At 42.3% G+C, this 115343-nt stretch carries 99 protein-coding genes, 2 tRNA genes and 1 other RNA gene (2 of these 102 cut by a window edge); 35 read left to right on the forward strand and 67 right to left on the reverse strand.

Annotation, left to right across the window (positions count from 1 at the left end; genetic code table 11):
• The 27 genes from QE417_RS02880 to dinB all read right to left on the reverse strand — a co-directional run.
• Positions 1–1046, reverse strand: partial view of an FAD-dependent oxidoreductase gene (locus QE417_RS02880; protein ID WP_311947396.1) — the 5' portion only. Its footprint begins 613 nt before the window's first position; 1046 of the gene's 1659 nt are visible here — the first part of the coding sequence; it begins with the start codon at positions 1044–1046; the stop codon falls past the left edge of the window.
• A gap of 129 nt (positions 1047–1175) precedes the next feature.
• On the reverse strand, positions 1176–2582 hold the full coding sequence (locus QE417_RS02885) for a sensor histidine kinase (protein ID WP_311947398.1): 1407 nt from the start codon (positions 2580–2582) through the stop codon (positions 1176–1178).
• Between the two features lie 202 nt (positions 2583–2784).
• Positions 2785–3963, reverse strand: a complete 1179-nt coding sequence (locus QE417_RS02890) for a PP2C family protein-serine/threonine phosphatase (RefSeq protein ID WP_311947399.1) — start codon at positions 3961–3963, stop codon at positions 2785–2787.
• Between the two features lie 27 nt (positions 3964–3990).
• The gene (locus QE417_RS02895; RefSeq protein WP_311947400.1) at positions 3991–4875 is read right to left on the reverse strand and encodes a sensor histidine kinase; all 885 of its coding nucleotides are present in this window, start codon (positions 4873–4875) and stop codon (positions 3991–3993) included.
• A 12-nt stretch (positions 4876–4887) separates the two neighbouring features.
• On the reverse strand, positions 4888–8688 hold the full coding sequence (locus QE417_RS02900; RefSeq protein WP_311947401.1) for a sensor histidine kinase: 3801 nt from the start codon (positions 8686–8688) through the stop codon (positions 4888–4890).
• Positions 8685–11846: a hypothetical protein gene (locus QE417_RS02905; protein ID WP_311947402.1), complete on the reverse strand. Its 3162-nt coding sequence runs from the start codon at positions 11844–11846 to the stop codon at positions 8685–8687. The genes QE417_RS02900 and QE417_RS02905 overlap by 4 nt, the downstream gene beginning before the upstream one ends.
• Before the next feature lie 13 nt (positions 11847–11859).
• Complete coding sequence (locus QE417_RS02910; protein ID WP_311947403.1) at positions 11860–12693, reverse strand: class I SAM-dependent methyltransferase; 834 nt, start codon at positions 12691–12693, stop codon at positions 11860–11862.
• Positions 12690–15443, reverse strand: a complete 2754-nt coding sequence (locus QE417_RS02915) for a TonB-dependent receptor (RefSeq protein ID WP_311947404.1) — start codon at positions 15441–15443, stop codon at positions 12690–12692. Before QE417_RS02915 ends, QE417_RS02910 begins: the two co-directional genes overlap by 4 nt.
• The gene (locus tag QE417_RS02920; RefSeq protein ID WP_311947405.1) at positions 15440–18694 is read right to left on the reverse strand and encodes an NACHT and WD repeat domain-containing protein; all 3255 of its coding nucleotides are present in this window, start codon (positions 18692–18694) and stop codon (positions 15440–15442) included. The genes QE417_RS02915 and QE417_RS02920 overlap by 4 nt, the downstream gene beginning before the upstream one ends.
• Positions 18695–18709: 15 nt before the next feature.
• Positions 18710–19141: an ATP-binding protein gene (locus tag QE417_RS02925; RefSeq protein ID WP_311947406.1), complete on the reverse strand. Its 432-nt coding sequence runs from the start codon at positions 19139–19141 to the stop codon at positions 18710–18712.
• 6 nt (positions 19142–19147) lie between these two features.
• Entirely contained in the window at positions 19148–19468 is a 321-nt protein-coding gene (locus QE417_RS02930) for an anti-sigma factor antagonist (RefSeq protein WP_311947407.1), read from the reverse strand.
• A 39-nt stretch (positions 19469–19507) separates the two neighbouring features.
• Positions 19508–21631, reverse strand: coding sequence for a glycogen debranching protein GlgX (gene glgX / locus QE417_RS02935; protein ID WP_311947409.1), 2124 nt, complete (start codon positions 21629–21631; stop codon positions 19508–19510).
• Position 21632: 1 nt separating this feature from the next.
• Positions 21633–21962 carry an STAS domain-containing protein gene (locus tag QE417_RS02940; RefSeq protein WP_311947410.1) on the reverse strand — a complete coding sequence of 110 codons (330 nt, stop codon included), beginning with the start codon at positions 21960–21962 and terminating at the stop codon, positions 21633–21635.
• A 121-nt stretch (positions 21963–22083) separates the two neighbouring features.
• Entirely contained in the window at positions 22084–23916 is a 1833-nt protein-coding gene (locus QE417_RS02945) for an AGE family epimerase/isomerase (protein WP_311947412.1), read from the reverse strand.
• A 2-nt stretch (positions 23917–23918) separates the two neighbouring features.
• Entirely contained in the window at positions 23919–24065 is a 147-nt protein-coding gene (locus QE417_RS02950) for a hypothetical protein (protein ID WP_311947413.1), read from the reverse strand.
• On the reverse strand, positions 24052–24498 hold the full coding sequence (locus QE417_RS02955) for a hypothetical protein (RefSeq protein ID WP_311947414.1): 447 nt from the start codon (positions 24496–24498) through the stop codon (positions 24052–24054). Before QE417_RS02955 ends, QE417_RS02950 begins: the two co-directional genes overlap by 14 nt.
• A gap of 166 nt (positions 24499–24664) precedes the next feature.
• Positions 24665–25018 (reverse strand): hypothetical protein, encoded by a 354-nt coding sequence (locus QE417_RS02960; RefSeq protein WP_311947416.1) that lies wholly within the window; start codon positions 25016–25018, stop codon positions 24665–24667.
• A 52-nt stretch (positions 25019–25070) separates the two neighbouring features.
• Positions 25071–25355 carry a GNAT family N-acetyltransferase gene (locus QE417_RS02965; RefSeq protein WP_311947418.1) on the reverse strand — a complete coding sequence of 95 codons (285 nt, stop codon included), beginning with the start codon at positions 25353–25355 and terminating at the stop codon, positions 25071–25073.
• Positions 25356–25585: 230 nt separating this feature from the next.
• The gene (locus tag QE417_RS02970) at positions 25586–26206 is read right to left on the reverse strand and encodes an alpha/beta hydrolase (protein WP_311947420.1); all 621 of its coding nucleotides are present in this window, start codon (positions 26204–26206) and stop codon (positions 25586–25588) included.
• A gap of 2 nt (positions 26207–26208) precedes the next feature.
• Positions 26209–27144, reverse strand: coding sequence for a ring-cleaving dioxygenase (locus QE417_RS02975; protein WP_311947421.1), 936 nt, complete (start codon positions 27142–27144; stop codon positions 26209–26211).
• 366 nt (positions 27145–27510) lie between these two features.
• Positions 27511–28041 (reverse strand): OmpA family protein, encoded by a 531-nt coding sequence (locus tag QE417_RS02980; protein ID WP_311947422.1) that lies wholly within the window; start codon positions 28039–28041, stop codon positions 27511–27513.
• A gap of 92 nt (positions 28042–28133) precedes the next feature.
• The gene (locus QE417_RS02985; RefSeq protein WP_311947423.1) at positions 28134–28814 is read right to left on the reverse strand and encodes a response regulator transcription factor; all 681 of its coding nucleotides are present in this window, start codon (positions 28812–28814) and stop codon (positions 28134–28136) included.
• Between the two features lie 133 nt (positions 28815–28947).
• On the reverse strand, positions 28948–32328 hold the full coding sequence (locus QE417_RS02990) for a DEAD/DEAH box helicase (RefSeq protein WP_311954573.1): 3381 nt from the start codon (positions 32326–32328) through the stop codon (positions 28948–28950).
• A gap of 40 nt (positions 32329–32368) precedes the next feature.
• Entirely contained in the window at positions 32369–33067 is a 699-nt protein-coding gene (locus tag QE417_RS02995) for a molybdopterin-dependent oxidoreductase (RefSeq protein WP_311947424.1), read from the reverse strand.
• Between the two features lie 41 nt (positions 33068–33108).
• Positions 33109–36015, reverse strand: a complete 2907-nt coding sequence (locus QE417_RS03000; protein WP_311947425.1) for an FAD-binding and (Fe-S)-binding domain-containing protein — start codon at positions 36013–36015, stop codon at positions 33109–33111.
• A gap of 9 nt (positions 36016–36024) precedes the next feature.
• Positions 36025–36930: a DUF1338 domain-containing protein gene (locus QE417_RS03005; RefSeq protein WP_311947427.1), complete on the reverse strand. Its 906-nt coding sequence runs from the start codon at positions 36928–36930 to the stop codon at positions 36025–36027.
• Between the two features lie 73 nt (positions 36931–37003).
• Positions 37004–38191, reverse strand: a complete 1188-nt coding sequence (gene dinB / locus QE417_RS03010; RefSeq protein ID WP_311947428.1) for a DNA polymerase IV — start codon at positions 38189–38191, stop codon at positions 37004–37006.
• Positions 38192–38264: 73 nt separating this feature from the next.
• Here dinB and QE417_RS03015 point away from each other — a divergent pair, with 73 nt between their 5' ends.
• From QE417_RS03015 to QE417_RS03030, 4 genes are all read left to right on the forward strand, one after another.
• A complete protein-coding gene (locus QE417_RS03015) occupies positions 38265–38819 on the forward strand; it encodes a 2'-5' RNA ligase family protein (protein ID WP_311947430.1) in 555 nt (184 codons plus the stop codon).
• A gap of 87 nt (positions 38820–38906) precedes the next feature.
• Positions 38907–39005: signal recognition particle sRNA small type (gene ffs / locus QE417_RS03020), an RNA gene on the forward strand.
• A 129-nt stretch (positions 39006–39134) separates the two neighbouring features.
• The gene (locus tag QE417_RS03025) at positions 39135–39416 is read left to right on the forward strand and encodes a GNAT family N-acetyltransferase (RefSeq protein ID WP_311947431.1); all 282 of its coding nucleotides are present in this window, start codon (positions 39135–39137) and stop codon (positions 39414–39416) included.
• A 15-nt stretch (positions 39417–39431) separates the two neighbouring features.
• Complete coding sequence (locus QE417_RS03030) at positions 39432–40406, forward strand: YpdA family putative bacillithiol disulfide reductase (protein WP_311947432.1); 975 nt, start codon at positions 39432–39434, stop codon at positions 40404–40406.
• Positions 40407–40472: 66 nt separating this feature from the next.
• On the opposite strand, the gene QE417_RS03035 is transcribed toward QE417_RS03030, so the two are convergent.
• Positions 40473–41063, reverse strand: coding sequence for a DUF6580 family putative transport protein (locus QE417_RS03035; protein WP_311947434.1), 591 nt, complete (start codon positions 41061–41063; stop codon positions 40473–40475).
• Positions 41064–41215: 152 nt separating this feature from the next.
• Here QE417_RS03035 and QE417_RS03040 point away from each other — a divergent pair, with 152 nt between their 5' ends.
• Complete coding sequence (locus QE417_RS03040) at positions 41216–41953, forward strand: SRPBCC family protein (protein WP_311947435.1); 738 nt, start codon at positions 41216–41218, stop codon at positions 41951–41953.
• A 70-nt stretch (positions 41954–42023) separates the two neighbouring features.
• On the opposite strand, the gene QE417_RS03045 is transcribed toward QE417_RS03040, so the two are convergent.
• Entirely contained in the window at positions 42024–42860 is an 837-nt protein-coding gene (locus tag QE417_RS03045) for a sialate O-acetylesterase (RefSeq protein WP_311947436.1), read from the reverse strand.
• Positions 42861–43042: 182 nt separating this feature from the next.
• Between QE417_RS03045 and QE417_RS03050 the strand changes: the two genes are divergently transcribed.
• Positions 43043–43252: a hypothetical protein gene (locus tag QE417_RS03050; protein WP_311947438.1), complete on the forward strand. Its 210-nt coding sequence runs from the start codon at positions 43043–43045 to the stop codon at positions 43250–43252.
• A 179-nt stretch (positions 43253–43431) separates the two neighbouring features.
• On the opposite strand, the gene QE417_RS03055 is transcribed toward QE417_RS03050, so the two are convergent.
• The 4 genes from QE417_RS03055 to QE417_RS03070 form a co-directional block, all read right to left on the reverse strand.
• Positions 43432–44469, reverse strand: coding sequence for an NAD(P)-dependent alcohol dehydrogenase (locus QE417_RS03055; protein ID WP_311947439.1), 1038 nt, complete (start codon positions 44467–44469; stop codon positions 43432–43434).
• 115 nt (positions 44470–44584) lie between these two features.
• The gene (locus QE417_RS03060) at positions 44585–47062 is read right to left on the reverse strand and encodes a response regulator (protein WP_311947440.1); all 2478 of its coding nucleotides are present in this window, start codon (positions 47060–47062) and stop codon (positions 44585–44587) included.
• Positions 47063–47066: 4 nt separating this feature from the next.
• Complete coding sequence (locus QE417_RS03065) at positions 47067–47873, reverse strand: alpha/beta fold hydrolase (RefSeq protein WP_311947441.1); 807 nt, start codon at positions 47871–47873, stop codon at positions 47067–47069.
• A 302-nt stretch (positions 47874–48175) separates the two neighbouring features.
• The gene (locus QE417_RS03070) at positions 48176–49486 is read right to left on the reverse strand and encodes an NAD(P)/FAD-dependent oxidoreductase (protein ID WP_311947442.1); all 1311 of its coding nucleotides are present in this window, start codon (positions 49484–49486) and stop codon (positions 48176–48178) included.
• A gap of 112 nt (positions 49487–49598) precedes the next feature.
• Between QE417_RS03070 and argB the strand changes: the two genes are divergently transcribed.
• The 4 genes from argB (at position 49599) to QE417_RS03090 (ending at position 55738) form a co-directional block, all read left to right on the forward strand.
• Positions 49599–50402 (forward strand): acetylglutamate kinase, encoded by an 804-nt coding sequence (argB, locus tag QE417_RS03075; protein ID WP_311947443.1) that lies wholly within the window; start codon positions 49599–49601, stop codon positions 50400–50402.
• Entirely contained in the window at positions 50399–51211 is an 813-nt protein-coding gene (proC, locus tag QE417_RS03080; protein ID WP_311947445.1) for a pyrroline-5-carboxylate reductase, read from the forward strand. Before argB ends, proC begins: the two co-directional genes overlap by 4 nt.
• Before the next feature lie 108 nt (positions 51212–51319).
• Positions 51320–52696: an aspartate kinase gene (locus tag QE417_RS03085; RefSeq protein ID WP_311947446.1), complete on the forward strand. Its 1377-nt coding sequence runs from the start codon at positions 51320–51322 to the stop codon at positions 52694–52696.
• Positions 52697–52876: 180 nt separating this feature from the next.
• Complete coding sequence (locus QE417_RS03090) at positions 52877–55738, forward strand: alpha/beta hydrolase family protein (protein WP_311947447.1); 2862 nt, start codon at positions 52877–52879, stop codon at positions 55736–55738.
• Positions 55739–55838: 100 nt separating this feature from the next.
• Here the strand turns inward: QE417_RS03090 and QE417_RS03095 are convergent, their stop codons facing one another.
• From QE417_RS03095 to QE417_RS03105, 3 genes are all read right to left on the reverse strand, one after another.
• Complete coding sequence (locus QE417_RS03095; RefSeq protein ID WP_311947448.1) at positions 55839–56132, reverse strand: hypothetical protein; 294 nt, start codon at positions 56130–56132, stop codon at positions 55839–55841.
• 7 nt (positions 56133–56139) lie between these two features.
• Complete coding sequence (locus QE417_RS03100) at positions 56140–56619, reverse strand: GNAT family N-acetyltransferase (protein WP_311947450.1); 480 nt, start codon at positions 56617–56619, stop codon at positions 56140–56142.
• A gap of 84 nt (positions 56620–56703) precedes the next feature.
• Positions 56704–57252, reverse strand: a complete 549-nt coding sequence (locus QE417_RS03105) for a hypothetical protein (RefSeq protein ID WP_311947451.1) — start codon at positions 57250–57252, stop codon at positions 56704–56706.
• 98 nt (positions 57253–57350) lie between these two features.
• Here QE417_RS03105 and QE417_RS03110 point away from each other — a divergent pair, with 98 nt between their 5' ends.
• Positions 57351–58028: an SOS response-associated peptidase gene (locus QE417_RS03110; protein WP_311947453.1), complete on the forward strand. Its 678-nt coding sequence runs from the start codon at positions 57351–57353 to the stop codon at positions 58026–58028.
• 8 nt (positions 58029–58036) lie between these two features.
• Here QE417_RS03110 and QE417_RS03115 read toward each other — a convergent pair whose 3' ends face one another.
• Positions 58037–58921: a fructosamine kinase family protein gene (locus tag QE417_RS03115; protein ID WP_311947454.1), complete on the reverse strand. Its 885-nt coding sequence runs from the start codon at positions 58919–58921 to the stop codon at positions 58037–58039.
• A 72-nt stretch (positions 58922–58993) separates the two neighbouring features.
• On the opposite strand from QE417_RS03115, the gene lepA reads away from it, so the two are divergent.
• The 3 genes from lepA (at position 58994) to QE417_RS03130 (ending at position 64436) form a co-directional block, all read left to right on the forward strand.
• Positions 58994–60781: a translation elongation factor 4 gene (gene lepA, locus QE417_RS03120; RefSeq protein ID WP_311947456.1), complete on the forward strand. Its 1788-nt coding sequence runs from the start codon at positions 58994–58996 to the stop codon at positions 60779–60781.
• Positions 60782–60852: 71 nt separating this feature from the next.
• On the forward strand, positions 60853–61743 hold the full coding sequence (locus QE417_RS03125; protein WP_311947457.1) for a bifunctional 5,10-methylenetetrahydrofolate dehydrogenase/5,10-methenyltetrahydrofolate cyclohydrolase: 891 nt from the start codon (positions 60853–60855) through the stop codon (positions 61741–61743).
• Between the two features lie 191 nt (positions 61744–61934).
• The gene (locus QE417_RS03130; protein ID WP_311947458.1) at positions 61935–64436 is read left to right on the forward strand and encodes a mechanosensitive ion channel family protein; all 2502 of its coding nucleotides are present in this window, start codon (positions 61935–61937) and stop codon (positions 64434–64436) included.
• Here QE417_RS03130 and QE417_RS03135 read toward each other — a convergent pair.
• Together QE417_RS03135 and QE417_RS03140 are read right to left on the reverse strand one after the other, a co-directional pair.
• Positions 64405–65520 (reverse strand): glycosyltransferase family 2 protein, encoded by a 1116-nt coding sequence (locus QE417_RS03135; protein ID WP_311947459.1) that lies wholly within the window; start codon positions 65518–65520, stop codon positions 64405–64407. The two genes, QE417_RS03130 and QE417_RS03135, sit on opposite strands and share 32 nt — an antisense overlap.
• A 1-nt stretch (position 65521) precedes the next feature.
• Positions 65522–66406, reverse strand: coding sequence for a lysophospholipid acyltransferase family protein (locus QE417_RS03140; RefSeq protein ID WP_311947461.1), 885 nt, complete (start codon positions 66404–66406; stop codon positions 65522–65524).
• A gap of 41 nt (positions 66407–66447) precedes the next feature.
• On the opposite strand from QE417_RS03140, the gene QE417_RS03145 reads away from it, so the two are divergent.
• Positions 66448–67056 (forward strand): WbqC family protein, encoded by a 609-nt coding sequence (locus tag QE417_RS03145; RefSeq protein WP_311947462.1) that lies wholly within the window; start codon positions 66448–66450, stop codon positions 67054–67056.
• A 7-nt stretch (positions 67057–67063) separates the two neighbouring features.
• Positions 67064–68194: a magnesium/cobalt transporter CorA gene (corA, locus tag QE417_RS03150; protein ID WP_311947463.1), complete on the forward strand. Its 1131-nt coding sequence runs from the start codon at positions 67064–67066 to the stop codon at positions 68192–68194.
• On the opposite strand, the gene QE417_RS03155 is transcribed toward corA, so the two are convergent.
• Positions 68195–68434, reverse strand: coding sequence for a DUF3820 family protein (locus tag QE417_RS03155; RefSeq protein WP_311947464.1), 240 nt, complete (start codon positions 68432–68434; stop codon positions 68195–68197).
• A gap of 29 nt (positions 68435–68463) precedes the next feature.
• Positions 68464–69399, reverse strand: coding sequence for an MBL fold metallo-hydrolase (locus QE417_RS03160; protein WP_311947465.1), 936 nt, complete (start codon positions 69397–69399; stop codon positions 68464–68466).
• Between the two features lie 148 nt (positions 69400–69547).
• Between QE417_RS03160 and QE417_RS03165 the strand changes: the two genes are divergently transcribed.
• From QE417_RS03165 to QE417_RS03175, 3 genes are all read left to right on the forward strand, one after another.
• Positions 69548–69802, forward strand: a complete 255-nt coding sequence (locus QE417_RS03165) for a hypothetical protein (protein WP_311947466.1) — start codon at positions 69548–69550, stop codon at positions 69800–69802.
• Positions 69799–70758 (forward strand): aldo/keto reductase, encoded by a 960-nt coding sequence (locus QE417_RS03170; protein ID WP_311947467.1) that lies wholly within the window; start codon positions 69799–69801, stop codon positions 70756–70758. The genes QE417_RS03165 and QE417_RS03170 overlap by 4 nt, the downstream gene beginning before the upstream one ends.
• Before the next feature lie 62 nt (positions 70759–70820).
• The gene (locus tag QE417_RS03175; RefSeq protein WP_311947468.1) at positions 70821–71306 is read left to right on the forward strand and encodes a hypothetical protein; all 486 of its coding nucleotides are present in this window, start codon (positions 70821–70823) and stop codon (positions 71304–71306) included.
• Positions 71307–71313: 7 nt separating this feature from the next.
• Here QE417_RS03175 and QE417_RS03180 read toward each other — a convergent pair whose 3' ends face one another.
• The 4 genes from QE417_RS03180 to gatB all read right to left on the reverse strand — a co-directional run bounded on the left by QE417_RS03180 (position 71314) and on the right by gatB (position 75539).
• Positions 71314–72039: an RluA family pseudouridine synthase gene (locus QE417_RS03180; protein WP_311947470.1), complete on the reverse strand. Its 726-nt coding sequence runs from the start codon at positions 72037–72039 to the stop codon at positions 71314–71316.
• A gap of 135 nt (positions 72040–72174) precedes the next feature.
• A complete protein-coding gene (locus tag QE417_RS03185; protein ID WP_311947472.1) occupies positions 72175–72864 on the reverse strand; it encodes a response regulator transcription factor in 690 nt (229 codons plus the stop codon).
• Between the two features lie 90 nt (positions 72865–72954).
• Positions 72955–74067 carry a TlpA disulfide reductase family protein gene (locus QE417_RS03190; protein ID WP_311947474.1) on the reverse strand — a complete coding sequence of 371 codons (1113 nt, stop codon included), beginning with the start codon at positions 74065–74067 and terminating at the stop codon, positions 72955–72957.
• A gap of 2 nt (positions 74068–74069) precedes the next feature.
• Positions 74070–75539, reverse strand: a complete 1470-nt coding sequence (gatB, locus tag QE417_RS03195; protein WP_311947476.1) for an Asp-tRNA(Asn)/Glu-tRNA(Gln) amidotransferase subunit GatB — start codon at positions 75537–75539, stop codon at positions 74070–74072.
• Positions 75540–75828: 289 nt separating this feature from the next.
• On the opposite strand from gatB, the gene QE417_RS03200 reads away from it, so the two are divergent.
• Together QE417_RS03200 and QE417_RS03205 are read left to right on the forward strand one after the other, a co-directional pair.
• A complete protein-coding gene (locus QE417_RS03200; RefSeq protein WP_311947477.1) occupies positions 75829–76950 on the forward strand; it encodes a trans-sulfuration enzyme family protein in 1122 nt (373 codons plus the stop codon).
• 74 nt (positions 76951–77024) lie between these two features.
• On the forward strand, positions 77025–77492 hold the full coding sequence (locus tag QE417_RS03205; protein WP_311947478.1) for a hypothetical protein: 468 nt from the start codon (positions 77025–77027) through the stop codon (positions 77490–77492).
• A gap of 61 nt (positions 77493–77553) precedes the next feature.
• On the opposite strand, the gene QE417_RS03210 is transcribed toward QE417_RS03205, so the two are convergent.
• Positions 77554–78330, reverse strand: coding sequence for a hypothetical protein (locus QE417_RS03210; RefSeq protein WP_311947479.1), 777 nt, complete (start codon positions 78328–78330; stop codon positions 77554–77556).
• A 168-nt stretch (positions 78331–78498) separates the two neighbouring features.
• Here QE417_RS03210 and QE417_RS03215 point away from each other — a divergent pair, with 168 nt between their 5' ends.
• Positions 78499–79785: a PQQ-dependent sugar dehydrogenase gene (locus QE417_RS03215; protein ID WP_311947480.1), complete on the forward strand. Its 1287-nt coding sequence runs from the start codon at positions 78499–78501 to the stop codon at positions 79783–79785.
• 77 nt (positions 79786–79862) lie between these two features.
• On the opposite strand, the gene QE417_RS03220 is transcribed toward QE417_RS03215, so the two are convergent.
• The 5 genes from QE417_RS03220 to QE417_RS03240 form a co-directional block, all read right to left on the reverse strand.
• Positions 79863–81383, reverse strand: coding sequence for a choice-of-anchor I family protein (locus tag QE417_RS03220; protein WP_311947482.1), 1521 nt, complete (start codon positions 81381–81383; stop codon positions 79863–79865).
• 250 nt (positions 81384–81633) lie between these two features.
• Positions 81634–81927 carry a hypothetical protein gene (locus tag QE417_RS03225; protein WP_311947483.1) on the reverse strand — a complete coding sequence of 98 codons (294 nt, stop codon included), beginning with the start codon at positions 81925–81927 and terminating at the stop codon, positions 81634–81636.
• Positions 81928–81972: 45 nt separating this feature from the next.
• Positions 81973–82722: an ABC transporter ATP-binding protein gene (locus QE417_RS03230; protein WP_311947484.1), complete on the reverse strand. Its 750-nt coding sequence runs from the start codon at positions 82720–82722 to the stop codon at positions 81973–81975.
• Positions 82715–83587, reverse strand: a complete 873-nt coding sequence (locus tag QE417_RS03235; protein ID WP_311947485.1) for an ABC transporter permease — start codon at positions 83585–83587, stop codon at positions 82715–82717. Before QE417_RS03235 ends, QE417_RS03230 begins: the two co-directional genes overlap by 8 nt.
• Positions 83587–84558, reverse strand: a complete 972-nt coding sequence (locus QE417_RS03240; protein ID WP_311947486.1) for an ABC transporter substrate-binding protein — start codon at positions 84556–84558, stop codon at positions 83587–83589. The genes QE417_RS03235 and QE417_RS03240 overlap by 1 nt, the downstream gene beginning before the upstream one ends.
• A gap of 91 nt (positions 84559–84649) precedes the next feature.
• Between QE417_RS03240 and QE417_RS03245 the strand changes: the two genes are divergently transcribed.
• The 3 genes from QE417_RS03245 (at position 84650) to QE417_RS03255 (ending at position 89745) form a co-directional block, all read left to right on the forward strand.
• Entirely contained in the window at positions 84650–85792 is a 1143-nt protein-coding gene (locus QE417_RS03245) for a methionine aminotransferase (RefSeq protein WP_376717521.1), read from the forward strand.
• Between the two features lie 58 nt (positions 85793–85850).
• Entirely contained in the window at positions 85851–86627 is a 777-nt protein-coding gene (locus tag QE417_RS03250) for an amidohydrolase (protein ID WP_311947487.1), read from the forward strand.
• Between the two features lie 85 nt (positions 86628–86712).
• Entirely contained in the window at positions 86713–89745 is a 3033-nt protein-coding gene (locus QE417_RS03255; RefSeq protein WP_311947488.1) for a GH92 family glycosyl hydrolase, read from the forward strand.
• Between the two features lie 297 nt (positions 89746–90042).
• Here the strand turns inward: QE417_RS03255 and QE417_RS03260 are convergent, their stop codons facing one another.
• Complete coding sequence (locus tag QE417_RS03260; protein WP_311947489.1) at positions 90043–90678, reverse strand: peroxiredoxin; 636 nt, start codon at positions 90676–90678, stop codon at positions 90043–90045.
• A 239-nt stretch (positions 90679–90917) separates the two neighbouring features.
• Here QE417_RS03260 and QE417_RS03265 point away from each other — a divergent pair, with 239 nt between their 5' ends.
• Entirely contained in the window at positions 90918–91325 is a 408-nt protein-coding gene (locus QE417_RS03265) for an OsmC family protein (protein ID WP_311947490.1), read from the forward strand.
• Positions 91326–91528: 203 nt separating this feature from the next.
• On the opposite strand, the gene rpmA is transcribed toward QE417_RS03265, so the two are convergent.
• From rpmA to QE417_RS03285, 4 genes are all read right to left on the reverse strand, one after another.
• Positions 91529–91948 carry a 50S ribosomal protein L27 gene (rpmA, locus tag QE417_RS03270; RefSeq protein WP_311947491.1) on the reverse strand — a complete coding sequence of 140 codons (420 nt, stop codon included), beginning with the start codon at positions 91946–91948 and terminating at the stop codon, positions 91529–91531.
• 50 nt (positions 91949–91998) lie between these two features.
• The gene (rplU, locus tag QE417_RS03275; RefSeq protein WP_311947493.1) at positions 91999–92307 is read right to left on the reverse strand and encodes a 50S ribosomal protein L21; all 309 of its coding nucleotides are present in this window, start codon (positions 92305–92307) and stop codon (positions 91999–92001) included.
• 251 nt (positions 92308–92558) lie between these two features.
• Positions 92559–93050 (reverse strand): hypothetical protein, encoded by a 492-nt coding sequence (locus QE417_RS03280; protein ID WP_311947494.1) that lies wholly within the window; start codon positions 93048–93050, stop codon positions 92559–92561.
• A 91-nt stretch (positions 93051–93141) separates the two neighbouring features.
• Positions 93142–94515, reverse strand: a complete 1374-nt coding sequence (locus tag QE417_RS03285; protein ID WP_311947495.1) for a dicarboxylate/amino acid:cation symporter — start codon at positions 94513–94515, stop codon at positions 93142–93144.
• Positions 94516–94578: 63 nt separating this feature from the next.
• Between QE417_RS03285 and QE417_RS03290 the strand changes: the two genes are divergently transcribed.
• The 5 genes from QE417_RS03290 to QE417_RS03310 all read left to right on the forward strand — a co-directional run bounded on the left by QE417_RS03290 (position 94579) and on the right by QE417_RS03310 (position 98154).
• Positions 94579–95103, forward strand: coding sequence for a hypothetical protein (locus tag QE417_RS03290; protein WP_311947496.1), 525 nt, complete (start codon positions 94579–94581; stop codon positions 95101–95103).
• Positions 95104–95159: 56 nt separating this feature from the next.
• Positions 95160–95657 (forward strand): RNA polymerase sigma factor, encoded by a 498-nt coding sequence (locus tag QE417_RS03295; protein WP_311947498.1) that lies wholly within the window; start codon positions 95160–95162, stop codon positions 95655–95657.
• Positions 95644–96234, forward strand: coding sequence for a hypothetical protein (locus QE417_RS03300; RefSeq protein ID WP_311947499.1), 591 nt, complete (start codon positions 95644–95646; stop codon positions 96232–96234). The genes QE417_RS03295 and QE417_RS03300 overlap by 14 nt, the downstream gene beginning before the upstream one ends.
• Before the next feature lie 64 nt (positions 96235–96298).
• Positions 96299–97525 (forward strand): serine hydrolase domain-containing protein, encoded by a 1227-nt coding sequence (locus QE417_RS03305; protein ID WP_311947500.1) that lies wholly within the window; start codon positions 96299–96301, stop codon positions 97523–97525.
• Positions 97522–98154 (forward strand): hypothetical protein, encoded by a 633-nt coding sequence (locus QE417_RS03310; protein ID WP_311947501.1) that lies wholly within the window; start codon positions 97522–97524, stop codon positions 98152–98154. Before QE417_RS03305 ends, QE417_RS03310 begins: the two co-directional genes overlap by 4 nt.
• Positions 98155–98171: 17 nt before the next feature.
• Here the strand turns inward: QE417_RS03310 and cls are convergent, their stop codons facing one another.
• The 5 genes from cls to QE417_RS03335 all read right to left on the reverse strand — a co-directional run bounded on the left by cls (position 98172) and on the right by QE417_RS03335 (position 104890).
• Positions 98172–99629, reverse strand: coding sequence for a cardiolipin synthase (cls, locus tag QE417_RS03315; RefSeq protein ID WP_311947503.1), 1458 nt, complete (start codon positions 99627–99629; stop codon positions 98172–98174).
• A 367-nt stretch (positions 99630–99996) separates the two neighbouring features.
• Positions 99997–100824, reverse strand: a complete 828-nt coding sequence (locus QE417_RS03320) for a DUF4249 family protein (protein WP_311947504.1) — start codon at positions 100822–100824, stop codon at positions 99997–99999.
• On the reverse strand, positions 100824–103634 hold the full coding sequence (locus QE417_RS03325) for a TonB-dependent receptor (protein WP_311947505.1): 2811 nt from the start codon (positions 103632–103634) through the stop codon (positions 100824–100826). Before QE417_RS03325 ends, QE417_RS03320 begins: the two co-directional genes overlap by 1 nt.
• 114 nt (positions 103635–103748) lie before the next feature.
• The gene (locus tag QE417_RS03330; protein WP_311947506.1) at positions 103749–104465 is read right to left on the reverse strand and encodes a LytR/AlgR family response regulator transcription factor; all 717 of its coding nucleotides are present in this window, start codon (positions 104463–104465) and stop codon (positions 103749–103751) included.
• The gene (locus QE417_RS03335; RefSeq protein ID WP_311947507.1) at positions 104465–104890 is read right to left on the reverse strand and encodes a hypothetical protein; all 426 of its coding nucleotides are present in this window, start codon (positions 104888–104890) and stop codon (positions 104465–104467) included. The genes QE417_RS03330 and QE417_RS03335 overlap by 1 nt, the downstream gene beginning before the upstream one ends.
• Positions 104891–105120: 230 nt before the next feature.
• Between QE417_RS03335 and QE417_RS03340 the strand changes: the two genes are divergently transcribed.
• The gene (locus tag QE417_RS03340; RefSeq protein ID WP_311947508.1) at positions 105121–106194 is read left to right on the forward strand and encodes a sensor histidine kinase; all 1074 of its coding nucleotides are present in this window, start codon (positions 105121–105123) and stop codon (positions 106192–106194) included.
• Positions 106195–106196: 2 nt separating this feature from the next.
• Here QE417_RS03340 and QE417_RS03345 read toward each other — a convergent pair whose 3' ends face one another.
• Both QE417_RS03345 and QE417_RS03350 read right to left on the reverse strand, forming a co-directional pair.
• Positions 106197–106793, reverse strand: a complete 597-nt coding sequence (locus tag QE417_RS03345; RefSeq protein ID WP_311947509.1) for a DUF502 domain-containing protein — start codon at positions 106791–106793, stop codon at positions 106197–106199.
• A 14-nt stretch (positions 106794–106807) separates the two neighbouring features.
• Positions 106808–109342, reverse strand: coding sequence for a bifunctional UDP-N-acetylmuramoyl-tripeptide:D-alanyl-D-alanine ligase/alanine racemase (locus tag QE417_RS03350; RefSeq protein WP_311947510.1), 2535 nt, complete (start codon positions 109340–109342; stop codon positions 106808–106810).
• Positions 109343–109364: 22 nt separating this feature from the next.
• Here QE417_RS03350 and QE417_RS03355 point away from each other — a divergent pair, with 22 nt between their 5' ends.
• From QE417_RS03355 to QE417_RS03365, 3 genes are all read left to right on the forward strand, one after another.
• Positions 109365–109847 carry a regulatory protein RecX gene (locus QE417_RS03355; protein ID WP_311947511.1) on the forward strand — a complete coding sequence of 161 codons (483 nt, stop codon included), beginning with the start codon at positions 109365–109367 and terminating at the stop codon, positions 109845–109847.
• A gap of 110 nt (positions 109848–109957) precedes the next feature.
• Positions 109958–110030, forward strand: a tRNA-Gly gene (locus tag QE417_RS03360).
• A gap of 53 nt (positions 110031–110083) precedes the next feature.
• Positions 110084–110169: transfer RNA gene (locus QE417_RS03365), tRNA-Leu, on the forward strand.
• Between the two features lie 206 nt (positions 110170–110375).
• On the opposite strand, the gene QE417_RS03370 is transcribed toward QE417_RS03365, so the two are convergent.
• The 4 genes from QE417_RS03370 to QE417_RS03385 all read right to left on the reverse strand — a co-directional run.
• Positions 110376–111209 (reverse strand): formylglycine-generating enzyme family protein, encoded by an 834-nt coding sequence (locus QE417_RS03370; RefSeq protein WP_311947512.1) that lies wholly within the window; start codon positions 111207–111209, stop codon positions 110376–110378.
• Positions 111210–111301: 92 nt separating this feature from the next.
• The gene (locus QE417_RS03375; protein ID WP_311947513.1) at positions 111302–112060 is read right to left on the reverse strand and encodes a glycoside hydrolase family 11 protein; all 759 of its coding nucleotides are present in this window, start codon (positions 112058–112060) and stop codon (positions 111302–111304) included.
• A 374-nt stretch (positions 112061–112434) separates the two neighbouring features.
• Positions 112435–113850 (reverse strand): glycoside hydrolase family 28 protein, encoded by a 1416-nt coding sequence (locus QE417_RS03380; protein WP_311947514.1) that lies wholly within the window; start codon positions 113848–113850, stop codon positions 112435–112437.
• A 206-nt stretch (positions 113851–114056) separates the two neighbouring features.
• Positions 114057–115343, reverse strand: the 3' portion of a protein-coding gene (locus QE417_RS03385; RefSeq protein WP_311947515.1) for a glycoside hydrolase family 28 protein. It continues 222 nt past the right edge of the window; 1287 of the gene's 1509 nt are visible here — the last part of the coding sequence; its start codon lies off the right edge, out of view — the gene reads right to left on this strand; it ends in the stop codon at positions 114057–114059.

Here is a 115343-nt window from a genome sequence, read left to right on the forward strand (position 1 = left end):
TCAACGCCTTTTACTTCGAGTTTGCGATAATCAACCCCTGTAGTAATTACGATCGAGCGGCTGATAATTTCTGAACCATCCTCCAGGATAATGTACTTATAACCATCACGTTCTTGTATGTTTTGTACCGAACGAGGCGATAAAAATTCAGCACCCAAACGTTTGGCTTGTGTAATGGCACGATGCGTTAAATCGGACCCGCTTAAACCTGCCGGGAAACCCAGATAATTTTCGATACGAGAACTTGAACCGGCCTGGCCGCCCGGTGCTTTACGCTCTATTAATAAGGTGCGTAATCCTTCGGATGCTCCATAAACCGAAGCCGCTAAACCCGCAGGACCGGCACCTATAATTACCACATCGTAAATCTCGTTACTTAGTGCTGCGCTGATACCCAGCTTTTCGGCAATGTTGTTAATGGTTGGCCGGGCTTCAAAAGCACCATCTTCATATATAACGGTGGGCAGCTGGTCGTTACAAAGATTATTAGCTGCAAAAAGAGTTTTAGCTTCCTCATTGCGCTCAATATCCAACCATTGGTATGGTATAAGATTACTGCCCAAATAATCTTTTATGATATGTGATTGTGGCGAAAACTGGAAACCGATCAGTTTAATACCCTTAAAAGCTGGTATGTAATGCGATTGCCAATCGTTTAGCAAATCATTCACCACCGGATATAATTTCTCCTCAGGCGGGTCCCATGGCTTCATTAAGTAGTAGTCGAGCTGTACATCGTTAATGGCCTTGATGGCAGCATCGGTATCTGAATAGGCGGTTAGCAACACCCTTTTGGCATCGGGGTAAATTTTAACGGCCTTTTGCAAAAAGTCGACACCAGGCATTTCGGGCATGCGCTGGTCGCTTATGAAAATAGCTATAACATCACCGGCATTTTTCATTTCAACAAGGGTTTCTAATGCCTCGTTTGCCGATTCGGTACTCATTACTTTATACTCCTTGCCGTACTGTGAACGCAAGTCGCGGTTTAACGCGCGCAAAACCTGCGGATCATCGTCGATGGCAAATATGATAGGGCGGCTCATGTGTAGTGTAAATTTTAGACTAAATTATAAAAAAAACCTCACCCCAGCCCTCTCCAAAGGAGAGGGAGTGTTTTTATTCTGGGGGTGAACAATTACAGCATGTTTTAAGTCCTCCTCTTTGGGGAGGATTTAGGAGGGGTTTATGGGTATACAAATTATAAACTCCGTATGACCGGGGCTGCTGTTTACCTTAATAGAACCCTGATGCTGAGTTTTAACAATGCGCTGCACTACCTCCAAACCCATGCCGGTACCCTTGCCCATTTGTTTGGTAGTAAAAAACGGATCGAAAATACGGTTCTTCACATCATCGGCTATGCCGGGACCGTTGTCGGTTATGGTAATTTCGGCAAACTCGCGGTCTTGCCGGGTACGGATGTTGAGGTTACCTTTTCCGTTAACTTCCATGGCATCAAGCGCATTGTCAATCAGGTTGGTCCATACCTGGTTGAGCTCCCCTACCAGCATTTTTATTTCGGGCAGATTGTCGTCATAGTCTTCATGCACTATTACGTTGCCGGCCTTAATTTTATGACCGAGCATTTTGAGCGTGTTGCGTATACCTGTATCCACCTTGGCAAACTGTCGGTCGGCGCCGCGATCCATGTGGGTAAAGGTTTTTATAGATGTAATGAGGTCGGCTATACGTTGCGAGGCATGATGAATATCATCAACCATTTTGGCCGAAAGCATAATGTCATAGATCCATGCAAAAACCGGCGAAGCCGCAGTTGGAGTCATACACTGATAAATGGGGTCGAGATGTTCGGTTTTAAATCCCTTTTCTACAAAAGTTTCTGCCATTTCGTAACCATTTTCAATATCGTGGTCGTCAAACCAATCAGCAATTTCGTCTTCAAGACTATTGCGTTCGCGCAGGGTTAACTTAATATCGCTTTTATTTTCAAGTATATGAGTAACTTTCTGTTTTATAGTGGCAACCTTCTGCGCATCCAAATCTACCGAAATGAGTTTGCCAAAGGTTTCGGGCTGGTTTTCGAGATGTTTCATGAGCGAAGCGGCATTACGCACGATGGATGCCGCCGGATTGTTCAACTCATGCGCCAAGCCTGCCGACAGTTTGCCCAAAGCCATCATCTTTTCGTTTTGTTGAATTAATGCTGTCGATTCGCGTACACGGTTGCTCATAACGCCCACCAAAGCCTGTGTAAGTTCAAAGTGGCCTCTTATAAGATCCATGATCTTGTCCATAGGCAAGGTCATTACCTGCGTTTCGCCAACCGAATCGCCAAAATCCATTGATACCTTACCGCGCGAATAGGGCAGGTAACCGGTGATAGACCGGTCGCGCATAGTAGCAAGCTCGCGCCTTACACCTCCCTGGGTAAAATATAAACGCACTTTACCATATATAATAAAATGGGTACCAGTTATGGGCTTATCGCGCTCAAACAGGTAATCACCATCATTTAATATGTAGTGCCGACTATTATCTATAAGCCATTGCAACTGGTCGTCGGGTACTTGTTTAAGTACTTCGGTACCTTTAAGCCATTCGGGTGTTATTTGTAGCATGAGCCCCTCCCAACCCCTCTCCGCCTAAGGCGGGAGGGCTTTTTTTAGTTATATTTTTTTACCTACTATGTCATTTCGAACGATAGTGAGAAATCTTTCAAGGTGATTAGCTTATCAATTCGAAAAGATCTCTCACTATCGTTCGAGATGACATAGTTTATTATTTATCTCTTTATTATATCTACTCACAATTGACAAATCACTATTGGCCATTGTATTTCAGCGTAAGCAATGTAATATCATCAAACTGATTAGCCTGGCCAATATAGCTGTTTACATTGAGTAAAAGCTGGGTGTTAATTTTTGCCGGTTCCTCGTTTATGAGAGCGCTTTTAAGCAGTTGTTTGCTGGGCTCTATAGTAAATCGTACATCATTGGCATCGCGGGCATCTTCCAGTCCATCGGTGTATAGCACAAGTGTATCACCGGGGTTAAGCTGAAAGGTTGATGAGAAGTATGGAAATTCCTCCACCAAACAAATAGGTAAGCCGCCGTCTTTCTTTTTTACTATTTCAATATCGCCGGTTGCTTTGCGCAATATGAGCGGTTGTTCGTGGCCGCAATCTACATACTCTACCATACCTGTCGTAATGTCTAATATACAGGCAAATACGGTTACAAACATAAACGATGGATTATCGCGCGAAAGTATGTTGTTTATGCGAATGATCTGCTCGGTTAAATCGGCATTGGGATAATTGGTAAAATGCGTTTTAAAAAGCGTGCGGGTAATGGCCATAAACAAGGCGGCGGGTACGCCCTTGTCCGATACATCACCGATGAGGAAAAACAGCCGGTTATCTGAAAGCAACATATAATCATACAAATCGCCTCCTACAGATTTGGCGGGTTGCAGCAAACCATGCAGCGAAAACTCTTGCCTGTCAGGGAACGGGTTTTCCTTTTTTGGGAGCATTGATTGCTGTATTTCGTAGGCTATGGCTAAATCTTTCTCTATGGCGATCAGCTTATCCCTATCATGCTGAAAGTTAGTATATACCTCAATTTCGCTAAGCGTTTTTTTAATGGTAATATCCATATCATCAAAATTGATGGGCTTGGTTATAAAGTCGAACGCGCCGCGGTTCATGGCCGTGCGTATGTTGTCCATATCGCTATACGCCGAAACCATGATGGTTTTTAGGTCGGTTAAATTAAGCTCTTTGAGTTTGGAGAGAAAGGTCAAACCGTCCATTTCGGGCATATTAATGTCCGAGAGTACGATTTTTATCTCGCTGTAGGCTGCGAGTTTTTCTAAAGCATCCTGACCGTGACAGGCAAAAATAAATTCATATTCTTTGTTTCTGATTTGTTTACGAAACTGCTGTGTTACCAGCATTTCCATATCCGGCTCATCATCTACACATAATATGGTTATCATAATTATATATTGGAGTAGTGTTATTATTTAGTTTGATTTTACGGGGATATTGATCAAAAATTCGGTGTACTCGCCAGGTAATGAATTTACATCGAGCGTACCCTTATGTATTTTGTTAATAATGTCGTACGTCATCGAAAGCCCTAAACCAGTACCCTCGTGACTGGGTTTAGTGGTGAAAAATGGTTTGAATATCTTTTCCTTAACCTCATCGGGGATGCCGGTGCCATTGTCTTTAATGCTTATCAAAAAGCCCTGGACTGTTTTGGCGGTAGTAACCTGTATTTGAGGCGCGTAAGTGCCCTGCTCAGCCAGTTTACATTTATCTTCCATGGCGTAACAAGCGTTGTTTATAATATTAAGTATGGCACGACCTAAATCATGTGCATCAATATTTACCTTACCAATGGCTGCATCAAAATTAGTTTTAATGGATACATTAAAGTTGCTGTTGTTGCCACGAATGCCCTGGTAAGCAAGTTTTACAAATTCATCAACTAATTGATTTATATCGGTAGGCTCAAAATTCTCTATGTTTTCCTGACGAGATTGTGCCAGCATGTTTACGATGATGCGCATGGCACGTTCGCCGTTTTCAGTAATCTTAGTGAGGTTAAGGCCTAAATTGGTTTCAATGTCGGTAAGCTCGTCAATATCATCTTCGGTAAGGTTATTGGCCCCTTTACCTAAAATCTCTTTCAGGTCTTCGAGTAAACTTACGCTTACCTTCGAGAAGTTGATCATAAAGTTTAACGGGTTGCGTATCTCGTGCAAAATACCTGCCGTTAAATGGCCTATGGATGCCAGCTTGTCCTGCTCCTGTAAAACAGTCCGCAGGCGTTCAATTTCCTGCTGTAGCTGCTCGGGAGTTTGCACGGCTATACCATTTAATGGTTGTGGGTTTACATCCATGTTAAAGTGCGATTAATTGCTTAGCGTAATGTTTCGGTTCTTGGGAATGATGATCGTAAATTCGGTGTAAACGCTTTCTTCTGTTTCTACCGTAATGGTTCCTTTATGCTCTTTAATAATATCCTGACTCAAATATAAGCCCAAACCAGTACCCTTAGCGGTAGGTTTGGTGGTAAAAAACGGCTGAAACAACTGCTTTCGCTCCTGTAATAAAATACCTTTACCGTTATCCCAAATCTTTATTTCCAAACGCTCGGCATCGCAAGTAGTGCTGATGCTAATTTGAGGCTGATGATCGGGCTGTTGTTTTTTTCTATCGGCAACTGCATAATACGAGTTTGAAATCAGGTTATGCAATACCATATTCATTTCCACCGGCAACACATCAACATTTTCGAGCGTGCGGTTGAGGTTCATGTTAATAGTAACCTCTACTCCCGGAAACTCTTTACTCCCTTCTGCCACCGCCTGTTTTACGCTGGTTTCTATGAGTTTATTAATATCGGTACTGATAAATATATTCGATTTTTCGCGCAGTATTTTCTCCATACCCTTAACAATACGCGATGCACTACTGCCATGCTCATGCACCTTATGCATATTACTTTTTACGGTAGATAAAATATCGAGCATTTCTTCCTTATCATCGGCATTCATTTCCGGCTTATCCATCACCTCTAATGATTCATCAACCAAATTGGCCGATAGCGATGAGAAGTTATTGATATAATTCAAAGGATTCAATATTCGGTCCACGATACCTTTGGTCAACTGCCCTATCGAAGCCATTTTTTCCTGCCGGATGAGTTGTTCCTGGGTGTTTTTAAGATTAATTAAACTATCCTGAATATCCTCTAATAATTCCGTTTTAATTACAGCAGCCACAAAGTGCTCTTTCAGGTTTTTCAACAGGCTAAAGTCGCGCTCGTCAAAGGCGTTTCGCTTTTGCCAGTTTTCCATGATCATGTAGGCATGTATCTGGTGGTTAAGCTTAATTACCATCATGAGGCTCGATTTGGCTTTGTTAACACTTGCCAGTTGCGCATCATTACGTATGCTTTTTACCGATTTTACGAAATAAATGTCTTCATAAATTTCTTCGGCAGTTGAAAGGTAACGGGTTTGGGCATCATCAGGAGTAATTTCTATTTCATCTAAAACTGCGGTATTGTAACCATAGCTTGCCTTAAATTTAAAATGTCCACTTGCTTTATCAAACACCAGCATGGCCGCTTTTTCGGCACCTCTGATGATCTTTGCCCGCTCCAGAATAGCCTGCATCAGGTTATCGAAATTTATTTCGGCATTGATGGATTTTACTATGAGGTTGATCTTTTCCAACTCATCATTTTTACCTGCCAACTCCTGCGATTGGCTTTCGATGGCTTCTTTCTGCATGATCACCTCGGCGGTGCGCTCTTTAATGAGCCCTTCGAGTTTCTCTTTTTCCCGCTGTAATTTTTGTGACCTCAGCCTTACCACCAAAATTACAATACCAGCCAACACCAATAAGTAGATCAAATAAGCCCATAAAGTTTGATAAAATGGCTTGGTGATAGTGAATGTGTAAGTAGCCTCTGTACTCTTGAAGCCAAAAATATTTTTGGCCTGAACATGAAAAGTGTATTTGCCTGCCGGAAGGTTGGAGTATTCTTTTTGCGTTTGCCCCGTCCAGGTAGTTGTATCGGTATCAAAACCCTGTAAGTAGTATTTATACTGCATTGCACCATCGCCCGTTGCTGATGGAGACGTGAACGTGAAGCTTATGTTGTTATGCTTGTAGTTGAGCGTAGGTGTTAAGGTTGAGTTTTGCGTGTAAGCGGGCAAATTATCAGTATTAAAGTATGTGCCGCTAAACAAAATCGAATCGGCGTTTACTGTAACTGAGCGTATAAGGGCAGGTTTAACTGCCGAAAATTTCACATCGTAGCGCGAATCAAAAAATATTAAATTATCGGCGCTGCCAATCCATACGCCCGCACCGTTATCATCAGGAAAAATGGAGAATATCTGCTGGTCTTTTACCGGTGCCAGCACTGCGTTGTTAGGCTCAAAGCCTGCCGTTGTTTTCTTAAATGAGTTTACATCCGTTCCGTTGCCCGATGTGGTCCACAGGTTTCCGGCTTTATCTTCCAGCATCTGGTCGAGCCAGTTATAATTGGCGGTTGAGTCGCCTTTGAAAATATTAGCGTGTTCGAACTTGTCTTTTGAGGCATTGTATTGATAGGCTCCCTTTACCGTACCAACAAATAGCTGGTTGCCCACCATATTTAAATGATTTCCCGAACTGTAAGGTAGCCCTTTGTTTTTGTTATAAAGCTGGCCTTTGTTGGTTATGGTACTGTAATTAATTAAACCTTTACCAGGCACCTGTAACCACAGGTTATCATTGCCGTTTTCGGCTATCTCCCGTACTTCGTTAAAAACTCCGGGTAACCTGCCTTTGCTTAAAAGTTTGCCGCCGCTGTTTTGGAGTACAACAACACCATTTAATAATCCTGCATAAATAAGGTTAGGGTTAATGGTGGATTGATGCAGGCTTACAGCATACCCTTGAGCAAGGTTTTGTGCACTGCTGCCGTTGTAGGTGTAAATGCCATTTGATGTAGCGATCAATAACTGGTTACTCAATCTCAGCAAATATTGACAAGGCATTTGTAAACCTGCTACCGGCGTAAACCGCATTTGTGCCGTATTATATTGCAGCAAGCCTTGATCGGTACCTGCAAATAACTTGCCTTGGAAACGGGTAATGCCGGTAACATTGCCACTCACGTTCTTTTTATTGTTATAGAACGACAGGTACGAAGGCATTTCTACACGGGCAATATGCTTCTCGGTAGCTATCCAAAAGCCGTGGTTATCATCCTCATAAACAAAATGCACATTGTTGTCATACAATCCGGTAGTGCTTTTGCTGAAAATCTGTTTAGAAACGCCATGATCGGTAATAACTACTACCCCTCCATGTATAGTTCCAAACGCAAACGAACCGTCTTTTAAGGCTGTTCCGTATGAAATTAGATTAGTTTTAAGGTACTCATTTGCGTTACTATTGAATGATATAACGCCTGCCGGACTCCACATAAAAAGTCCCTGGTTGCCCGACCCAATAAGAATTTGATTATGAGCCACACGTATCATGCAGTTTATAGTTACCTGCTCGGTAAACATTTCACCACCTTCAACGGGTATAAATTTGCCACCTACATAACATTTCAATCCTCCTATTTTTAGTTGCACAAATAACGATCCATCAACGTAATATGCACTAATTAACGGGTTGCTAAAGCTTTGCACCTGCATTTTTTTGCCGTTCCACAAAATAATTTGGTTGGCCGTTATAAAATAAACCCCTTCAGAAGCACTGTAACTGCTTATCACATCGGGGAAATCGACATGATAAGGTTTCAGCTTATGGGTAAGGCTTACAAACTGCATGTCGCCCAGTTTATTGGGTTGTAAGTAGCCAATTTCGCCGCGGGTGCCTACATATACCCTGCCTGCTGTATCGGTTACCAGCGTATTTACCTTTGTGCGTTCTTTGGTTAAAATGGTGCGCCAGGTGGTGCCGTCAAACTCTAAAACACCGCTAAAGTTGGCAAAGTAAAGTACGCCGCGTTTATCGGCGGTTATGGCAAAGTTTTGTCCGCTGGCTTTATAATCGGCCGGCAAAAACTCTTTTTGTATAGGTATGCCGCTTTCGGCACCTAAAGTTTGCGCTAAAGCCCGTAAGCCGCTTAGATCGCATAGCATCAGTATAATGCTAAAGCACCTTAATTTAAAACCGTATTTGCTCAACTTATTCTTCATAAAACGGCTTCTTTAACAGGCCCGGCAATTAGGGTATTGATCATCTTTTTTATGCGGTTATTATTACCGGCCAGCATCTCATACATAGCACTGGCGCTAATTTTTATATAGGCGGTATTTACCACGGCATCAAGTACCAGCGTATCGGTAGTGCCCTGCGCAATATACCAGTAGAACTGCGAAGTTTCGAGGTAGCGGTCGCCGTAATTATCGGTGAGGTGCAGGCGGCCTTTCATCACAAAATACAGGGCTTCGGTATCGTGTTCGTTGGTAAGGGTTATGCTATAGCCTTCCTGTAAATATTGTTGCTTGGCTATCTCGCAAAGGTTCATCAGCTCAAACATGGGCAGGCTTTTAAAAAACGGATTGAGCTTAAACAAGCCCACTACATCGGTTAGTAGATATCGCTTGGTATTCATGTTCTTAAAGCGTTTGGTACGTTCCAGCACCCGGTCGCGGTCGGCCGGGGTAAGCCGTTCCTTTACGGCATCGATGAGGTACGAATTGCTGTTATACAGCTGCCAAAGCACGGTTTCGCAATACAGTTTGTTATGGCTTAGCATCTGCGACAGTAGCACATCATCACTACCGGCATAAGTCGCCAGCATATTAACCGCCATGGCCTTGGTCCAGTAGTTTATTTTGGTATAATCTTTATGTATAATGTCTATCAAGCGTTCTTTTACCGGCAGTTTTTGCTGTATATAGCTATCGGCATAAGCCTGCACCAGTTCGGCATTGGTCAGATCATTCAGCAGGGGCATAAACAACTTTTTAATATCTGCCGGAACGGTCATATCCAGCACCTCCATAGCGTAAGCCCGCTCCTCGGGCGATGAGCTTTCGAAACTATTGATGAAGAAGCGGATAATATTGGCATCATACATCATTGATAATAACTTGAACGTCAATCCAATTTTAAAGCGAAGCTCGAGTTCTAAACTTTTCTTTAAAGCTGCGGCCTCAGGTTCAGCTTCAATATCCAGTATTGCGGCCGTTATCCAGGTTATAGTATCTATTTCATTTTCAATATATTCCTTGAGCATATGATGCTCATTTTTAGGAAAATGATAATGCCGGTTATACAGCGCGGTAAAAATATTATCGCGTATATCGGGTTCTACCAGGTTTAAATGGGCTTTGAGCAAAGGTTCAACCTTATTGCTATTAATGCCTGCAATGGTTTTTACCACCCGTATATAACTGTTCTTGCTCAAATCGGCACGATTTAGCAAGCCATCGAGGTAAGGCAGCAGTGGTTCGCCAACGTGTTTGATGGCATGTATGGCGGCATATGCTGTTTCATCATTAAGCAATGCTTTGATCATGAGCGGCCATAACTCGCGCTTTTTAATGTTGCCCGATGCCATTAAAGCGGCATTGCGTACCGTTACCACGTCATCGTGCAGCAGTTCGGTTAATATTTTATAGCCGTTGTAGTTTTGGTAAAAGGCCATTAAATGCGCAACGCTCAACCGCTCGTTAGCTTTGGTTGATCGCGCGGCCTGCAAAACCTCTTTGTAGTCGGCACGCTGCATATGGTTGAGGCGGGTTTTCAGCGTGGTGTAACGGTCGGTCATGCCGTTCAGGTCTTCGTTTTTGAGGCAAAAATCGAGTATGGGGGCGGCAATGGTGATATTATCCTGCTCCACTTTATCGAGGATGATTTTTTGTAGTTCGCCTTTACTTTTTGGCAACAAGCGTAATAACATAAGATTAAAAGCCGATGGCGCAATTTTTTGCAACATGTTAAGCCCGGCGGTAGTTTTGGCAACATTGTCAGCATCAACCATGCTCATATACTGGCTAATAGCCAAGGCACCTGTTTTATCATCACTTACCACATAGGCGGTTAGCTTGGCCACGGCCGATTTTAGCAGGTGCTTATACTCATGAAACAATTGGTACGCTACCCATATCCAGGCGGCAATGATAACCAGGAAGATGTAGTTATACATCACCACATCTAAAAATTTAGCACGTGCAAGCAACAACAGCATCCCACCGGCAAAAATAAATCCAATAGATTTGGATACACCCTCTACTTTACTTTGCAGCCCTAAACGGTGCTCGATGGGTACAGGTTGATACAATATCTGGAAAGATGGGTCGAAGAACAAAGTACGCACTACGCGCACAAACAATCGGCTCAGGATGATGAATGAGAAAAACAAACCTACCGTACCATAAAAGGTACCTAAAACGGCCGCCAAAGTGGTTGAAAAAGCAAGCAAAACCGGCAATAGCAAGAGGCTCAACAGTAGCCCATACTTGGTCATTACCCGGCCCGATACAAAGGTTTTAAGTATAAATTCGGCAACCGACATGCTGCCCATGAAAATACTGATAAACCCACTGATTACCTTTGCATTAACAAACTGTATCTTAACCTGTCCTAAAAATATAAAATCAACATAAAACGTGGCAAATAGCGGGAAGAGTGCCAGTATAAATATGAACAGGAAGTACCGGTTTTTGAAGATGCTTCCACTATCTTTAGCCTGCCCGGCTGTTGCATTAGCTTTGGGTTTTGCGGTATTAATTTGCCCTTTCAAATAGCGGGTTATAACAGGCATCAGCACCAAACAAATCACCAATCCGCCCATCGACAGGTAAAACAGATCGGATGTTTTAATAGATTTTAGCAGCAACGGTACCGATAGAAAACTGATTACCCTTGCCAGTATCTCGCCCGAACCAATTAATCCAAACAGCCTTTTGGCCTGGCTCAGGTTAAATATTTTAGCGGCAATACCCCAAAAGCCAATACCATTGAGCAGCAGGAAAATATTATACCAAACAAATAAGGCATAGGCCGAAAACTTACTTTCGTTGTGAATATATTCCAGCGATAGCCCAACCACACTCACAAACAGGAAAATTCCCCCCGCAATAAATACTTTAGAGAAAGAGAAATATTTTTGTAAGCGTTTAAACAGCAGCCACACAAAATAGCTCACTACCCCCTGCCCCATGTAAGCATAAGGCAGCATCCCAATTTCAAACTTGCCGATGAATAACGATGTTGATGCCGTGTAGAAATACGCATAAGCCAAACCCATAAAAAACGAATACCCGGTAAGCAGCATTACTACTTTTTCTTCGCCCTTTTTAAGGTTGAATACTTTGCTGGATATGTTATTAAGAGTAAGCGCCATTTATGCCGATGAATTACACTTGTGGTTTTTGCAGCGAGAATACACCGCGTTTAAAATTTATATAAATATTATCATCCTGTTTGATGATCTTCAGGCTTTGGCGCGTGGTTACGTCCAGTTCTTCGGCAATTTGCAAAATGTAGTCATTCCACGCCTGTAATTTTTCTTTATCCCCGGCAAACTCTTCGTTTAAACGGTTAACTGTATGCAGGTGATAGTCAAATGTTAACAATTTTTGCACAGCGGTAAATCCTGCGCTTTCCATCAAATTATAAAGATCGCGGTTTAGCAAAAAATGACGGTTTTGCACCAATGATTCGTAACCTGCCAGTTCATCTTTTTTACGGATAACGCTGGTGTAAAACTTGTAGTCATTATCTTCCAGATCGGGGTTCCATATCACTAAACGGCCACCGGGCTTTGCTATGGCAAATAGGCTATCGATCAAAGCCTTTTTACAGCTTTCCGGAATCTCGTGCAAAAACATCTTACATATTACCAGATCGTAATAGTTACCGTTCAAATTGAGTTGAGTAGCATCCTGATGCAGGTAGCGTATTGCCGATGGGTTGTTATGCTTTGCTAAAAGTGCGCTGATGCGCTCCTCACCTTTACGCAACTGCAACATACCGCCATCCAATAGGTCGTATTCAAAGTTAATATGGGGCTGGCGTTGCAGCAGCCTTATAAATATGGAGCCGTAACCTCCGCCCACATCTATCACCTTTTCACCGTTTTGAATGTTGAGTACTTGTATAAACTGGTCAAAGTCTACTTCCGATTCGGCGTGCACAACGGCATAATCGGCATTGCGTACCTCATAGGCGTTCATGACTGGGGTTTTCATAAATCGAATTTTAAAGTGAGCAAAAAGTTTCTATCGCGCTGGGCTACGTAAGGCACAAAACCCGATATAGCATTTGTGAAATTAGCATTTGCGTTACGCGGCCCCGGACTGTAATACAGCGTATTCAACAGGTTATTTACTACCAGTTGCAGGGTTAAGCGCTCGTAGCGTTTATTTTGATAGCTTAAAGCCGAATTGAATACCACAAAACGCGGTATATAACTGGTGCCGTCAACACCGCTGTTAGCAGGTACGGTAGTACCATCGCCAACTGGTTTTGCATCTACATAATTGCCACGCAGGTTAATATTAAAGGCGTTTTTATTGAATATGAAGGCATAATTTGCCCCGGCGTTAAATTTCCATGGGGCTATGTCGGCAATAATCTGCTTCTGAAAATCGACAACCGAACTGTTGGCGGTTTGCCTTGCACGGGTGTAGGTTACGTTAAAATAGGCATCCCAATGCGAGTTTTGCGGATGGTAAATTAAATTGCCCTGCCCGGTAAAAATAGTGTACTGACCGTTGTTTTGATTAATGGTACGTGATGCATTAGCCGGATCGGGCCCGCTCGATACCGCATCAATAATGGAAGAATAAGCTACAGATGCATCCCAATTGAGTGCATTTACGCCATGTTTGTTGAGTATGATAAACTCATAATTACGGATTTTTTCGGCCCGAAGTGTTGGGTTGGCATTGCGGGTTGTACTGGTTGAGAACTTGGTAAACTGCGACGGATTTTGTATACCCTGTGAGTAGATCAGTTTCAAAACCATTTTTTTCAACGATGCCACCAAGGCTACCTTTGGCGAAAACACCTGCCCGAAACCGGCGTTGGTATTAATGCGGTTATAATCGAACCGGCCTCCTGCCGTAGCATAAAGCAACGAATCTTTTAACTGGTATGTAGCCTGGCTGTATACACCAATATCAGTAGTGTTGTACTGGTTGCCGCCTTTGGCCAAGGTTGCCGTAGTGCCCTGCTCCTGTGCGTATGCTACGCTGCTTTGGTCAATAGGATCGGCGGTGGCAAAGCTGGTTAGAGTTAAGTAATCGCCTTGTAACTGGCTGTAACGATACTCAAAACCACCCAATATCGAAAACTTGTTTTTGGTGTATGTTACCTTACTATCGGTACGAAACTGCTGGCCTTTGTAATAGTAAAAACGGTTACTGAATGAGTTTTTATTACCGTCGATCAGACTGGTTGGCTCTATGAGGTTAAACAGCGAAAGTCGACCTAATTCACTATAAAACGTATTGGCTGTAACTAAGTTAGAAGCATTATCTAAACCTGAAATTTCATATGAGCTAAGGTTGGAAAACGTGAAGTTTTCCATACGTTTATCGTAATTGGTATATAACGTGGTATTGATAGGTGCCCAGGCACTACCATTATTTGTACCGGCTGCATAAAGGCTTTGATAGTAATTAAAGCTTTCCTTTAGTTTCCAGGTACGAAAACCGGCCTCAAAATTATCGGAGCGTATTTTACCGCTCACAAACCAATCGGCCGCAGAGTTGGCATAGCTTAATGGGTTACCATTAACGGTTGAAGCCAGCGTAGCTTTATCTGCTGCACGGGCTTTGGCAATCAGGGTGCTCATCATAGCCGGGTTAACCCTGGCAGTGTAGCTTCCGTCGGCGTTCTGTGTTTTAACAAAGTTTGTAGCACCATATTTGGCCAGGGCAGCATCAACGGCGGCCTGCGTACCTGTGTACGATAGCCTGTTTAAGTTAGTGGTATAAGTGGCATCACTTATTTTATCAACCTGGTTTGGTCCATATTGGTAAAAGCTCTGAAAATCGAGATTACGCTCGTTAGACTGATAGTAAGCGCCCGACAACATGTAAGTAAAGTTGCTGGTTTTACCGCCGATGGTAACATCAAGGTTGCGGGTATTATAGCTGCCGTATGATAGATTGGCCGTGGCATGTAAGCCCAGCGCAGCACTATCGGCATTGGCCGTAAACGGTTGCGATTTTATGCGTGTTAATTCTTTATATGATTTGGTGATAATGTTAATTGCCCCCACAAATGCCCGTGGCCCATACAGAGTTGAAGCAGGACCGTAAATAACCTCCACTTCGCTAATGTTGGTTAGCGGGTACTGCCGCGATATGTAGGCAATGTTCGACCATACGTCGTTTTCTTCCACACCATCGATCATAAACAGCGTGCGTTCGGTATTTTCCTGTCTGAAACCGCGCTGGTATATATTAGCATAAGTAACCGAGTTGGTGCGCGATATATCAAAGCCCGGCAAATCACTCAACAGGTCCACAATGTTGCCATAACCACGTTTTACCATATCGGCCGATTTAATTACGATAACCGACGCCGGCGTTAAATCAATATCTTCCGGGCGTTTTGATACCGATGAAATTTGCCGCTCGGCCAAACTATCCTGTACATATTGCACCATGCTTTTAAACACCGCCGGATCATCATCCGTTATATAATTACCGGGTTTCGATTTCACATACTCGGCTATGTTTTGCAACGAATAACTGTTCGAATCGAGCGCGAGGTATATTTTGGCTTTCAGCTTAAAGTAATCACTGGTGCGCTGGCCCGAGCATTTATAAAATTCTTCAATCAATTTTAAGGCATCATTTAATTTGCCACCATCGTACATATCGCGTGCAATGGCAAGGCGGCTCGCACAGGTATCGGCTTTTTGAGCAAATACTTGAGTTGAGCAAAGCAATAATCCTAATAAACAGTAAAGTATATATTGCCTCATGCAGTTCCGTTTAAATATTTGTTGGCCATAGCTGTCCAAAAAGCCTGGAAACTTTTATACTTCCCGGCCCATAGTTTTTTATAAATATCTGTTCCTATTTCTTTCTCAATATCGCGCCCGTCAACCTCACCCATAATAATGCGTTTGTTGGCTTCAATGCCGGTTAACTCGCGTAATGCTACACGCTCGGTTAATGGCCACAATTGCATCAGTCCCGACTGCCCCACCGATACCACATACCGGTAATTAGGCGACATGGCAATATTGCGCACCCAGCCCTTACGGTCCTGAAATATCAGGTCTTCGCCCTTATCTTCCTTTTTCGATTTCCATTTAACCAGGCGCACCGTGTTATCTAAAGAGCCCGATGCCAGTGTGCTTTGATCACGATTGAACGCCAATGCAGTAACCCGCGAAGCATGGTTATTAAGCCGAAGGTCTAATTGGGGTTTAGCGCCGGTGAGACCGTATACATCCACGGCCCCGCCATCGGTACCTACGGCCAGGATATTATTATCACCGCTAAGGGTCATACTAGTTATTTTATCGCGCATTATGAATGCCACATTTTGACCGGTTAAATCGCCGTCATTATTAAAGTTTAACTGACATGCCGATGTACCCTGCGATACAAATACCGTAACCCCATTTTTAGTAGTTTGCACTGCACCACCCTGTGAGGCATTATCGTTTGATGCCTTGCACAGCAAATAACGGTTAAGCAGTTTAGTCCCTGTTTTACCATAGCTATAAATGCCGGCATATCTATCGCTCTTTACCAAAAAGCGGTAGTTGCCTTCGGCAGGTAAAAAGGTTACAAACTGGGCTTTGCTTATTACATCGGGCAGGGCAACCGGTATGGCACTCAGGTTTGCTGCATCCCACAGGTTTACGGTACCGGCTACCGAGCGGCTCAACAGGTATTTTTTATCGGGCGATAAAACGATGGCGTTTATGCTTTGCGCAATGCTCTTACTGGTTTTAACTGCCTTAATTTGCACTGGCGCATTGGTAATGGTCCATTGTTTAATAGTGCCATCGTCACCGGCGGTAAAAAAATCAGTATTGTTGATGAACACTACACTCCTGAAATCATAACCACTGGGGTTTGATTTCACACCGTACGTATAACGCAAAACCTTGCTGTAATAGCGGTTAACCTGTGCTTTTAAGGCATCATAAATAGCCCGGTTTTGTCCGGTTCCGCCATATTCTCGGTTAATTACATACGACAGGAATGCCATCTGCATGCTCAAGGTATCTTTTTGGGCATCGCCCGATAATTGGTTGGATTTAAAAGCAATAGACCGTGCCTCCGACAACATACGTAACGTTTCTACCTCGCGGCGGGAAGCAATGGCATTATCGCGCTGGCGCTGGGCCACCTTACCCGAGTCAACAGCAGCTAAACGGGCGGTATCGGCCTGGCGTTTTTGATAAAGTGCCTGCCCGCGCTGAACATTAGCTTCACGGCTTTGTGCTTCGGCAACTTGCTTTTGCAATTCGGCGTTATGGCGTTCGCTAATGGCGGTTAGTTTTTGTTCTTCGGCCAGGCTTTGTTGCTGGGCGGCTATACTTTGCTGCTGCTCGGCAATTTTTTGCTGAAGGATGGCCTGTTTGCGCTGCAAGTCGGCCTCCATGCCTTCCACCTTAAGTTCCTTTTCGTTTTGTAAAGCACGCTTTTCGCTTGATTCGGCCTTGAATTTAAGGTTGAGGGCAAACACCAAAAGCAAAATAGAAAGTATAGATGCAGTACCTAAAATAATAGCGGTACGGCGTGCGCGTTTTAGTTCATTTTCCTGTTTTTTGGCGCGTTGCTCAATTTTAAAAAGGCTTTCTTTCTTACTGTATTCGAGGAACGACATGGCCCGTTCAAAAGCCGGATCATAGCGCTTAGCCCATGCTACAGTGGGTTTGTTATCCTGCTGCCATTTAATGGCCAGGGCTAAATCCGGATCTATCCATAAACCGGCTTTTCCCTGCTGGTACAAATCGGCCGATTTAGAAAGGCGCATGTATAACTCTGCCGATTTTTCTTCGGCATAAACCCAATCATTCAACCGGGTCCAAACCCGCATAATGCTTTCGTGGGCAATATCAATTACGGTGTCTTCCTCTAAACCTACCGTGTAAACCGGCATCAAAAAGGCGCGTCCGGGGGCACGAAACTCGTCAACCACATCAACCACATCTCGCTCGTTAGCGCCGGTTAATTCTACCAGTTGCCAAAGCTGTGCGGGGCGGCGGGTACCTTTGCTATTGGTGGTAACATCGGTAAGGGCTTTAAATATCTTTTCGGCAATTTTTTGTTTGCGCTCGTTCAGGTGATTATAAATTTCTTCGGCGTGGATGGATAGCGCCGATTCCATGGTACCAATAGCCTCGTAATGGCTGGTATCTATCTCCGTATCGTTCGATTCGTGCGATTTCCAGTAATCCCAGGTACGCATCATGGCGTGCTGCAATACGGGTAACTGGTCGAGGTTATCGCTCAGGTCATTGATGAGCTTTTCAACCAGATCTGCGGCTATATGGGCATTACATACAGCTACCGGCTGGGTAATTATATCGAGTATGCCATTACGTGTAACTTTTGGTAACAGGTACGATGCCTTGTTAATAGCTTCGGGTAAACCTTCAAACTCGGTACAATTATCCAAAAAGTCCGACCGCATGGAGATCATGATATACACCGGCAATTTGACATCAGCCAAACCCGAAAGCAACAGGTTGATAAATGCCTGCGAATCATCATGATCACCCGCCTCCTGGTTATTACGGAAACGGAATACTTCTTCAAACTGGTCAATTACAATGAGCCAGTTCTTCTCATTATCGTTTTTGTATTTATTGTAAACGTTGGTGAGGTTGCCGGCATCATGCTTTAAATATTGGGCGGTAAGCTTAACATGCTCGTCCTCATTGCTGTAATTATTATCACCGGCAACGTTTACAAGCGTATCGGCAAAAGAGTAAAACGGATTACCATCGGGGCGAAAGTAAATAGTGGTCCAGCCTCCTGTTGGTATCACACTGCTTTTTTGCCGGGTAATAGCCGGAATAATACCCGCCTTGATAAGCGATGATTTACCACTGCCCGAGTAACCAATAAGCGACAGAAACCGCGTAGCCGAAAGCAAACGGGTTACATCGGCAATTTGCTGGTCGCGGCCAAAAAACAAATAATCCTCCTCTGGCTCAAAATTTCTGATGCCCGGAAACGGATTAACTGTATACCTTGCCTTACTCATTATTGTTTATAGTTATTAAGCCGTAGCATTCACTAAAAATCTGTTATAATTTGAGCCGTTTTTGTAATCGTAGGTAAACTCATCAACATTTTGTTGTGCCAGTAAAATACCGAGGCCACCAATGGGGCGTTCTTCCAGCGGTTTATTCATATCCTCTGCACTGGGCACCAAATGTTGGAGCGGATCAAAGGCAACAGCCTGATCACCTAAAATAACTTCTATGCTTTTGTCGCTTATGTTTACTGTTACCTGCACCTCTCCGTTGGTTATGCCCGCTTTGGGATAGCCGTAGTTAATTATATTGGTGGCAATTTCGTCGATAGCCAGGCACAGCCCATAGGTTTTCTTTTTATTAAGACCCAGGGCGGCGCTTTTTTCAGATACAAAGTTCCTGATGGGCTCCAATGAATCGAGCGTTGCAGGAAAAGACTTTACAATTGTATCCATGGCGTATTAAGCTGGATAATTGTCAACAATATGAACGCTGTGTATAATGCCGGTCATTTGCAGGGTATCCACTATCTGGCCCTGCGGCTGTACTATATAGATCTGTACCGATGTGCCCAGCTTTTGCTTGGCAAAAATGAGCATCCGTAAACCGGCCGAAGACATAAACTCCAGTTCGCTTACATAAAGCACCAGTGCAGTTGGCGATTGTGTAGCTACTTTTTGCACCTCCAGCTGCATCATTGATGCCGATGAAGAATCAAGCGAACCCGAGAGCGTTAATTTAGCTATTCCTTCGCTTATTTCAGATGTTATTGTGAATGCCATATGTTTTTGTTACAGAGTTGGTTGTGTTTGTTAATTTACTTACTTACCTATTAATACTATAGCCGACCGTGGCCCAAGTATAAAATGTTTCGGATGCTCTACCACTGGCTCCTGTCCTAAATCAAAATATGATGCACCATTAGGCATGCCCGTATTTACCGATGTGTGCCAGTGCATACCACCAGGCAATTGCGGTAGCTCGAGTACTACAGCATCCCAATACGAATTGGTGGCTATATAAATATGATCGTCGGTTTCGGCACCGTTTTTAGCATACTGCCCGTTGAGCATGCAGGCAAATACCCGGCTGCCTTCCGAAAAATCGGCCTGGTATGGGTTTGCGCCATGAAACGTTATGTCGGCAAAGCCGGTGTTTTTATAGTCGGAATACGTGAAATGATCGCGGTTACGCAACACAGGGTGCGCCTTGCGGAAAACTATCATATGCCTGGCAAAGGCAAACAGGTCGGCGTTTTTATCCTTTAAGGCCCAGTTGAGCCAGTTAAGCTCATTATCGTGGCAATAGGTGTTGTTGTTGCCGTGCTGGGTACGCCCCATTTCATCGCCCATATAAATCATGGGTACGCCCTGGCTTACCAGCAATATGGTTAGCGCATTTTTTATTTGCCTGTAGCGTAAGGCGTTAATTTCGGTATCATCACATTCGCCCTCGCAGCCGCAATTCCAGCTTTCATTGTCGTTGCACCCGTCGTTACCGTTTTCGCCGTTGGCTTGATTATGTTTCTCATTATAAGCAAACAGGTCATACAGCGTAAAGCCATCATGGCAGGTAATAAAGTTGATGCCTGCCGTAGTACCGCGGGTTGGGTACAACCATGGCGAGCCTTGTATAGCTTGTGCTAAATGGCCAACCCGTCCGGCATCACCTTTAAGGTATTGACGAATATGGTCGCGGTATTTGCCGTTCCACTCGGCCCAGCGGCCATATGCCGGAAAGTTACCCACTTGATATAAACCACCTGCATCCCAGGCCTCGGCAATCAGCTTGCATTTAGCCAGCACAGGGTCAAATGCCAATGATTCCAGCAAAGGCGGGTTATTTAGCGGACTACCATCGGGCGCGCGCCCTAAAATGGCAGCCAGATCAAACCGGAAACCATCAATATGATATTCTGATGCCCAATAGCGCAAACAATCTAACACCATATTGCGCACCACCGGGTTATTGCAGTTGAGCGTGTTACCCGTGCCAGAAAAGTTAAAGTAATAACCCTCGGGCGTAAGCATATAATATGTTTTATTGTCGATGCCTTTGAACGATATTGTTGGCCCCCGATGGTCGCCCTCGGCGGTGTGGTTAAATACCACATCGAGGAATACTTCGATGCCGTTACTATGCAAGTCTTTAATGAGCGTTTTTAACTCATCAACCTGCATACCCAGCTTGCCGCTTGCCGCATAGCCAGCTTTGGGCGAAAAGAAGTTGAGCGTGCTGTAACCCCAGTAATTTACCAACTGCTGGCCGGTATCGGAGTGTAGCTTACTGTGCTCCCACTCGTCAAACTCATAAATGGGCATCAGCTCTACGCAGTTTATGCCAAGTTCTTTGAGATAAGGAATTTTTTCGCGGATGCCGGCAAAAGTGCCCTTGTACTTTGCACCCGATGATGGATGCATGGTGAAACTGCGCACGTGCATTTCGTAAATCACCAGGTCCTCGATAGGTATTTGTAGCGGACGATCGTGTTCCCAATCAAAATCCTCAAACACCAGCCTCGAGCGGAAAGGATAGATATTATCCCAATCAGGCGAAGCCATCCAAGTATCGCGGCCGCCTATGGCTTTGGCGTAAGGGTCGGATAGTATCTTACTGTTATCGAACCTGTGCCCGTTGGCCGGGTCGTGCGGGCCATCCATGCGGTAACCATATTCGAGGCTCTCAAAATCCAGATCGAACACGATCATGCAGTATGCATTGCCGATCCTGAATTCCTCGGGGAAAGGTATCTCGGCAAAAGGCAGTGGTTCTCCCCGTTCAAACATCACCAGCGAGCACGATGTTGACGCACTTGAATACACCGAAAAGTTTACCCCGTTAGGCACCATGGTAGCACCAAACGGCAGCACATGACCACGGCGGTACTCTATGCCCTGTAGCTCATGGGTTGGGTAGTAATCAATGCGCAGGTCGTACTCGGCCATATTAGTTGCTTGCTAATGCTTCTTCTAAAGTTGAGGTAATTTCAAAGAAGGTGATAAAGCCGGTCATGAACATTACGTCCTTGATCTCATCTGAAACACCTACCAAAAACACCTTGCCATCTTTGCTTTTAAGCTGACGGTAAACCATCAACAACACCCGTAAACCGGCGCTCGATACAAAGGTTACCTCGGTTAAATCGAGCACCATTTTATTACGGTCGTTTATTACGGGCAATATGCTTTGTTGCAAATCAGGAGCGGTTTTACTGTCAATGCTGCCTTCAATGGCTGCTATCACCGCCGCTTCTGTTTCCTGAATTGTTACTTTCATTATCTTTTTCTTATGGGAGACACAATACTTTGTGTCTCTACGGTTTTATAAACAGTTGCCTGTGAGTACAAATGCAATGGCCAATACGCCGTGCGCTGTGTCCTCACAGAGCACCTATCAATCAATCCAACCAGGTTTTAGGGGTTAACTTAACCTTTACCCGCACCTGCTTATCAGTTTGAGGCAGGTTTACAAAAAGTCCGTTGGCATCAAAATTCTCGTAGGGTTCATTATCAATAAATACGGCTTCGATATATATGCTGCCCTCGGGCAAAATATCAGGCGAAACGCGCAGTATATTGTCTTTAAATGAATTTATATAAGGTTTAAAATACATGAACATAGGCTCCTTTTTAATGAGCAGGTTAATGTATGTGGCCGACAGGTAACACAACTCCATGCTATGATAACCACTCATAGAATGACTGCCCTTAAACCTTTCATTACCAACCAAATAAGGTAAACCATTGGCCAGCGTATTAAAATAAACGCCGCCATCGTCGGTATCTAAAAAGAATGCGCTGTAAAACGAGGCAACTTCGCGGGCATGGCGCAAGTATTCATCGTCTTTTAAAATGCCGTGCATAATGAGGTAGGCCAGTATAGCCTGCTCCTGCTGCCACCAGGCTTTGCGGTCATGAAACGAAAACTCGTGGTGTACCCCATCGGGTTTCTTTACGCGGTCTACCACATCGTACCAGCCTCCACGTTGCCTATCGGCACCTACTTCGGGCATTTCTTCGGCTATTTTGCGGGCAAAGTCGAGGTATTCAACCTTGGGTTTGAGCGATTGCATACGCATCAAATTCCAGGCAATTTTGAGGTTGTGCCCTATCACCGCACGGTTTTGCTGCCATCCCCAAACCTGGTCTTTGCTCCAGTCTTCAAAAAACTTTTCCTGCACAAACGGGCTGTTCAGGTAATCGGGAAAGAAACGGGTAATGGTATCAAATGTATATTCTAAAAAATCAGCATGCTTTGGGTCGCCGGTAGCCAGGTACAGGTTTATAAGATAAGCCGGGGCATGATCGCCTATGGAGTTCCAGTTTTTACGGGCCTTGTTTGCACCTAAAGATTCATCGTGCGCACTCAGCATGATCGGATCTATGTGCGAAAAATATCCCTCTTGCACCTCATCTTTATAAAAGCGCTCGAACAACGACAATGTCTTGTCTATATCCGACATGATGCGGGTATCGCCAGTAATACGCATAGTTTGCGTTGGACCTGTAAGTGCATAAATTTGCTCGTACATAGGTATCGAGTCGTAGTCGTCGCCAAACTCGGAAGTGAGCAGCTTGGTTTCCTTTTCACCGTCAACCTTAATGCCATGAAACCAGTATACAATGTCTTCGTCCTGGTCTAAAAAACGCATATGATCGCGCAGGTAATTTGTACCGGCTTCGGCAGCTTCTAAAAACTCATCTTTGCCGGTAAGTAAATAGGCCGATGCAAAGCCGTAAACCAAACGCGAAATTGTATCGGTCTCCTGCAAATAATCGCCGTGCTTGCCGCCACCTAAGTGCAAAAAGGTACGATATTTATGATAGTCAATAGGCTCTTCGGGGTAATTGAATTGCCATTTTAAATAGCTATGCCCTATTGATTCGATTTGTTTGATCCACCAATCGGGTTCCTCATGGCGGTAATTGCCCGGACTTTTACCCGGAAACACCAGCCATTGCGCCTGAAACAACGTGCCCCCATTGCCCGGATAAAAGGTTCCGTAAGCAAACACCATTTGCCGCGGTAAGGCCAGCAGGTGGTTAATTTGCCCGGTAGCATCCTGGTAAGGCTCGCCCAGGTTACGTGCAAAACGCGCGTAAGTATTGGGCATGAGGTGAATTAAAAATTCCCGATCGTCAGAAGTTTTGAGCTTGAAAGATTGCTCGCGCAGGCTAAAATCGGTTACGTAGCCGGCAATGGTATCTGAAAAGGTAAAGTTTATATCCATATTCAGGTACTTACCGTTTGTGATAGTAATTGAATAATGGTTTTTGCAAACACATGCGCATGGCTGCCCGAACGTGCTGTAACCAAATCGCCGTCAACAACCACATCCTCATTAGTAAAAACACCTCCGTAAGCTTTAACATCGCCCAAAATGGTTGTTGTGGCAAACTACAGGGCGGTCTTTAATTAACTCCGCCGCCGGTGCAACAAGCCATAAACCGTGGCAAATAAAACCTTTGATGATGTTTTTATTGGCAAAAGCCCTCTTCAAAAATTGAGTTGCGGGCGGGAGTTGATTAATGTCTTCGGTGTAACGTAACCGGTCGGCCACAAAGCCCGAGGGTACAATAATGGCGCTATAAGTAGCCAGTTCATCATCGCTCATATTTTCAAAGCTCTCCCAGCAGTCCATTGGGGCTTTGTATTCTTTGCCGTAAAACGTAAGCTTGCTTTGTCCCCACAGGCGGGTTAAAAAGTGTAGCTGGCCACCCTCTTCGGCAAAACGGTATTTGTAGTAGAAAATCTCGTTTTCGTAAAAATCACCCTCGAAGAGTATTCCAATTTTTTTGCCTGTAAGCATCATTTGCGGCCGTGATATGGATTAAGCAATTAAGCCTCTAAATTAATCACATTGTGCCATAAATTGATGTAAAATATTTATTTCTTGAGGATTAAGTTTATATTGCCCCAAGCCATACAGCTTATAACTGACCTATAGGGCTATAACTGATAGTTAAGCGAGTCAAATATTAAAACTCAATAAACAAGGAACTTCGCTCCTTTGCTTCCACATTACGGCTGCGGTGACCTTTACCGGTGGTGTCTTCCATCAATAGTATTTCGCCGGTATTAAATGTGCGCTTCTCTCCCATCGAGGTTTCAATTTCAACGGCACCATCGAGTAAAATTACATACTGGCGTTTTGGTGCATTGTGCAGATCATCGTAACCCGGCGGTACCTTCCTGAATATAAGGTTGCTTACTTTAACCTTTTCAGATAGATGGCCTATTGGTCCTGCATCGGTTAATGGATATTCAATATTTTCAAAATGGCTTTCGCCCTGTTCATCGGCGTAAACGCGGGTTACTTTAAAAGTTTGCATGGTATTATTTTTAAGTCTTCCACCTTAGGCAGAGAAGATTTAGGTGGGGCTGTTAAGCCAATAATCTATTCCACTCGGGGTGGCGTTTTAAATACATACCCACGTATACACATAGCGGTACAAGCTTAAGACCGCGTTCTTCCATATAGATGAACGTTTTTTCGACTATAGCTTCGGCAACGCCCTTGCCTTTCAGTTCGGCAGGAACTTCGGTGTGGATGAGGTATACCTTGTCGCCTTTTTGTTTGTAGTCGATAAAGGCCCGGTGCCCCTCAACTACCAGCTCAAAGTTGTGGATGGCTTCGTTATTTACTAATGGAATATCTTCGTAACTCATTGTTTTAGTGTTTTAAAGTGACGGGTAGCCAGCCAGGCCAGCAGGTAAGTTAGCAACTTTTTCATGCAATGTAATTGAATGACGATGATTATTCAAATCCCTACTTGAGAGAGGGGGCGGACGAGGATGAGCATTGGAAGGGGGGTGTTATTCGCAAACTTTGCATATTTAAAATAACACACCTCTACACCCCTTTCAAGAGGGGAATCGCACAACCCCGGCAATTTAATTTAAAAAACTACCTCTTTAGCCAACTCAATCTCATCCATACTAATGGTGTGCGGCCGACCAGGGTATACTTTAAGGATAACATTGGCACCGTGCTGTTTTAATATTTCCACACTTTCTTCAACGCGGGTTAAGGGCACATGTGGGTCGGGGTTACCGGTGGTTATGAGTACCGGGGTGGTATTAAAATCGCCCTGGTAATTAGCCGGTGTAAGCTGCTCTCCTATTAATCCGCCGGTAAAGGCTACCGCACCGCCAAAACGTTGCGCATTGCGGGTAATATACTCCAGCGTTAAACACGCTCCCTGCGAAAAGCCGAGAAAGTATATTTTATCGGCCGGAATGCCATCAGCTTTAATTTGCTCCACCAGTTGGTTAATAACTTGTAATGCCGAATTTAATGCCGGTTGGTTCTGCCCATCGGGTGCCATAAAGCTATATGGATACCAACTGCTGTTGGTAGCCTGAGGTGCATAAATGGCAAAATCTTTCACGTTCAATTCTGCGGCAAGACTCATGATATTGGCTGCGGTGCCGCCACGGCCGTGAAGCATAACCAGTGCCCCCTTAGCTTTTGCTGCAGGGGTACCGGTTGTTTTATATTCAAAATTATGATTATACATAATTATACTAATTTTGGTAAAGTGGTTTCTAAACTGGCGCGGTACTCTTCGTATTGTGCAGGTAATTTTAAGTGTGTACCTAATGATTCTACGGGTTCATCTACACTAAAGCCTGGATTGTCGGTAGCAATTTCAAATAACACGCCTCCTGGTTCGCGGAAGTATAAAGAATAGAAATAGTTACGGTCAATTTTTTCGGTAATGTGCAAACCTAACGCTTCTATCTTTTCGCGGTATTGCATCAGTATCTCTTCATTTTTAACCCTAAAGGCCACATGGTGAACCGACCCACCGGCTACATGACCGGCATGCTCGCCCGGTACCTCAACCAGGTCAACTATGTTGGCGTTGTCCACAGCATCAGTTACAAAGCGGTAACGGTTTACATGTTGCTCTAACAGTTTGTAACCAAACACACCTGTTAAAATATCGGCAGTAGGCTGCATTTTATTAGTGGTGATGGTAATGTTATGAAAACCTTTAGTGGCATTTTCGGCCTTTACTTCATCGGTTTCCCATGGTAAACGGTTATCGGCAGTTTTTGAGGCAATAAGTTCCAGTTTCAAACCATCAGGGTCTAAAAAGGTAAGATATTGTTCGCCGAATTTTTCGGCCGGTTTGTTGTAAACCACGTTATGTTTTTCGAAACGGTTGATCCAGAAATCGAAACTGTTAGCGGGAACCGAGTAACCAATTTCGGTAGCCTGGCGTGTACCTCGTCTGCCGGCTGCAATACCCTCCCAAGGGAAGAAAGTTAATATAGTGCCGGGCGTACCTTGCTCGTCGCCATAATATAAGTGATATGTTTGAGGGTCATCGAAGTTTACGGTTTTTTTAACCAGACGTAAACCTAATACTTTGCTGTAAAAGTTGAAGTTGCGTTGAGCGTTACCGGCAATAGCAGTGATGTGGTGTATGCCGTTGATTGAATTTTCCATGATATTTTTGTTTTAAAGTTGTTGTTCTGATTTGTTGATTCAAATGTCGGCACTCCACAGGCGTTTACACTTAACGTAGATTAAGAAATAAAAAAGTGCTAAATTTTAACAACAACAATTAATCTAAAGTAATACAGCATGCTTTACCAAATGCATCATTTAAATAATAACTCTCAACAGAATGTTACTATATGCAATCGTTTAATTACTTGATTTTTACAAGATTCTTTTATTACCCGTTTTTGGATAAATAGCGCATTCTTTGAGGTTCACAAAGCGTAATAAAAATTATCTCCCCAAACGGAGGACATGAAAAAGGCCGGTTTACAGTACTGTAAACCGGCCTTAAGTATTTAACATAAGATTTTAATTGATCTTAACCTCTACCCTGCGGTTAATGGCGCGGGCTTCTTCGGTGCCGTTGCTGTTAAGCGGTTTACTTTCGCCCCAACCTTTTATATTCAGGCTGGCAGCATCAACCCCGGCATTTACCAGGTATTGTTTTACCGAATTAGCACGGTCTTCGCTCAATGATTGATTATGTGCCGCCGTTCCCTCTGCCGATGAGTGACCGTTGATGGTAAACTTTTTCAATGCATCTTTCTTAATTTCGGCGGCAATTTTATCCAGTGTTTCGTAAGACCCCGTTTTAAGCACAGCCGAATTAAACTCAAACTGGATATTGTTAAAATTATAGTTTGGCTTTGTTGGAGTTGGTACTTCTTGTTTTGGCGGAGCAGGTGGCGGTGGTGCGGGCTTCTCTTCTTTAGGCGGAGCCGGCTTAGCAACCGGTGCAGGTTCAGCAGGTTTGGTAACCACTTTTTTGGTTTTGCAGGCCTGAAATGCCATGCCCAAAACTAAGGCAAATGATACTAAATTAATTCTCGATAACTTCATAAAACAAATGTTATTTGCCCAAACATATAAAACATTCGGTTAAAGAAGCCTGCTTTTTAACGTTAATTAACGTTTTGATGACCTTAGCAAAGCTATATCAGGTCGAATGCTCGGGCATATTGGCTCAACTCAAAAAAACTGGTTGCACTAAGTTTTTGCCTTATATTTTTGCGGTGCGTTTCTACTGTGTTTACAGATATGAATAGCTCTTCGGCAGTTTCGGCGGCACTTTTACCTATGGCTAACGTGCGCAATACATCCCGCTCGCGCTGGCTTAGTTTGGCATACTGCTCATAGTTTTTGCGTAAAAAGTTATTCTCCTCTAACAACCGCGATGCCTTTGAGGCCATATGATGCATGGCATCAATGGCAAACGACATGGTAATGCATAGCACCGGGCTCATATTTTCATCGCGCAAAAGTATTTTGGTGCTGCTCATATGCCAGGTCCAGTCGGCATATTCATTTATGCGAACTTGCTGAAAGTAGGTCACACTATCTTCTACGCTATCGGCCTGCATTAAACTTAAAATCCTGGGAGAATAATCCTTGGCATCTTCGGGATTAAAGTGGCGGGCATGGTACTCTTCAACCGAGAGTTGTTTTATTTCATCAGCAGTTATACCAAGCTGTTTTAACCCGTTTGGAGACATCCATAGTACCGACCAGTTTCTGATATCATGAATTATTGTTACGCCCGGGTATTGGTTTGCGGTTTCGGCAATTTGCTTAATGCATTCCTGTATCCTGATTTCGATAAGTTGGTTGTTCATATATAAGTTGAGCCAAAATATGCCCTTTTCTTATCATTTTACACTACACAGGCCATTAAGGGTGAAATAACGGTTTTTTTAAATCACCGTTATCAGGTATTGATATTTATAGTTAATTAAAGTATAAATTTATTTACGGATACTTTAGCAAATCGAGCAAATCAGTGCGCGTTAACGATTTAAAGAAACTACCGTCCTGCTGTAATAAGTGGCCCGACAAATTCCGTTTAGTCTCTTGCAGGATTATTATCTTCTCCTCAATGGTATCGGGACAAATTAGCCTAACGGCAACCACATGCTTTTGCTGACCAATACGGTAAGCACGGTCAATAGCCTGGTTTTCAATGGCCGGGTTCCACCACGGATCAACGATGTATACATAGTCGGCTGCGGTGAGATTGAGTCCGGTGCCTCCGGCTTTAAGGCTAACCAGGAATACGCGGGTGTCGGTGTTGTTTTGAAAATCATCTACCACAGCCTGTCGGTTGCGGGTGGTTCCTGTAAGTTTAGCATAGCCTATATTGGATTTATCAAGCTCCTTAGCCAGCAGGTTAAGCATCGATACAAACTGAGAAAACACCAGTATTTTATGCTCGGGCGATTTATTGAGTATTTGCTCAACAAGCACATCAATCTTGGCAGATTCTTTTCCTGGCAGCTTCTCACCGCTAAGCAACAAAGGCGAGTCGCATATTTGCCGTAGTTTGGTTAAGCCTTTTAATACATGCATAGAGCTTTTGGGCAGCTCATCGTTACTTGTGGCCGATACAAATTCCCTGAATTCCTTTTCGTAAGCATCGTATATTTTGCGTTGCTCGTCTTGCATTTCGCAATAGAGCACCATCTCGGTTTTTTCGGGCAGTTCTGAGGCTACCTCCTGTTTGGTGCGTCGCAGTATGAACGGTTTAATTTTATTTTGCAACTCCAGCGAACGTTTACTCACTTTAAACTGGTCGATAGGCGTTGAATAAATATCTTTAAAATATTGCTTGCTACCCAACAAACCCGGGCAGGCAAATGAAAGCTGGCTGTATAAATCAAACGTGTTATTCTCTATAGGCGTACCCGTAATAGCTATTCTATTACGCGATTTAAGCAATCGTGCAGCCTTATATCGTTGTGAATTAGGATTCTTGATATTCTGCGATTCATCAAGGAAAACGTAGTTAAACTCAAAGCTTTTCAGAAAATTAATGTCGGACAGTAAGGTGCCGTATGAGGTAAGTATGATTTCATAATCTTCAAAGCCATCGGTGTTTTTCAGCCTGTCGGCACCATAAAGGGTATGTATTTTGAGTGATGGTGCAAAGCGGGCAACCTCGGCCTGCCAGTTGAACAAGAGCGAGGTAGGCACCACAATTAAGTTGGTATTGCGCTCAACCTTATCATTTTGCGACAAAATAAAAGCAATAACCTGTACCGTTTTGCCCAACCCCATATCATCTGCCAGGCATCCGCCAAAGTTAAATTCATCCAAAAAGTTGAGCCAGTTTAAACCCTGCTGCTGGTAACCACGTAAAGTAGTTTGTAAACCTTCAGGAACGGTTACATTGGCAACCTGAGAAAAATTGCTAAGCTTTTTATGATAATTGCGTAATTCATCGCTCACCTCGGCATCCAGCATGGCATCCTCATACAACTGCACTATGGATGTGTAATTGACTTTGGGCGTATATAGCATTTCGTCTACCACTTCAGCAGCGGCAAAATACTCGTTGAATTTCAACATCCATTCATCGGGTAAAATTCCCAACGTGCCATCATCCAATTGCACAAACTTGCTTTTATTGCGTATGGCTTTATGCAGATGCTTTAAAGATGCCTTTTGCTTGCCAAAACGAGCTGTGATAATGGTATTAAACCAATTAATACCACTTTTTACCTGTACCGATACCTTGGCTTTATTGCCGTTAAGCTTATTGCCACTTATCTCATTAAAGCCCAATATGGTGACACCTGCTTTATGCCAATTTTCAAAAGCTCTCAGAAACCAATTTTCATCTAAAAAACGCTTTTTGTGCAGATAGAAATACTGTAAGTCGTCGGTTATTTGTTCTTCAAAATACTGATGTTGCTTAAGGAGCAGGGCCATAAACCGCCCTTCAGCTTCTTCATTACGTTTTACCAAAAAGTATTTGCCCTTACTATCCATCGAGTGGATCTGCTTTTGCGTACGGATGGGAATTTCTACCTCGCCATAGCGCATAATGGGTATGATCATTACATGCTGACCAAAATCAGACAGGTAAATTATCTTTTCGGTTTCCGCTGCAAAGCCCTGCTCTTTTAACTGTGAGGTGGTGGCCGGTTTTATATAAGTATAGTCAACCTTAACACGCTCTTCGAGGTTACTGAGCACCTGTTTTTGCAACTGATCATACTTGGACTGATGAACAACCAAATTCCCCTTGCGGCGTTTGAAGAAGTTGATAACGCCCAGCATTTGTATATCTTTTACCAGGTACAAGGTTTCGTGCACTTTTATAAAATAGTCAAGTACTATATCCAGTTCGGCAAGCTTGTATTTTACCGTGCCGATTTGTAAGGTGCCAGACACTTCGTAAAACATGCCGCTTTGATCTACCTTCAACTCAATATCATTTGATACCTTGCTGATTTTTACCTGTGACAATGCCGATGCAGTTGTTTTATCAGATACCTCGCCGTTATGCACATAGCACGCTAAACCAAGCGGATTTTTAACCACAGCTTTTAATCCTTCAATGGCAGCATTACTGATCTTGCCTTCCACCTTGTTTTCAAACCGCGAAATGGCCGTATAAAATTTGAGTTCGAGCGGATCATTGGTGTCCCAAACTTCTTCGAGCGGGTTCAGTTTATTTACGGGGTTCTTTACCTTGCTTTCCTGGGTAATTCCGGCTTCGCAAAGTTCGAGTACAAGGTGTTTATAGTACTTGTGCTGCTTAAAAACTACAATCCGCTGCAAAGCAGCATCGTTATGTGAAGGAACTATTGGTCCCGTGTCGGGCAGCATATCATCCTTTATGTCTTTTAAACTAAAGGGTGTTACCGGAAACAATCCGGTTTGTATGGGTTTTATAACTGCCGCCTGATTTACATATACGAGTTCAAAGTACTGGCTCAAGTCGGGCTCGTCCTGCAATCCGTAATCGGCAGCAAATTTTTTAAGATGTTGCTGGCGTAGCTGCGCATCAAAAAACACTCTGAAATCGGTTTTGTTGATGAGTTGCAACAGCACTTTGGCCTTATGTTCGCAAAGTTTATTTTTAGGCTGAAGGCATGTACAAATGGTTATAACATCTCCATCCTGTTGTATAACCTCAACGGCCGGGAATGAAAGGGAATTGTACCTGCTATTGAATATTCCCCGGTTTATCACCAAAAAATTGGCAACAATTTGCTCCTGCTCCGCAAAGTTATTGTTGAGGCTATGTTCGGCTATAATAATCTCAGTTAGTTCTGCTACTGTGGTATTAGCAATAATGTATGTATCGGGCAACGAAGATTGAAGGTGGTTATAACCGGCTTGCATGTAAGGCAAAAGTATGGCTTATAATTTTGTTAGCAAGCAATTAATCCTCGCTATACCGGTCGTTACGCCATGGGTAAGCCGTGTTCGAATAGCCTCTGTCTTCCCAAAAACCTAATTTATCTTCGGTTAAAAACTCTATTCGCTTTATCCATTTCGAACCTTTCCAGGCGTACAATTGCGGGGTTATCATGCGTGCCGGTCCTCCGTGTTCAATGGGTAAGGGTTGCCCCTCAAAGGTGTGCACTAACAAAACATCAGGCTTAAGCGCTTCTTCTAACGAGATATTGGTACTATAGGTGTCGTACCCGTAACACATGATGTGAGTTGCATTTTCATGCGGATGAACCAGAGCCGCTAAATCAAGCATGCTTACTCCTTTCCAATGCATATTGAGTTTGGACCAAGTGGTTACGCAATGAAAATCGGAAACACCCTTAGTTTGCGGCAACGCTAAAAACTCTTTCCAGGTTAAACGGAGAGGATTTTCAACGGCACCATCTATAGTTAAACGCCAACGATCTAAAGGAATATTAGGTTGATAGCCCAGATCCAGCACCGGCCATTTAACCGTTGCCGTTTGCCCAATAGGAATAGTGGGCATACCATGGCGGTTTGGGGCGCCCGACCCGCGCGGTAAATCATCAGCAACAGATGGTGTTTGCTTCATCTTTTCTTCAAAGCGGGCTTTTAGTTTCATGCGCGCTTCAATAATGCGGTTTAGCTTCTCCTGTTCTTCCATGGCCGTGTGGTTTATCCAAATTTAACTAAATGGGTGGGCATTTACTTTAAAGCATCAAACAATATTTCTACCGGGTGCAGGGCTTTAACACCAGCCCCGTCTTTAATTTGATGGCGGCAGCTGGTTCCGGTAGCCGCAATAACAACATCCTGTGGTTTGTTACGCACGGCTGGCAACAAAACCAACTTAGCAATTTGCATCGATAGCTCATAATGTTCCTTTTCGTAACCAAATGAACCGGCCATACCGCAGCAACCCGATGGTATAATTTCAACCGAGTAATTTTCGGGAAAACACAGGATTTGCTGGGATGCTGTGAGGGCATTTAAGGCTTTTTGCTGGCAATGCCCGTGTAGTTTAATGTGCTGTTTATCACCCCTGAATTGCTCTTTATGAATATTGCCCAAACGCATTTCATTAGCCAAAAACTCATCAATAATGAAAGAGTTTGCCGCTAACTGTTTGGCATTTTCTATTAGTTCTTCATCCACCAAATCAACGTACTCGTCTCTGAATGTGAGTATGGCCGATGGTTCGATGCCAATCAGTGGAGCATCTTTAGTTATGAGCCGACTCAGCGATCGGACATTCTTATTAGCCAGCTTTTTGGCATTGCGTAACAAGCCTTTGGAGATGGATGCACGTCCGCTTTCAACATGTTTGGCAATAATAACTTCGTACCCTAAGCGCTCCAATAGTTGAATGGCTTTTATTCCAATTTGAGTGTCCTGATAATTGGTAAACTCATCACAAAACAGGTAAACTTTTTTAGGAGATGGAATTGTTTTATGCTTTTTATACCAGCTACTTAAAGTGAATTTATACAACTCAGGAATTGAGCGTTCAGCTGCAAAACCAATCAGGCTTTTAACTGCTTTGCTCACTACACCATTGGTCATTATAAAGTTGTAAATGCCCGGCATTATGGACCCCATTTTTGCCGATCGTGCATAACCTGCAATCAGCCTCGACCGCAGCGGCACACCATTTTCATCCTGGTACTGCTGCAAAAATTCGGCCTTAAGCTTGGCCATATCCACGTTTGACGGGCACTCCGATTTGCAGCCTTTGCAACTCAAACATAAATCCATCACCTCTTTAATTTCGGGATGATTAAAGCGGTTGGCTTGTTCAGAGTTGGTTAAAAATGTACGTAATATATTGGCTCGTGCCCGTGTGGTATCTTTCTCGTTACGGGTGGCCATGTAAGATGGGCACATGGTACCGCCCATTAAATGCGATTTACGGCAATCGCCCGAGCCATTGCATTGCTCGGCATGTTGTAAAACGTTTTGACCATTATAGCGGAAAACTGTTTTAATATCAGGTGTTTGCTGTCCGGGTGTATACCGCAAACTGGTATTCATAGGAGGCGTGTCAACAATTTTGCCGGGATTGAAAATATGTTGCGGGTCCCATGTACTCTTGAGGTCTTTAAGCAATTGATAGTTTTTAGCGCCTATCATCTGCTCAATAAACTCGCCCCGTAAACGGCCATCCCCATGCTCTCCGCTTAATGAGCCTTTATACTTTTTAACCAATATGGCAATTTCCTGCGCTATAATTCGGAACAGGCGGTTACCTTCTTCGGTCTTTAAATTAAGTATAGGCCGCAAATGTATTTCGCCCGACCCGGCATGGGCATAATGCACCGCATACAAATCGTACTTTTTAAGTATTTGGTTAAAGTCGGCAATGTAGGCAGGCAAATCTTCTACATCAACCGCAGTGTCTTCAATTACCGCAACGGGCTTAGCATCGCCTGGAATGTTACTTAACAAACCTAAACCGGCTTTACGCAATGCCCATATGCGCTTGGTATCATTACCAAACAATAACGGGTAATGGTAGCCAAAACCAGCGGCACGCATTTCGGTTTCAACCTGCGTGGCAATCGCCTCTACCTCTTTACGGGTGTTGCGAGCGAACTCCACCACCAAGATAGCTCCAGGATCTCCCTGCACAAAGAAACGGTTCTGGCTTTGTTCAATGTTGTCTTTGGTACATTCTAATATGTAATGGTCAATCAGCTCACTGGCGCTTGGTTTGTACTTTAGAGCGATGAGGTTGGCGCGCAAGGCTTCATCTACATTGTTAAAGTGGATGCAGAGCAATCCCACCTCGGGCGGTGGCAAAGGCACCACATTAAGTTTAATTTCGGTTATAAAAGCCAGTGTGCCTTCTGATCCTGCAATGAGCTTGCAAAAGTTAAAATCACCGCTACCTGCTGTAAAAGGATTGGTATCGAGCAACATATCAATCGCATAGCCCGTATTACGCCGCTCAATGCTTTTCTTAGGGAACTCGCGCCTGATTTCTTCCTGATTTTCGTAATTGCTTAACTGTGTACGTATAGACCGGTAGATGTTTGCTTCTAAGGTGTCGCCCTCACCTTTTGCAATAAACTCATCAAAATTTAGCGCCTTAAACACCACTTCCGAGCCATCGCTCAGGATGGCTTTAACTTCCAGTAAGTGTTCACGTGTACTTTTATGGATTATTGAATTTGAACCACATGAATTATTACCCACCATACCGCCAATCATCGCCCGGTTAGCGGTTGAGGTTTCGGGGCCGAAGAAAAGCCCATGAGGTTTCAAAAACAAGTTCAGCTCATCGCGTACTACGCCCGGTTGCACACGCACCCATTTTTCGCCAGCGTTAAGCTCGAGTATTTGGGTAAGACGTTTAGATACATCAACCACAATACCCTTACCCACCACCTGCCCGGCAAGCGAGGTGCCGGCGGTGCGCGGAATTATTGAGGTGCTGTGATTCCGGGCAAAATCAATCAGCCTCTTAATATCGGCCACATTGCGCGGAATAGCTACGGCTAAAGGCATTTCAGCGTACACCGAAGCATCAGTAGCGTACAACGTGCGCATGGTTTCATCGGTATACAAATCCCCTTCTAATCCTGCGGCTAACTCCCTTAACTTATCCTGCATGTACAATTTTTACGACTTGGTTTGGCCGGTGTAAGTGCTTTCAAAAATCTTATCGGCATTATTGGTTTCAAAACCATCGCGGCGGTGTGCATTCGTAATTTCGCCAGCAGGCAGGTTTGCATATTGGGGCAGTATCAAACGCTCGGCAAATTCTACGTAACTGCCTGCAATACTCATGGTATCTCCATCAGCAAAGGTAGCTTCCTGCATTTCGGCCACGGTACTGCTTTGTTTAAGTAGTTTATCGCCGCTTATTTTGATAATTCCGCCCGAATTGTTAAGCTTAATTCCAAGAGATTCTACAAAGGTGTCAAATTCCTCCAGCGTATTGTAGCCATCATTGAGCGCATGCACACTAATGGTGTAATGATTTAAATAATAGCGGTTGTAAATTACCCAGGCAGCATACTCGCTTTCTTCCAACAGCTTTACATAATCGGCTTTGGTGGGTAGAGGCCATAACGATTGGTGGAAGAACTCACCTATCTGCTCGCCATTATTTAAGTCGAGACTGTCCACCGGGTCGGCCTGTATAGGGTCGGTATATTGATGTATGATCTGCTGTACTTCAGGCGAAAGCTGGTCTACTACCAATTCGCTCATAAAAATGCGTGGGTATTCTTCGGTTGGTGGAGCGTACCAGTAAGCATTGAGTTTTTTACCCTCAAAATAATAGTAATCGCGCTTTTGATAGCCATGATGAAGGAATATCTTTTCAAACGATTGTATACCTAAATGTGGCACCCCTAACGTCCGGAACGCAATATGGTCATTCACAATTTCATGCTGCGAGCCCACCACGCCATGCTCAACCAGGGCATTCGTTATTTTTTTAACTGCCGGGACTTTTTCCTGATAACGTTCAAAAAGCATATTCAGAAATGTATCTAACGGGGTTTGGTGGCTAAACTTCATATCTCTCAGGGTTTACATGAGTAAATATAAGAGGAATACGCGCTTGTTCAGCAAAATGCCACAAACATGTTAGCTACGTAGTGGGATGAAACGGGTTGAAGTTACGCTGCGTAATTTCCATGCCTGCCGCCCTGCACACCGTTTTATTGCCAAACTTGAAGTTAATGGTATCCATTGCTTTGTAGAGCTTTATTTGCTCCTCGTTATCTTCAAACAAATTAATTTGATAACTGCCGCTGCAAAGCTGGCTCAACTTAACGCCTATTAATCGTACGGGCCGATGTTGGTTCCAGGCACGTTTAAGCAGGTTTTTAATTCCGGGAATAAGAATATGTTCAGCTGAGGTAAGCGCAATTTTCTCTTGCAGGGTATGAGTTTCGAAGTTGGCATAACGCACCTTAATAGCCAGGCATGATGCCAGCTTATTCTCGCTCCTCAGCTTGAAAGCCAGTTCTTCGGTCATTGACACCAGGATGGTTTCGAGCTGGCGGCGGTCTGCAGTATCTTCATGAAAAGTATGCTCGGTAGAAATAGATTTACGGTCGCTGTGCGGAACAATCTCACTGTCGTCAATACCATGGGCTTTATCCCAAATGTATTTACCGGCTTTGCCAAACAGGCTTTCTAAAAAACGGATATTGGTTTTTTGCAGGTCGCCAATTTTTTCGATGCCGTATTTGTAGAGTTTTTCGCAGGTTTTTTTACCAAGCATAGGTATTTTGCCAATGTTGAGCGGAGCCATAAACTCCTTTTCAAACCCGTGAGGTATACGCAACTGCCCGTTAGGCTTAGCTTGGTTAGTGGCCATTTTAGCAACCGTTTTGCACGATGCCATGCCGAAAGATATAGGCAAGCCGGTTTCATTGATCACGCGCTGGCGCAGGTCGATTGCCAGTTGGTAAGGGTCATAAAAGCGATCCATGCCGGTAAGGTCTATATAAAACTCATCAACCGAGGTTTTTTGGTACAAGGGTACCGAATCATGAATAATCTGTGTTACCTCCCGCGAGGCTTCTGAATATCGCCCGTGACTACCCTTTAAAAATATGGCATGGGGGCATAACCTGTACGCCTGGCTGCTGGGCATGGCCGAGTGTATACCATAGGCACGGGCCTCATAACTGCACGAGGCCACTACTCCCCGCTCCTTTGAGCCGCCGATGATTACCGGTTTGCCAATCAGATCAGGATTCAACCGACGTTCAACCGATACAAAAAACGAATCAAGATCAATATGTACAATATGCCTTTGCGCTTCCACAATACAAATGTTGAAAAATCATTTGATATTTTACTAATTTTATTAGCAATTTTGTGTTGTAAAATTTATTGCGATGAATGATTATAACGATTACTTATTTCTGCTCGAACCATCGGATGTGGTGAAAAAACAGGTAGAGCACTGCAAACTAAAAGCAAGCGAATATATAGGCACCTACCCTGGTGTTAAAGGTACGGCGCACTTGAGTATATGTATGCTGGAACGGCAAAAACCGCATATTATTAATTCGTTTATTGAATCGATTAAGAATAAAATTAACAGTATGCCGCCTGTTACACTCCAGGTTAATGGCTTTGAATACTTTGTTCATGGCGAAGACCGTATGACAATTTACGCCGCCATTAAACCAACTTTTAAAAGCGATAACTGGTTTGCGCTTTTACGCAAGCAACTAAATACTAAAAAGCTCATTACACCACACATCACAGTTACCAAACATATTACAACAGATGATTTTTACAAGCTATGGCGCGAACTGCGTTTAGTGCCTTATAAAGAAAGCTTTACGGTTGATAAGCTTACCATTTTGGTTAAAGAAACCTTTAAGCCTAACGCAAAATATGATATTTATGAAAGGCTATATTTTAAGAACGAACTAAAGTACTAAACAATTTTTTCGGGTTGACCATCAACCCCTTAACAACAACTTTACATTTAATTAGCCAAAAACCGTAAAAATTTCTACTTTTGTGACGGGTAAGTCTTTTACGACCAGCTCCTCTTGAACTCCCCCAGGGTGGGAACGCAGCAAGGGTAGAGAGTTGAGCGGTGCGATAGAAGTAGCTTACCCATTTTTATTTTCCGGGATTTTTCGTCTTTACATTCTCCTTTCCCACCCCTACCATCATATCAATATCATTATACTACTTAATCTACGCGGTTTGTGTGTTTTGCGCGTTTAAATCCTTTAAATTGGGCAAACATGCAAGTAAAACATCATACCACAGGCGAAGACGGGATTTTTTATATAGATGAGGATGGCAAACGCCTGGGCGATATGCGCTATATGATTGTCAACAACAACCAGATGGATATTTACCATACCGAGGTTGAAGTAGATGCCGAGGGCAAAGGGCTGGGTAAACAACTGATTGATGCCGGTGTAATTTATGCACGCGAAAAGCATTATAAAATTATTCCATCATGTACATTTGCCAAATCGGTTTTTACCAATAACCAGGACTATAAAGACGTGCTGGCTTAAACATTCTTTTAAACTATGCTCGATATTGTAATTATTGGCGGTGGCCCCATTGGTTTAACCTGCGGACTGGCCGCTCAAAAGGCTGGCCTAAGCTTTGTTATACTCGAAAAAGGTACGCTGGTTAATTCATTATATAATTACCCATCAACCATGACCTTCTTTTCTACATCGGAGAAGCTCGAAATTGGTGGTTATCCCTTTGCTACTACTCATGTAAAACCTAACCGGGCCGATGCACTGGAGTATTACCGCAGGGTAGCATTGAGTAATGAATTGCCGTTACGTTTATTTGAAGAAGTTTTGACCGTTGATTTAATTGATGGTGCCGAACACAACACTAATGCTTACAGGGTTGTTACGACCAAGGGCATTTACGAGGCTAAGCGTATTATAATAGCTACCGGTTTTTATGATATAGCTGTAAATCTTGATATACCGGGTGAAGAATTGCCCAAGGTTAAGCACTACTATCAGGACCCGCATTTTTACACCTTGCAAAAAGTGGTTGTGGTGGGTGCCAGTAATTCATCGGTTGATGTGGCGTTGGAAACTTACCGCAAAGGTGCCGAGGTTACTATGGTAGTGCGCGATGGCCAAATTAGTAACAGGGTAAAATACTGGGTTCGTCCGGATATTTCAAACCGTATTGAGGAAGGCAGCATTAAGGCTTACTTTAATTCGAACCTGAAAGCCATACGCGAGCATGAGGTGGATATTGAGACTCCCGATGGCATTATTACGATCGCTAACGATTTTGTAATGGCCATGACGGGCTACAAACCTAACTTCAATTTCCTGAAAAAAGTAGGTATAAAGTTATCTGAAGATGGCAAATACATCCCGCAATACAACCCCGAAACCATGGAAACCAACTTGCCCGGTATTTATTTGGCCGGCGTGGTTTGTGGTGGCATGGATACCCATTTGTGGTTTATTGAAAACTCACGGGTACATGCCGAAATGATTTTAGGAGATATACTTAGCAAGTAATAACAAAAAGGCCATGCTGAAATATTTCAGCATGGCCTTTTTGTTATTGATATAATTTTTTAGCTATTAAGCAGTAGCTCGCTCAGTTGTTTTAACCGTATACCTGTTTTTCACAAAAGCATATCCTCCAAAAAGAACCGCACCAAATATTGCATCTGCAAGCAACATATTGCGCTCAAACGGAATAGCCAATAAAAGCGATTCGAAATAACCTAACAGGCCTTTGTCATAATAACTGCTGTATAGCCAAGGCTCAATGTCGGTTAACAGCCAGTGTACGGCTACGCTGGCCAATGATGCAAGCAATACATTGGTAACGTTTGCTTTTTTTATTAAGCTGCCAATAAAAACCATAATAATTAGGCTTCCGTATAACCACAAAGCACTGTTGCCATACCATAACACAATTTTACTCATGTACAGGTAATTGATAAAAATATCGGTTACAAAAAGTGTAATTATTGATACCAGTCCAGCTTTCCATTTATCAGCAAAGTAAGCTCCGCCAAATATAGCTACCGCCCCCATAGGCGTAAAATTACTTAGGATTGGAAAATTGAAGCTTAACAGGCGCATTAGTCCGGTTGATATTACCGAGGCCAGTATAACCCATATTAAAGCGGGAACGCTAAGCTTAATTTTTTGTATTGACGACATTTTTATTCGGGGATGTTAATGTTAGCAAAGTTATTAAAAATATGGTAATGGCGATTGAACGGCTAAACATTCGCAGAGGTAAATAAAATTTCAGTTAACGAAAACTTTAAATTAAAACGATGTGTTTATCAAATACCTATAAAAACATTGTTATGGCAACAAATGCATTAGAAAAAAAACCATTAATTGAAGGCTGGACCGAAGCTCCTATTAATTTGGAGTGGCCGGAGCGCTATGTATCAATAGCTGGCGGCGTTAAAATGTCGTTATCAGGTTTAGCAAATATTTTTAAAAGCCCGTTTACCAGTATTTTAAAAATTGGTGCAGGTGGCTATTTAATTAACCGCGGCATAACCGGTCATTGCGAAATTTACTCAAGGGTTGGAAAAAAGAGTACCGAGCCAGTTAACGTAAATATCCGTTCGTCGTACATTGTAAACAAACCAAGACAGGAAGTTTATGAATTTTGGCGACAGCTGGACAACCTACCTAAATTCATGAAGCACCTGGAAACTGTTGAAGTGCTGGATAGTAAACGCTCTCATTGGGTACTAAAGCTACCCATTAACGTTGCTAAAGTTAGCTGGGATGCCGAAATTGTAAACGACGAACCTGGTTATGCCATTGGCTGGAGCTCATTGCCCGGATCGATGATTGATAATGCGGGCAAAGTGCGTTTCCGCGATGCCGAAGATGGAAAAGGTACACTTATCGATGTGGTTATCAGCTATACTCCACCTGCCGGTGGCTTAGGAACCGCGTTGGGCCATGTGCTTAATCCACTGTTCAAAAAGATGGTTGATGAAGATGTGCGCAACTTTAAGCAATATATTGATATTGACGAAAACGACACCGCCCATGCAGGGCACTTGCATAGCGCTGCTTTGTAAACACCACTATCAAGCTTTGAAAAACAAAAGCCGTAGTTTAACAACTACGGCTTTTTACATTTTATGGTGATTACTTTATTAAAGTTTTTTGAACCTCAAGCATTTTATCAGCATAACGTCGGCCCAACTCATCGGCCGATGCTCCATCAAAATGCAGCATATCACCTTTTTGGGTTAGTCCATAGGCCGACACTACTGCAGTAAAAGGCGCTTCTTGTGGTAGCTTATTAAGCTGCTCATTAAATATTGTATGGTTAGGATGAAATTCGCCCAGCTCGCCCGCAATAAATGGCAGCTCGGAATTTCCTACCAGTTTTCGTAAACGGGCAATAAGTTCTTTCAATTGCTCGGGGTACTGATTTACTTTTGCAGCACCCGAATTAGCCTCACCCTGATGCCATATAACACCTTTTACAATGCCATAGTTCATTGCTGTTTTTATACGCTCAACTGCGTCATCATACGGGTGGGTTTTGGTAGCTTCATCATATGCTCCGGGCAGCCATTTTTCAATAGATGTACCACCTACCGCACAAGGTACCAAGCCAATTTTTATTGCCGGGTTAGCTTCGGCCATTTTTATGCCAAATGCAAGTCCCGGCCCCGCTGCGGCAACACCCGGTTTATCATAGTGCAAAGGGTGATGGGCTACCACCCAATCACCTTGTTTAGTTAAAACCAATACACTATCATTTGCCTCATTCTTCATTTCCGGAGTTATGGGGCCACGGCCAGCCATGTTTGACTGCCCCATAAGCAGGTAGATTTCAAAACGGGGATTTACATTTCGCTTAACCTCAGATCCATTGTTTTGTATGGTTGTACGCTCCTGAGCAAATATTTGAGCCCTGTTGAATATACATGTCAATGTTAACAACCAAACACACAACCCTTTATTTATTTTCATGGATATTAGCAGTTAAATAAAATTACATGAGCAAATTACGTAAAGCTTATATTAAGTTTTAAAATAAGTTTCAGGGGAGTGAATATCTCTTTATATCTTTTCAAAAAAAATTAAATTAGACGTTTGCAACAGGAAACAATCCGAGAATTGCATCGTTACTTTAATATAAAACTTTTAAGCATATGATTTCGAAAGAAGAACTTTTAGAGGGGCTTGAGCTATTGTACACAGGCAAAGCATTTAAAGGCTTTAAAGAAGAAAATCCATTTGTAACATTCTTAGGTTTCGACAGTAGCGGATGGTCGAATATATGGGTTAAATACCGTGGTCGCGCAGTATTTACCTCATTACGCGATGTTATGCTTAAGCGCGATACTATACCAAGCGTGTAGAGCTTTATAATGATTCCTCACATCAAGTATTATGCTTGCAGATTATAAATTTGTAATGTTTAAATCTGCATTACTTTTTATGTAACGGAATAACATCTTACTTAGATAAGTTATGTATATATATGAAAATGGCCGTGTTATGCAGAAAATAACACGGCCATTTTTTTATTCACGGATGTTTACAAAGTTGCAATATCAATCACAAAGCGGTAACGCACATCTCCTTTTTCCATACGTTCGTATGCATTGGTGATATCTTTGATGTCGATCATCTCAATATCTGATACGATGTTGTGCTCGGCGCAGAAATCCAACATTTCCTGAGTTTCTTTAATACCACCAATGCCCGAACCGGCAATACTTTTACGGCCGCCTAAAAGGGCGAACGGATGCACTGCATATTGTGATGGTACACCAACACCTATCAAAGTACCGTCGGTTTTTAATAATGATACGTACATGTTCATATCATGATCGGCAGATACGGTATCGAGGATAAAATCGAACGTGCCTTTAACCGCTTCAACCTGTGCGGCATCTTTAGTTACTACAAAGTGGTGAGCGCCTAATTGTTTGGCGGCTTCTTCTTTTGAGGCTGAAGTACTTAATACCGTAACTTCGGCACCAAAGGCAACACCAAACTTAACACCCATGTGGCCTAAGCCGCCTAAACCAACTACGGCAAGTTTATGGCCTTTCCCTACTTTCCAGTGGCGAAGTGGCGAGTAAGTGGTAATACCGGCACACAGTAAAGGTGCTGTGGCGGCGAAATCTAATTTTTCGGATATGTGCAGCACAAACTCTTCGCGCACTACAATGGTGTTCGAATAACCACCGTATGTGGGTACACCCTGTCGATCAAGATTATTATACGTTTGAGTATTTCCGTCGAGGCAGTATTGCTCCAGATCGTTTTTACAGTTTTCGCACACCTGGCACGAGTCAACCAAACAACCAACACCTGCCAGTTGGCCTACTTCAAAGTTTTTTACATGGTCGCCCACTTTAGTAATGCGACCAACAATTTCGTGGCCGGGCACCATTGGGAATATGCCAGGAAACCAGTCGTTTTTAATTTGGTGTAAATCTGAATGGCAAACACCGCAAAACTGAATTTCGATCTGTACATCATGTGCACCAACCTCACGGCGTTCAAAATTCCAAGGGGCTAAATCAGTTTCGGGGCTTTGCGCCGCGTATGCTTTTGCTTGAATCATAGTTAGAGTTTTTTACATAACAAAAATACGCGCATTAGTTTGAGGATGGGTTAAATAAATCAAACCATTGATTGCAAAATTCAAACTATGATTTGAATTTACAGGGTTGAATGATTTAACTGTCAAGTTTGGCTTTCCAAAAATTCAGCTTGGAATAAAAGTTATCAAAATCAAATGGTTTGGTAATATAGTCGTCCATGCCGGCAGCAAGGCACTCCTGCTTATCTTTTTCGTAAGCTCCGGCCGTCATGGCTATAATAACCGGTCGGATGTTCTCATACTCTTCTATTATTTTGCGTGTAGCCTGCAACCCATCCATTTCGGGCATCTGCACATCCATCATCACAATATCGTAGTGTTGCCGCTTTAAAGACGACATTACCTCCAGGCCATTTGATACTACATCGCAATTAATGCCTACATTTTTTAATGCTTTAATTACTATCTTTTGATTAATAACATTGTCTTCGGCAACTAAAATACTTATACTACTTTCAAGGGGTGGTGCAATATTAGCATACATGGCAGTTTCTGTCTTATGTTCACTTTCAGTAGTCGAAAGTTTATCTATAAGCATTTTATAAAGATACTCTTGCTTAATAGGTTTGTCTAAAACGGCAGCAAACAAGCTTAATTCCCTCCTCTTTTCGGGCGGAAAATGTGCCGCCGAACTAAATAATATAATGGGTGTTTTTCTGCCATAAAGATCAACAATGTTATGCGCAACTTGTATTCCATCCATTTGTGGCATCAACATATCCAAAATTATGATATCGTATTTTTGGCTGGCCATACTGTTAATGCCGTCTTGTGGTATATCAAATACATCTGCGTGTATTCCCCAATGTTCGCACTGGCCTTTGAGTATACGTAAGTTGGTACGGTTGTCGTCAATAATTAATGCGCGTTTGCCAATTAAATCTTTTGGCGCTACCAAAGGCTTATATTCCTTAACATTGCTTTGGGCTTTAATATTTACAGTAAAATTAAAAGTGGTTCCTGCCCCAAACTCGCTTTCTACCCAAATGCGGCCATACATTTTTTCAACAAGGCGGGCACTAATAGCCAGCCCTAAACCTGTACCACCATATTTGCGCGTGGTAGATGAATCTACCTGCGAAAACGAGGTAAACAGCTTATGCATTTTATCCTGCGGAATGCCTATGCCCGTATCCTTAACTGAAAATTCCAGTTCGTGCTTGCTTCCGTTTTTATTAACCAACTTAATGCTGGTTAGTATCTCACCCTTTTCGGTAAACTTTATGGCATTACCTACCAGGTTAACCACAATTTGCCGCAGGCGGGTCATATCTCCTATAACCTCTAAGGGTACATCGTTATCTATCTGGTACAGCAGATCAATGTTTTTTTCGTGCGCTTTGTAAGCCAGCAGGTCATAGGTTTCTTCAATAACCTTATAAATAAAAAACGGATGTTCCTCTAAATCAAGTTTCCCTGATTCAATTTTAGAGAAATCAAGGATCTCATTTATAATTTCAAGCAAACTGTCGGCACTAATTCGTATCGATTCGAGGAAATCTAACTGCTCACTATCAAGGCTGGTATTGCGCAACAAACTGGTCATGCCAATTACGCCGTTCATAGGCGTACGTATTTCATGACTCATATTGGCCAAAAAATCCGATTTTGCCCTATTTTGTTCGTTAGCTAATCGGGTTTGCTCTTCCAGCTGCTGATTGAGTTCTTTAAGATGTTCTGCGTAAAAATATTCCTGAGTTACATCATCAAACGTCCATAACATACCGCTAACATGTTCGGATATTGCCGGAGTGCAACACACGTTTAATACCAGGGCACGTGGACGTTCAAAAATCCATTTCCAGTCTTTAACCTGTTTGTCTTTTGATCTGAAAAGCTCCATTCCCCGTTGCGAAATTTCATCGCTGTTACAGGCTTGCGCGCGCAGTAATTGCATAGCAGCCGATAAACGTGACGGGGTAATGTCTCCACCCTTAACGCCAAATATTTTGGCTGCATTATCATTTACCCAACTGTTGTTGCCGCTATCATCAATAAAAATAATACCCTGTGAAACCGTTTGAACGATTGCATTTACCCTTACCTTTAAATCTTCGAGAGAATAATAGGTGCGCGATAGCCGGATGTTTTCGAGTATTTTATTGAGGCAGGCTTGGGCAAACTCCATAAAATCCTCGTTAAAATCAAATGATTTGTTCCAGCCTAATAAAATAAAACCGTCTACATCCAGTTGATGAATGGGTAATGACATTACACAGGTAGGTTCACCAATATATTGCAGCAATTGTGCGGAGAGATGGTCACCGGGTGTATCAAAACAGCATGGTTTTAACTCCTGCGGGATACCCTCAAGTAGTTCCGGTTCAATAAAATTCAGATTTTGTTTGCCGGTTTGCGCATCAATAATACGTACAGTAACTGCATCTTCTTTTTTTACAACAATTAAATGGTTTGCGCCGGTTAGGTCCTGTAAATAATGAATAGAACTTTGGAGGGTAGTAAACCAGTCGAGATATCCATCGGGCACACCCAGCAGGTCTATAAAACGTAGTGCTTGCCTGGCCCAATTGATATTTGTTTTAATGCTTTCCAAACTGTTAAATAAAGGTTTTCAATGCTTTAATTACTTCATCTGGAGCGCTTATGTGCGGAAAATGCCCTTCAGCATTTAAAAATTCCAGCCTGCTATTGGAGATGTTTCGGTGTAGATATTGTGCTACCTCGGTAGGTACTGCTATATCATTTTGTGAATGTAATAAGAGCGTTTCTATATTTAAGCCAGATAGTTCTTTACGCACATCTGATTCAAAAATTACTTTAGCTACCGATAAAGCAATATCTGGCCTTACCGACAATAGTGATTTAGCAAAATCGCTTCCTAAATTGGGTTTGTCGGCGTTAGCCATTGCTGCTGCCGAAAAACCACTGGCCCAGGCATAATAATTAAGGGTCATGCCTTCGTACATACTATCAAGCACAGGCTGGGTAAAACCGCCAATATAGCCTTCACTTTCATCATTCAGGTAACGGGGCGATGCTGTGGTAAACACCAGCTTAGAAAAATATTGTGGTGCTTTAACGGCTGCCAGCATGGCTATCATCGAACTAACTGAATGCGCTACAATAATTGCATTTTCAAGCTGTAAAACCGACGCAATATCAAGCAGGTCGTTAGCGTAAGTATTAAGGGTTTGGTACTTAATTGGACTATATGCGGCAGGATCAGATTTACCGGCACCAACATTATCATACAGCACCAAACGATAATCATCTTTAAAGGCTTGCTTTACTTGGTGCCAGGCAGTTTGGTCGGTTCCAAAGCCATGTGCAAAAATTATTGTTTGTTGGGCATCGGGGTTTCCTTCGATGCTTAAGTTATGTTTTTGTTTTAAGGTAGACGGCATATTTAATATAGATGTACAACTATTACTTACGCTAAAGTAAATTATAAACTATATTATAAAAAACCACCTGTGTATCATTATTGTAATAAAACAGCTATACATACCAATTACAACTTTTTTGTTTAAGAATTATTATTAAATTTATAGTTAAATGCCAATTTTGATAAATATGTTGTAACAATTATTAAAAACAAATGATAGACAGTATCTCCATATGATGGCATTCAAATAGATATTATTAATGCTAAGTGCGTTTAATAATATGCGTTTAATTGGAGTGAACTTATCTAAAATGTTCCTAACTATTTGGCAATCGGCTCGGTCATCATAGTTTCGGTATCAAAATAATGAATGATTAAGCGGTTGTCGGTATTCTTAGTAAAATAGTTAATTAGCCAGTTACAAAACACTACCAACTTATTACTAAATCCTGCCAATGACATGATGTGCACGAACAGCCATACAAACCAGGCAAAAAATCCCTGAAAACGCAGCTTACCCAAATCGGCTACTGCCTTATTACGGCCAATGGTAGCTAAAGAGCCTTTGTCGCGGTACTTGAAAGGTTTTGTAGCCTCGCCCTTTATTATATTAATAATGTTTGCCGCTAATTGTGCACCTTGTTGTATAGCAACCGGAGCAACACCCGGATGTCCGTTAGGTGAATCGACGGTTATCATAGCCGCTACATCACCAATGCAAAATATATTTTCATAGCCCTTAACCCTGTTAATCTCATCAGTTTGTATACGTCCGCCACGTAAAATCACTTCTTGCGGAATGCCCTCCGGAACTTCGCCCTTTACGCCTGCTGCCCAAAAAACATTACGGGTTTTAATATTAACGCCGTTGTCGATAGCTAAATCATTACCATTGTAACTGGTTACATGAACGTCGTTATAAATAATTACGCCCATCTCATTCAAAAACTGCTTAGCTTTAACCGATGCTTGTTCAGACATGGAGGCTATCAACTTAGTTTTCCCTTCGGCCAGGTAAACCTTCATGTGTTCGGGCTTTAAATCAGGGTAATCTTTGCAAAGCATGTTAGTCTGCATTTCGGCCAAGGCACCGGCCAGTTCAACACCGGTTGGCCCTCCCCCTACCACCACAAAGGTTAGTAAGGCATCGCGCTCTGCAACATTGGTGGTAACGGCGGCTTTTTCGAGGTTTTGCAATATAAGGCTGCGGATATTCAGGGCTTCGGGCAGGTTTTTCATGGGCATGGTAAAGTGCTCCATTTCCTTATTGCCAAAAAAGTTAGTGTTAGCACCGGTTGCAATGGCCAGGTAATCGTAATGTACATCTCCAAGTGTTGTACTTACGGTATTAGCAACCGGATTTATTTTTTGTACTTCGGCCATATGAAAGCTGAAGTTTTTTTGACGGGTAAATATGCGCCTGATAGGAAAGGCTACGGCATCACTCTCAATTGCGCCTATGGCAACCTGATATAGTAATGGCTGAAAGGTATGGTAGTTATGCTTGTCGAGCATTACTACTTCAACATCGGCGTCTTTAAGTTTGCGGGCAAGGTTTACACCACCAAAACCGCCACCTATAATTACCACACGCGGTTTTCCGGTGGATTTTCCTAAATACATTTCTGCCATTAATAGCTTGTTATAAAGTTTTGTATTAAACTCCTGTAAACTCCTTATGTTTGAAAGACTATAAAAATAGTAGATATTTCGTTTTGAAAATGCTACTTTTAGCCCCCACATCATGAAACCTCTGTACGTAATAAAAATTGGCGGTAACGTCATTGATAATTCTGAAAACCTGTACCATTTTTTAAAAGACTTTACAGCTTTAGATGGTTACAAAATACTGGTACACGGTGGTGGCAAAATTGCTACTCAAATATCAGAACAGTTGGGCATTGAGGCCAAACTGGTTGATGGCCGCCGTATAACCGATATTGAAACCCTGCGGGTGGTAACCATGGTTTACGCTGGTCTCATCAATAAAAATATTGTAGCCCAGTTGCAGCGTTTTGGCACCAATGCCATTGGCTTAACCGGCGCCGATGGTAACTTTATTAAAGCCGTAAAACGCCCTGTTAAAACCATCGATTATGGTTTTGTGGGCGACCTAAACAATTCATCGGTAAACGCCAACAATATAAGTAATTTAATGGAAGCTGGCTTTACCCCGGTATTTTGCGCATTAACCCACGATGGCGATGGACAGATGCTGAACACTAATGCGGATACCATTGCATCAGCTTTAGCGGTAGCCCTGGCTAAACATTACGATACTACGCTCATTTACTGTTTTGAGAAGAAAGGCGTATTGAAAGACATCAACGATGAGGATTCGCTCATACGCGAAATTAACCCGCTGCGATATGAAGAATTGAAAAAAGAGCACATCATTCATAGCGGTATGCTTCCCAAGCTTGACAATGCATTTACCGCAATTGCTTGCGGAGTTAAGGCGGTGGTTATTGGAAAATCAGATGAGTTAGGCAAATTAGGCAATAACGAACCATTCGGAACACGATTAAGTAAATCAAATATATCATGAGCAACAGGATTGCCATTTTAGGCAGCGGCAACATTGGCCTCTCGCTAGCCAAGGGATTAATTAAGGCCGAAAAGTATAAACCCAACGAGGTAATACTTACCCGCCGTAACGTAGCCGCACTGGCCGATTTTGCCAAGACAGGCATTATAACCACATCGAACAATCTACAGGCTGTAAGTGATGCCGATATTATTGTACTGGCTGTTTTACCACAGCAGTTAAATAAACTTTTAAATGAAATAAAGCCTGCTATTAAACCTGATAAACAATTGTTTATATCAGTAATATCAGGTGTAAACTGCGAGGATGTGCGCAATCAGCTTCAGCTTGATGTGCAGGTGGTACGCGCTATGCCCAACACCGCCATTGCCATTGGCCACTCCATGACTTGTATTGGTAGCGATACCGCCACTGCCGAGAATATTGAAACAGCTAAAAACCTGTTCGATACCGTTGGTATTACCGTACAGATCAATGAAGAACTCATGACCTCGGCTACAGCCCTTTGTGCCTGTGGTATTGCCTTCTTTTTACGCTCCATACGTGCAGCATCGCAAGGTGGTACCGAAATTGGTTTCCACGCACACGATGCTTTAAAAATGGCTGCACAAACTGCAAAAGGCGCTGCCGATCTGCTGCTACAACTGGCCTCGCATCCCGAGCAGGAAATTGATAAGGTAACATCGCCCAAAGGCTGTACCATTGCCGGGTTGAATGAGATGGAGCATTACGGCTTCAGCTCGGCCATGATTAAAGGCATTAAGCTATCGGCCGAAAAGGCAGGTGTACTTTACACTAAAGAGAGCTAAAATATTATCAAATATTTGATTAAAAAGATAAGGTAAAAACCCACATTTGCACAAATACACCTGTGGTTAAATTGCTATGCCAGCACAGGAAGAAACATACACACAAAAATGTTAACCGTAGAAAAAATTGGCGGCACCTCTATGAGTGCCCTGGGCGATGTAATCAAAAACATCATTCAATATAATCGTACCGGCAACGAGCTATACAACCGCATTTTTGTGGTGTCGGCATTTTCGGGCGTTACTAACCTCCTGCTCGAAAACAAAAAGACCGGAGCACCGGGCGTTTACCACCTTATTGCCAAAGACCAGAACTTTAAGAACGCGCTTGACGAACTGATTGTTAAACTAAAAGAACTTAACAAGCAATACGAACCGCTGGGTTTAAACCTGGCCGTAGCCGATGAATTTATTGAAGGCCACGTACGCCATGCCGAAGGTTTCTTAGAAAACCTTACAGGTATACTTGCTTCAGGCTATGTAAGTACCGAAGGAATTTTACAGGCCGCACGCGAAATTCTGGCTTCAATTGGCGAAACACATTCGGCATTTGTGTTTACCAATATCCTGCAAAACATGGGCATCAACGCTACACTGGTTGATTTGAGCGGTTTCCACGACCATGAGCCGTATACCATTGATCAGCGTATAAAACAGGCGTTTAAGGATATTGATTTTGCCAACACCATCTGCATAGCCACTGGTTACACCAAAGGCACCGAGGGTATTATGCGCGAATTTGACCGAGGCTATTCTGAAGTTACATTCAGCAAAATTGCCGTAGCTGTTCAACCTCAGGAGGCTATAATTCACAAAGAATACCACTTATGCTCGGCCGACCCGATGCTGGTTGGTGTAAACAACTGCTCGCCGGTTGGTTTTACCAATTATGATGTGGCCGACCAATTGGCTGACGTGGGTATGGAAGCTATCCATCCTAAAGCATCAAAACCGTTGGAAATTAACAACATTAATCTCCGCATTAAAAACACATTTGAGCCGGAACACCCGGGTACGCTTATTACACGCGAGTACATATCATCAGAAAAGAAAGTGGAGGTTATTACCGGCACCAATAAACTGGTAATGGTTGATATTTACGACCCACTGATGGTTGGTAACGTAGGTACCGACTTGCACATTATGCAAATTTTTGCCGATAACGGTGTGAGCTATAATTTTAAAGCTACCAGCGCTAACAGTATATCGATCGTGATTTGGGAAAAAGATTATACTGATAAACTCTTCCAGGACCTGCAATCAAACTTTGAAAAAGTAACGATTGAAAAAGTAGCTATCGTATGTTTAATCAGCTCCAATATGGATCAGCCGGGTTTGTTAGCCAAAGCCGCCGGTGCCTTAGCCGGAGCAGGCATCAACATCAAAAGCGCGGGTTTTGCCCTACGCCAGGTAAACATCCAGTTTTTGGTGGATCGTCAGGATTTTGATACCGCAGTTATTGCCTTAAATAAAGAAATGGCTTGAATTTGTTGAGTAGTTATTGGGTTATTAAGTTATTTGTTTTTTAAATAATGAGAACAGTAACACAATAACCCAATAACTTATAAACTAAGCCACTAATTGTAACTTTTTCATAACTCACTTTCATACAACCACATTTTTGCGCACTTTTAGTTTGATTTAAACTCAAACTAAAAACTCAAAATGCGTAAAGTTTTACTCTTAAGCTTGTTTTCGGCGGCAAGTATGGGCGTTTTTGCTCAAAAAGCTGCTAAAAAACCACTCGACCACTCGGTTTACGATAGTTGGCAAAGCGTTACCAACTCCATTATTACTAACGATGGTAAATGGGTAGCCTACGTGGTAAAGCCACAGGAAGGTGATGCCAGTATGGTGATCACTACTCCCAAAAACACTGGTAAATTCACCATACAGCGTGCAGATACTGCCCGTTTTACTGCAGATTCAAAATATGCGGTATTTTTGATTCGGGCACCTTTTGCTGCTACCCGCCTGGCAAAAATTAAAAAGAAACGCCCTAATGAAATGCCTAAAGACACTTTAGGTTTCTTATCATTAGGCAATACTGCTATTACAAAAATAGCAGGTGTACGTTCATTTAAAATAGCCGAAAAGGCCCCGGTATTTGCTTACCTTGCCCCATCTGATACACTTGCAAAACCAGCTGCTGGCGATACATCGCGCCGCGCGGTAGCCAACACCATTGCACCGCCTACACGTGAAGGAGCCGACCTGGTAGTAAAACAGCTACTTAATGGTAAACAACGCACTTTTAAATACGTAACCGAATACCAGTTAAGTAAAGATGGCAAACTGGTTGCCTATGCTGTAACAGCGCCACGCCGTAACAAAGAAAACCTGCAATCGGGTGTTTATTTGTATGATGTGGAGAAAGATGCAGTTAAAAATATCAGCACCGGTCGTGGCACTTATAAAGCATTGGCTTTTGATGAAACCGGTAAACAATTGGCATTTGCTGCTGAGAAAAACCCCGAACGCGCCCGTGTTAAACCTTACAAATTGTATTATTACAGTAGCTCTAATGACAGTGCCAGCGTAATTGCAGGTGCCGGTATGAGTGGCATTAAACCGCAATGGGCGGTTAGCGGCGATGGACGTATTTATTTTAGTAAAAGCGGCAACAACCTGTTCTTCGGCACTGCTCCTATTCCAAAACCTATTGATACTTCATTAGTTGATTTTGAAACGGCTAAACTGGATATATGGAACTATAAGGACGATTACCTGCAACCGCAGCAGTTAAAAACACTCCAGCGCGATTTACGTCGTAATTATTTAGCGGTTATTCGTCCGGCAGAAACCGATCATAAACTGGTTCAACTGGCCGATCAATACATGGAAAGCGTATCAATGCCAATGAGTAACGATTCGCGTTATGCGTTGGGTGTTACCGATACCGGTACCCGCGTACAATCGCAATGGGAAGGCGGCGGTCGCTCAGAAGCTTATCTTATCGATACCAAAACCGGCGAACGTAAAAAAATAATGGATCGTACTAAAGCCCGTTACCAATTCTCAACTGGCGGCAACTACATTATTTGGTTTGATGCAAAGGAGCAAAACTACTTTAGCTACAATATGGCAACCGGTAAAAAGGTGAACCTAACCAAATCGCTAGGCGTAAAAATTGGCGATGAAGATAACGACGTACCTGATGATCCGGGCGCATACGGCATTGCAGGCTGGACAACCGGTGATAAAGACGTATTGATCTATGATCGATACGACATTTGGAGCATTGACCCGGCTACCGGCATTGCTACCAATTTTACTAATGGTGCAGGTCGTAAAAACAAGCTTATATTCCGTTATCCTATGCCTGGCGGCGGTGGCCGTTTTGGTGGATTTGGCGGCGGCGGCGATGAAGACGACCGTTACATTTCTACCAAAAAAACATTGATGCTGTTAACTCAAAACGACGATACCAAACAATGGGGTTACTACAAACAATCATTCGGTTCAAAAAAAGCACCCGAAATGGTGGTTATGGGGCCTTACAGTTACGGACCGGTTACCAAAGCTAAAAACGCCGATGTTTATATTTATACCAAAGGTAGCTTCGACAAGTCGCCCGATTTATATGCATCAACCGATTTGAAAAGAGAAACTAAATTAAGTGCAATAAACCCGCAGCAAGCCAACTATAACTGGTTCACTGCCGAATTAGTGCATTGGACAACACCTAAAGGTTATAAATCAACCGGTATATTATACAAGCCCGAAGATTTTGACCCTAACAAAAAGTATCCCATGCTGGTGTATTTTTATGAAAAGGTTTCTGAAACCATTTACAACTACCAATCGCCTGCACCTACGCCATCGCGTTTGCCAATTTCATACTTTGTTAGTAACGGTTATTTAGTATATACACCTGATATTAGCTACGAAGTTGGTCACCCAGGTCAATCGGCAGTGGAGTTTATTAACTCGGGCGTTGAGGCATTAAAGAAAAACTCATGGGTTGATGGCAAGCACATTGGCATACAAGGCCAAAGCTGGGGTGGTTACCAGGTTGCCTATTTAATTACACAAAATGATATGTACGCTGCTGCATGGGCCGGTGCCCCGGTAGCCAACATGACTTCGGCTTACGGCGGTATACGTTGGGAAAGCGGTGTAAACCGTCAGTTTCAGTATGAGAAAACCCAAAGCCGTATTGGCGCTACGCTATGGGAAAAACCTGAGTTGTATATCGAAAATTCGCCGCTGTTCCATTTCCCTAAAGTGCATACACCAGTGGTAGTTATGGCTAACGATGCCGACGGAGCCGTGCCTTGGTACCAGGGTATTGAAATGTTTACTGCCCTGCGCAGGTTAGGTAAACCTGTTTGGATGCTTCAGTATAATGATGAAGCTCACAACTTGGTTCAGCGCAAAAACCGCAAGGATATAACTATCCGCGAAGCACAGTTTTTTGACCACTTCCTTAAAGGTAAACCAATGCCGGTTTGGATGGACAAAGGCGTACCGGCCACTGAAAAAGGTAAAGACTGGGGCTTAGCCCTTAGCGACGGATCAAAATAGAGTTTTAGTTATTTGATTATAAGTTAATATAACCTAAAAAAAAGGTGTTTCAAATTAATGAAACACCTTTTTTGTTATCTGTTTATTGAATATGACTTGTTTATACTTTCCGCTTCAATAAGTATTGCGGGTTGTTGTAAGTAGTTCCGCTCATTTCGCGGTAATGTACATTAACAATTTCCCATCCCAGGGTTGAAAGGTAATTTAAAGCGTCTATCAAATTGGTAAATTTTGTTACCGATTCTGTTTTCTGCATAACCGCACTCTCATATAAACCGGCGTTGATGGTTTCTTTGCCTAAATCTAATTCAAACTCAATCTTACTGCTAAAAAGTTTTGTGTCTACTTTAAGTATGCAGTATTGGTGTGCGGTTATGTTTTCGTTGTTATTCATAGAAGTTTTATAAATTTTGTGATTGAGTTAATTTCTTTTTGAAACAAATGCTATCAGGCAAATTAGCATAAACACCGTAAGCCGGTGTCTCCTCGTATCCTGATTTGCGATATAATGATAATGCCTCGGTTTGATTGTTCCCGGTTTCGAGCACTGTATAAGCATATCCCAATTCTTTAGCCCAATGCTCCAGTTCGGTAAGTATTTTACGGCTGATGCCTTTGCCCCTTGCCTCAAGTTTTACAAACATGCGCTTTACTTCCACGGCTTCATCATCGTAGCTTTTAAAGCAGCCACAGCCTGCCGGAACATCATCTTTGTAAGCAATAACTACAGTATCTATTTGTTCAATAATGTTGTGCTGGTCGTAAATATCCATTACGTCGCCGTTGCGATGGCGCAGGTCGGCATCAAGCTCAGTTACAAGCATTCTAAAATCGAGGTTTGAGCTATCGGTGCGTTTTAAGGAGATATTGCCGTTGGTCATGCTTCAAAAGTATAAATCTGCCGGCAAACAAAAAGGGCTTCACCATAAAATGAAGCCCTTTTCTATAAAAAGTTTATGAAATAATTATTTTAATAAAAACGGTACCGAAGCGCGGGTTTGGTCATAAAACAGGTTAAGTGTTTTAGGCTTAGTCCCTGCCGGTATGCGGTAAATAATGACTTCCGACTCTTTGGTCGATTCGGCATCGGCCGATACGTAGCTACCGGTGTATTGCGAAATAGAAGTATTATTATCCAACTGTAGCCTAAACTCGCTTGGCGATACACCTACCGAATTACCGCCAATCGCATTTTTATTGGTAACGCTTATTTTAAACGATACTTCAATACCCTCCGATTTACCTTCAGGCGTACTCAATTCGGTTGCCGAAATTGGTATGACCTTAATAAAGGCTTCTTTTGATTTACCCAACAACGCGGTATCGGGGCTTACGGTAATGGTGTAAGTTTTAGCCTCGTTGGCGGGTGAGGTTGAAGCTGGTTCGGTAGAAGATGATTTCGTGATTTCGGTGGTTTTTGTAGTAGAATCGGCTGAATCAGCATTTTTGTCTTTTGATTTGCAACCAAACAATACTGATGCGGCAAATACACTTAGTAACAATGTTTTCTTCATGATAAATGGTTGTTTTTACGAGGATTTAACAACATAATAGGGTAAATTGTTTTTTAGGAATTAATAGTTACTAACTGCTTAACTTTGCATTGAAGAATATGTGTGGCCGAATAAATTTCTCCGATAGTGCCGAAACCGCCAAACGCCTCGGCGTTAAAGACAGTGATACTCCGCGCGAAGGTGATGTAAACGGCTTTGCCTGCCAGGATAGCTATATTTTTGGCCTGGCCGACCGTGCCCCCGATACACTGCGACACTTTCACTGGCCGCTTATACCCTCATGGAGTAACACCTACCCTGCCTATCAAAGTCACAATGCCCGCAGCGAAGACATGGCCGATAAGCCCGCTTATAAACACCTTTTGGGTAAACGTCATTGCATAATAGCTATCAACGGTTTTTATGAGTGGGAACGCAGCAGCGAAAAAACGCCCTGGTACTTTAGCATGGCCGATGGCAGCCTGATGCTGTTGGCCGGCTTGTGGGATTATAATACAAAACTTGATGCCCCGGTACTCAGCTGCACCGTAATTACCCGCGAACCCAATCAAATGGTAGGCGAGGTACATAACCGTATGCCCGTTATCATAACCCGCGCCGATGCGGATATTTGGTTGAACACCCAACTACCTTATCACGAACGCGCCAAAGTGCTACAACCTATTGAAAACAGTGCATTATTAAAGGTAGAGATTGGCAAGAGCATCAACAAAGCTGATAATAAATCGGGCGACTGGTTTAACGGGCCCGATGAAAAGCCGTTGAGTTTGTTTTGAGTAAGGCTTTATAAATACTTATTTAAACCATACCTCACCTGACCTAAATAGCTCATTCCAAACAAGTTTAGATGCAATAGCAACGGGTATAAATTCCAAAGATCAACCCGCTCCTGCCAGCCTTTGGCTAAAGGAAATGCTTCATGATAAGCTGTGTAAAATTCATTGCTGAATCCGCTAAATAAGGTGGTCATGGCTATATCAAACTCCCGGTGCCCATAACTTATCGCAGGGTCAATTAAATAAGGTTTGCCATCATTTCTGATCAAATAATTACCGCCCCACAAATCTCCGTGAATTAACGCCGGGGCTTCTTCGTTAAAAAGTTTTGGTAAACGGTCGTAAAGCTTGTCAAATAACCGGGCATCTTCATAGCTTAGCAAGCGTTTATCAATGGCTATTTTCATCATTGGTTCCAAACGTTCCTGTACAAAAAACTGTGCCCATGCATCGTGCTTGTGGTTGCTTTGGGGTAAGGAACCCATGTAATTATCAGTATCAAAACCAAAGAATGGCGCAGTGTTACGATGCATAGCAGCCAATTGGTAGCCTAACTGTTCAGATGCTGCGGGAGTCGCCCTGCTGGCATCAACCCATTCCATCAGCATACAGCTATCATCTTCAAAATCAAATTGTAACACCACTTCGAGCACAGCAATGGTTCGTGTGTTTCGGATGGCCGTTAGCCCTTCGGACTCGCGTTTAAACATCCCGGGATAAGCACTTTTGCTATTGAGCTTAACCATGAATTTACCTGCGTTTGTTATAATGCAGTAGGCCGCATTTATATCTCCTCCACTTACTGGGTTTACAGCTTGCAAGTTTACAGGGTTGCCGTAATTCACTGTTAAACAGAGTTCTATATATTCTTTTAACTTGCTTGAAAAACCCATAAATTCAAATTAACTAATTGCTACTTCGGTATACAAATTTATCGGCCTAAAAAGCTATTTTTGCGTTTTGAAATGAAGCACATACGTAACTTTTGTATCATCGCACACATCGATCACGGTAAAAGTACCCTGGCCGATCGTTTGCTCGAATATACCAAGACCATTACCCAGCGCGAAGCGCAGGCCCAATTGCTCGACGATATGGACCTGGAGCGCGAGCGTGGTATTACCATAAAAAGCCACGCCATCCAGATGGATTACACTCTTGATGGCCAGCAATACGTCCTCAACCTTATTGACACACCTGGTCACGTGGATTTCTCGTACGAGGTATCACGTTCCATTGCAGCCTGTGAGGGCGCACTTTTGATCGTGGATGCATCGCAGGGTATACAGGCACAAACTATATCAAACCTGTACCTGGCTTTAGAGAACGACCTGGAAATCATCCCGGTGTTGAACAAAATGGACCTTCCCGGCGCTATGCCCGAGGAAGTTAAAGACCAGATTGTTGACCTGATAGGCTGCAAACGTGAAGAAATTTTGGCTGCATCGGGTAAAACCGGTATGGGGGTTGATGATATTCTTCGTGCTATCATCGAGCGTGTTCCAGCCCCTGTTGGCGATCCTGATGCACCACTGCAAGCATTGATCTTCGACTCGGTATTCAACTCTTTCCGTGGTATTATAGCATACTTCAAGGTAGTTAACGGCGAAATTCGTAAAAACACTAAAGTTAAGTTTATGGCTACCGGCAAAGAATACATTGCCGATGAGGTAGGTACCTTAAAGTTAACCCAGCTGCCTAAAGACGTTATTAAAACCGGCGACGTGGGCTACATAATATCGGGCATTAAAGAGGCTAAGGAAGTAAAAGTTGGCGATACCATTACGCTGATTGAACGACCTGCCGCTGCCGGTATACAAGGTTTTGAAGAAGTAAAACCCATGGTATTTGCCGGTATTTACCCGGTTGATACCGAAGATTACGAAGAATTACGTGATTCGATGGGTAAGCTGCAGCTGAATGACGCATCGTTGGTTTTCGAACCCGAATCGTCGGCTGCCTTAGGCTTTGGTTTCCGATGCGGATTTTTGGGTATGCTCCACATGGAGATCATTCAGGAGCGTTTGGAGCGCGAGTTCGACATGACGGTAATTACTACCGTTCCCAACGTATCGTACATAGCTTACACCACCAAAGGCGATCCGCTTATTGTAAACAACCCATCTGACCTTCCCGACCCGAGCAAGCTTGACTTTGTAGAAGAGCCATATATAAAAGCTAATATTATTACAAAGGCCGAATTTGTTGGCCCGGTAATGTCGTTATGTATTCAAAAACGTGGTACTATTGTTAACCAGTCATATTTAACATCCGACCGTGTGGAACTCATTTTTGAGATGCCAATGGGCGAGATCGTATTCGACTTTTACGATAAGCTGAAAACCATTTCTAAAGGTTATGCCTCTTTCGATTATACGCAAATAGGCTACCGCCAAAGCGATTTGGTACGTTTGGATATTCGTTTAAACGGTGAGCCCGTTGATGCATTGTCGTCGCTGATTCACCGCAGTAATTCGTACGATTTTGGTAAAAAGATATGCGAAAAGCTGAAAGAGCTTATCCCGCGCCAACAGTTTGAAATTATTGTACAGGCTTCTATAGGTGCTAAAATTATAGCCCGCGAAACGGTAAAAGCCCTGCGTAAAGACGTTACAGCCAAGTGTTACGGCGGTGATATTTCGCGTAAGCGTAAACTGTTAGAGAAACAGAAAAAAGGTAAAAAACGCATGCGCCAGGTTGGTAACGTAGAGATACCGCAAAGCGCGTTCATGGCGGTTTTGAAACTGGATTAAATTAAACATCATAATAAAGGGACAAAGAACGAACTTCTTTGTCCTTTCTCTTTTTACTATAATTCCATTCTATGCAACTACTCGACGGAAAATACGTATCTGAAAAACTGAAAGTTGAAATTGCCGAAAAGGCAGCCGATTATTTACAGCGCAGCGGCCGCAAGCCGCACTTGGTTGCGGTATTGGTTGGTCATGATGGTGGCAGCGAAACCTACGTAGCCAGCAAGATGAAAAACTGCGAAAAGGTAGGTTTTAAATCGAGCCTGGTACGTTATGAAGATGATGTTACCGAAGAAGAGTTACTGCAAAAGGTAGCTGAGCTAAACGCTGATGCTGATATTGACGGTATTATTGTTCAGCTTCCGTTGCCAAAACACATCGACCCTGAAAAAGTAACCGAGCGTATTGACCATCGTAAAGATGTGGATGGTTTTCACCCGGTAAATTTGGGCCGTATGCAGCGTAACCTGCCATCGTTTATTCCGGCTACACCTTATGGCATTACTTTAATGCTGAAAGAGTATGGCATCGAAACCGCTGGTAAGCATTGTGTGGTGGTTGGCCGTAGTAACATTGTAGGCTCGCCTATGAGCATATTAATGGCTCGTAATACCCAGCCGGGTAACTGTACAGTAACTATTTGCCACAGCCGCACTCCCGACATTAAGAAGTTCACTTTAGATGCCGATATATTAGTAGTAGCAATTGGTAAGAAAAACTTCATCACCGCCGATATGGTGAAAGAAGGCGCGGTTATAATCGATGTAGGCATGAACCGCGAAACCTCTACCCTAACCAAATCGGGCTACAAACTCTATGGCGACGTTGACTTTGAAAACGTTGCACCTAAAGCATCATGGATTACCCCGGTACCTGGCGGTGTTGGCTTAATGACCATTATTGGTTTGCTGCAAAACACACTGGCATCTGCAAACCGCGAGGTTTATCCAGATTTAGCATAATTACTATTTCCTTTTAATAAGAAATGCTGCACCCGTAATTAATTGGAGTGCAGCATTTTTTGTTTATTGATTAAAGTTTCATCTTTCATTACATAACTTTATAATGAAAAATTAATAAATGCTTTGTACAAGCAAACGTTTTTGGCAATTAGTAGTTTAAATTTCACACATCGATATTTTAGCAGTTCTGCATGCGTAAAATTTTAGTTATCCGAATTTTAGTCACTGTAATTTCGTTGGCTTTTGCCTTATCGAACCAGGCGTTTGGGCAAAACCGTAAACGCCATAAACGTACCATTGCCGATTCGCTGAGGGCTACCATGATGAGGCGCGATTCGATGATGCGGCATTACAAAACCTCCGATACATCAACTAATAATTTACTACAGCGTATAGAGTATTATACCTTGTCGTTCAATCAGATAAGTAATTTGCAAAGCAAAAGACTTGATACTGCAGATATAAGCGCCGCCCTGCCCCGTCTCGAAAAGTTAATTGTTACTATGCGAGGCCTCATCCTTAAAGATCGTGCGGGTACGCTGCGTTACCTTTACGCTATACGCGATGTGTTGAGTAAGCAACAAGATAAGCTTGATGTGTGGCAGGACCGGCTTATGGATATAAGCGATAAACTGGCCGACATTGATGATGATATTAACCAGATTTCTAAAGATTCGATTTTCCGTATTTTCCCTACGGATAGTACACTCAGAATTACCTTTTTAGACCAGCGGTCGGCCATTGAAGCACGTGCCCAAAAGCTGGACAAAGTTAACAGCAAGGCCATACTTAAACTTGGGTTACTGCAAAACCGCTTAACATCGGTATATATATCCATTATTGATCAAAAGGAACTGATTGACAACAAGATCAGGAGTTTTAGCATGAACTCACTTAACTGCGAGTATGGCTACATATGGAATATGCAGTCGGACCGCGACACCACTTTTTCATCTGCCCTGAGCCGCACAGTGAGTATGAACCTGAAGCTATTTAAGCTACTGAATGACCAAGTAGTAAAGCACCTGATGGGTTTATTACTGCTTTGCAGCTTTTTGGTATGGATAATTGTAAACCGGCGCAAAATACTCAAGAAGAGGAATAATTTTAAAGAAGTTTTTGCCCAAACGGGTTATATTGTAAGTTATCCTTATACTTCTGCCCTGCTGGTTACTTCGCTCGTGGTGCCGTACTTATATTCGCACCCACCGGTTGTTTTTTTGCAGATTGTATTTATGGTGAGTACGCTGTGTATACTACGCATCGTATATAAAACGTTTCCCCGACCACAGTTTAACTTTTTGCTTAAACTGTTTGTTTTAGGGTTGTTGTTTAGCATTAGTAACCTTTTCATCGAGGTGTCAAATATTGACCGGGTTACATTCCTCATCATTACAGCGGCTACAGCCTGGATTTGCTTTGCCTACATGCGCAAAATCGGTTCGGTGTATGAACCACATTTACCTTTTGCCAAAACCATTTTAGGGTTGGTTATATTTTTTGAAAGCGGTGCATTATTACTCAATGTAGCCGGCAGGTTTAGTTTAGCAAAAATAATAGGTGTAACTGCACTGTACAATTTTTGGCTGGCTTTATGCCTTTACTACTTCATACAAATACTGGTTCAGAGCCTCTTCCTGCAACTCGAAACCTATAAAGATGATGATGACAGCATAAGTTCTTATCTTGATTTTAAACTGCTGCAAAGCCGTTTTAAGAGCTTACTTTACATTTTGGCTATGGTAATGTGGGTGGTTACCTTATTGCAAAACTTAAGCGTTGAGGATAGCGTGTTTGATATTTTGGGTGCATTTCTAACCCAATCGCGTAACTTAGGTGGTACCCTATTTACCTTTGGCAGCATTATTATATTTATAGGCGTAATATGGATATCTACCATTTTAGCTCGTATAATTGCCTATTTTTATGATTTTGCCGATCAAAAACGAAATAGTACAACTATCGGCCGAAAAACTAAGACATCATTATTGCTGGTTCGAATTGCCGTATTCAGCGTAGGCTTTTTGCTGGCTGTTGCAGCATCAGGCTTTCCGTTAGATAAAGTGACCATTATCATCAGCGCCCTTGGTGTGGGTGTAGGTTTTGGTTTGCAAAACATTGTAAATAACCTGGTATCGGGCTTAATATTGGCTTTTGAAAAACCTATACAAGTAGGCGATGTAATTGAAGTTGCCAACCGTACAGGCACTATTAAAGATATTGGCATGCGCTCAAGTAAAATAGCCACAGGCAACGGTGCCGAGATCATCATTCCCAACGGTGACCTCATCTCTCAGCACGTAATTAACTGGACTTTGAGCGACAGTAACCGGCAGGTAGAATTATTAATAAGTGTAGCATTTGGCTGCGACGTAGATAAGGTGAAAAATATTCTGCGCAACCTCGTATCAAACCGTGATGATATTATGGTTAATCCCGCACCGGTTATATTTTTAGATAAACTGGGTTCAGGCTCGATAGACTTTAAATTGTTGTTTTGGGCTGCCGATATAAGCGAGTGGGAACAATTAAAAAGCCAGGTACTAACTACTATTTACAAGGAGTTTGAGAAAGAAGGCATTAAAATGCCCAAGCCCGCACAACAAATTGTAGTAAGTATGCCACCAAGCGAAGCTACACCAACACATCCTACTTCTCCGGCTAATGAAAATCTTCCGGGTTCAGGTCAGTAAAATGGGTCTTCTTTTTTAGAAAGAAACAAGCTACAATACTACGTTTGTATAGGCCTTTAAGATTTGGAGATGCGAGATGTGAGTTGTCAGTTGTCCGTTGTCCGTTTTTTTCCTTCTTGCCTATAATCTTTTTGCTTTGAGCTCCCAATTCTTGATTCTTGAATCTTGACTCTTGCTTCTGAGATTTAAAAATGCTTCTCACAAAGCTTTGGTGCGCTCTGCTCACTGCCCAGGCATCCTTGCGCTTGCCTTCGCCCATAAAGCGGATGAGGGCCAGTAAATCCAGCCACATGCGAATGCTGATTACCCAGGTGGCTTTCATTACCGACATGTTTTTTTGGATAAGCCAAAGGTTATTGCGAAAGTTAAGATAGGTTTTGAATGGATTTTCGGCGTTAAGCGTACCGCCACCAACGTGGTAAACGGTCGATTCGGCACAGTACATAACCTTATAACCACTGTTTTTCAAACGCCAGCATAGGTCAATTTCTTCCATGTGTGCAAAAAAGCGTTCGTCAAAACCACCAGATTCTTTCCAACGGTCGGCACGGATAAACAATGCCGCACCCGAGGCCCAAAATATCTCAGTTGATTGGTCGTACTGCCCCTTGTCTTCTTGTATTTCGTAAAACAAGCGTCCACGGCAAAATGGATAGCCCAGTTTATCAATAAAGCCACCTGCCGCACCTGCATGTTCAAAATAAGTTTTGTTATTATACGCCAGTATTTTGGGGGCTGCTGCTGCAATTGTAGAATCGGCCTCCATCATTGCAATAACTGGCTCTATCCAGTTTGGCACAACTTCAATATCTGAATTTAGCAAGATGTAATAGTCGGCTTCAACGCGGTTTACAATGCGGTTATAGCCGCCGGTGTAGCCGTAATTTTGGTCGTTTTGTAAAACAGTAACCTCACTGCCATAGCGCGATTTCAGGAACTCTACCGAACCATCGGTCGAGCCATTATCGCCTACTACAATTTCAAGATCTGGCCATGTTGATTGCAGTACCGAGGGTAAAAATTGCTGTAAAAATTTGAGGCCGTTCCAGTTTAATATAACAACAGCAACTTTAGGTTTATTCATTTTAGTTTAAATCCTCCGGCTTAAATTTCCACCTGCGGTGCGACCATAGCCAGTATTCAGGTTCTTCGCGTATTACATTTTCAAGGTACTGCACGTGCGCATTGGTTATCTCGTACTCGGCAGTCTCCTTGGGGTTATCAAACAAAGGTACAAATGTGCAGGTATAATATCCACGTCCAACCCGCCTTACATCACAAAAAACAACCAGGCTATCGGTGGTCTTGGCCAGTTTTTCTACACCTAAAAAAACGGCCGTAGGCTGGTTGAGGAAATTAGTGAAATAAGTTACCTCATCGCGCGATGGAGTTTGATCGCCCGCCAAAACGGTTAAAGTATGCTCTCTGCGGTGGGCTACAACCGTACGAAAGGTGTTTTTCATGGGCACCATCAAGGTGCCAAAACGCGAGCGCAGATCGAAGAAAAATTTATCGAATATATTGTTCGACAATGGCTTATAAGCAATAATGCATTTACGCTCCTTTACCAATCCCATGCGTAAACAGCCGCTCTCCCAGTTGCCATAATGCCCAACCGCTGCAATAATGCTTTTGCCTTGTTTAAAGGCTTCGTTATCCTGCAATAAATGGTCACGAAAATCTACCCGTTTAATGGTTTCCTCGGGCGATATAGAGTAGAGTTTTATGGTTTCTAAAATCAAATCGGCCAAAAAACGGAAATATTTTTTTTCGATAGCCTGGCGCTCGGATAAAGATTTTTCGGGGAAGGCATTGGCCAGGTTTTGTTGTACTACCTTGCGCCGATAGCCTATTACATAGTAAATGAGCACGAATAAAATATCGGCTATAAAGAACAGAATGGGGTAAGGTAATAACGAGATCAGGTATAGCAAACCCACACCTAATCTGGAAAAACCTTTCTTTATCATTACTTTCGCAAAAAATTTAGCTACAAACATAATAGATAAAGATGGAAAACGGTGCCTTACTGCCTATGTTTTATTTGCCCCCGGTTGAATATTTTACAACACTGAACAAGCATAAGGCTAATGTGCTGATAGAAAAGCATGAGCATTTCCCAAAACAAACTTATCGCAACCGGGCTAATGTTTACACGCCCGATGGTGTGTTAGGATTAGTGGTGCCTGTTGTAAAAGGCGCAAAGGTGCATACGCCGGTTAAAGATGTTAAAATAAGTTACGATTTTAAATGGCAACGCCTGCACTGGCTAAGCTTACAGGCTTGTTACCGTCGCTCGGCATACTTTGAGTTTTATGAAGACGACTTTGCCCGTTTTTATGAAGATAAAATTGAATACCTGTTTGATTACAATGAGCAGATACTGAACATGGTACTTAAATTTTTAAAGATGCCGGTTAAGCTGCAATATACCGAAAGCTACGAACGGCATCATGATGGATTTACCGACTTGCGTAACACCATCCACCCTAAAAAAGAGTCGGAGTTTGAACAAAAGCCCTACTTTCAGGTTTTTGAAGAACGCAAAGGGTTTATTAAAAACCTGAGCATTGTTGACCTTTTATTTAATCAGGGCCCGCAAGCTATTAATTATCTGTAATTTTAAAATGACTACCAAGCAGTTTAAACGCATATCATCGCGCATGCACAAACGTGCCGGCAACGTGGGCGATAGGCCCGGCCTTATACGTGTGCCCGAAGGTGCGCTTAAACCGCGTATAAAAATCTACTCCTATAACACCGAAGAGCTGATTAGCTCGAAAGGCGAAAGCATACATACTGTATTAAGCCAACTAAAAAAGTGCGACAATCACACACACTGGATAAAAATTAATGGGCTGGGAGATGCTAAACTGATTGAAGAAATTGGCGACCGGCTAAACATAAGTGACCTGGTTTTAGAAGATATTATGAACACTCATCAACGCCCCAAATTTGATGAGTATGACGAGTATGTGTATGCTACAGGTCGTGTTATTATTAGTAATGACGACTGCGAACTCAACAACACGCAGATATCGATTATTGTAAAGGATAACATGGTGATCAGTTTTGAGGAAGGTTATGAAGAAAATTTCGAAGGTTTGGAAAGCAGGCTGAATACGCCTAAAAGCCCCATCAGGAATTATGGCCCGGGGCATATTTGTTATGCATTATTTGATACGGTTATTGACTGGTATTTTGTGGTGTTAAACCAAATTGGCGAAGAACTGGAAACTATTGAAGACCGTATTTACGAAAATGCAGATAAGACCATCATGTACGATACCCAGCATATGAAACGTATGCTTATTGTGCTACGTCGTGCAGCCTGGCCCGAGCGCGACAAAATAAACGACATGATACGTACCGAAAGCCCGCTGGTTACTAAAGAGACCAAAACCTACCTGCGTGATGCTTACGACCATTGTATACAGATTATTGATCTGATTGAGAGTTATAAAGAGATTAGCGCCAGCAACATTGACCTGTATTTGTCGATGGTAAGTAACCGAATGAATGGCATCATGAAAGTGCTCACCATCATATCGGTAATATTTATTCCGCTTACGTTTGTGGCCGGTGTATATGGAATGAACTTTGCACCTTTAGACCCGGTTACCAGTAAACCGCTGCCTTTAAATATGCCTGAGTTATATGAACCGCATGGCTATTTATATTGCGTAGGCATCATGGTACTCATCGGAATTATTCAGGTACTCTTTTTTTGGAAAAAAGGCTGGTTTAAAAAGCTTTAGCTACCCTCTCCTTACCTTATTCTTTACCGATTGTAAGAGCGGCATCAGCCCATTTATCTTAATTTCATAAACTGTAGACAGCATCATACCCAGTTTACCGGCAGGCATACCTTTGCTATGCATCCATTCTAAGTAGCTAACAGGTAAATCACATAGCAACAAACCCTTGTGCTTGCCAAAAGGCATTGCTGTATTTACAATATCTATTAAAACTTGGTTGTTAGGCTGTACTGGTTCCACCGGGCAAAAGTAGCATAAAAAAGCGTTGGTTACTTCACCAACGCTTTTGTTATAGCAAATCCGGCTAATGCTCCTAATAATCCTGCTACTGCTTTAAACTTGGTAGTTGAGCGAAACGGCGGTATGTAGTAAGTCCCGGTTTCGTCGGCTTCGGCAGGTTTTTCGGCATAACGGCCACCTTTGGGCACAGCCAGTTCAACAAAGTTTTCGGCAAGGTTACGCAACGACTCCTGCAACTCGCGGCCGCGCAATACGGGTCCGTGCCCTGTTCCGGCAATACGCGGCTCCAGTAACGATAGTACTTTTACCGAAGCTTCGGCAGCCACCCAGTCGGTAGTCATGTAACGTGGTGGGCCTGATAGTTTTTTGATATTACTGATGGTATAAATAGCCGATTCCTGCTTGGTAGCCACAAAGGCATCACCGGCAATTAATGTAGTATTTAACGACAGGAAAAACGATACATGTCCGGGTGTATGGCCAGGCGTATGTATAACACGCCATTCAGGTAATTCGGGTATGCCACCTTCGGTATCAATAATGCGTATATTATTACTAATGTCAATTGGTTCCTTACGGAAGAAAACAGACATCAGCGACATCATCCCCTCGCCTACGGTTGGGTCGGACGGCGGATAAGATGATTTACCGGTTAAATACGGAACCTCGTACTCATGTGCATACACAGGAACATCCCAATGTTTAAGCAGTTCTTCGAGAGCACCGGTATGGTCTGAATGTGCATGCGTTAGTATAATGGCCGATGGCTTTGCTCCTGTACCAAAAATGCTTTCGGCAACTGATATAATGCGCTGTGCCGAACCTTGTATACCAGCATCAACCAATACCCAGCCTTTAGGAAATCCACGGCGGTTGGCTATAAAATAAACGTTAACAAACAATATACGTGCACCCCAAACACCTTGCGCAACCTGAAAATAATCTGGGCTTTTACTAAAAATCATACGATAAACTTGATGAGGTTATAACGCAATTTTTCAATTAATAGTTTTAAAAGCTAACTAAAAGTAACATTTAGGCAAGCCAAAACAAATAGTTACCAAACGCTATTATTTGTATAATAACTCATTATACAGTTTTAAATTATTTTACATGGAACAACAATTTGAAGCAATATTAACCGGCTCCGACAGCCAGATTGAAGGTGTAGTAAACTCCGTGATTCATGATGGAGGCGTTGAGGCTTACGAATTCAAATCATTAGATGATAGTTTACACTTGATAATTGCCAAAGATGCCGATGGCAACTGGGAGCGTATAGGTGGCAGCGAGCCTTATTTTAGTGGTTGGGTTGACGAACTGGCTGAACAAATTAAATTAACAGCATCAGGTAATAACACTTTATGACCAAAAGAAAAATAGGGAATTCCGACTTAAATATTGCTCCGTTTGTATTTGGAGGCAACATTTTTGGATGGACGATTGATGAAGCAACTTCATTTAAAATACTGGATGCCTTTGTTGACAACGGGCTGGATTTCATTGATACTGCCGATGTATACTCCCGCTGGGTGCCCGGCAACAAAGGCGGGGAATCGGAAACTATTATAGGCAATTGGTTAAAAAAAACCGGCAAACGTAACCAGGTAGTAATTGCTACTAAGGTTGGCAGCTCCATGCAGCCCAATGACAGCAAAAAGAATCTGTCAAAGGATTATATTGTTAAAGCAGCCGAAGATTCGTTACGCCGATTGCAAACAGATCATATAGACCTTTATCAATCACATTACGATGATAAAGACACGCCTGTACAAGAAACACTGGAAGCATATCAGCAATTAATTAAAGATGGAAAAGTACGTTACATAGGCGCATCAAACTTTACTGCCGAAAGGTTAGCCGAATCATTACAGGCAAGTAAACAGCATGGATTTCCCGCATATATCAGCCTTCAACCTGAGTATAATTTATACGACCGCGAAGGCTATGAGAAGGAGCTTGAGCCATTATGCGCCGAAAATAATTTAGGCGTAATAACCTATTACTCGCTGGCCAGCGGTTTTCTGAGTGGCAAATACCGCAGCGAAGCTGATTTAAACAAGAGCAAACGTGGCGCAGGTATTAAAAAGTATTTAAATGAGCGGGGCCAACGTATTCTTCAAGCGTTGGATAAAGTTGCCAAAGAATATAACACCACTCCTGCCGCCGTATCATTAGCATGGGTAATTGCAAGACCGAGTGTAACAGCTCCTATTGCCAGCGCTACAAGCATTGAGCAGTTAAATGAGTTAAGTAAAGCAGTGAATTTGAATTTACCGGCGGAGGTAATTAATAAGCTAACAGAAGCAAGTAGCTATTTGTAATAACCACTACGTTTAATCTACAAAAAGCAATCTTAAAAGATTGCTTTTTGTTTTATATTTGAATGAAAACCAGCACTATTATCTTTATAAAATCTATTGGTAATATGAACTTTGCAAAACTGTTAATTATTATATCGTTACTGGGCTGGGCTGTAAATTGTAAAGCGAAAGGCACAAACAATAATAAAGATACTCTCGATTATTGGCATATATATTATAACCGCGCCAAAATCAGGAAATACAACATCAATTACAAAAAAACAGTCGAGATAAATATTAGAAATGTAAAAAAGAGTGACAGCCTTCGGATTATGTATTTTTCCGATGCGCCAAGAGAAAAATGTATTCCCGAGGTTACCATTTTAAATCAGCAAAAACAACCCATAACTAAGCTTTCAACAGGTTTTCAGGGTTACACTACTTTTAAGTTAGGCATATCACAGTTAATAGAAGACAGAAAAAAATCTAATAGTAATACCTACAACTTCTTTTATGATGACCACAGCGGTATGAATAAGCAATTCCTATTTAGTGTGATATTTAAATAACAATCTCTTAACTATCAAACTTATCCAACAACTTCAACAGCGTTTCAAAATCTTTGGGATACTCAGCGTGGATGGTTACATCGTTTTCACCATCGGGTTTAAAGGTTACTTCGTAAGCATGCAGGGCGAAGCGCTTCATGATGGGCAGCTCTTCCTGATCTTTGCCTAAATGGTATTTCCGTTTTAATTGCGACAGGAAAACCGGCTTGCCCTTATACATCTCATCACCGGCTATGGAAGCCCGCTGCGTAGCCAAGTGTATACGTATCTGGTGCATACGGCCGGTTACAGGGCGGCACTCAACCAAAGTGTAATGCTTAAAATATTTTAACGATTGAAACCAGGTTTCGGCACGTTTACCCTCCTGCCTGCTGATTGATACATTACCTTTACCAGTATTAAGAATAGGCAAATCAACCAAAAGTTCATCAAATACATGGGTGCCTTCAATTACTGCATGGTACACCTTTTTTACCTTACGACGTTCAAACTGCATTGATACCGAACGATATGCTTCAGGATTTTTGGCAAATATAAGCGCACCCGAAGTTTCTTTATCCAAACGGTGGCATATCTGGGCATCTTCCCAATAATTTTTAGCCAGGCGCAGCATGCTTATCTCGCTACTACCATCACCTCGCTCATCTAAAGAGCTGATGAAAGGCGGCTTGTTTACTACAAACACGTTATCATCTTCGTATATAATGAGGTCGGCAAACTTCGGAATCTTCATAATTATAAATAGCCTGCAAAAGTACGGTTATTATGCCAAAAATGTAAATACCACTTACACCGCATTTTATCACCTACAAAAAAGGCGCTTACCTTTTTACAGATAAGCGCCTGATCGTATTCAGTTTTAGTTTATTTATAAGTATTCGAACTTGTAACCTACACCTTTAACAGTTGATACATAGTTTTCACCAAGTTTTTCACGCAGTTTGCGAATGTGCACATCAATGGTACGGTTAGTTACCACTACCGAGTCTTCCCATATATTTTTAAGGATCACCTCGCGGGTGTAAACCTTTCCGGGTTTTGAGGCCAGCAGGTAAAGTAATTCGAATTCTTTTTTGGCTAAAACTACTTTGTTACCATTTTGATAAACCAGATAGCTCTCACGATCAATAACCAAATCGCCAACTTCAAGCTTATTGTCTGATACCTCTTCGGTACCGGCATTGCGGCGTAGTATAGCATTTATACGGCTAACCAGTGCGCGAGGCTTAATAGGTTTGGCAATATAATCATCGGCACCAACATTAAAGCCTGCAATTTCCGAATACTCTTCACTACGGGCAGTTAAAAATACCATAAAGGTATTTTTAAACTCGGGCATAGTGCGCATAATGCGGCAAGCCTCAATGCCATCCATTTTGGGCATCATAATATCCAGCACAATCAAATCAGGCAATACCTTTTTTGCTTCGGCTACAGCTTCCTGGCCGTTATGAGCCAAATGAACCTGGTAACCCTCTTTCTTTAAGTTATATTCTATTAACTCTAAAATATCAGGCTCGTCGTCAACAATTAATATTTTTTGTTTTGCTGTACTCATCTAAGGGTTGAATTTTGGTATAAAGGTAATACCAAAACAAAAGCAAATGGTTAAACCTATGTTAATAAATTGTTAAAGCTTAATATTATGTTAAAGTTTAGCGAAAGTTTTATTTAAAAACTCTTCCAAATTTTTACCTGTAATATTTTTAGCTATGATATTCCCCTGAAGATCAAGTATAAAGTTTGATGGTATGGCTTGAATCTGGTATGATCTTGCAACTGCTCCGTCCCACTTTTGCAGGTCAGATACATGTTGCCAGGTAAGTTTATCATCCATAATAGCACGTTGCCATGCTGCTTTGTTATCATCTAACGAAATACCAAGAATGTTGAAACCCTTTGCTTTATATTGATTGTAAAGGCGTACAACATTAGGATTTTCCTGGCGACAAGGGCCGCACCATGATGCCCAAAAATCGAGCATTACATATTTGCCTTTAAAGTCGGCCAGTTTTACATCTTTGCCAGTAACATCTTTAGCAGTAAAATCAGGCGCCTTATGCCCTACCGATACCGGCTTTACGGCTTCCATCTGGCGGATAAACATTTGCACCGGGGCATTTTCTTTAAACTCACCTTTTAAGCCATCAGCATAATCAACCAACTGTTGTTCATACTTGTTAGGATCTAAAGACATCGCTGCATAAAATGCCGCTAATGATTTCTTATTGTCGTCTACAAACTTTAAAACCTCTTTACTGTAATCGGCCATGTTTTTTTCAAATACAGGCTGATATACTTTCAATAACGAATCCTGGTTATTGCCTTGCACCTTGCTTTGAAATTCATTTACCAGTTGCGCATTTTTAGCGCTGTAAACATTACTAAAGGTATTAAACTCTTTAATTTTGTCCGATTCCTGCGAGCCACTTACCTTATAATCATGCTTTTCATTTTTAAGGTCGGTTTCAAACTTAATATCATCGCCGTTTTGGGCAATTAAATCAAATAATGATTGACCAATGCGCAACTTAAACAAGTTGGCAGCCTGAGCCTGATTTTTAAATTCAAATTTGCCATCTTTAAGTTCGGCGGTAGCAATAACACTTACCTGGTTTGTATCGGCACGTAATAGTTCAATTTTCTTTAACGTATCGGCATTGGCAATAGTTCCTTCTATTTTAAAGGCTTTATCATCTTTACATGAATACAGGCCCAACAAAGCGGCTGCTATTGTATAAGTTACAATGTGTTTTTTCATTTTTACTTTGCCATAATGGCTTTAATTAATAACTGATTGGTTTTTTGAGGGTCAATTTTTCCCTTTGAGCGTTTCATAATTTCGCCCATGAACAAACCTAATACGCCTTTTTTGCCTTTTTGGTATTCAACCACCTTATCAGGAAATTTGGCGAGGGCTTCTTTTATAAATCCTTCAAGCTCGTCACCGTCTTCGCTTATCAACAAATTAAGCTCTGCAGCTACTTGTACAGCTGTATTACCGGCATCAGTTAACAGTGCGGGGAATATTTTGTGTGATGCAACGGTATTGTTCACTTTACCACTATCAACCAATTGTATAAGGCCTGCTAATTGCTGTGGCAACAGTGTAAGCATATCAATGGTTAGGTGATGCTCGTTAAGGTATGATTTTACGGTACCCATTAGCCAGTTAGCCGCCGATTTGTAGTTGGTAGTATGTTTAATCAATTGCTCAAAATACATAACCAAATCATGATCTGCTGTTATAACCGATGCATCGTAATCATTCAATCCTAATTCGGCTATATACTTATGGTACAACTCCTCGGGCAATGCAGGCATAGTTTTACGCACAGCCTCCAGGTATTCGTCGCTCAGTTGAAGGGGTTGCAAATCGGGTTCTGGAAAATAACGATAATCGTTGGCCATCTCCTTGCTACGTAAAACAGATGTTTCGCCTGTGTTGGCATCAAAGTTCAGGGTATTCTGGTCAATGTGCCCACCTGCTTCAATTACGCTTACCTGGCGTAAAAACTCGTGTTCAATAGCACGTTGTACATTACGGATAGAGTTAAGGTTTTTCACCTCACAACGATTACCCAAGGTAGTTGCACCTTTTAAACGCACAGATATATTGGCGTCGCAGCGCATGCTACCCTCTTCCATATTGCCATCGCAAACATTAAGATAACGCAACAGCTTACGCAATTCGGTAATGTATAATCCCGCTTCCTCGGCACTGTGGATATCCGGTTCAGAAACAATTTCTAACAAAGGAACACCAGCCCGGTTTAAATCAATAAGTGAGTGCGTATCATGCTGGTCGTGCATACTTTTGCCTGCATCTTCTTCCATATGTATATGGTGAATGGCTATTTGGCGGGTATTACCATCGGGCAATTTTACAGTTACGTAACCGCCGGTAATTACCGGGTGCTGATCCTGGCTAATTTGATAACCTTTTGGTAGATCGGCATAAAAGTAATTTTTGCGGGCAAAATTATTGTATTGATTAATACGGCCATGGCAGGCAAAACCCAGCTTTACGGCATATTCAACCGCCCTTTTATTTAAGAAAGGCAGCGTGCCGGGGTGCCCTAATGATACCATACTTACATGCTCGTTAGGACCCGCGCCAAATGCGGCACTATCGGCCGAGAATATTTTGCTTTGGGTGGATAGTTGGGCGTGAACTTCTAAACCTACAACTAATTCGTACTTTTCGCTTGCTTCGGTGTTATAATCTGTCATTACCATGTACAAGGCAATTAGGAGTGCCTCAACATGGCAAATATATATTTATTCGGTATTTATCAGCCTAAAATCAATATAAACTTTGTTTTAGTATTAAATATAGCAGGTTAGTAGCTTAATTTGTGATATAATTAATGGCATGCGCTCTGTAATAGTTAATAAGGTAATGTAATAGATATAAGTAGGCACATGTAACAATTGCAAAATTTATGCTATGCAACTGTGCATAATTTTCAACTTCCTTTCCAAAAAAATTACATTTGCCACCGCACTAAATAGCTTAATAATGAAAATTGAAACCCTGGCCATACATGCCGCCAACCACATCGATGCCACTACATCGGCCGTAATACAGCCTATTGTTTTGGCTACAACTTTTGAACGTGACGAAGACGGTGGCTACAGCAAGGGGTATAGCTACAGCCGTGCGGGTAACCCTAACCGCCTGGCTTTAGAGAACGTATTGGCCAAACTGGAAGGCGGTGCTGATGCAGCGGCATTTTCATCGGGCAATGCGGCGGGTATGACGGTGTTTCAATCGCTTAAACCGGGTACCCATATTATTGGGCCCGATGATATGTACCACGGTTTGCGCAATCAGCTTAAAGCACTTTTTGCCGGTATATTGGATTTTGATTTTATTGATTTGAATGATGAAGCAGTATTGCTATCGCACATCAAATCAAATACGGGATTGATCTGGATAGAAACCCCATCAAATCCTCTGCTTAAAATAACTGATATTAAAAAAGTTGTTGCCATAGGCCATGAACGCGGTATAAAGGTAGCTTGCGATAATACCTTCGCGAGTCCGCTGGGGCAGCAGCCATTAAGCTTGGGAGCCGATTTGGTGATGCATTCTACAACCAAATACCTTGGCGGCCACAGCGATTTAACCGGCGGTGCACTTATCACTCCTAAAAAAGATGAGTGGTGGGAACGCATACAGCAAATACAGCAAATGGGCGGCGCTATCCCTGCTCCTGCCGATTGTTACTGGCTTACCCGCAGTATAAAAACTTTGCCTTACCGCATGCGCGGCCATGAACACAATGCAGGGTTGCTGGCTTTATTTTTAGAGAATCATCCAAACGTTGAGCAGGTTTTGTATCCGGGGCTTCCCTCTCACTCTCAGCACGAATTGGCTAAAGAGCAAATGCTGAGCTTTGGCGGCATGTTATCATTTTTGGTGAAGGGAGGCGTAGCCGAAACCGAACGTGTGATAAATGCCACCAAACTTTTTACCAGCGCTACCAGCCTGGGCGGCGTTGAAAGCCTGATTGAACGCCGTGCAGCTATTGAAGGCCCTGATACCAAAACACCGCAAAATTTATTGCGGGTATCGGTTGGGTTGGAGCATATCGATGATTTGATAGAAGATATTAGCGCAGCATTAGATAAAGTTTAATTTTTCTATCCCATACTTTTTAAAACATTTTTTTAACTCAATCATTGTTTTAGGTATACATAAAAGTAAAACCTATGGCAGTCAATAATGATGAACAAAATAACCCAAACGGCGAAAAAGCCCGTGGTTATAAGGTTGAAGACGACAATAATTTAGATGAAAAAGCGCTACGTGCCCGCAATTTGATTTGGGGCGGTGAAGTGGCTGATGCGGAAACTCCCGGTCATGAGAGCCATGGCATGGGCGGTCATGCTTTTGGCGAAATGAATGAAACAGAATCAGGCGATTCGCCCGGTAACCCATCGCGCAACGCGGGTTATAAAAATGAATACTTCAGGCGTACCGAACCAGCAGAAGAGCATCCGGAAAATCAGAATTTCAAACCCGAGCACCAGGAAGGTGCCCCTGATGAAGCAATGGGTAAGGATGAGCAAGCCATTCATGAAAAAACCATAAACCTGCAACATGAAGGTGGTGCCGAGGGTAATCCCGATAAGATACAGGAAGGCACAGCATCATACCACGATGGTAAAGACCATTAAAACAAATGGCCGCATCCAAACAGGAGCGGCCATTTTTTACATATGATGGAGTTAATAATATTTAAAAAGCTACCCGTTTAACCGAACCAAAATCAGGTCTGCTATCACGAGCGCCGTTTTCAACTAAACGCTGGCCCCTGTTATCATTGCCACGGTTGTTATTGCGGTCGTTACCACGGTTATTATTGGGGTTATTGCTATTGTTGTTTAAATAGCCACCTTGATTCCTGTCTGGTCCATAGCCGCGGTTATCATTTTGCCTGTTACGATCTTCGTTGCGATTATTATTCCAGTTGTTATTGTTACGATTATCATTGCCACGGTTCCAATTGTTAATACGGTCATAGTTACCGTGGTTGGGTTGATTGTAGCCACCACGTCCTGCATTGTTTGAGTCATATGGAGAATCAAATCTGCGGTCATCATTACGGTTATTGTCCCTGCGGTCGTAGCCACGGTTGGCATACTGATTATTGTCCCAGTTACGGTTCCAATCGCGACCAGCGTTACCGCCAAACCTGTTGCGATAATAGTCATGGTTATCAAACGGGCGCTGGGTGCGTACCTGGTAACGGCGTGCAGAGCGCCAATCGTAATCATGGTAGCGGCCCGGCAGGTATGCAGCGCTTACCCAGCTACGGCCATCCATGTAGTAATAACAATGTTCGGGTACCGAATAATAAGCCTCCACTTCGGGCAGGTAATAAAAATCGTCGTACACTACCGGCCTTTGCACTACACGCGGGCCTATTTGTATACTAATGCCAATTTGTGCGTTTGCAGTTTGAGTAGCTAAGCCACTTGCTGCTATTATGATTGTTAAGAAGAACTTTTTCATATCCTGTAATTTTGTAGGTATGACGGTGCATAACATATCAAGGTTTAAACCGGTAACTAATTGTACAAATTGTAATGAAAACATTACCCGTTTGCATTACTTATTCAAAAAGCACGTATTGGCTTATCAAATTTTAATGCGTTAATTTGAATATCACTTAACCAACTTATGAAAAGAAAAACTGCGCTTTCATCATTCATCCCCATGATAGCTTTAGCCGGCCTGGTATGGTATTCGGCCACCAAAAACACGGCAATGCCGGTAAAGCCCGATGCCGATAATGCCGGGCTGAAACTTCCCGCTGGTTTTGGCGCCTTAAAAGCCGCCGATACTACAGGTAAGGCACGCCACATTGCCGTTACCGCAAGCGGCGATGTATATGTTAAACTTGGTCGTAATAAAGGCGGTAAAGGCATTGTGTTTTTGCATGATGCTGATGGCGATGGCAAACTGGAAACCAAAAAAGCTTTTGGCAATTACGGTGGCACCGGTATATACATTAAAGATGGTTACCTGTACACCTCATCTGATAGTGAAGTTTTCCGTTATAAACTGAATGAAAAGCAGGAAGTAATTAATCCTGATGCGCCCGAAAAACTGGTAACCGGCCTTATTAACCGTAATCAGCACGAAACCAAATCACTGGTGTTGGATAATGAGGGCAACCTGTATGTAAACATTGGTGCTTACTCAAACTCTTGTCAAATAAAAGATCGCCAAAAAGGTTCTATGGGGCAAAAGGGTTGTCCTATTCTTGATTCGGCTGGTGGTATATGGCAGTTTAAGGCTAATAAGCTCAATCAAACTTATAAAGATGGCGTGCGCTATGCAACCGGCTTACGTAATGTGGTTGGCCTCGACTGGAACCAGCAAAACAACCAACTGTTTGTAATGCAGCACGGCCGCGACCAGCTTAACTACATGTTCCCTGATTTGTATACCGAAAAGGAATCGGCCATTTACCCTGCCGAATGTATGTATGCACTTAAAAAAGGCGACAATGCAGGCTGGCCTTACATTTACTATAACCAGGATTTGCATAAAAAAATATTAGCGCCAGAATATGGCGGCGACGCTAAAAAAGAGGGTGATGCAAAATTTATTGATCCGGCTGCAGCTTTCCCTGGTCACCTTGCTCCTAACGGCTTGTTATTTTATACCGGTAGTATGTTTCCGGCTAAATACAAAAACGGAGCCTTTATTGCTTTTCATGGCTCGTGGAACCGTGCTCCTGAACCTCAAGCAGGTTTCTTCGTGGTTTTCCAGCCATTTAAAGATGGTAAACCTTATGGCGAATATGAAGTTTTTGCCGATGGCTTTTCGGGCTCTCCCGAGAAAACTGCCAGCGGCCGTGTTGACCACAAACCTTGCGGTTTAGCACAAGGCCCCGATGGCTCGCTTTATATAACCGACGATTTAAAAGGCACAGTTTACCGTGTAGTTTACAATAAGTAAGCTAACTTACCGTAAACAATAAAGGCTGCTCCAAAACGGAGCAGCCTTTTGCTTTTTAAAGCTGTGTGTGTGTGTTGTTATAGGGTATTAGGTGTGTATACTTTTACGGTACCATCATCTTCGCTGCTTACTACCAGTAAGCTTTTCTTGGTTGGGCTTTTAGCAGCCGGGATAATTAATACGCCTTCTGGTGCATCGCCGCATTTAATAATTTGTAAAAACACGGGTTTGGTTGGGTTGGTAACATCATATATAGCTACGGCATCTACGCGCTCCATACCTACAAAGGCAACTGTTTTATTGCCAATTTTGCCAATGGTTAAACCTTCAGGCTCAATTGATTTATCATCGCTGCGGGCATCATCATAAACGCCAGCCGCTACAGTACGCACATCTAATTCGTTCTTGCTATCAAAAATCTGAGACCCGGTATTACCATTCCAAACGCTGAATGAGCGCGCGCCAAACGAGTAAAGAGCCTCATACTTACCATCTGCGCCAACACCCAAGGTTGATGTGATATTTAGACGACCCAGTTGGGGTTCTTTTTTCAAATCGGCAGCGTTAGGGAAAACAGTTGAACTTAAGGTAATTTCTTTTACGCGTCTCGCTTCTACAAAAGCGGTGTACTCACGGGCATCGCCTTCATTTGCGGTAAACAAGTACGGCGTGTTATTAGCCGTAAACACTGCAATGGCATCGGGCATATATATACCTTTAACCGGCCATTTGCCAGCAATATAGTTAAGTGTTTCTTTATCGCTCGGATCAATCTCGTTACCATCCAGGCTGTAATCTTTAAAACCTAATGGAAATATATCGGTAATATTTTTGCTGGTTAAATCAATTTTGGCAATGCCGTTATTTTCCTGCAGGGTTACCCAGGCAGTTTTTGAGTCTTCAGATATAGTAATATACTCCGGCTCAATATCCTTTACAAAATCATTGCTTGGGCCAAATATGCGGAAACCTTTAGCCTGTAACGCATCTTTTTGACCGGCAAATGCTGCAAAGTTTTTAGTTACCACACTGTAATCGGCAACCGTAATAATTGATATTGAACCTTCAGGATCGTTTAAATAATCGGCACTTGGCTCACCTTCGTTAGCGGTTAAAATATACTTACCATCGGGCGAGTAAGTAACCATATCAGGCAGGGCACCTACATTAATTTCGGCTACTTTGCTGTAATCACTGGTTTTAAAAACCACTACTTTACCGTTCGCTTGCTTGTTGGTAGATTCGATTGCAGCAGCAACGTTACCACCATAAACCGAGAGACTGTTTACCGCGCCACCATAAGGCAACATAGGTATTGATTTTATGACCGTCATTTTTGATGGGTCTTTAAAATCAATTACATCAATACGGTTTTCGGTTTCGTTGTTATTAACCACAAACAAGCGGTTGGTAGATGGGTCAAAAGCTGAAATTTCGGCGGCGCCTTTGCCGCCAACTTTAAACGAAGCAATCTCGGCAAAACTGGCCGGATCTTCATTTACAAAAAATTCTTCTTCGGGAGTTTCAGTGCTATCGTTGTCTTTTTTACAACTAACCAAACCTGTTGCCAATAACAGCAATAGTAAAAGTTTCTTCATAATAAATAATAGTGTGTTGTTGAAACCCCAAAGCTATTACCTAATTATTAAGCCCTTACCCTGTTTGCATTAAGTGTTTGTTAACAACAAAGCCGTTACAAATAGCAACGGCTTATGACTTCGGCAGGTGATAATTAATATTAATCCGTAATCATTCCGAATTAATATGGTATGTATCGTTAAGAATCATCAATGTGTTTTACATCAACAAAACCATATTACCATAAGTATATGATAAAAGTAAAGAGTTTTAACTCGCCATGCCCAAATCGCTCAAAGGCATAGCCTGTTGTGATGCTTCTATAAGTGGAATATTTACATTAACATCTTCAATTACATAATAAGTTTTGAGTTCTTTTTCACTTACAATTATGCTGAAATCATTAAACTTAACGCCATCCTCAAAAGGATAAATGGTGTAACCGCGTTTGTTAGGATCATAGGTGCCAAGTTCAAAAATCTCTTCATGTTTTGTGCCCTTAACTTTAGCGCCCTGCACTAACTGGTAAGCATCTTTAATGGGTGCAAATTGATTGTTTTTCATAGATACAATTTGCAATACAATTACTTTGCCAGTATTTGAAGTTAATTAACTAAACCATGAAAATAAATCGGGCTGAGTTAAACTTAATTTATTTTCACCTGAAAAATCTTTAATAATTTCGCCCTCAGCCATCTGAATTAGCCTGTTACCATGCATATGTGCATCTTTCAGGTTATGGGTGATTAAAATTGCGGTCAGTTTAAATTCGGCTATCAACCTATCGGCAGTTTCCATTACTAACCGGGCCGAGCGTGGGTCGAGTGCTGCGGTTGGCTCATCCAGCAGCAGTATCTTACAATCGTCCATTACGCTCATAAGCAGGGTGAGCGCCTGGCGTTGTCCGCCCGATAGAGTCCCCATGGGTTGCTCGAGCTTGTTTTCCAACCCCATTCCTAACAAGGCGATCTTATTTATAAACTCATTTTTAAATGCCGATGAAGTACCAACTCTTAATCCTTTGCTCACCGTACGCAAAGCCGCCAAACGGAAATTATCCAGAATGCTTAAGTCAGGCGCTGTACCGCTCAATGGATTTTGAAAAACGCGGGCAATCCAGCGGCTGCGCTCAAAGTCTTGCAAGCGGGTAACGTTGTTACCATCTATCTCAATCTCCCCTACAGATGGCAAAAAGCTTCCGGCTATTAAGTTGAGTAGCGTACTCTTGCCCGAACCATTTGATCCTACTACTACCACATATTGCAGCGGAGCAATATCAAGGCTGATGTTTTGTAAAGCTTTAACCTCGTTAGCCTTACCCCGGTTAAAAGTTTTACTGATGTTGCTTAGCTTAATCATGTTGCCTGAGTAATGATAAACGTGGTAAACTTACAAACAGCAATACCAAAGCAGCAGTAACCAACTTAAGCAAATTGGCATTTACACCTAAAGTTAAGGTTACAGCCAGCACCAACTGAAAAACAACAGCCCCGGCCAATACCAGCAGTAAACTTGCCCATACCGATGTTATGTTCAACCAGTTAATCAGTGTTTCGCCAATAATAACTGAGCCGAGGCCAATTATAACAATACCAATACCCATACTAATATCGGCATAACCTTGTTGTTGGGTCATTAAAAAACCACTGAAGGCTGTTAACGCATTGGCCAGGGCAAGCCCGATGATCTTCATGCGGTCGGTATTCACACCAAGGGCTCGTATCATAGTTTCGCTGTTGCCTGTGGCGCGCATAGCAATGCCAAAATCGGTTTTTAACAGGTAGCCAATTAAACCAATAATAAGCGCCACAATAAACAACAATATAATAAGCGTATTAAGGTTAACATTGGTAGTAAAAGAAATAACATTAAATACCGATGGAGTATTAACCAAGGGTAGGTTTGACCGCCCCGCCGTAATAATATTAACCGAGTACAAAGCCGTTGAAACTAAAATACCGGCCAACAGTGCATTAATCTTTAGCTTAGTATGTATTATACCGGTTATAGCGCCAGCAACAGCACCTGCAACTAACACCGCAAAGGCGCTTAAATATAATGGCAAGGCATGTGTAAGCAGTGTACCTGTAAGCATCCCGCCCAGGGTATAGCTACCATCGGTAGTTATATCGGGGATGTTAAATATCTTCATGGAGATATAAATGCCTACGGCAATTCCCGCAAAACATAAACCCTGTAACAACGCGGTTAAATAAAACTCCATTATTTTACGGCTTCAAAATTAGCCGGTACGGTTATATTATACTTTTTAGCTGCTGTTGGGTTGTACACGCGCTTCCTTATTTTCACCATTTCGGGTTTCAAACCATCGGTTTTATGGGTTTTAAGATATTGTGCAGCCTGCAACCCTGATTGATAGCCCCATTGATAAATGTCGGCACCAAAAGCAGCTACGGCTCCGCGCTGTACCAAACCGGCCTCACTGGTAAAAATGGGCACATTCTTTTGTTCGCAACTTTTAAGGATAGTTTCAAACGCGGCAAATACGGTATTATCGGGGTTGGCAAAAAAGGCATCTATGTTTTTATTAAGAAGCGACTGCGTAACCAATTGCGCCTCTGCCGATGAATTAAGCGGCAAGGCCACCAAGGTAACATTCAACTTGGCCGCTAATCCTTTTATGCGCTCCATAGCATCGGCCGACTGCGGCTCCGATTGATTGTAGATCATCCCAATCACCAGCTTACTGCCTTTAGGCTTTAGTAATTTAGGAATGATGCTGAATGAAGTATCGATGTAATTGAGGTCTTCTACCGTGCCGAATAAGTTGGCCGGTGCTTTACCCTGCGCGTCCAGCAAATGCGCACGTTCGGGCGTGGGCGATACCATCATAAATATGGGGATAGTCTTAGTTTTTTGCGATGCCGTAACCGACGATAATGTGGTACTGGTGGCCAGCACATCAACAGGTTCTGACACAAACTGGTTAACTATTTGTGTAAGCGTAGGTATACTGCCCTGGGCATTTTGATATTCTATTTTTATGGTTCCGCTATCTTCACTAAAACCATTTTTAGCCAGTGCATCAACAAAGCCGTTTTTGGCTTGCGCTATGGTGGCATCTTCAAAAGCATCTACAAAACCTACAACAGGAACGTTGCTTTTGTTGGATGATTTACAGGCGGCCAGTAAACAGGTAACGGCAAATATTAACAGGTAGGAATTACGCTTCATTGCACTAAAGTAAACAATTGTGGATATAGCAAAAGACAACTTTTATTATTAAGACCTATTTTTTACGCTTAATTAACTATTTTAGCCCATAATGATACCTGGCTCTAAACTTCCGCAAACCGGAACAACCATATTTACTGTAATGTCGGCACTGGCAGCCGAACTGGGGGCGATCAATCTTTCGCAAGGGTTCCCCGATTATGATGCCGATCCAAGGCTTACGGCTTTGGTTAACGATGCCATGCAAAAAGGCTATAATCAATACGCCCCCATGGCCGGTTGGATGCCACTGCGCGAGCAAATAGCCCAAAAAGTAGAAAAACTTTATGGCGCGGTTTACAACCCCGATACCGAAATTACGGTAACCGCCGGTGGTACGCAAGCTATTTTTACAGCCATTGCGGCAACCATTAACCCAAACGATGAGGTTATAGTTTTTGAGCCGGCTTATGATTGTTATGCTCCTGCTATTAAACTGATGGGCGGAACCGTAAAATCATTAGAATTAGAACCTCCTGATTACCGTATTGCCTGGGATATGGTAAAGCGCCTCATCAGCAACCGCACCAGGATGATCATCCTGAATTCGCCGCATAATCCAACTGCCACCATATTACGACAGGAAGACATTGACGAGTTGGCTGCATTGGTAAAAAACCGCGACATACTCATATTGAGCGACGAGGTTTACGAACACCTGGTTTTTGATGGTGAAGTACACCAAAGTATGGCACGCTACCCTGAATTACAGGAACGTAGTTTTATTGTAGCATCATTTGGTAAGCTATTTCACACCACCGGATGGAAAATGGGCTATTGCCTGGCTCCTGCCGCACTTATGGCCGAGTTTAGAAAAATTCATCAGTATATTGTATTTAGTGTTAACACCCCTATGCAGGTTGGTATAACCGAATATTTGAAAGATGAAAGCGTTTATAATACGTTGCCTGATTTTTTTCAGCGAAAGCGTGATTTTTTCAGAGACGGCTTATCACAAACCCGTTTGGAGTTATTACCATGCTCGGGCTCGTACTTTCAATCAGTTAGTTATAAACACATTACTGATATAAAAGACTGCGACTACGCTATACAAATTACTCGTGAACACGGGGTAGCCAGTATACCGGTTTCGGCTTTTTACAGCAAAGGTACCGACCATAAAATATTGCGTTTTTGTTTTGCTAAAAAGCAAGAAACTTTGGAGAAAGCCGTTGAAAGGTTAATGAAATTATAGTTTTTTTTGTTACTTGCACTTTGCCTGTTGCATTGCTAACCATTATTTGCCGTTGCCAATGGATAATTTAAAAATTACGACCTATCAGGGCTACCTGTTTTGGGAAAACATAGATAAAAACCTGCAAAACATTTCGTTGCGCTTGTCGGGAGTACGTACGTCTACTGATTTGGTTATCCTGCCCGAGATGTTCAATACCGGTTTTACCATGAATGCCGAGAAACTGGCCGAACCCATGGGCGGTAAAACCATGCAATGGATGCAGACCACCGCACATAAAATGAATTGTGTGGTAACCGGCAGTTTAATTATTACCGAAGACGGCAAGTACTACAACCGCCTTATTTGGATGCGCCCCGACGGCAGTTACGAGCATTACGACAAACGGCACCTTTTTGCCTTAGGCAAGGAAGACGAAACCTACACAGCAGGTACCAAAAAGCTTATTGTTGAACTGCAGGGCTGGAAAATTTGCCCTATGATATGCTATGACTTACGCTTCCCGGTTTGGTTGCGCAATGTTAATGCCGAATATGATTTACTTATTATAGTTGCCAACTGGCCGGAACGCCGCTCACTGCACTGGCGCACCTTAATACCAGCGCGTGCGGTTGAAAACCAGGCTTATGTAATTGGCCTAAACCGTTTTGGTTATGATGGTAATGAGGTTTTCCATTCGGGCGACTCTATGTGTATTGACCCTAATGGCAAAGTAATTTATTACAAGCCTAACGAAGAGGATATTTACACCTTTAGTATAAATGCCGAAGAACTGATTAAAACACGCCGTGCACTCCCCTTTTTACGCGATGCGGATGAATTTCATTTAGACTAAAATCACAGCAACTAAAGTATTTTTGCGGGTTCGCACTAAACTCCTTATTTTGCGTTTATACCTCATAGTTTATAAACGTATTTTAATGAGAATCGTTAAACAAGTACTTCCGGTACTTTCCTCTTGTTTACTGTTTGTTTTTACAGCATCGGCACAAAAAAAGAAAGACTACACCCCTTTTGTTGATCCTTTTATAGGCACCGGTGGTCATGGCCATACTTTTCCGGGAGCTACCGTTCCGTTTGGAATGGTGCAGTTAAGCCCCGATACCCGGCTTGAGGGCTGGGATGGGTGTTCGGGATACCATTATTCAGATACCACAGTATATGGTTTTTCGCACACACATTTAAGCGGAACAGGTATTGCCGATTATTGTGATATACTATTTATGCCCACTACCGGCCACCCCCGTTTCCTCAATAAAGAATACAGCTCGGGTTTTAAAAAAGCTGCAGAACAGGCATCTCCCGGATATTACAAAACTCATTTAGATAAGTACGATGTTGATGTTGAGCTTACTGCTACTCAACGCACCGGTTTACATAAATACAGCTATCCATATAGTAATCAGGCTAATATAATTATTGATTTAAATCACCGGGATAAAGTCTTAAACTCATGGATAGAGGTAATTAACGACCATGAGATACGCGGCTTCCGCCAATCCAAATCATGGGCCGATAATCAGTATGTATATTTTCACGCCAAGTTTTCGAAGCCATTTAAAACTTATGGCATAGCATCAAACAACGTATTGCAACAAGGCAAACAAAAAGCTGAAGGTACAAATATCAAAATGTTTGTGCAGTTTGATGATCCTAAAGAGGTACTGGTAAAAGTTGGCATATCGGCTGTTAGCGCAGAGGGTGCCTTAAAAAACCTTGATGCCGAAGTAAAAGACTTTGATTTTAAAAGGGTTGTTAAAGATGCCAAAGCCGCCTGGAATACTGAGCTTAATAAAATAGCTATTGAAGGCGGTGGGCCGCCGGTGCCCCAGCAGCAGCAAAATTACAACATGAACCCGTATGGGTATGGAACCCCGCAGCAAACTAAGAAACCGGTTTTTCAAGATTATTCAAAAATAAAGCAAACCATATTTTATACTGCATTGTACCACTGCATGATAGCTCCAAATATCTACAATGATATTGACGGTCAGTATCGTGGTTTAGATGGCAACATTCATACGGCACAGGGTTTTAATTATTACACGGTATTCTCACTTTGGGATACCTTCCGGGCCGAGCACCCGCTGCTTACACTTATCGACAAAAAACGCACGCTGGATTTTATTAAAACATTTTTAGCCATGTATGAGCAGGGTGGCTTGCTGCCCATATGGCCTTTGGCTTCAAACGAAACTTATTGCATGATAGGTAACCATGCTATCCCGGTGATAGCTGATGCTTACAGCAAAGGCGTGCGCGATTTTGACGCCGGTAAAGCTTTAGAAGCCATGAAAGCAGCATCGAACCGAAATCAATTTGGACTTGATTCGTATCGCGCTAACGGAGCTGTTTTAAGTGATACGGAAAACGAATCGGTATCAAAAACATTAGAATATGCTTACGATGATTGGTGCATAGCCCAAATGGCCAAAATGATGAACAAGCCCGATGATTATGCCACCTATATTAGGCGCGCACAATACTGGAAAAACATTTATAACAACCAAACCGGGTTTATGCAGGCCCGTGTTAACGGTAGCTGGTTTACCCCTTTTAACCCTACCGAGGTAAATAACAATTATACCGAAGGCAACGCCTGGCACTACAGCTTTTTTGCCCCGCAGGATGTTGAAGGCCTGGCAAAAGCCATGGGCGGCAAAGAAAAACTGGAAGAAAAACTGGACGAGCTATTTACCACCACCGAAAAATTAAGCGGTCGTGAGCAAGCCGATGTTACTGGTCTAATTGGACAGTATGCACATGGTAACGAACCAAGCCACCACATGGCTTACCTATACAACTTTACTGCCAACCCGGAAAAGACACAAATGCGACTGAAAGACATTTTCAGGACACAGTATAGCGATAAACCCGATGGCTTGGCTGGTAACGAAGATTGCGGACAGATGTCGGCCTGGTATGTAATGAGCGCTTTGGGCTTATACAATATAGCACCGGGGCAACAGCAGTTTTTAATAGGTTTGCCCCAGTTTGAAAAGGCCGTTATATCGTTAGAGAACGGCAAGAAATTTACCGTACTTAACTCGGGCACAGCAGTTAGCCTCAACAATACTTACCTGCAAGGCATGAATTTCGACAAAAAGCCGTACAACAAGCTTTATATAGATTATGACAACATTATAAATGGCGGTGAATTTGAAATATTTACCGGTAGGTTGCCTAACCAGATCTTTGTGCAGGAGCTGGAAAAACCAACTTCAAAAATAACCGATTCGCTGATAGTACCCACGCCGGGTTTTATCAGTCCGTCGCGTACATTTAAACAGCCTATTACCGTAGCCATTAACTGTGCCGACCTCAATGCAAAAATATTCTACACGCTTGATGGCAGCATGCCCAGCATAAGCTCAAACGTATTTAGCAAGCCTTTAACAGTTACAGCTACTACCACCATTAAAGCTATTGCGGTTAATAATGGTAAAAGTAGCTTTGTTAATATCGGTACCTTTACGCAATTACACGGTAATACAAAAATAACTCTTATAAATAGGTATCTACCCAATTATGCTGCCACCGGTAACGAAGCATTAATTGACGGCCTGTACGGCACCAAAAATTGGCGTACAGGCAATGCCTGGCAAGGTTTCCAGGGAAAAGATTTGGAGGCGGTAATTGATTTAGGCGCCGTTAAACCCGTAAAGCAAATTGGCCTGAACGCCTTACAAGATACCCAGGCCTGGATCGTGTTTCCGCAGCAGGTAACCTATTCATTATCTGATGATGGGAAAACTTACCGTTCGCCTGTTACGGTCACTACCAAAGTAGCGGTGGATAGTATGGGCTCACAAATACAGGCTTTTACAGCCCCGGTAACAGGCAAGGCCCGCTACATTAAAGTTGTTGCCAAACAATACGGCCCACTACCGCAATGGCATGAAAGCAAAGGCAGTCCTTCGTATATTTTTGCTGATGAGATTAAGGTGGATTGATGGTTGGTTGGTCACAACACCAACCACAGGCTGAAAATACATATACCAAAATGTCATTTCGACGTTAGGAGAAATCTTTTCGAGTTTACAAGCTAACCGCTTCGAAAAGATTTCTCGTTATCACTCGAAATGACATTTTTTTTAGCTTATTAAACCCCTAAAAACGTCATTGCGAGGTACGAAGCAATCTCTGCGGAAGCATGGCGTTTAAGCATAGTTCAGAGATTGCTTCGTACCTCGCAATGACGATTGATTGTATTTCTAAAAACCCTCTCCTTTGGAGAGGGTTGGGAGAGGTTACTTATTAGGCTGTGGCGTTAAACGCAAATACGGCTTAACACGGGTGTATCCTTTAGGGAAACGGGCTTCAATTTCTTCGTCTTTTACGGCAGGAGTAATTACTACGTCTTCGCCTTCTTTCCAGTCGGCCGGGGTGGCTACACTGTAGTTGGCGGTAAGCTGTAACGAGTCGATAACGCGCAAAATTTCTACAAAATTACGACCGGTTGATGCCGGGTAGGTAATGATAAGTTTAATGCTCTTATCTGGCGCAATGATAAATAACGAACGTACAGTGGCTGTTAACGATGCGTTAGGGTGAATCATATCATACGCTTCAGAAATCTCACGGTTTTCGTCGGCTATGATGGGGAAGTTTACTTCTACGTTTTGAGTTTCATTAATATCGCTGATCCAGCCGTGATGTGATTCAACCGAGTCTACACTCAGGGCGGCCACTTTTACATTACGTTTTTCAAATTCGTCTTTCAATGCTGCGGTACGGCCCAGTTCGGTGGTACAAACCGGTGTATAATCGGCCGGGTGCGAAAATAGCACGCCCCAGCTATCGCCTAAAAATTCATAAAAATCAATGTCACCAATAGAAGTTTGTGCTTTGAAGTTGGGGGCTTTATCGCCTAATCTTAAGCTCATGTTGTTTTTAATTTTAGATGTATGTTAACTTATAAATGGTTTTATGCCGCTAAGGTTTGACGTCTTTAAACGAGAAATTAATTAACGCTGTAAAACAAATATATAAAGAGTTTTAAATAGTCTATAATTTTAGTAGACTACCAGCAAATATTTTACCTTATATACACAATGTTTAAATATTCCGCCTTTAATTACTTGATAAATGATGTTTACCCTGTATGTTTACTGCTGCTAATATTATGGAAGAACAAAAAAAATCAGTTGCCCAGGGCAAAGCCAGTATAACCCGCGCCCATTATCAAACCATTGCCACCAGCGGAAACCATGCTGTTGTTGCCGATGAACCAAGTGATTTAGGCGGAACCGATACCGGCATGACCCCATTTGGCTTATTACTGGCCAGCCTGGGCAGTTGCACAGCTATTACTCTACGTATGTACATTGACCGCAAAATGTGGATAGTAGATGAAATAAACGTTGACCTGGAGATATTTGCCATGCCTGATGGAAACCTCATTGAAACCCGGATACATTTTAAAGGCGAGCTGATTGACGAGCAGGTTGAACGGTTATTAGATATTGCTAAAAAATGTCCTGTTCACAAGTTACTTACGGGCAATATTATGATTGAGACAAAGATAATATAAATACAACCCACACTATTGTCATTCTGAACGATAGTGAAGAATCTTATACGCTAAACTAACCAAGTGTCTAAAATTTCTCGTACCGAGCTAATATGTTGGTTAAAATCCTTCCGCCTTGGGCGGAGAAAGAGGTTAGATAGGGCAATAAAAAAAGGCTTATACCATATGGTATAAGCCTTTTATATTTTGTGTAAAACCGAGAATTACTCAGCTACAACTTCTTCGCCTTCGGTAGCAGTTTCAGCTTTAGGGGCCTCTTCTACTTCTTCAACTTTAGCTTTAGGAGCTTTTTTAGCTTTTACCGGAGCAACTTCTGCTTCAACAGCTGCGGCAGCCACAGGAGCAACTTCAACTGCTACTTCAGCAGCTTCGTATGGTAATACCGATACGTATGAACGGTTATCAGCTTTCTTTTTGAAAACTACCTGACCGTCTGTTAAGGCAAATAAAGTATGGTCGCGACCAATACCTACGTTTAAGCCCGGGTTATGACGGGTACCACGCTGACGAACGATGATGTTACCTGCAATAGCAGCCTGACCACCGAAAATCTTGATACCTAAGCGTTTGCTATGCGATTCGCGGCCGTTCTTCGAACTACCCGCACCTTTTTTGTGAGCCATTTTGTAATATTATTATTAGTACGGAGAGCCGCACCAAGTTAAACCTTCAATTATAATGTAATACCTGTGATGGCAATTTTAGTGAATTGCTGACGGTGACCGTTTTTCTTTTTGTAACCTTTTCTGCGTTTCTTTTTGAAAACCAGAACTTTTTCACCTTTTACATGAGACAGGATCGTAGCTGAAACTTTAGCACCGCTTAACGCGCTACCTAACGAAAATTTACCTTCGTTTTCTGCTAACAATACTTTGTCAAATTCAATATTAGCGCCCTCATCTCCTTGTAAGCGGTGTACAAAGATGTGCTGGTCTTTTGCAACTTTAAACTGTTGCCCGGCTATATCTACTATTGCGTACATTGTTTATAAATAATTAATTGTTTAAAAATTTGAGGTGCAAATATATGAATACTTATTTTAAAAAGCAACGCACCTAATAAATATTCTTCCACTCCATTGCCATTCAAAAGGTACTGACAAAATCCTGTCAGTATTCAACACGTTCAACATATTTCATGAAACACTAAACTTTACACCACGGAAAAGAGAGACATATAAGGTATGTTTCGCGATTTTCAGTGAAGAAAAGCAAAATAGAGCAGTTCTTGAAATTACTTTAAATGCTTCTCGTGCTCATCAATTACTTTGAGTATTTCTTTGATGAGACGTTCATTGGCATCTTTCAATGCGGAGTCGCCGTCATAATTCTGATCATAAAACACCTTTTTGGTTTTATCTTTATATACAAACTCGATCAGGTATTTGGGTGCGGGTTGCTTGCTATCGCTCTTTTCTTCTGCCGGAAAGTTCCAGAAACCCAGATCGGCCGCTTTACGGTGCAGATACAACAGATCATCTTTACTCAACTTCATATTAAGTTTTTTGATGTTTCCGCTGGTGGTTTTGTATTGGTAATCGCCTGTTTTTGAGTTGTATTTATTCTCCAGGCTATCGGTTAAACCATACTCAATACGCAGGTACTGAAAATCGGCAAAACGGTATGGTGCATTCTTAACCATCATACCATAGTAATAACCACAGTACATTAATATAGGTACAATGATAGTAAGGCCGAAAAATATTTTTCTTCTTTTATCTGTCATGGGGTGTAAGTAGTGAGCTATTATCTTACTCAGTTATAGGGGCGCAAAGGTATAAATCCCAACTCGAACTTTCGAATTTTGAGATCAATCCTTAATTCTTCAGCTCTCCCTCCCATTTACTAACTACGGCGGTTGCCATGGCGTTACCCAATACGTTGGTTGCAGAGCGGCCCATATCTAACAATGGATCGATGCCAATTAATAAAGCTAAACCAGCCTCGGGAATATCAAACATGGCAATAGTACCGGCAATAACCACCAACGATGCACGCGGAACGCCGGCAATACCTTTACTGGTTAACATAAGCACCAACAACATGGAAAGTTGCTGACCAAAAGCTAAATGTATACCATACGATTGCGCCAAAAACAACGACGCAAAGGTCATGTACATCATCGAACCATCAAGATTAAAAGAGTAACCCAACGGCAACACAAAGCTCACGATCTTATTATTACAGCCAAAGCGCTCCAGTTCCATTAAAATACGTGGGTAAGCAGCCTCGCTGGTTGAAGTACTGAAAGCTACCAGCATGGCATCCTTAATGCGGTTAAGCAACGTAAATGCACGTTTACCCAAAACTGCAAAACCGGCCAGTAATATTACTAACCACAAAACCACCAGCGAGAAATAGAACTCTCCTATAAAAATAGCATAGGTTGATAAAATACCTAAACCTTGGCGCGCAATTACTGCCGTTATGGCCCCAAAAACAGCCAATGGAGCAACCAGCATAACATAACCGGTTATTTTAAGGATCACATGAGCAATGGCATCCATGGCTTTGATCACTATTTCACCTTTTTCGCCAATGGCACCGGTGGCTACGCCAAAGAACAGGGCAAACACCACAATTTGCAATATCTCGTTATTGGCCATCGATTCCACAAAGCTTTTTGGAAACACGTGGCTGATAAAATCGCGCAGGGATAAAGCAGTTTTTTGTATACCTGTACTTAAATGGCTATCGGGCAGCGGGATATGCATGGTTTCACCCGGTTTAAAAAAGTTAACCAGCATCATACCTAATAGCAATGATACCAGGGTAGCACTCAAAAACCATAACATGGTTTTACCGCCGATACGGCCTACCGCGCCAATATCGCCCACTTTGGCAACACCTACTACAAGCGTGGTAAATACCAGTGGTGCTACGATCATTTTTATAAGGCGCAGGAAAATATCGCTGAGTATACTAAAGCCTACCAGTTTATCTTCGCGACTGGTATCGGCATCTTTTCGTTCTTTTAATATAGTAACGCGTTCGGCTTTAAGGCTGGTAAATTCGGCAACGGTGGTGTCGTTTAATTGAACGATACGCGTATCGATTGCTTTTACACGGGTATCAACAGTCGTTATTTTGTCGTTATACTCTTTTATTACAGTAACATTGTATAAATATCCTGTAATAACGCCTAAAACGAGGGCTAAAAAGATAAAAAGGGTAAGTTTGCTCTGCTTCATGAAACCATTTGAAGGGATAAAACTACAATAATTTAATATTCTGCTAAAATTTAAAGTGATACGATGGGCGTCACCACCTATAGTTTACAAAATATAAAGAAGGAACTGCAGCATTTAAGCAGCAACCAGCTTGCCGAGCTATGTCTCAGGCTCACAAAATATAAAAAGGAAAATAAAGAGTTGCTCTCTTACCTTATGTTTGAAGCGCATAACGAGACCAGCTATATTGAGGGTGTAAAACAGGAAATGGATGAGCTATTTGCCGAAATAAACAGCCATTATTATTACCAGGCTAAAAGCCTGCGTAAGATATTACGCCTGGTTACCAAGCATAGCAAATTCATGGCATCAAAACCTGCTGAAATTGACCTGCTGCTACATTTCTGTAAACAGTATGGTAAATACATTAATAAAAATATTGGCTATAAACCGCTTAAACAACTACTGCACCGCCAGCTCGAAAAAATAGCCAAACTTATCAGCGGTCTGCACGAAGACCTGCAGTACGATTATAAAACCGAATTTGAAAACGTTGTTTTACAGGCCGATGAGCACTACAGCTGGATAAATAAGCGCGACTACCTGTAACAATTGTTATATTAGCCAATCTAACAAGCACACAACTTAAAAAACTAACGATCACAGTGGCTGATAAAGATGCTGCCTTCAGGCAGATATTCGAATCGAACTCAAAAAAAATATTCCGCCTGTGCTACGGTTATACCGGCGACGAGGATGCAGCGCACGACCTGTTGCAGGAAACTTTTGTTAAGGTTTGGCAAAACCTTGATAAGTTTCGCAACACGGCCATGATTTCGACATGGATATACCGTATTGCCGTAAACACGTGCTTAACTTACCTGCGCTCAGAAAAACGCCAGGCCAAGGAAGAACTCACCCCGCAATTTGCAGAAAGCCACAAAGAAGAATTTTCAGAAAAAAACGAACAGGTAGCGCTGCTGTACAAGTGTATAGCCAGGCTCGAAGAATCAGAAAGAATCATAATTACTATGGTGCTTGATGAACTACCCTACCCCGAAATTGCCGACATATCGGGTATATCCGAAGGCAACCTGCGGGTTAAAATTCATCGTATTAAACAAAAGCTAACCGATTTATATAATCAATATGAAAGACTTTGAACACCTGCTATCGGTTTGGCAAGAACAACCAAAGCAACCCAGACTTTCGGTGGATGATGTGCTGAAACAGGTAAAAAAAGGAGTAAACAAACTGGGCATAGGCGTATTGTACGGCATTATTGCTGCAACAGTAGCCATTGTATTTACAGCAGGACTAACACTATTTGCAGTATTTGAGCAACGCCTCAGCTATATAGGTTTATTTGTAATGCTGTTTGGTATGATAACTTACCTTATACTGCAAATTGGCGATTACCGTACCATAACCCGGCATGATGTAACGCTTAACCCGGCGGCTTACCTTAAAAGTTTAAAAGAATACCAAACCCGCAGGGCCTATTTAAACGGCCGTTTTTATTATGCTTTTGCAGTGATGATTTGCGTAGGCGTATCTTTATACACAGTTGAAGTATTTGCTAATAAACACATAGCATTCAAGATATTATATTACATATTTTGTGGTGGAACGATCATTTTTACCACTTTCTTCCTGAAAGATAAATTTATTCAACGTGAGCAAAAACGGGTAAGTTATTTGATTGAGCGCCTGGAAAGACTGGAAGGACAATTTGAGTAAATAGTATTATACTTAAAAGTTAATACTTGCTCTTTGTTACGCCTTTACTTGCTATCTTTCTTGCATGAAAATGCATTTGGCTATTGTTGCCCTGCTTATTGCCGGCACTACTTCTGTTAACGCTCAACAAAAGACAAAATCAACATACTACTTCCCTCCTGCCGGTGCGTGGCAAACACAGGCTCCTGCACAGTTGGGATTAAGTGCTGATGCTATTCGGCAAACTATAAGCTTTGCAAAAGAGCATGAGGCCAAAGCCTCGCGTAATGGTGAGCTTGCACAATTTCAGAGTTTTGGTAAGGAACCGTTTAGCGAAGCCGTAGGTCCGCTTACCGACCGTGGCGGCTCCACCGGCATCATCATACATAAAGGTTACATTGTTGCCCAATGGGGCGAACTTAACCGCGTTGATATCGTGAACAGCGTGACCAAAAGCCTGTTATCAACCGTTATTGGTTTAGCTGTTGACCGGGGACTTATTAAAAGCACCGTGGATACCGTGGCTAATTATGTTCCGTTTGTAGAGTTGTATAACTTTGGCATTAATAACCCCGTGCGCGAAGATGTTCAAAACAGTATTATTTACCCATTTGCATCGGCACACAATCGCAAGCTTACGTGGGAGGTGATGCTGCGCCAAACCAGCGACTGGGAAGGCACGCTTTGGGGCAAACCCGATTGGGCCGACCGTCCGCAAGGAGAAATAGAGCAATACAAAACCCGCCAGAGTAACGAGCCGGGCAGCATTTATAAATACAATGACGTACGCGTAAATGCCTTAGCATTAGCGGCAACATCAGTATGGCGTAAACCTTTGCCACAGGTGCTTAAAGAAAACATTATGGACCCCATAGGCGCTTCAACTACCTGGCGCTGGACGGGCTACCGCACTTCATGGATAGTGATGGACGGCCAGCCTGTGCAATCGGTTAGCGGTGGCGGTCATTGGGGCGGCGGAGCGTTTATTAACGCTTATGATATGGCACGCTTTGGCTTGCTCACCCTGCGCCAGGGTAACTGGAACGGCAAACAACTCATCAGCAAGCAATGGGTTAAGCAGGCGCTTACCCCAACCACGGCTAACAAAGGTTACGGCTATATGAACTGGTTTTTAAATACCGATAAAAAAATGCTACCATCGGCCCCCGAAACGGCTTGGGTACACATAGGCAACGGCACCAACATGATTTATTGCGACCCCGAACATGATGTGGTTATGGTAGTGCGTTGGATTGAGAATAAAGACATGGATGGCGTAGTGAAGACTTTGTTGGCAGCGTTTAAGAAATGAAAAATAAAGGCCTTGTAATATCCGCAGTTGTACTCTTTCTTTTAGTAAACACATCGTACTATTGGGAAGGGCAACTTGGTGTGCTGGCCTTTCCGGCCGATTTATTGTTAGTAATTGCATTCCTCATTCTTGCTATTGCGCTCATCAGGCAGTTTTATTTTTCAATAAAAGAGAGATTTAAAAACAAGCACAGAAGTATTATAATGGGCTTGTTAACCATTACCTTGGGATTGATTTTATACCGTCCTGGCGGACTAATAGACTTTGATAAACTTGAAGGCAACGATGTTTTAATGGCTGAAAGAGAAGGTGCAGCTAATTGTATGACCGTTTTTAAACTCAAAGACAACTTTACATTCAAAGAAAGAAGTGTTTGTTTTGGTGTAGTAGAAGTTAAAGGACGTTATAGTTTAAAAAATGACACTATTTACTTTAATAATGTAAAAACAGGCTTATATACCGATGGCTTTTATATGTTTGCAGTTATAACACCTTCCATATACCAAAAAGACGGAAAGCATTTTGATATAACCTTATTTAAAAATAAAGGAGACAGTCTTGGATATACACTTCCAATAACTAAAAGCGAACTAAATCGAATAAAGAACGCCAAGTTGAGTCGTTATTAAATTTTACAGAGCCCTATTTACAACAAAGGCGATAACAGCCTTGCCAGTCTTTCGGGCAAATGCTTGTACCACGGGCGTTTATCCCACTCGGCGGTGTTAATGAGCACGGCGTCTTTTAAATCGTTGGTAAAAACGTCTTTGAGTTGCTGGGCAATAGTTTTATCGTAAACAATAGTATTTACTTCGAAATTAAGGTCAAAGCTGCGATAATCCATATTGGCCGTACCTACAATACATAAACGGCTGTCAACCACCATAGTTTTGGCGTGGATGAAGCCTTTTTGATATTGGTATATCTTAACACCCGCATCCAGCAAATCATCGTAATATGATTTGGCCGCATAATCAACAAATAACGAGTCGGAGCGTTCGGGCACCAAAAGTGTTACCTCTACCCCGCTCAGCACGGCCATGGTAAGGGCATCAATCAAACTATCGCCGGGTATAAAATAAGGGGTAGTGATACATATCTGGCTTTGTGCCTGGCTTATGGCACTAAGTAGTGATAGTAATATGGTCGATTGCTCTGAATCGGGGCCGCTGCCCACCACCTGTACAGTTACATCATTATCCCCTTCGGGATTGAGATCAAAGTACTTGCGGTTGGGTTCGAGATAAATGTCTGAGCAAAAATTCCAATCGCCTATAAATAAATATTGCAAATAGTAAGTGCCGGGGCCGTCGATCCGTAAGTGCGTATCGCGCCAATATAATTTATCAGGTTCACTGGGCGAATTAATATACCTGTCGCTCACGTTAATGCCACCTGTAAATGCCGTATGACCGTCGATGATAATAATTTTGCGGTGATTGCGGTAATTAAGCCTGTTGGCCAGGGCTAAAAACAGTATACGATAAAACGGATAGGCTTGCACTCCGGCCTCTTTCAATTCTTCTACCAAATCATGGCGTATGGAGCGGCTGCCAAAATCATCGTAAATAAAGCGGACTTCAACACCTTGCCGGGCTTTTTCGATCAAAATGTTTTTGATCTCCTGGCCTATGTTGCCGTCCTCAAAAATATAGTATTCGAGATGGATGTGATACTGCGCGTGTTTAAGGGCATCTATCACTTCCTTAAACTTTTCTTCGCCGTTAATCAACAGTTTTACCCGGTTGCCACCAGTAAGTGGGCTCCAGCTGTTGGTAAGCGACAATTGCGCAAGCCGTTCAAACTGCCTTAACTCGGGAGATGCGTTTTGCAAGCGTTGTTCAAAAGCTACCGAAATTCGGTCTTGTATCTGCAACTGCAGTTGCGTGTCTTTAATGATTTTTTTGTCGTAGAGTCTGCGCTTACGGTAGTTTAAGCCAACCGAAAAGTAAATAATAGCGCCAATAACGGGCAAAAAGATGGTAAGAAGTAAGTATGCAAGTGTTTTAGCCGATGACCGTGTATCATAAATAATTCTGAAACAAACGGCGGTTACGCCCAGTATATACAAAACTTCGGTTACTGTTACCCAGTCAAAACGCATGAGGCTTTACTTAAATAAACAGGCAATGGTTGAATATACCTGCGGTTCAAACTTAGTTAACTAACAACACAAACCACTATATGTTGTACAAAGTATTGCAACTGTATGATAAACCAAAGTTATAGGCATAAAAAAACACCGCTGCTCCAAGGGCGGTGTTTTTATTATTTTTGAAAACTATTATTATTAACTCAAACAAAAGAACGGGAAGCAATATCTTGTAATAACTATCTTTTTAGTTGCTTTTATTAATAGACGTGAGTTATACAGGATTGTTGCATGCTATGTAAATTTTAACATAGCAGCCCGTTTATATGGTTATAAATCATAGTTAAATATGCTACAAGCCCACTGTTTGGTTTGATGATTAGTATTGAGTTATTCTTAACCGAAGCGTATCGGTTTGCATGGCTGTAAATATGCCAAAACCGTTCACAATATTTCCCGGCGGATTAGTGAGTTTTTGAGATGAAGAATTGGTATTACTGGTGAGCACATCTGAGTATTCTTTGTTTACGGCATACAATATTACACGGTAAACACCTATGTAATCAAATATGCGATAGTAAGCATCATAGCTATCGGTTTGCTTTACGTTTAATGTAAAGTTTACCGGCCTGTTGCTTCGCAAATTTGCTTTAGCCGGACTTTTATCATCGTTTTTAAATATGATTACGTGATATAACGAATCAGGATTACTCCATTTATATGTTACGGCAATTGAATCAGCCTCACCTGTAAACGGATTTCCGGCTCCGCCAACAGTATTGGTGTATGGCACATTAATAGAATCTTTTGTGGCAGTAAAACTCTTAGGTTTGGCCGGCATAACTGTACTGGCCGAAACTTTAATGCCATTGTATTCAAAAGTGAGTGTATAAATTTTGCCAGCAATTAAAAAGTTTTCATCGGCATGAGAATAAGTTCCTGTCGCACTTTCGGTAAGGGTAACATTTTGGCTGCCATTACTTATTTGTAATTGCAGGCCGCTTATCAAAGTACCATAAGTGGCAGTATCGGTTAAACCCTTTTGCTGGTAAACTTTTACTTTTAACGGCTGCCCCGGAATGAGATAACTTTCTATTACAGGTTGACTTTCCACACCGCTTGCCGACTCTTTTTTACATGCAGCATGCAGCATAATTATAAATATAACCGATAGTATAACTATTACGTTGAGTGTTTTTTTAAGCATTATTTTAGTTTTAAGCTAAGGGTTATGTTTGGGGTTAAACCAAGGTATTTAACCTGTGTAGTAATTATTTGGTTGCCTTGCAGGTAATAATCGTTATACCACGTATTTACATGATTGTAAGCATTAAACAACGAGAAGCTTATGCTGCCTACCTTACGGCCATCGATCTTTAGTAAATCATAAGTTGCCGAAAGGTCAAGGCGATGATATGCTGGCAAACGTTCTCCGTTTTTGGCGCTGATGCTCATGTAAGTCATTTGGTTACCATCGAGCGTGTTTATGGTATAACTACCCAACGGAGCAGTGTAAGGGTGCCCGGTACTGAAAATAAATACGGCCGAAAAACTCCAACGCTGCAGGTGGTACATGTTCACCCATTTAAATTCGTGCCTTATATCCTGGTTTGATGAAAAATAGCTATCGCCGTAATTAGGGAACTTGCTTTTAGCTTCGCCCAGCGTGTAGCTCAGCCAGCCGGTATATACCCCGGCTTTTTTTTGCAGCATCATTTCAATACCGCGCGAATAACCCTCACCGTTGTAAAAGTTTTCAGTAACGGTGGTGGTATTGCTTTGACTGGGCATCATCATGCCCTGTCCGCCAGTATTCCCCCCTACCTGCCGTATAGAATATTCGCTCAAACCCCGCAGGCGCTTATAGTAACCTTCCACATCAAATAAAAAGTTATCGTTCTCCACACTAAAACCACCAATAAAATGGTCGGCATATGCAACCGGAATGCTTGTATTATTGGCCAGTACCCAAAAGTTACGGTCCCCAGAAATTACATCTTCCCGGGTTACCTGTTTGGTAAACTGGTAAAACCGGCCCGTAGCGCCTTTCAATTTAAAGTTGTTGGTAATATCATAAGTGGCCGATAGACGAGGCTCGGTATAAAATTTACCCGTAGGCGTAAAATAAGTGGTACGTAAGCCCGGTTGAATATGCAGATTAGCACTTGGATCATACTCTAACTCGGTAAATGCACCGGCAACTGTGCCGCTATTATTTTGGTTGATGAGTTGTATGGTATCGTTTTGAAGATAGTTGTACTTGATACGCAGATATGAGCCGTACCCTCCAAACAACAGCTTTGCTTTTGAACCTGCACGCCATTCCCAGTCTGATTTTATGCTGTAATCGTTTAAACGATTGGTTTCAACCATTCCATTGTTAATCTGGCGGGTGCTGCCGCTATCGGTTACGCTACCTGTTGTACCGCGGTTGCGGTCGCTGTAAAAGCCCGAATAACTCACTACCGTGTTGCCAAACAGCTTTTGACCTGCATTGGTAGTCCATTTTAAGCTGGTGCCAAGGTTGCCGGTGCGCAAATTATCATTAATGGTTAAATCGGAGCTGCTAGTGCTTAAAAATGATGGAAAGTTGAGCTTGCGGCCGTTATCTAAATGGTCGGTTCCATTATATAAACTCCATGAAAATGAGTTTTTAGTTGACGGCGTAAATGTATATTTAGCGTTTACATCATAAAAATAAGATGACGGAGTGGTTTGGTTGGCAAAACCTCCCCCACCAGGGCCGCCACGGCCACCGCCGCCAAATCCGCCGCCTGTTGGAGCGGTATTAGTGGTGGTAGAGGTATTAAACTGGCCGAAAATTTTATCATATAAGGGACCCTGGTACGAGCGCCTGAATGCTACCAACGCAGTAGATTTACTTCCTACCGGGGTTTCGGCATAAATATTTGTACTGAGCAAACCTAAATCACCACCTATATTGGTTTCGTTTTTGTTGCCGTCTTTGCCCCTTATTTCGGTTACACTGCTTAACCTGCCGCCGTATTTGGCGGTATAGCCACCTTTGTACAAATCAACATCGCGCACGGCATTGGTGTTAAACGCGCTGAAGAAGCCATAAAGGTGATCGACCTGGTAAACGGTAAAGCCATCAAACGTAACCAGGTTTTGGTCGGGCGTACCACCGCGTACGTATGCTCCTGATGACGACTCATTGGTAGCACTAACGCCCGGCATCAGCTGAAACGATCGCATAATGTCGCGCTCGCCAATACTGGGGAGCTTATCGAGCGCGGCTGGAGTTAACTGTAGCACGCTCACCTTTTTGCTATCGGTGTTTAACACACCAGCCTTTTTACCTACCACTTCAACCTCGTTAAGTGTATTGTTCATGTTAGGAAACAGTGACAGTGTGAGCATACCCATAATGTTTTGGTGAGTGAGCCTGAAAGCATCATTTTGGTAGCCCATGAAAGATGCCTCAACCACCGATGTATCAGTCGGCACATTCATAATGGTAAAGTTTCCGCTGGAGTTGGTAAGCACGCTTAAATCGCTGTTCCTGATTTTCACAATGGCGCCGGGCAAGGCCTCGCCGGTATTTTGATCGGTTACGCGACCGGTTATGGCAAACTTAAATTTTTGAGGTGGCCCATTAGGCGCTTCGAGTTTTTGAGGTTGAATTACCGCCATATTTTTGCGCATATTCTTCAGGCGACGCAAGCGTACCAAATCATCGGGGCGCTCCATGATGTACACTGTACCGTCGTTTTCGATCCAGTAACGCAAACTATGCTCACTACAAACGCTTTTAAGCATATCCATCAATGTTTCGTTGAAAAAGCGTGCGTTCACATCGTACTTCTCTATTACTTCGCGCTCATAAAAAATTGGTAGCTTGTATTTCATGGATATGGTATCGAGCATTTTATCCATGGTGCAGGTAAAAAAATGGTTAATTACCTGTTTTTTTAAAACTTGCTTGGTTTGCTGGGCATAAGCTATCGAAACTGAAAGGCTTAGCACAATTACAAGGGAGGTAGAAATTCTCTTCATCAACTAAATCGGGGTGCTTGGGAAACCGAATTTGCTTTATAAGCACATAACCACGAAATAAATGAGATAAGGCACAACTATATGTAGACCAAATAGCCTGTTGTGCCGAAGTGTCTACTGCACTTTACCTGTCATTCGGCTAATAGCATCCTTGTAATTATCGCTGTACGGCACCTCGGCATCAGCCACCTTAATGCGCCCTTTACGAATAGAATGCACATGGTTAAGGTTTACAATGTATGATTTATGTACCCTGTAAAAATCGGCAGCCGGCAACTGCTCTTCCAAAGATTTAATAGTTATGCGGGATAAGATTGGTTTAGGTAAATTAGTTGCGTACAGCTTCACATAATCTTTTAAGCCTTCTATATAAGTAATATCATCATGGCTTATTTTAATCAAATTATAATCGGCATATAAAAACAGGAAGCGCCTGGTGGTAGCGGCGGATTCGGTGTTATGAGATTGCCGCTTGTTGGCTTCAAATATGGTTATTGCCTTATTGCAGGCTTTTAAAAACCTATCTAACGCAACAGGTTTCAGCAAGTAATCTACCACATCAAGTTCAAACCCATCAATTGCAAACTCCTGGTAGGCCGTAACAAATATTACCAACGGTTTTTGTTGCATACTGCGCACCAATTGCAGCCCGTTAATACCAGGCATCTGTATATCGCAAAATATGAGATCAACGGGCTGTTCCTGCATAATTTGTATGGCTTGTACGGCATTGCGGCACATACCCACCAATACAAGGTTGGGTATCTTCTTTATATTGTCTTCCAGCAGTTCGAGCGCCAGCGGCTCATCATCTATAATTAAACAGCGCATTAGTTAAAATGTATTTGTAGTATTACGAGGTATGTATTGAGGCAATAATCGCGGTAAAGCAAGTGAGTCCCGGGGTAAAGGCTTTCGAGTTTTTGCTTAATGCGCATATAAACTACACGGGTACGTTCGTCATGTATTTGATTACTTGTACGGTAGTGTACACTAAACGTAAGGCTGTTACTATTAAGCTGTAAATCGAACATAATCGCCGGCGCATCTACTTTAAATACCCCAAACCTAAAGGCATCATTTATTAAGGGCAGCAACATATCATGCTCTACGTTGTATGAGTTGCTACCAATATCGGTATGCAGATTTATGTAAGCCATGTTGGCATAATGCTGTTTATATTGATTGATATAAGTGCACAAATAGTTTGCTTCCAGCTCGGCCCGCAGTTGTGTTTGATATGTTGAATTGTGCATACGTTTATGCTATTATTTTCATCATATAACCGCATAGTTAGATCAAATATTACCCTAAAACAGCCATGTATAGATATAAGGGTGAAATGTATAGACGAATGCCTTTTGTAGTCACAACCATTGCAGTCATTTGTAATAAAAATTACGCCTCTTAAAGCATTCGTCTATACATTTCACGCTCTTATCTCATTACTACTGTAGCTACATAAATTGTTGCTTTATTTGCAATAATGAAAAAATTGATCGGGAAGCCGTGGATATACAACTCTATACCTGTGTTGGTATGGTTCCTGTTACTTGTGCTTCCATTTATATCGGGTCCGGCTAATCTACCGCATAACATCCGCCAGCATTTTATTATAAATGTAGTTATTAATAACTTTCTGTTACTGTGTATATTTTATCTTCATACTTACTTTATATATCCGCTATTAAAATCAAAGAGTATTGCCGCTTACGTAATATCACTGGTTATACTATTAGGTTTGTTTTGGTTGTACTCTTACTTTTGGGGGGCAGTACAGCCTCCGCATCATAACGAAGCTGTAACCGGCCCAGGTATGTTTAAAGACCAGCATAAGCCGCCATTTAACCGCGGCGACCGCAAACCATACATGGTTATATTTGGTCCATTGATTGCGTTGCTATGCAGTTATTGTTATCGGATTATATTGGATGATGCTGCCCGCCAGCAACTGAATAAAGAGCGTGAAACTATTCACCTTAAAACTGAGCTTAATTTTTTGCGATCGCAGATAAGTCCGCACTTTATGTTTAATGTATTGAATAACCTGGTAGCGTTGGCCCGCAAAAAAAGTGACGATCTGGAACCTGCAATCGTAAATCTTTCGCAAATAATGCGGTACATGCTTTATGAAAGTGATGATAACCGGGTTAATCTTTCTAAAGAAATTGAATACGTTAAAAGTTATATTGATTTACAGATGCTGCGTTATGGCAGCGAAGTAACTATTAAGTTTAATGTAAACGGAGATCCTGAATTATTTATGATCGAGCCAATGCTCCTGATTCCGTTTGTGGAAAACGCATTTAAGCACGGAACAGGTATGATAGAAAAGCCGTTGATAATAATTTCGCTAAATATTATGGAGGAAGAACGTTTGTTAAAATTTGTGGTTTTAAACCCGGTTACCGATGCCGGTGGTTCAAAAGACGACAGTTCGGGTATTGGCTTAACCAATGTTAAACGCCGCCTGGATATACTATACCCTCACAAGCATAAACTCCACATTCATCCGCAACAAAATTCGTTTAAAACTGAGTTGGTTTTGCAACTGGCTTAAGGCTAATCCAGTTCGGTTACCCCGCCCGATATTACAAACTTCATCACATCTGCAGCGCTTTTGTCAATAGGCTTAACCTTATTGGCCGGAACAATAACTACCTGCCCGGCAAAAGAGTATGAATACGGAAAGTAAACGGCAACCTCGCCCTGCAAACCAATAGCGCTCAAATCTTTACGGGTTAAAAATCCAATTTTTTTCACCCCAGACGAACCAACTTCCACCAGTACCGGCTCGTTAAACTTTTTTTCTTCGCCTACAAAAGCCTCGGTGAAATCTTTAACAGAGGAATACAGGAATTTAAACAGTGGTATGTGGTTTAGCAAGCGCCAAAACCAGCGTTTTATGGGGTCGGTTATTACATTGGTAACTAAAACCCCCATGATCATGATGAGGGCTAATACAGTTAATATTCCCAAACCGGGTATATAAACACCTTTACCGGTTTTAGGGTTAACCCATAACACATCGCTCAGGTTTAGTGCATTATCTAACTTGGCAACAGCCCAAACTATCAAAAATACGGCAACCCCCAGCGGAACTACCACCAGCAAACCTTTAATAAAATAGTTAAATAAGGCGCGCGCAAACCTGTTCATAATCGGGTGCAATTTTACTCATAAAAATACACTCTTTTAACCCGCTGCGAAATATTGGTTAAAATTTCATAAGGAATAGTACCTATTTGACGGGCTAAGTCTTCAATAGTTTGCTGTGCGTTAAACACTACAACTTCATCGCCCTCATTAACTTCAACGGCGCTTACATCAAGCATACACATATCCATAGCAATATTACCTATGGTAGGTACAAGCACGCCATTTACCAGCATTTTACCCACGCCATTACCAAAAGCACGCAGGTAACCATCGGCATATCCAATACGTACCGTAGCTATACGACCGTCGTTTAATAACTTACCGTTGCGGTTATAGCCAACCGTTTCGCCAGCCTTAATGCTGCGTATTTGCGATATATTGGTTTTAAGCGTGGCAATAGGCTGCAAGCCACTTAAATGTTTGGGTACGGCAGCATCAATACCATACAAACCTATGCCCAGGCGCACCATATCAAATTGTGCTTCGGGCCAGCGTATAATGCCCGATGTATTAGAGATGTGTTTAATTACCGGGTACCCTAAAGCTTCCTCAATTTGAGTAAAGGCGTTGGTAAACAGGCTGATTTGCCTGAGTGTAAAATCATCATGCGCTTCTGCATCGCTGGCCACTAAGTGAGAGAATACAGATGTTACGTGGATGTAATGATTGTTGCGCAATAGCTCACAAAGTGTATCTAACTCAAACTCTTCAAAGCCCAAACGGTGCATGCCGGTATCTATTTTAATATGCACCGGGTAATTCTTTACGCCGTTGTTTTGCGCAAACTTTACAAACTTATCTAACAGGCTAAAACTATAAATTTCGGGTTCGAGTTTAAACTCCAACACCTTATCATATGCCGATGGTTCGGGGTTGAGCACCATAATAGGTAGCATAATACCAGCATGGCGCAGTGCTATACCTTCATCAATATAAGCTACGGCCAGGTAATCAACCTTGTTATACTGCAATATATTAGCCACCTCAAACGTACCGCTACCATACGAAAATGCTTTGACCATAGCCATCAATTTAACGCCTGACTTTAGCTTCGATTTGTAGAAATTCAGATTGCCCAACATAGCATTCAGGTTAATTTCCAGCATGGTTTCGTGCGCCTGTTGTGACAAAGCACGGCTTATGCGTTCAAACTCAAAACTGCGCGAACCTTTAATAAGAATAGCCTCATTATTAAAATTTAATTCTTTAAGATGCGCGAGCAGCGTGGTTGTATCGGTAAAGAAATGGGTTTGAGTAATGCCATCAAATAAATCTCGGTTTTGTTGCAGGGCCTCTCCTACTCCAATAAACCTATCAATACGTTTGCTTTTCACCATATCGGCCACCTGACGGTATAGCTCCTGCTGCTGCAATCCCGACTGGAAAATATCCGACAGGATAAGCGTTTTAAATTTATGCTGATTTTGCTGCTGTAAAAAATTGAGTGCTATGGCTAAAGATTGCACATCGGAGTTATAAGAATCATCAATTATGGAGCAATCGTTAATGCCAGTCTTCATTTCCAGGCGCATACTTACCGGGGCCAGGTGCTCCATACGTTTATCAGCCTCTCCGGCCGGGTAATCCATGGCCAGCAGTGTTGCCCAGCAGGTAATGGCATTTTCTACCGATGCTTCATCTAAAAACGGAATAAGGCATTCTATCTCCTGTCCTTTATACACAGCACGCAGGTAATAACGTTTGGAAATTACTGTTTCGCTGAATACGTATAAATTGGCCTCCTTGAAATTTTTGCTCCAGGTAAATGTTTGGGCCGATGCAGGCAAATTTGTAGTGTAATTTACAAGCTGGTCATGATTATAAATAATTAATCCACAGTTTTTAAAGAGTTTTAGCTTTTGGGTTACCTTTTGCTGAGTGCTTTCAAACCCCTCATCATGGGCCGAACCCAAGTGGGTAAGCACACCTATGGTTGGCTGTATAACGGCTTGCAAAACATCCATCTCATTAATGGTTGATATACCAGCCTCAAACATACCCAGCTCATTACCCTCCTGTATTTGCCATACCGAAAGCGGCACCCCAATTTGCGAATTATAGCTTTTAGGATTGCGTACAATACTCTTATCGGCTGCCATTAACTGATACAACCACTCTTTAACAATGGTTTTTCCGTTACTGCCGGTTATGCCAATAACAGGAATATTAAACCTGCTCCTATGGTGCGCTGCCAAAGCTTGCAGTGCCTTTAACACATCGGACACTACTAAAAAATTAGCGGCAGTATATTCTTGCTGAGGTTGGTGCCGAACTACAAAATTGCGCACACCCTGATTATAGGCTTCGGCAATAAACTCATGCCCGTTGCGGCGGCCATGTAAAGCAAAAAAAAGGCTTTCGGCAGGGTTAGTAATCTGGCGGCTATCGGTTAATAATATACTGATGTTGTTCTCCCTAACAATGGTTCCGGCAGCGCTAATTATTTGCTGCACCTCTGCAATAGAATACTGGTTGCTCAACATAGTTACGAAGGTGGGTATATTTATGTAAACAGAAAAATGAATTGGTACATCAAATTTCTTAGCCAAAATTTTTAGTAATTTCGCAGGTATGAACGAACCTAAAAAGAAGCGCATTACTGACGAAAAGACCGGCCTTGCCAAAGCCGAGCATTTTTGCGCTTACCAGGAACGTTCGCAACAGGAAGTACGCGATAAACTGTACGACCTTGGCCTTTACCCTGATGCCGTAGAGCGCATTATTAGCAAGCTGATTGAAGGTAATTATTTAAACGAAGAGCGTTTTGCCCGCGCTTATGTACAAGGCAAATTTAATCAGAAAACCTGGGGCCGCATTAAAATTAAACAAGGCTTGAAACTTAAACGTGTACCCGAAAAACTCATCAACAAGGTGCTTATGGGAATTGATGGGGACGATTATTTACTCAAACTTGAACAGTTGCTGGCCAAAAGAGCAGCACAAACCACCGAAAAAGATACTTTTAAACGACGGTATAAGCTCATTCAGTACGCTACAAGCCGTGGTTTTGAAGCTGATTTAATAAATGACGTTTTGAATAACAGCGAGTTATAAAAAAGTTAAAAAAACTTTAATATAATTGTTTGCAGAATATGCTTTTGTGCCTATATTTGCATCACCAAAAACGAAAGGGGTTAACGAAAGTAAAGCACCTGAAGTTAAATGCGAAAGTAGCTCAGTTGGTAGAGCACGACCTTGCCAAGGTCGGGGTCGCGAGTTCGAATCTCGTCTTTCGCTCAAAATATCTACTGCTACCATAGTAGATATTTGTTTTAAAAGGTTAATCACCTGCTCGGGTGGTGGAACTGGTAGACACGCAGGACTTAAAATCCTGTTCGCCTTAAAGCGAGTGCGGGTTCGATTCCCGCCCCGAGTACAAGCCTGATACTTTGTATCAGGCTTTTTTTATGCAATATATTTTACACCTACCCTCTTTTAAAAACCATAACAAAAGTATTACATCACTTATCGGGAAAGATTATGCTCCGGAGAATTTGGAGCGTTATAAAACCAGTTTAAAGCTACTATCCTCTACCTGTCTTCGATACACACAATCTCACACTATATGTCATTATAAACATCTTAAATACCTTTACATACCCTAAATCCTTGGTCGGCTCCCTTGCCACTTGCTTCAAAACTGTGACGGCTGGCACATTCACAGCGGTTTTCGCCGCCTATCCAGCCACCACCCCGTTGGGAACGCTTAATACCCGGAGGCGTTTCATCATCCTGGTACCAATCCTCACACCATTCTCTCACATTGCCAGACATGTCGTAAATTTCTAATTCATTGGCTTTTTTACTACGAATTATATTAGCTTGACAATGGTTCTTTTCTAATACCGGCCAACTCCAGTTTCCCGTTAAAATTTTGTCGCCAGAGTTCTTCCAATACCAGGCAACCTCATTTATATTATTGCTCCCGCTATATTTATAGCTTTTACTTTTTTTACCTCCGCCAGCTGCGTATTCCCATTCAGCCTCAGATGGTAAACGGTAACCATTAGCACCTTTATTCACTGTTACTATAAATTTCAAACTATCAAATTCACTTTTGTTAACCGTGTCTTTCTGGTCCTTATTTAATGTATAGTAAGGTTTTAAGTCTTCCTTAATACTTCTTTTGTTGCAGTATTCTATACAATCATACCAGCTTACCGTTTCTACAGGTAAACTATCACCTTTAAATTTCGACGGATTAATACCCATAACAGCTGTCCACTCTTTTTGAGTAATTTCGTTTTTGCCAATACAAAAATTGGGTAAGTTTCCTTTTCCATATAGGTTTGATTGAGTGTTGATAAATGATCCTCCCTCAACTATTACAAAATTCGAATCATTAAGGTGTTCAGGTTGCCTGCATGCAGTTAAAAGGCCGACTGCTAATATTAAAAATAAGAAAAAGATCTTCATTGTGTTTTGATAAAAAAGCCGCCGGTGTAAACACTCGACGGCTTCAATGTTTAACAAGAAAAATAAGTGAAAATTTACACTACATCTGTTTATTACCAAACGCTTGCGTTAACGTATCCGCTGGTACCTGTACCGTAAGACTCTGTTAGCAATATTGCTGCCGGAGAAATATCGCTACCAAGACCCAAACCTGCATTTGCCCAGGCATTTACGTGGTTAGCAAAAGTAATGCTCCTGTTTTGTGCGCTGGGTGCCTGTGAAGTACGGGTACTGAAAACCTGGCGAAAAGTTTGGGTACCGTCAATAGAAGGGGCGTTAGTGCGGATAGCTGTGTATATATCATACGTGCCGCCATCTGTACTAACCGATCCGCGACGATCGGAAGATGCAGGTCTGGAACCTCCCCATTTCTCATTCACGTAGTACTCAATAAGCGGGCTTCTTGTCCAGCCATAATAGGCAAAAGATCCGCCGCCGTTCATACTAAAAGATCCGCAGTTGTAGTTTACCGTTCTGGTTTTAGAACCTGTACTCCAGCCCTTACCACAGGTAAAGTTACCGTTAAAACCACTCCATGAAATGGAATAATTACCGTTAGAACCATTAGTGTAAGTACAGTTTCCTGTGGCTCCGTCGCTTTTCCAAAGTGACCAAAAGTAGCCATTGTTGGTGCCCGACTGGTAAGTTAATACCTCTTTAGATGAAGCTGTTTCTGCAGGAACTTCTTCGGGTTTAGCCTCAGATCCTTTTTTGCAGCTTGTTAACATTGATGAACCGGCCAGCAAGATAACTGCAGCGGCTCCGAAAGCAACCTTCCGGGTTACTTTCGCTAATGGTGTTTTTTTGTACATATAGATTAATTGTTGGTTAATCTAAATAACAAAATCACCCTTGCTACTACGGCCAATTTATATCAAAAATGTTACATAAATGTTTAATATCTATATCTTAGTAGTCGGCAATGGTTGAATTAATACTAATTAAATAATTCATTGAGCAGTACATAGACAACCTTTTAATACATTGATTTTTAATTTATTAGGCACATGATCGATTCAAAACCCAAGTACAAAACCTGATTCTCTTTAAAGTATGTTATAAATTGAATTAAGCTGATCAGCAAATTTCAACAGCATTATTTCTTAGAAGTCTTTCAAAAAAAATCTAAAAAAAAATGCTTGAAGTGGCATTACCTCAAGCACTAAAGTATTTTATAATTAAAGGTTTATTTATCTTTTATTACGGGTTTTAATTTTTGAGGGAAAGCAGATAAACCATCAAAATTTACCAGCTTAAGGTCACGTACATCGTGGCTTTCTATTGCATGGGCAAAGTTTGCCGGGCGTTTATCTCCCCAGTTTACCGAACTGTTACGTATAGTAATCATTGCGGCCTTATCAAAATAAAAACCTGCAACATTTGCTTTTAGTAAGCCTTCAACTTTACTCGGTCTGCGGTCATATATTCCACCCGGTATGGTAGTGGTTTTGTTAATAAGCACATCAACCTGGTCAAAGGTAATATTGCTTACCTTGTCTGCCGATTCACCACCCACATAAATACCGTTTTCGCTGGTACATTTTACATTACTAAAGCTAATGTTGGTTACCGCACCAACCTTACCCTCGGTTTGTCCTTTAGGAAAACGCCAGCCAGCATCTTTGTGATTGCCCGATGCACGGCTGTATGCCGTTACATAAATGGGTTCTGCTTTACCCCACCAAACGTCAGAAAACAGGTGCGAATCGACAATTATATTGGAGAAAATCACATCACTCACCGTTCCTTCATCGCGGTTTTGAATGCCAATACCACGATTACTTTTGGTAACGATGCAATTGTTAATTAAGATGTTGCTGATGCGGTCCATGTTTTCGGACCCTATTTTTATGGCACAAGAACGCGACGTCATGGTGCAGTTGGTTACGGTTATGTTTTCGCAAGCCCCAAACTCTTCATATTCACGACGATTTTTAAAACAGATACAATCATCACCCGATTCGATGTAAGAATTACTGATGCGCACGTTTTTGCTATGATCAAGGTCTATACCATCGCTGTTTCTAACTTTAAGGCTGTTAAGCAAAGTGATATTATCAATGGCTACATCATCACAGCCAATTAAATGCACTGTCCAGTAGGCCGAATTGCGGATATGCAAATCACGTATGCGGATGTTTTTACCGCCCACAATAGTTAACAAATGCGGCCGGGGATCAACTATGTTGAATGGTTTTAATACGTATGAATCTTCCAGTTCGGCACCCATGAAACTGGTGCCGTTACCGTCAATAGTTCCGGCTCCGCAAATGGTTACATTTTCCAGTTTTTCACCGCCTATCCATATAGTACCCTCGCCTTTGTTATCACGAAAGGCACTTTTGGTATATGCCTTTTCATCAGGATTTGCCAGCACCCGGGCATTTACCTCAACTTCAAAAACAATGTTCGATCTTAAATTAAACGGACTGGCCATATAAATGCCCCCAGAGGGTATAATAACTGTTCCTCCACCTGCGGCCGAGGCTGCGTCAATTGCTTTTTGAATGGCTGTAGCGTTATCGGTACGGCCATCGGCAACGGCACCATACGCTGTAACATTATAAATTTTTTGTTGGGCTGAAGCAGTATTACCTGCCATTGCCAACATCACACAAATTACACAAAAAAGATTTCGGAACATATAATTATCAATAGCTTAAGGGTGCTAATATACACATCTGGCTTGCCTGTTTATAGGTAAAATCTAACCAATTTGATAATATGAGAGAGCTAACCTTTAGGCAACATACAGTTAATTGCAAAATCTAAATCTCCTTTTGCAGCAAATATTAAAGTTTCACCTGCCTATTTTTTAATTACAACAACATTGGCTCCTTTTGGCAAACTTAAAGCCGATGTGGTTAGCTTGTTCACTTCTTTATATACCACGGCAGGCAAAGTTGTATTTTGGGGAACCGAAACATTATTAAGCATGAGGCCTGTTATATCATCAAAAACTAAGGCAGGGCGAAAATCGGCTCCTTTAACGCTAACTTTAATGTTATTTAGTTTAATACTCTCGGCATGGCGCACATACAGCCCCCACGATGGCAACTCGCCAAACATGGTAAACTCGGGATAACCGGCAGCGTTTTCATTAATTGATGACAATGAATCGATACTAACATATGCTTTTTGTTTGCTTGCAGCACCCTCGTATATAACTTCAATATTTTGAAGAGTAACATCCTGAACGGGATGACCGGGAATCCCTACAATAGATGCAGGCAGCAAGTTATGCGGAGGCACCTTAGGCAAAGGTCCCTCCAGCGGATAACCTATATCGGGTTTACCGGCCGGGACTTCGATTTTAACGTCGTCGATAAATACGTTTTTTATGCTGCCGTACCGCGCATCGGTATTACGATGCCCCAGGCGAATGAAGATAGCATTACCTGTGTTTTTGGCTTTTACGTTGCTTATTTTCACATTTTGCAAAAAGCCTCCATCAACACTTTCTAATGCAATTGCCGAGCGGTAAGTATCGTACACGGTAATGTTTTTTACAGTGATATTCTTAAATCCACCTAACGAGCCTGTACCCAATTTAAACCCGTTTGCACTCGACCTCAGGGTGCAGTTTTCAACATAAACATTGTCGCAAAAGCCATCTGTAGTTTCCGATTTTAAACAAATGGCATCGTCGGCAGCATTGAAAAAGCTATTGGTGATCTTAACATTTTTAGAATCAACAATATCAATGCCGTCGTTATTCCAATAAGCTGTGCTGTTTACGTTCATGCTATCAATCAAAACACCATCACACTCCTTGTAATTTTGCACCCAACTGGCAGCATCTTTCAAGTTAATGCCGGTTACTTTAACATTTTTGCAGTTTTTAAAGTAAATCAAATTAGGGCGATTCTTTTCTGTAGGGCGTTTAGTAAGCCATAGTTCATCCTGTATTTTACCTGCCCGTAATTGTTTAAATACATCGGCCATCAAAAGGTGCGCTTGTCCGTCAATAGTCCCTTTACCGGTAATAGCCACATTTTGGTGGCCATTAGCCGATACTACCGCCATTCTATCTTCCGAAAAATCCATCCGGCGGGCACTCCCCAACAATACTGCGTTGGAAGACAAATAAAGTTC

This window comes from Mucilaginibacter terrae, from assembly GCF_031951985.1.
GTDB classification, from domain to species: domain Bacteria; phylum Bacteroidota; class Bacteroidia; order Sphingobacteriales; family Sphingobacteriaceae; genus Mucilaginibacter; species Mucilaginibacter terrae_A.

Bases quoted from the DNA above. Each gene is read 5' to 3' on its own strand.
- rplU (WP_311947493.1), bottom strand. From the start codon at position 92,307: ATGTACGCAATAGTAGATATAGCCGGGCAACAGTTTAAAGTTGCAAAA.
- QE417_RS03000 (WP_311947425.1), bottom strand. From the start codon at position 36,015: ATGCAGGATAAGTTAAGGGAGTTAGCCGCAGGATTAGAAGGGGATTTG.
- QE417_RS02955 (WP_311947414.1), bottom strand. From the start codon at position 24,498: ATGATGCTTACAGGCAAAAAAATTGGAATACTCTTCGAGGGTGATTTT.
- QE417_RS03280 (WP_311947494.1), bottom strand. From the start codon at position 93,050: ATGACAGATAAAAGAAGAAAAATATTTTTCGGCCTTACTATCATTGTA.
- QE417_RS02960 (WP_311947416.1), bottom strand. From the start codon at position 25,018: ATGCAAACTTTTAAAGTAACCCGCGTTTACGCCGATGAACAGGGCGAA.
- QE417_RS03165 (WP_311947466.1), top strand. From the start codon at position 69,548: ATGGAACAACAATTTGAAGCAATATTAACCGGCTCCGACAGCCAGATT.
- QE417_RS02945 (WP_311947412.1), bottom strand. From the start codon at position 23,916: ATGGATATAAACTTTACCTTTTCAGATACCATTGCCGGCTACGTAACC.
- gatB (WP_311947476.1), bottom strand. From the start codon at position 75,539: ATGACAGATTATAACACCGAAGCAAGCGAAAAGTACGAATTAGTTGTA.
- QE417_RS03035 (WP_311947434.1), bottom strand. From the start codon at position 41,063: ATGTCGTCAATACAAAAAATTAAGCTTAGCGTTCCCGCTTTAATATGG.
- rpmA (WP_311947491.1), bottom strand. From the start codon at position 91,948: ATGGCTCACAAAAAAGGTGCGGGTAGTTCGAAGAACGGCCGCGAATCG.
- QE417_RS03005 (WP_311947427.1), bottom strand. From the start codon at position 36,930: ATGAAGTTTAGCCACCAAACCCCGTTAGATACATTTCTGAATATGCTT.
- QE417_RS03345 (WP_311947509.1), bottom strand. From the start codon at position 106,793: ATGAACAGGTTTGCGCGCGCCTTATTTAACTATTTTATTAAAGGTTTG.
- QE417_RS03140 (WP_311947461.1), bottom strand. From the start codon at position 66,406: ATGATAAAGAAAGGTTTTTCCAGATTAGGTGTGGGTTTGCTATACCTG.
- QE417_RS03085 (WP_311947446.1), top strand. From the start codon at position 51,320: ATGTTAACCGTAGAAAAAATTGGCGGCACCTCTATGAGTGCCCTGGGC.
- cls (WP_311947503.1), bottom strand. From the start codon at position 99,629: ATGCGTTTTGACTGGGTAACAGTAACCGAAGTTTTGTATATACTGGGC.
- QE417_RS03310 (WP_311947501.1), top strand. From the start codon at position 97,522: ATGAAAAATAAAGGCCTTGTAATATCCGCAGTTGTACTCTTTCTTTTA.
- QE417_RS03225 (WP_311947483.1), bottom strand. From the start codon at position 81,927: ATGAAAAACAATCAATTTGCACCCATTAAAGATGCTTACCAGTTAGTG.
- QE417_RS03240 (WP_311947486.1), bottom strand. From the start codon at position 84,558: ATGAAGCGTAATTCCTACCTGTTAATATTTGCCGTTACCTGTTTACTG.
- QE417_RS02890 (WP_311947399.1), bottom strand. From the start codon at position 3,963: ATGATAACCATATTATGTGTAGATGATGAGCCGGATATGGAAATGCTG.
- QE417_RS03245 (WP_376717521.1), top strand. From the start codon at position 84,650: ATGATACCTGGCTCTAAACTTCCGCAAACCGGAACAACCATATTTACT.
- QE417_RS03370 (WP_311947512.1), bottom strand. From the start codon at position 111,209: ATGAAGATCTTTTTCTTATTTTTAATATTAGCAGTCGGCCTTTTAACT.
- QE417_RS03130 (WP_311947458.1), top strand. From the start codon at position 61,935: ATGCGTAAAATTTTAGTTATCCGAATTTTAGTCACTGTAATTTCGTTG.
- QE417_RS03325 (WP_311947505.1), bottom strand. From the start codon at position 103,634: ATGAAGAGAATTTCTACCTCCCTTGTAATTGTGCTAAGCCTTTCAGTT.
- QE417_RS03255 (WP_311947488.1), top strand. From the start codon at position 86,713: ATGAGAATCGTTAAACAAGTACTTCCGGTACTTTCCTCTTGTTTACTG.
- QE417_RS03095 (WP_311947448.1), bottom strand. From the start codon at position 56,132: ATGAATAACAACGAAAACATAACCGCACACCAATACTGCATACTTAAA.
- QE417_RS03065 (WP_311947441.1), bottom strand. From the start codon at position 47,873: ATGCCGTCTACCTTAAAACAAAAACATAACTTAAGCATCGAAGGAAAC.
- QE417_RS03230 (WP_311947484.1), bottom strand. From the start codon at position 82,722: ATGATTAAGCTAAGCAACATCAGTAAAACTTTTAACCGGGGTAAGGCT.
- QE417_RS03125 (WP_311947457.1), top strand. From the start codon at position 60,853: ATGCAACTACTCGACGGAAAATACGTATCTGAAAAACTGAAAGTTGAA.
- QE417_RS02920 (WP_311947405.1), bottom strand. From the start codon at position 18,694: ATGAGTAAGGCAAGGTATACAGTTAATCCGTTTCCGGGCATCAGAAAT.
- QE417_RS02980 (WP_311947422.1), bottom strand. From the start codon at position 28,041: ATGAAGTTATCGAGAATTAATTTAGTATCATTTGCCTTAGTTTTGGGC.
- QE417_RS03305 (WP_311947500.1), top strand. From the start codon at position 96,299: ATGAAAATGCATTTGGCTATTGTTGCCCTGCTTATTGCCGGCACTACT.
- QE417_RS03285 (WP_311947495.1), bottom strand. From the start codon at position 94,515: ATGAAGCAGAGCAAACTTACCCTTTTTATCTTTTTAGCCCTCGTTTTA.
- QE417_RS02970 (WP_311947420.1), bottom strand. From the start codon at position 26,206: ATGTATAATCATAATTTTGAATATAAAACAACCGGTACCCCTGCAGCA.
- QE417_RS03215 (WP_311947480.1), top strand. From the start codon at position 78,499: ATGAAAAGAAAAACTGCGCTTTCATCATTCATCCCCATGATAGCTTTA.
- QE417_RS03205 (WP_311947478.1), top strand. From the start codon at position 77,025: ATGGCAGTCAATAATGATGAACAAAATAACCCAAACGGCGAAAAAGCC.
- QE417_RS03025 (WP_311947431.1), top strand. From the start codon at position 39,135: ATGCAAGTAAAACATCATACCACAGGCGAAGACGGGATTTTTTATATA.
- QE417_RS03300 (WP_311947499.1), top strand. From the start codon at position 95,644: ATGAAAGACTTTGAACACCTGCTATCGGTTTGGCAAGAACAACCAAAG.
- QE417_RS02975 (WP_311947421.1), bottom strand. From the start codon at position 27,144: ATGGAAAATTCAATCAACGGCATACACCACATCACTGCTATTGCCGGT.
- QE417_RS03070 (WP_311947442.1), bottom strand. From the start codon at position 49,486: ATGGCAGAAATGTATTTAGGAAAATCCACCGGAAAACCGCGTGTGGTA.
- QE417_RS03340 (WP_311947508.1), top strand. From the start codon at position 105,121: ATGAAAAAATTGATCGGGAAGCCGTGGATATACAACTCTATACCTGTG.
- QE417_RS03220 (WP_311947482.1), bottom strand. From the start codon at position 81,383: ATGAAGAAACTTTTACTATTGCTGTTATTGGCAACAGGTTTGGTTAGT.
- QE417_RS02925 (WP_311947406.1), bottom strand. From the start codon at position 19,141: ATGGATACAATTGTAAAGTCTTTTCCTGCAACGCTCGATTCATTGGAG.
- QE417_RS03180 (WP_311947470.1), bottom strand. From the start codon at position 72,039: ATGAAGATTCCGAAGTTTGCCGACCTCATTATATACGAAGATGATAAC.
- QE417_RS03090 (WP_311947447.1), top strand. From the start codon at position 52,877: ATGCGTAAAGTTTTACTCTTAAGCTTGTTTTCGGCGGCAAGTATGGGC.
- QE417_RS03375 (WP_311947513.1), bottom strand. From the start codon at position 112,060: ATGTACAAAAAAACACCATTAGCGAAAGTAACCCGGAAGGTTGCTTTC.
- QE417_RS02940 (WP_311947410.1), bottom strand. From the start codon at position 21,962: ATGAAAGTAACAATTCAGGAAACAGAAGCGGCGGTGATAGCAGCCATT.
- glgX (WP_311947409.1), bottom strand. From the start codon at position 21,631: ATGGCCGAGTACGACCTGCGCATTGATTACTACCCAACCCATGAGCTA.
- QE417_RS03355 (WP_311947511.1), top strand. From the start codon at position 109,365: ATGAACGAACCTAAAAAGAAGCGCATTACTGACGAAAAGACCGGCCTT.
- QE417_RS03210 (WP_311947479.1), bottom strand. From the start codon at position 78,330: ATGAAAAAGTTCTTCTTAACAATCATAATAGCAGCAAGTGGCTTAGCT.
- QE417_RS02985 (WP_311947423.1), bottom strand. From the start codon at position 28,814: ATGAACAACCAACTTATCGAAATCAGGATACAGGAATGCATTAAGCAA.
- QE417_RS03040 (WP_311947435.1), top strand. From the start codon at position 41,216: ATGGCAACAAATGCATTAGAAAAAAAACCATTAATTGAAGGCTGGACC.
- QE417_RS02900 (WP_311947401.1), bottom strand. From the start codon at position 8,688: ATGAAGAATAAGTTGAGCAAATACGGTTTTAAATTAAGGTGCTTTAGC.
- QE417_RS03380 (WP_311947514.1), bottom strand. From the start codon at position 113,850: ATGGCAGGTAATACTGCTTCAGCCCAACAAAAAATTTATAATGTTACA.
- QE417_RS03335 (WP_311947507.1), bottom strand. From the start codon at position 104,890: ATGCACAATTCAACATATCAAACACAACTGCGGGCCGAGCTGGAAGCA.
- QE417_RS03265 (WP_311947490.1), top strand. From the start codon at position 90,918: ATGGAAGAACAAAAAAAATCAGTTGCCCAGGGCAAAGCCAGTATAACC.
- QE417_RS03015 (WP_311947430.1), top strand. From the start codon at position 38,265: ATGAATGATTATAACGATTACTTATTTCTGCTCGAACCATCGGATGTG.
- QE417_RS03135 (WP_311947459.1), bottom strand. From the start codon at position 65,520: ATGAATAAACCTAAAGTTGCTGTTGTTATATTAAACTGGAACGGCCTC.
- QE417_RS03030 (WP_311947432.1), top strand. From the start codon at position 39,432: ATGCTCGATATTGTAATTATTGGCGGTGGCCCCATTGGTTTAACCTGC.
- QE417_RS03330 (WP_311947506.1), bottom strand. From the start codon at position 104,465: ATGCGCTGTTTAATTATAGATGATGAGCCGCTGGCGCTCGAACTGCTG.
- lepA (WP_311947456.1), top strand. From the start codon at position 58,994: ATGAAGCACATACGTAACTTTTGTATCATCGCACACATCGATCACGGT.
- QE417_RS02905 (WP_311947402.1), bottom strand. From the start codon at position 11,846: ATGGCGCTTACTCTTAATAACATATCCAGCAAAGTATTCAACCTTAAA.
- proC (WP_311947445.1), top strand. From the start codon at position 50,399: ATGAGCAACAGGATTGCCATTTTAGGCAGCGGCAACATTGGCCTCTCG.
- QE417_RS02965 (WP_311947418.1), bottom strand. From the start codon at position 25,355: ATGAGTTACGAAGATATTCCATTAGTAAATAACGAAGCCATCCACAAC.
- QE417_RS03110 (WP_311947453.1), top strand. From the start codon at position 57,351: ATGTGTGGCCGAATAAATTTCTCCGATAGTGCCGAAACCGCCAAACGC.
- QE417_RS03170 (WP_311947467.1), top strand. From the start codon at position 69,799: ATGACCAAAAGAAAAATAGGGAATTCCGACTTAAATATTGCTCCGTTT.
- QE417_RS02910 (WP_311947403.1), bottom strand. From the start codon at position 12,693: ATGAAAACCCCAGTCATGAACGCCTATGAGGTACGCAATGCCGATTAT.
- QE417_RS03045 (WP_311947436.1), bottom strand. From the start codon at position 42,860: ATGAAAATAAATAAAGGGTTGTGTGTTTGGTTGTTAACATTGACATGT.
- QE417_RS03200 (WP_311947477.1), top strand. From the start codon at position 75,829: ATGAAAATTGAAACCCTGGCCATACATGCCGCCAACCACATCGATGCC.
- QE417_RS03115 (WP_311947454.1), bottom strand. From the start codon at position 58,921: ATGGGTTTTTCAAGCAAGTTAAAAGAATATATAGAACTCTGTTTAACA.
- QE417_RS03260 (WP_311947489.1), bottom strand. From the start codon at position 90,678: ATGAGCTTAAGATTAGGCGATAAAGCCCCCAACTTCAAAGCACAAACT.
- QE417_RS03250 (WP_311947487.1), top strand. From the start codon at position 85,851: ATGGATAATTTAAAAATTACGACCTATCAGGGCTACCTGTTTTGGGAA.
- QE417_RS03190 (WP_311947474.1), bottom strand. From the start codon at position 74,067: ATGAAAAAACACATTGTAACTTATACAATAGCAGCCGCTTTGTTGGGC.
- argB (WP_311947443.1), top strand. From the start codon at position 49,599: ATGAAACCTCTGTACGTAATAAAAATTGGCGGTAACGTCATTGATAAT.
- QE417_RS02930 (WP_311947407.1), bottom strand. From the start codon at position 19,468: ATGGCATTCACAATAACATCTGAAATAAGCGAAGGAATAGCTAAATTA.
- corA (WP_311947463.1), top strand. From the start codon at position 67,064: ATGACTACCAAGCAGTTTAAACGCATATCATCGCGCATGCACAAACGT.
- QE417_RS03050 (WP_311947438.1), top strand. From the start codon at position 43,043: ATGATTTCGAAAGAAGAACTTTTAGAGGGGCTTGAGCTATTGTACACA.
- QE417_RS02915 (WP_311947404.1), bottom strand. From the start codon at position 15,443: ATGAGGCAATATATACTTTACTGTTTATTAGGATTATTGCTTTGCTCA.
- QE417_RS02885 (WP_311947398.1), bottom strand. From the start codon at position 2,582: ATGCTACAAATAACACCCGAATGGCTTAAAGGTACCGAAGTACTTAAA.
- QE417_RS03105 (WP_311947451.1), bottom strand. From the start codon at position 57,252: ATGAAGAAAACATTGTTACTAAGTGTATTTGCCGCATCAGTATTGTTT.
- QE417_RS02990 (WP_311954573.1), bottom strand. From the start codon at position 32,328: ATGCAAGCCGGTTATAACCACCTTCAATCTTCGTTGCCCGATACATAC.
- QE417_RS02995 (WP_311947424.1), bottom strand. From the start codon at position 33,067: ATGGAAGAACAGGAGAAGCTAAACCGCATTATTGAAGCGCGCATGAAA.
- QE417_RS03235 (WP_311947485.1), bottom strand. From the start codon at position 83,587: ATGGAGTTTTATTTAACCGCGTTGTTACAGGGTTTATGTTTTGCGGGA.
- QE417_RS02895 (WP_311947400.1), bottom strand. From the start codon at position 4,875: ATGGATGTAAACCCACAACCATTAAATGGTATAGCCGTGCAAACTCCC.
- QE417_RS03145 (WP_311947462.1), top strand. From the start codon at position 66,448: ATGGAAAACGGTGCCTTACTGCCTATGTTTTATTTGCCCCCGGTTGAA.
- QE417_RS03160 (WP_311947465.1), bottom strand. From the start codon at position 69,399: ATGATTTTTAGTAAAAGCCCAGATTATTTTCAGGTTGCGCAAGGTGTT.
- QE417_RS03175 (WP_311947468.1), top strand. From the start codon at position 70,821: ATGAAAACCAGCACTATTATCTTTATAAAATCTATTGGTAATATGAAC.
- QE417_RS03320 (WP_311947504.1), bottom strand. From the start codon at position 100,824: ATGCTTAAAAAAACACTCAACGTAATAGTTATACTATCGGTTATATTT.
- QE417_RS03185 (WP_311947472.1), bottom strand. From the start codon at position 72,864: ATGAGTACAGCAAAACAAAAAATATTAATTGTTGACGACGAGCCTGAT.
- QE417_RS03290 (WP_311947496.1), top strand. From the start codon at position 94,579: ATGGGCGTCACCACCTATAGTTTACAAAATATAAAGAAGGAACTGCAG.
- QE417_RS03100 (WP_311947450.1), bottom strand. From the start codon at position 56,619: ATGACCAACGGCAATATCTCCTTAAAACGCACCGATAGCTCAAACCTC.
- QE417_RS03055 (WP_311947439.1), bottom strand. From the start codon at position 44,469: ATGATTCAAGCAAAAGCATACGCGGCGCAAAGCCCCGAAACTGATTTA.